The organism is Streptomyces sp. NPDC046831 (assembly GCF_040645305.1).
GTDB lineage: Bacteria > Actinomycetota > Actinomycetes > Streptomycetales > Streptomycetaceae > Streptomyces.
Genome location: NZ_JBEYXZ010000005.1, coordinates 146,652 through 261,994 on the forward strand (window position 1 = coordinate 146,652; position 115,343 = coordinate 261,994).

102 protein-coding genes, 7 tRNA genes and 1 riboswitch (1 of these 110 only partly in view) are annotated in these 115,343 nt (G+C 73.1%); of the genes, 86 read left to right on the top strand and 23 right to left on the bottom strand.

From position 1 onward, the window contains the following. Positions 1-328: 328 nt before the first annotated feature. A complete protein-coding gene (locus ABZ920_RS07095; protein ID WP_361499650.1) occupies positions 329-1,825 on the bottom strand; it encodes a serine/threonine-protein kinase in 1,497 nt (498 codons plus the stop codon). A gap of 592 nt (positions 1,826-2,417) precedes the next feature. On the opposite strand from ABZ920_RS07095, the gene ABZ920_RS07100 reads away from it, so the two are divergent. From ABZ920_RS07100 to ABZ920_RS07110, 3 genes are all read left to right on the top strand, one after another. Next, a complete protein-coding gene (locus tag ABZ920_RS07100; RefSeq protein ID WP_361499652.1) occupies positions 2,418-2,624 on the top strand; it encodes a hypothetical protein in 207 nt (68 codons plus the stop codon). Between the two features lie 612 nt (positions 2,625-3,236). Then, complete coding sequence (locus ABZ920_RS07105) at positions 3,237-4,193, top strand: phosphotransferase (protein WP_361499654.1); 957 nt, start codon at positions 3,237-3,239, stop codon at positions 4,191-4,193. A 79-nt stretch (positions 4,194-4,272) separates the two neighbouring features. Then, a complete protein-coding gene (locus tag ABZ920_RS07110) occupies positions 4,273-4,548 on the top strand; it encodes a zf-TFIIB domain-containing protein (RefSeq protein WP_361499656.1) in 276 nt (91 codons plus the stop codon). Between the two features lie 49 nt (positions 4,549-4,597). Here the strand turns inward: ABZ920_RS07110 and ABZ920_RS07115 are convergent. The 5 genes from ABZ920_RS07115 to ABZ920_RS07135 all read right to left on the bottom strand — a co-directional run bounded on the left by ABZ920_RS07115 (position 4,598) and on the right by ABZ920_RS07135 (position 5,079). Beyond that, a tRNA-Val gene (locus tag ABZ920_RS07115) sits at positions 4,598-4,669 on the bottom strand. Between the two features lie 43 nt (positions 4,670-4,712). Then, positions 4,713-4,784, bottom strand: a tRNA-Val gene (locus tag ABZ920_RS07120). 37 nt (positions 4,785-4,821) lie between these two features. After that, positions 4,822-4,893, bottom strand: a tRNA-Val gene (locus tag ABZ920_RS07125). A 1-nt stretch (position 4,894) separates the two neighbouring features. Next, positions 4,895-4,968 (bottom strand) — tRNA-Cys (locus ABZ920_RS07130). A 38-nt stretch (positions 4,969-5,006) separates the two neighbouring features. Then, positions 5,007-5,079 (bottom strand) — tRNA-Gly (locus ABZ920_RS07135). Positions 5,080-5,290: 211 nt separating this feature from the next. On the opposite strand from ABZ920_RS07135, the gene ABZ920_RS07140 reads away from it, so the two are divergent. From ABZ920_RS07140 to ABZ920_RS07150, 3 genes are all read left to right on the top strand, one after another. Beyond that, a complete protein-coding gene (locus ABZ920_RS07140; RefSeq protein WP_361499658.1) occupies positions 5,291-6,343 on the top strand; it encodes a chorismate-binding protein in 1,053 nt (350 codons plus the stop codon). Beyond that, positions 6,340-7,161, top strand: a complete 822-nt coding sequence (locus ABZ920_RS07145) for an aminodeoxychorismate lyase (RefSeq protein WP_361499660.1) — start codon at positions 6,340-6,342, stop codon at positions 7,159-7,161. Before ABZ920_RS07140 ends, ABZ920_RS07145 begins: the two co-directional genes overlap by 4 nt. 83 nt (positions 7,162-7,244) lie before the next feature. Next, positions 7,245-8,063: a GNAT family N-acetyltransferase gene (locus ABZ920_RS07150; protein WP_361499662.1), complete on the top strand. Its 819-nt coding sequence runs from the start codon at positions 7,245-7,247 to the stop codon at positions 8,061-8,063. A gap of 536 nt (positions 8,064-8,599) precedes the next feature. Here the strand turns inward: ABZ920_RS07150 and ABZ920_RS07155 are convergent. Next, entirely contained in the window at positions 8,600-9,130 is a 531-nt protein-coding gene (locus tag ABZ920_RS07155; RefSeq protein WP_361499664.1) for a DsbA family protein, read from the bottom strand. A gap of 200 nt (positions 9,131-9,330) precedes the next feature. On the opposite strand from ABZ920_RS07155, the gene ABZ920_RS07160 reads away from it, so the two are divergent. Next, entirely contained in the window at positions 9,331-9,771 is a 441-nt protein-coding gene (locus ABZ920_RS07160) for a hypothetical protein (protein ID WP_361499666.1), read from the top strand. Positions 9,772-9,948: 177 nt separating this feature from the next. Further along, on the top strand, positions 9,949-10,101 hold the full coding sequence (locus ABZ920_RS07165) for a hypothetical protein (RefSeq protein WP_356185338.1): 153 nt from the start codon (positions 9,949-9,951) through the stop codon (positions 10,099-10,101). A gap of 66 nt (positions 10,102-10,167) precedes the next feature. On the opposite strand, the gene ABZ920_RS07170 is transcribed toward ABZ920_RS07165, so the two are convergent. Beyond that, on the bottom strand, positions 10,168-10,728 hold the full coding sequence (locus ABZ920_RS07170; protein ID WP_361499668.1) for a CGNR zinc finger domain-containing protein: 561 nt from the start codon (positions 10,726-10,728) through the stop codon (positions 10,168-10,170). Positions 10,729-11,020: 292 nt separating this feature from the next. Continuing rightward, a complete protein-coding gene (locus tag ABZ920_RS07175) occupies positions 11,021-11,434 on the bottom strand; it encodes an SsgA family sporulation/cell division regulator (RefSeq protein ID WP_004002642.1) in 414 nt (137 codons plus the stop codon). A 191-nt stretch (positions 11,435-11,625) separates the two neighbouring features. Here ABZ920_RS07175 and ABZ920_RS07180 point away from each other — a divergent pair, with 191 nt between their 5' ends. The 4 genes from ABZ920_RS07180 (at position 11,626) to ABZ920_RS07195 (ending at position 13,725) form a co-directional block, all read left to right on the top strand. Further along, positions 11,626-12,078 carry a TIGR02611 family protein gene (locus tag ABZ920_RS07180; RefSeq protein ID WP_361499670.1) on the top strand — a complete coding sequence of 151 codons (453 nt, stop codon included), beginning with the start codon at positions 11,626-11,628 and terminating at the stop codon, positions 12,076-12,078. 106 nt (positions 12,079-12,184) lie between these two features. Continuing rightward, positions 12,185-12,256, top strand: a tRNA-Val gene (locus ABZ920_RS07185). Positions 12,257-13,167: 911 nt separating this feature from the next. After that, a complete protein-coding gene (locus ABZ920_RS07190) occupies positions 13,168-13,614 on the top strand; it encodes an SRPBCC family protein (RefSeq protein ID WP_361499672.1) in 447 nt (148 codons plus the stop codon). Between the two features lie 39 nt (positions 13,615-13,653). Then, positions 13,654-13,725 (top strand) — tRNA-Val (locus ABZ920_RS07195). 67 nt (positions 13,726-13,792) lie between these two features. On the opposite strand, the gene ABZ920_RS07200 is transcribed toward ABZ920_RS07195, so the two are convergent. Next, positions 13,793-14,518: a 3'-5' exonuclease gene (locus ABZ920_RS07200; protein ID WP_361499674.1), complete on the bottom strand. Its 726-nt coding sequence runs from the start codon at positions 14,516-14,518 to the stop codon at positions 13,793-13,795. 169 nt (positions 14,519-14,687) lie between these two features. On the opposite strand from ABZ920_RS07200, the gene ABZ920_RS07205 reads away from it, so the two are divergent. The 4 genes from ABZ920_RS07205 (at position 14,688) to ABZ920_RS07220 (ending at position 19,258) form a co-directional block, all read left to right on the top strand. Beyond that, positions 14,688-15,305, top strand: a complete 618-nt coding sequence (locus ABZ920_RS07205; RefSeq protein WP_361499918.1) for a DUF4365 domain-containing protein — start codon at positions 14,688-14,690, stop codon at positions 15,303-15,305. Then, positions 15,302-16,528: a hypothetical protein gene (locus tag ABZ920_RS07210; RefSeq protein WP_361499675.1), complete on the top strand. Its 1,227-nt coding sequence runs from the start codon at positions 15,302-15,304 to the stop codon at positions 16,526-16,528. Before ABZ920_RS07205 ends, ABZ920_RS07210 begins: the two co-directional genes overlap by 4 nt. 95 nt (positions 16,529-16,623) lie before the next feature. Beyond that, on the top strand, positions 16,624-18,600 hold the full coding sequence (thrS, locus tag ABZ920_RS07215; RefSeq protein WP_361499677.1) for a threonine--tRNA ligase: 1,977 nt from the start codon (positions 16,624-16,626) through the stop codon (positions 18,598-18,600). 97 nt (positions 18,601-18,697) lie between these two features. After that, positions 18,698-19,258: an HIT domain-containing protein gene (locus tag ABZ920_RS07220; RefSeq protein ID WP_361499679.1), complete on the top strand. Its 561-nt coding sequence runs from the start codon at positions 18,698-18,700 to the stop codon at positions 19,256-19,258. A gap of 156 nt (positions 19,259-19,414) precedes the next feature. Here the strand turns inward: ABZ920_RS07220 and ABZ920_RS07225 are convergent, their stop codons facing one another. Together ABZ920_RS07225 and ABZ920_RS07230 are read right to left on the bottom strand one after the other, a co-directional pair. After that, the gene (locus ABZ920_RS07225) at positions 19,415-21,070 is read right to left on the bottom strand and encodes a hypothetical protein (RefSeq protein ID WP_361499681.1); all 1,656 of its coding nucleotides are present in this window, start codon (positions 21,068-21,070) and stop codon (positions 19,415-19,417) included. 182 nt (positions 21,071-21,252) lie between these two features. Then, positions 21,253-23,460, bottom strand: a complete 2,208-nt coding sequence (locus ABZ920_RS07230) for an elongation factor G-like protein EF-G2 (RefSeq protein ID WP_361499683.1) — start codon at positions 23,458-23,460, stop codon at positions 21,253-21,255. Between the two features lie 219 nt (positions 23,461-23,679). Between ABZ920_RS07230 and pgsA the strand changes: the two genes are divergently transcribed. The 15 genes from pgsA (at position 23,680) to ABZ920_RS07305 (ending at position 39,653) form a co-directional block, all read left to right on the top strand. Continuing rightward, positions 23,680-24,465, top strand: coding sequence for a phosphatidylinositol phosphate synthase (gene pgsA / locus ABZ920_RS07235; RefSeq protein ID WP_361499684.1), 786 nt, complete (start codon positions 23,680-23,682; stop codon positions 24,463-24,465). Then, positions 24,462-25,400, top strand: coding sequence for a phosphatidylinositol mannoside acyltransferase (locus ABZ920_RS07240; protein WP_361499686.1), 939 nt, complete (start codon positions 24,462-24,464; stop codon positions 25,398-25,400). Before pgsA ends, ABZ920_RS07240 begins: the two co-directional genes overlap by 4 nt. Next, complete coding sequence (locus ABZ920_RS07245) at positions 25,397-26,560, top strand: glycosyltransferase family 4 protein (RefSeq protein ID WP_361499688.1); 1,164 nt, start codon at positions 25,397-25,399, stop codon at positions 26,558-26,560. The genes ABZ920_RS07240 and ABZ920_RS07245 overlap by 4 nt, the downstream gene beginning before the upstream one ends. 445 nt (positions 26,561-27,005) lie before the next feature. Then, on the top strand, positions 27,006-27,548 hold the full coding sequence (locus tag ABZ920_RS07250) for a hypothetical protein (RefSeq protein WP_361499690.1): 543 nt from the start codon (positions 27,006-27,008) through the stop codon (positions 27,546-27,548). Positions 27,549-27,696: 148 nt separating this feature from the next. Continuing rightward, a complete protein-coding gene (pdxS, locus tag ABZ920_RS07255) occupies positions 27,697-28,611 on the top strand; it encodes a pyridoxal 5'-phosphate synthase lyase subunit PdxS (RefSeq protein ID WP_361499692.1) in 915 nt (304 codons plus the stop codon). A gap of 52 nt (positions 28,612-28,663) precedes the next feature. Further along, positions 28,664-29,272 (top strand): pyridoxal 5'-phosphate synthase glutaminase subunit PdxT, encoded by a 609-nt coding sequence (pdxT, locus tag ABZ920_RS07260; RefSeq protein ID WP_361499694.1) that lies wholly within the window; start codon positions 28,664-28,666, stop codon positions 29,270-29,272. A gap of 80 nt (positions 29,273-29,352) precedes the next feature. Further along, positions 29,353-30,105, top strand: coding sequence for a YebC/PmpR family DNA-binding transcriptional regulator (locus tag ABZ920_RS07265; protein WP_361499696.1), 753 nt, complete (start codon positions 29,353-29,355; stop codon positions 30,103-30,105). Positions 30,106-30,240: 135 nt separating this feature from the next. Beyond that, positions 30,241-30,801, top strand: coding sequence for a crossover junction endodeoxyribonuclease RuvC (gene ruvC, locus ABZ920_RS07270; protein WP_361499698.1), 561 nt, complete (start codon positions 30,241-30,243; stop codon positions 30,799-30,801). Continuing rightward, entirely contained in the window at positions 30,798-31,403 is a 606-nt protein-coding gene (ruvA, locus tag ABZ920_RS07275) for a Holliday junction branch migration protein RuvA (RefSeq protein WP_361499700.1), read from the top strand. The genes ruvC and ruvA overlap by 4 nt, the downstream gene beginning before the upstream one ends. Before the next feature lie 126 nt (positions 31,404-31,529). Further along, positions 31,530-32,621, top strand: a complete 1,092-nt coding sequence (ruvB, locus tag ABZ920_RS07280) for a Holliday junction branch migration DNA helicase RuvB (RefSeq protein ID WP_361499704.1) — start codon at positions 31,530-31,532, stop codon at positions 32,619-32,621. Between the two features lie 166 nt (positions 32,622-32,787). Continuing rightward, entirely contained in the window at positions 32,788-33,285 is a 498-nt protein-coding gene (gene yajC / locus ABZ920_RS07285; protein ID WP_361499706.1) for a preprotein translocase subunit YajC, read from the top strand. A 129-nt stretch (positions 33,286-33,414) separates the two neighbouring features. After that, positions 33,415-35,196: a protein translocase subunit SecD gene (gene secD / locus ABZ920_RS07290; protein ID WP_361499708.1), complete on the top strand. Its 1,782-nt coding sequence runs from the start codon at positions 33,415-33,417 to the stop codon at positions 35,194-35,196. Position 35,197: 1 nt separating this feature from the next. Continuing rightward, the gene (gene secF / locus ABZ920_RS07295; protein ID WP_361499710.1) at positions 35,198-36,316 is read left to right on the top strand and encodes a protein translocase subunit SecF; all 1,119 of its coding nucleotides are present in this window, start codon (positions 35,198-35,200) and stop codon (positions 36,314-36,316) included. Further along, on the top strand, positions 36,313-36,852 hold the full coding sequence (locus ABZ920_RS07300) for an adenine phosphoribosyltransferase (protein ID WP_361499712.1): 540 nt from the start codon (positions 36,313-36,315) through the stop codon (positions 36,850-36,852). The genes secF and ABZ920_RS07300 overlap by 4 nt, the downstream gene beginning before the upstream one ends. Positions 36,853-37,091: 239 nt before the next feature. After that, positions 37,092-39,653: a bifunctional (p)ppGpp synthetase/guanosine-3',5'-bis(diphosphate) 3'-pyrophosphohydrolase gene (locus ABZ920_RS07305; RefSeq protein ID WP_361499714.1), complete on the top strand. Its 2,562-nt coding sequence runs from the start codon at positions 37,092-37,094 to the stop codon at positions 39,651-39,653. A 432-nt stretch (positions 39,654-40,085) separates the two neighbouring features. Here ABZ920_RS07305 and ABZ920_RS07310 read toward each other — a convergent pair whose 3' ends face one another. Then, a complete protein-coding gene (locus ABZ920_RS07310) occupies positions 40,086-41,315 on the bottom strand; it encodes a DUF349 domain-containing protein (protein WP_361499716.1) in 1,230 nt (409 codons plus the stop codon). 134 nt (positions 41,316-41,449) lie between these two features. Further along, positions 41,450-42,268, bottom strand: coding sequence for a peptidylprolyl isomerase (locus ABZ920_RS07315; protein ID WP_361499718.1), 819 nt, complete (start codon positions 42,266-42,268; stop codon positions 41,450-41,452). Between the two features lie 197 nt (positions 42,269-42,465). Here ABZ920_RS07315 and ABZ920_RS07320 point away from each other — a divergent pair, with 197 nt between their 5' ends. From ABZ920_RS07320 to nusB, 18 genes are all read left to right on the top strand, one after another. Further along, positions 42,466-43,182, top strand: a complete 717-nt coding sequence (locus tag ABZ920_RS07320; RefSeq protein WP_361499720.1) for an MBL fold metallo-hydrolase — start codon at positions 42,466-42,468, stop codon at positions 43,180-43,182. Positions 43,183-43,193: 11 nt separating this feature from the next. After that, entirely contained in the window at positions 43,194-44,456 is a 1,263-nt protein-coding gene (hisS, locus tag ABZ920_RS07325) for a histidine--tRNA ligase (protein WP_361499722.1), read from the top strand. Positions 44,457-45,061: 605 nt separating this feature from the next. Continuing rightward, complete coding sequence (locus ABZ920_RS07330) at positions 45,062-45,718, top strand: vitamin K epoxide reductase family protein (protein WP_361499724.1); 657 nt, start codon at positions 45,062-45,064, stop codon at positions 45,716-45,718. A gap of 96 nt (positions 45,719-45,814) precedes the next feature. Beyond that, positions 45,815-47,170, top strand: a complete 1,356-nt coding sequence (locus ABZ920_RS07335) for a replication-associated recombination protein A (RefSeq protein ID WP_361499726.1) — start codon at positions 45,815-45,817, stop codon at positions 47,168-47,170. A 343-nt stretch (positions 47,171-47,513) separates the two neighbouring features. Beyond that, on the top strand, positions 47,514-48,128 hold the full coding sequence (gene rpsD, locus ABZ920_RS07340) for a 30S ribosomal protein S4 (RefSeq protein WP_361499728.1): 615 nt from the start codon (positions 47,514-47,516) through the stop codon (positions 48,126-48,128). 530 nt (positions 48,129-48,658) lie between these two features. Then, a complete protein-coding gene (locus tag ABZ920_RS07345; RefSeq protein ID WP_361499730.1) occupies positions 48,659-49,102 on the top strand; it encodes a DUF948 domain-containing protein in 444 nt (147 codons plus the stop codon). Between the two features lie 9 nt (positions 49,103-49,111). Then, positions 49,112-49,477 carry a hypothetical protein gene (locus ABZ920_RS07350; RefSeq protein ID WP_361499732.1) on the top strand — a complete coding sequence of 122 codons (366 nt, stop codon included), beginning with the start codon at positions 49,112-49,114 and terminating at the stop codon, positions 49,475-49,477. Continuing rightward, a complete protein-coding gene (gene alaS, locus ABZ920_RS07355) occupies positions 49,477-52,149 on the top strand; it encodes an alanine--tRNA ligase (RefSeq protein ID WP_361499734.1) in 2,673 nt (890 codons plus the stop codon). The genes ABZ920_RS07350 and alaS overlap by 1 nt, the downstream gene beginning before the upstream one ends. Before the next feature lie 15 nt (positions 52,150-52,164). After that, positions 52,165-52,629, top strand: a complete 465-nt coding sequence (gene ruvX, locus ABZ920_RS07360) for a Holliday junction resolvase RuvX (protein WP_361499736.1) — start codon at positions 52,165-52,167, stop codon at positions 52,627-52,629. Between the two features lie 122 nt (positions 52,630-52,751). Further along, entirely contained in the window at positions 52,752-54,443 is a 1,692-nt protein-coding gene (gene mltG / locus ABZ920_RS07365) for an endolytic transglycosylase MltG (protein WP_361499738.1), read from the top strand. Further along, on the top strand, positions 54,424-55,263 hold the full coding sequence (locus ABZ920_RS07370; RefSeq protein ID WP_361499740.1) for a shikimate dehydrogenase: 840 nt from the start codon (positions 54,424-54,426) through the stop codon (positions 55,261-55,263). Before mltG ends, ABZ920_RS07370 begins: the two co-directional genes overlap by 20 nt. A gap of 227 nt (positions 55,264-55,490) precedes the next feature. Continuing rightward, the gene (gene aroC / locus ABZ920_RS07375; RefSeq protein ID WP_361499742.1) at positions 55,491-56,675 is read left to right on the top strand and encodes a chorismate synthase; all 1,185 of its coding nucleotides are present in this window, start codon (positions 55,491-55,493) and stop codon (positions 56,673-56,675) included. Then, a complete protein-coding gene (locus ABZ920_RS07380) occupies positions 56,672-57,190 on the top strand; it encodes a shikimate kinase (RefSeq protein ID WP_361499743.1) in 519 nt (172 codons plus the stop codon). Before aroC ends, ABZ920_RS07380 begins: the two co-directional genes overlap by 4 nt. Next, the gene (gene aroB, locus ABZ920_RS07385; RefSeq protein ID WP_361499745.1) at positions 57,187-58,278 is read left to right on the top strand and encodes a 3-dehydroquinate synthase; all 1,092 of its coding nucleotides are present in this window, start codon (positions 57,187-57,189) and stop codon (positions 58,276-58,278) included. Before ABZ920_RS07380 ends, aroB begins: the two co-directional genes overlap by 4 nt. Before the next feature lie 162 nt (positions 58,279-58,440). Further along, positions 58,441-59,328, top strand: coding sequence for a Pro-rich N-terminal domain-containing protein (locus tag ABZ920_RS07390; protein WP_361499747.1), 888 nt, complete (start codon positions 58,441-58,443; stop codon positions 59,326-59,328). A gap of 158 nt (positions 59,329-59,486) precedes the next feature. After that, positions 59,487-60,596, top strand: coding sequence for an aminopeptidase P family protein (locus ABZ920_RS07395; protein ID WP_361499749.1), 1,110 nt, complete (start codon positions 59,487-59,489; stop codon positions 60,594-60,596). A gap of 56 nt (positions 60,597-60,652) precedes the next feature. Continuing rightward, entirely contained in the window at positions 60,653-61,219 is a 567-nt protein-coding gene (gene efp / locus ABZ920_RS07400; protein ID WP_361499751.1) for an elongation factor P, read from the top strand. Between the two features lie 2 nt (positions 61,220-61,221). Beyond that, positions 61,222-61,656 (top strand): transcription antitermination factor NusB, encoded by a 435-nt coding sequence (nusB, locus tag ABZ920_RS07405; protein ID WP_361499753.1) that lies wholly within the window; start codon positions 61,222-61,224, stop codon positions 61,654-61,656. A 196-nt stretch (positions 61,657-61,852) separates the two neighbouring features. On the opposite strand, the gene bldD is transcribed toward nusB, so the two are convergent. Continuing rightward, positions 61,853-62,356, bottom strand: coding sequence for a transcriptional regulator BldD (bldD, locus tag ABZ920_RS07410; protein ID WP_043498969.1), 504 nt, complete (start codon positions 62,354-62,356; stop codon positions 61,853-61,855). 254 nt (positions 62,357-62,610) lie between these two features. Here bldD and pyrR point away from each other — a divergent pair, with 254 nt between their 5' ends. From pyrR to ABZ920_RS07480, 14 genes are all read left to right on the top strand, one after another. Continuing rightward, positions 62,611-63,180: a bifunctional pyr operon transcriptional regulator/uracil phosphoribosyltransferase PyrR gene (gene pyrR / locus ABZ920_RS07415; RefSeq protein WP_361499755.1), complete on the top strand. Its 570-nt coding sequence runs from the start codon at positions 62,611-62,613 to the stop codon at positions 63,178-63,180. 95 nt (positions 63,181-63,275) lie between these two features. Further along, the gene (locus tag ABZ920_RS07420) at positions 63,276-64,262 is read left to right on the top strand and encodes an aspartate carbamoyltransferase catalytic subunit (RefSeq protein ID WP_361499757.1); all 987 of its coding nucleotides are present in this window, start codon (positions 63,276-63,278) and stop codon (positions 64,260-64,262) included. Further along, positions 64,259-65,545, top strand: a complete 1,287-nt coding sequence (locus tag ABZ920_RS07425) for a dihydroorotase (protein ID WP_361499759.1) — start codon at positions 64,259-64,261, stop codon at positions 65,543-65,545. The genes ABZ920_RS07420 and ABZ920_RS07425 overlap by 4 nt, the downstream gene beginning before the upstream one ends. Beyond that, a complete protein-coding gene (locus ABZ920_RS07430) occupies positions 65,542-66,111 on the top strand; it encodes a hypothetical protein (protein WP_361499761.1) in 570 nt (189 codons plus the stop codon). The genes ABZ920_RS07425 and ABZ920_RS07430 overlap by 4 nt, the downstream gene beginning before the upstream one ends. Continuing rightward, positions 66,108-67,253: a glutamine-hydrolyzing carbamoyl-phosphate synthase small subunit gene (carA, locus tag ABZ920_RS07435; RefSeq protein WP_361499763.1), complete on the top strand. Its 1,146-nt coding sequence runs from the start codon at positions 66,108-66,110 to the stop codon at positions 67,251-67,253. The genes ABZ920_RS07430 and carA overlap by 4 nt, the downstream gene beginning before the upstream one ends. After that, positions 67,246-70,554 carry a carbamoyl-phosphate synthase large subunit gene (gene carB / locus ABZ920_RS07440; RefSeq protein ID WP_361499765.1) on the top strand — a complete coding sequence of 1,103 codons (3,309 nt, stop codon included), beginning with the start codon at positions 67,246-67,248 and terminating at the stop codon, positions 70,552-70,554. Before carA ends, carB begins: the two co-directional genes overlap by 8 nt. 71 nt (positions 70,555-70,625) lie before the next feature. Then, positions 70,626-71,741 (top strand): quinone-dependent dihydroorotate dehydrogenase, encoded by a 1,116-nt coding sequence (locus tag ABZ920_RS07445; RefSeq protein WP_361499767.1) that lies wholly within the window; start codon positions 70,626-70,628, stop codon positions 71,739-71,741. Then, the gene (pyrF, locus tag ABZ920_RS07450; protein ID WP_361499769.1) at positions 71,738-72,583 is read left to right on the top strand and encodes an orotidine-5'-phosphate decarboxylase; all 846 of its coding nucleotides are present in this window, start codon (positions 71,738-71,740) and stop codon (positions 72,581-72,583) included. The genes ABZ920_RS07445 and pyrF overlap by 4 nt, the downstream gene beginning before the upstream one ends. 261 nt (positions 72,584-72,844) lie before the next feature. Beyond that, positions 72,845-73,168, top strand: coding sequence for an integration host factor (locus tag ABZ920_RS07455; RefSeq protein ID WP_003977346.1), 324 nt, complete (start codon positions 72,845-72,847; stop codon positions 73,166-73,168). Positions 73,169-73,205: 37 nt separating this feature from the next. Next, a complete protein-coding gene (gene gmk, locus ABZ920_RS07460; RefSeq protein WP_361499771.1) occupies positions 73,206-73,763 on the top strand; it encodes a guanylate kinase in 558 nt (185 codons plus the stop codon). A 50-nt stretch (positions 73,764-73,813) separates the two neighbouring features. Beyond that, positions 73,814-74,086 carry a DNA-directed RNA polymerase subunit omega gene (rpoZ, locus tag ABZ920_RS07465; RefSeq protein WP_004933985.1) on the top strand — a complete coding sequence of 91 codons (273 nt, stop codon included), beginning with the start codon at positions 73,814-73,816 and terminating at the stop codon, positions 74,084-74,086. 123 nt (positions 74,087-74,209) lie between these two features. After that, positions 74,210-75,412 carry a bifunctional phosphopantothenoylcysteine decarboxylase/phosphopantothenate--cysteine ligase CoaBC gene (coaBC, locus tag ABZ920_RS07470; RefSeq protein WP_361499773.1) on the top strand — a complete coding sequence of 401 codons (1,203 nt, stop codon included), beginning with the start codon at positions 74,210-74,212 and terminating at the stop codon, positions 75,410-75,412. 238 nt (positions 75,413-75,650) lie between these two features. Then, positions 75,651-76,859, top strand: coding sequence for a methionine adenosyltransferase (gene metK, locus ABZ920_RS07475; protein WP_361499775.1), 1,209 nt, complete (start codon positions 75,651-75,653; stop codon positions 76,857-76,859). Positions 76,860-77,111: 252 nt separating this feature from the next. Then, positions 77,112-79,259: a primosomal protein N' gene (locus ABZ920_RS07480; RefSeq protein ID WP_361499777.1), complete on the top strand. Its 2,148-nt coding sequence runs from the start codon at positions 77,112-77,114 to the stop codon at positions 79,257-79,259. A gap of 598 nt (positions 79,260-79,857) precedes the next feature. On the opposite strand, the gene ABZ920_RS07485 is transcribed toward ABZ920_RS07480, so the two are convergent. Further along, a complete protein-coding gene (locus ABZ920_RS07485; RefSeq protein ID WP_361499779.1) occupies positions 79,858-80,409 on the bottom strand; it encodes a hypothetical protein in 552 nt (183 codons plus the stop codon). Positions 80,410-80,697: 288 nt separating this feature from the next. On the opposite strand from ABZ920_RS07485, the gene fmt reads away from it, so the two are divergent. From fmt to ABZ920_RS07530, 9 genes are all read left to right on the top strand, one after another. Beyond that, entirely contained in the window at positions 80,698-81,630 is a 933-nt protein-coding gene (fmt, locus tag ABZ920_RS07490) for a methionyl-tRNA formyltransferase (RefSeq protein ID WP_361499781.1), read from the top strand. A gap of 420 nt (positions 81,631-82,050) precedes the next feature. Beyond that, complete coding sequence (locus ABZ920_RS07495; protein ID WP_361499783.1) at positions 82,051-83,469, top strand: transcription antitermination factor NusB; 1,419 nt, start codon at positions 82,051-82,053, stop codon at positions 83,467-83,469. A 257-nt stretch (positions 83,470-83,726) separates the two neighbouring features. Beyond that, positions 83,727-84,413, top strand: coding sequence for a ribulose-phosphate 3-epimerase (gene rpe, locus ABZ920_RS07500; RefSeq protein WP_361499785.1), 687 nt, complete (start codon positions 83,727-83,729; stop codon positions 84,411-84,413). Between the two features lie 79 nt (positions 84,414-84,492). Then, positions 84,493-85,536, top strand: a complete 1,044-nt coding sequence (locus tag ABZ920_RS07505) for a sugar-binding domain-containing protein (protein WP_361499787.1) — start codon at positions 84,493-84,495, stop codon at positions 85,534-85,536. A gap of 387 nt (positions 85,537-85,923) precedes the next feature. Next, entirely contained in the window at positions 85,924-87,366 is a 1,443-nt protein-coding gene (locus ABZ920_RS07510; protein WP_361499789.1) for a GuaB1 family IMP dehydrogenase-related protein, read from the top strand. Between the two features lie 400 nt (positions 87,367-87,766). Next, the gene (locus ABZ920_RS07515) at positions 87,767-89,269 is read left to right on the top strand and encodes an amino acid permease (RefSeq protein WP_361499790.1); all 1,503 of its coding nucleotides are present in this window, start codon (positions 87,767-87,769) and stop codon (positions 89,267-89,269) included. Positions 89,270-89,297: 28 nt separating this feature from the next. Further along, positions 89,298-89,750, top strand: a complete 453-nt coding sequence (locus ABZ920_RS07520; protein ID WP_110626876.1) for an Lrp/AsnC family transcriptional regulator — start codon at positions 89,298-89,300, stop codon at positions 89,748-89,750. Positions 89,751-90,577: 827 nt separating this feature from the next. After that, positions 90,578-91,366 carry a carbon-nitrogen hydrolase family protein gene (locus ABZ920_RS07525; protein ID WP_361499792.1) on the top strand — a complete coding sequence of 263 codons (789 nt, stop codon included), beginning with the start codon at positions 90,578-90,580 and terminating at the stop codon, positions 91,364-91,366. A gap of 67 nt (positions 91,367-91,433) precedes the next feature. Further along, positions 91,434-93,146, top strand: coding sequence for an NAD(P)/FAD-dependent oxidoreductase (locus ABZ920_RS07530; RefSeq protein ID WP_361499794.1), 1,713 nt, complete (start codon positions 91,434-91,436; stop codon positions 93,144-93,146). 230 nt (positions 93,147-93,376) lie between these two features. Here the strand turns inward: ABZ920_RS07530 and ABZ920_RS07535 are convergent, their stop codons facing one another. The 3 genes from ABZ920_RS07535 to ABZ920_RS07545 all read right to left on the bottom strand — a co-directional run bounded on the left by ABZ920_RS07535 (position 93,377) and on the right by ABZ920_RS07545 (position 96,907). Continuing rightward, the gene (locus ABZ920_RS07535; protein ID WP_361499796.1) at positions 93,377-94,303 is read right to left on the bottom strand and encodes an LLM class F420-dependent oxidoreductase; all 927 of its coding nucleotides are present in this window, start codon (positions 94,301-94,303) and stop codon (positions 93,377-93,379) included. A 93-nt stretch (positions 94,304-94,396) separates the two neighbouring features. Beyond that, complete coding sequence (locus tag ABZ920_RS07540; RefSeq protein ID WP_361499798.1) at positions 94,397-95,092, bottom strand: DUF5995 family protein; 696 nt, start codon at positions 95,090-95,092, stop codon at positions 94,397-94,399. A gap of 345 nt (positions 95,093-95,437) precedes the next feature. Then, positions 95,438-96,907 (bottom strand): solute carrier family 23 protein, encoded by a 1,470-nt coding sequence (locus tag ABZ920_RS07545; RefSeq protein ID WP_361499920.1) that lies wholly within the window; start codon positions 96,905-96,907, stop codon positions 95,438-95,440. Positions 96,908-97,154: 247 nt separating this feature from the next. On the opposite strand from ABZ920_RS07545, the gene ABZ920_RS07550 reads away from it, so the two are divergent. Further along, complete coding sequence (locus tag ABZ920_RS07550; protein WP_361499800.1) at positions 97,155-97,613, top strand: thioesterase family protein; 459 nt, start codon at positions 97,155-97,157, stop codon at positions 97,611-97,613. Here ABZ920_RS07550 and ABZ920_RS07555 read toward each other — a convergent pair. Both ABZ920_RS07555 and ABZ920_RS07560 read right to left on the bottom strand, forming a co-directional pair. Then, positions 97,573-98,784: an MFS transporter gene (locus ABZ920_RS07555; RefSeq protein WP_361499802.1), complete on the bottom strand. Its 1,212-nt coding sequence runs from the start codon at positions 98,782-98,784 to the stop codon at positions 97,573-97,575. The two genes, ABZ920_RS07550 and ABZ920_RS07555, sit on opposite strands and share 41 nt — an antisense overlap. Before the next feature lie 115 nt (positions 98,785-98,899). Further along, positions 98,900-99,658 (bottom strand): NAD(P)H-binding protein, encoded by a 759-nt coding sequence (locus ABZ920_RS07560; RefSeq protein ID WP_361499804.1) that lies wholly within the window; start codon positions 99,656-99,658, stop codon positions 98,900-98,902. Between the two features lie 517 nt (positions 99,659-100,175). Then, positions 100,176-100,306: riboswitch (FMN riboswitch) on the top strand. 145 nt (positions 100,307-100,451) lie between these two features. Between ABZ920_RS07560 and ABZ920_RS07565 the strand changes: the two genes are divergently transcribed. The 9 genes from ABZ920_RS07565 to ABZ920_RS07605 all read left to right on the top strand — a co-directional run bounded on the left by ABZ920_RS07565 (position 100,452) and on the right by ABZ920_RS07605 (position 107,980). Further along, the gene (locus tag ABZ920_RS07565) at positions 100,452-101,057 is read left to right on the top strand and encodes a riboflavin synthase (protein ID WP_361499806.1); all 606 of its coding nucleotides are present in this window, start codon (positions 100,452-100,454) and stop codon (positions 101,055-101,057) included. Next, positions 101,054-101,698, top strand: coding sequence for a nicotinamide mononucleotide transporter family protein (locus ABZ920_RS07570; protein WP_361499808.1), 645 nt, complete (start codon positions 101,054-101,056; stop codon positions 101,696-101,698). Before ABZ920_RS07565 ends, ABZ920_RS07570 begins: the two co-directional genes overlap by 4 nt. Further along, positions 101,695-103,107 carry a bifunctional 3,4-dihydroxy-2-butanone-4-phosphate synthase/GTP cyclohydrolase II gene (locus ABZ920_RS07575; protein ID WP_361499810.1) on the top strand — a complete coding sequence of 471 codons (1,413 nt, stop codon included), beginning with the start codon at positions 101,695-101,697 and terminating at the stop codon, positions 103,105-103,107. Before ABZ920_RS07570 ends, ABZ920_RS07575 begins: the two co-directional genes overlap by 4 nt. 25 nt (positions 103,108-103,132) lie before the next feature. Further along, a complete protein-coding gene (gene ribH / locus ABZ920_RS07580) occupies positions 103,133-103,618 on the top strand; it encodes a 6,7-dimethyl-8-ribityllumazine synthase (RefSeq protein ID WP_361499812.1) in 486 nt (161 codons plus the stop codon). A gap of 34 nt (positions 103,619-103,652) precedes the next feature. Next, positions 103,653-103,925: a phosphoribosyl-ATP diphosphatase gene (locus tag ABZ920_RS07585; RefSeq protein ID WP_361499814.1), complete on the top strand. Its 273-nt coding sequence runs from the start codon at positions 103,653-103,655 to the stop codon at positions 103,923-103,925. Positions 103,926-103,988: 63 nt separating this feature from the next. Next, on the top strand, positions 103,989-104,846 hold the full coding sequence (hisG, locus tag ABZ920_RS07590) for an ATP phosphoribosyltransferase (protein ID WP_361499816.1): 858 nt from the start codon (positions 103,989-103,991) through the stop codon (positions 104,844-104,846). Between the two features lie 13 nt (positions 104,847-104,859). Next, positions 104,860-105,327, top strand: a complete 468-nt coding sequence (locus ABZ920_RS07595; protein ID WP_361499817.1) for a PH domain-containing protein — start codon at positions 104,860-104,862, stop codon at positions 105,325-105,327. A 224-nt stretch (positions 105,328-105,551) separates the two neighbouring features. Next, positions 105,552-106,898 carry a hemolysin family protein gene (locus ABZ920_RS07600; protein WP_361499819.1) on the top strand — a complete coding sequence of 449 codons (1,347 nt, stop codon included), beginning with the start codon at positions 105,552-105,554 and terminating at the stop codon, positions 106,896-106,898. Further along, positions 106,895-107,980, top strand: coding sequence for a hemolysin family protein (locus ABZ920_RS07605; RefSeq protein WP_361499821.1), 1,086 nt, complete (start codon positions 106,895-106,897; stop codon positions 107,978-107,980). Before ABZ920_RS07600 ends, ABZ920_RS07605 begins: the two co-directional genes overlap by 4 nt. Before the next feature lie 120 nt (positions 107,981-108,100). On the opposite strand, the gene ABZ920_RS07610 is transcribed toward ABZ920_RS07605, so the two are convergent. Beyond that, complete coding sequence (locus ABZ920_RS07610; RefSeq protein ID WP_361499823.1) at positions 108,101-109,966, bottom strand: AAA family ATPase; 1,866 nt, start codon at positions 109,964-109,966, stop codon at positions 108,101-108,103. Between the two features lie 431 nt (positions 109,967-110,397). Further along, positions 110,398-111,018, bottom strand: coding sequence for a hypothetical protein (locus ABZ920_RS07615; RefSeq protein ID WP_361499922.1), 621 nt, complete (start codon positions 111,016-111,018; stop codon positions 110,398-110,400). A gap of 428 nt (positions 111,019-111,446) precedes the next feature. Here ABZ920_RS07615 and ABZ920_RS07620 point away from each other — a divergent pair, with 428 nt between their 5' ends. From ABZ920_RS07620 to ABZ920_RS07635, 4 genes are all read left to right on the top strand, one after another. Further along, on the top strand, positions 111,447-112,823 hold the full coding sequence (locus tag ABZ920_RS07620) for a peptidase C39 family protein (RefSeq protein WP_361499825.1): 1,377 nt from the start codon (positions 111,447-111,449) through the stop codon (positions 112,821-112,823). Between the two features lie 145 nt (positions 112,824-112,968). Next, positions 112,969-113,109: an SCO1431 family membrane protein gene (locus ABZ920_RS07625; protein ID WP_361499827.1), complete on the top strand. Its 141-nt coding sequence runs from the start codon at positions 112,969-112,971 to the stop codon at positions 113,107-113,109. Positions 113,110-113,173: 64 nt separating this feature from the next. Next, positions 113,174-113,872, top strand: a complete 699-nt coding sequence (locus tag ABZ920_RS07630; protein ID WP_361499829.1) for a TetR/AcrR family transcriptional regulator — start codon at positions 113,174-113,176, stop codon at positions 113,870-113,872. Between the two features lie 551 nt (positions 113,873-114,423). Continuing rightward, positions 114,424-115,343 carry the 5' portion of an acyl-CoA dehydrogenase family protein gene (locus ABZ920_RS07635; RefSeq protein WP_361499831.1) on the top strand. The gene runs 253 nt beyond the window's last position, so 920 of the gene's 1,173 nt are visible here — the first part of the coding sequence; the start codon lies at positions 114,424-114,426; the stop codon falls past the right edge of the window.

Genomic DNA, 115,343 nt, shown 5'->3' on the forward strand with positions numbered 1-115,343 from the left:
GACCGGGGCGCGGGTGTGCGATGCGGCGCGAGGCGGTGGGGCGGTCGTCGCTGTGCGGGGATGGCGGCTGCCGTCGTCACGTAGGCGGTGGCGACGGGGCGTCCGGGGCTGACCGGGGCGCGGGTGTGCGATGCGGCGCGAGGCGGTGGGGCGGTCGTCGCTGTGCGGGGATGGCGGCTGCCGTCGTCACGTAGGCGGTGGCGACGGGCGTCCGGGGCTGACCGGGGCGCGGGTGTGCGATGCCGCGCGAGGCGGTGGGGCGGTCGTCGCTGACCAGGCGTCCTGCGCCGCCGAGGCGACGCACGTCCCGACGCGCCGGTCCGGCGCCTCAGTGCCCCGTCGGGGCGGTCTGCTCCGTCGGAGGCGTGGTGCCTTCAGCCGCCGGCCGGACGCCGCCCCGCTCCGGCCGCCCGTCGTCCCCCTGCGCCGGCCGCGCCGGTACGCGCGGTGCCGCCACGCGCTCCCGGACGCTGTCCGGTCCCGTCCGCACGTCACTGCCGTCACCGCCGAGCCCCCGTGCCGGGCCCTGGCACCCCTGCGCGGCCGCGATGCCGAGCGCGACCAGCAGCGTCACGACGACGAACACGAACAGCCGCTGCCTCAGCAGGCGCGGATTGGCCGGCCGCAGCCGCGTCCCCGTCGTGCGCGGGCCCGGCCGCCCGGCGCCGCCGCGCGGGGCGGGCCGGCCGCCGCCCGGACGCGTGCCCCTGCGTGACGCCGGAGTCGTCCGTCCCCCGCCCGTGCGGGAAGGGGCACGGCCCTCGCGCGGAGCGGCGGCGCCGCGGGACGCACCGCCCGCACGCGAGGGCACGCCGCCGCGCGCGGACGGCCCGGCCCCGCGTTCCGTGGGCGTACCGGCCGCTCCCTGCGGCCGGCGCCGGCCGCGCTGATCCGGGTGGCCGGCGCGGTACTGGTCGGGATAGGTGTCCACGAGCCGCCCCGTCGGCCGGTCCGCCTCGGCGGCGCGCGGAGACGGCGGACGCACCTCGCCCATGCCGTGCGCCTCCCGCGCCGCGATCTCCTTCAGCCGCAGCGACAACTGCAGTGTGCTCGGCCGGTCCTCGGGGTCCTTGGCCAGGCAGGCCCGCACGAGCGGAGCCAGCGCGTCTGGCACACCGTGCAGCTGCGGCTCCTCGTGGACCACGCGGTACAGCATCACCTCGGAGCTGCCCTGCCCGAACGGCGAGTCACCCGTCGACGCGTACGCCAGCGTCGCGCCCAGCGAGAACACGTCCGTCGCCGGGGTCACCGCCGCGCCGCGCACCTGCTCCGGAGCCAGGAAGCCGGGCGAGCCGACCGCGGTGCCGACGTGCGTGAGCGTCGAGGCGCCGGTGGCCCAGGCGATGCCGAAGTCGATGATGCGCGGCCCCTTGGGGGACAGCAGGATGTTGGACGGCTTCAGGTCCCGGTGCACGACCCCCGCCTCGTGCACCGCGACCAGCCCCTCCGACAGGGCGGCGCCGACCGCGGCGACCTCCGCCGCGCTCAGCGGGCCCTCGTCGGCCACCTTGTCGTGCAGGGAGGGCCCGGGAACGTACTGTGTGGCGAACCACGGCCGGTCCGCCTCCAGATCGGCGGCCACCAGCCGCGCCGTACAGCCGCCCCGGATCCGCCGGGCCGCCGAGACCTCGCGCGCGAACCGGGACCGGAACTCCTGGTCCTCCGCCAGATCCGGCCGGATGACCTTCAGCGCGACCCGCTGGCCCTTCCGGTCGGAGCCCAGGTAGACCACGCCCATCCCGCCCGCGCCGAGCCGTCGGTGAAGCCTGAACGAGCCGACGACGCGCGGGTCCTCGCGCCTCAGGCGCATCATCGCCATGTTCATCCCCGCTGCCCGGTCCCTGTGACGTGCCACAGCTTACGTACCCACGGCCGCCCGCGCGCAGAGGCCGCGCCCTCTCGACCCGATCGATTGTCCGTGCCCGGTGGGCGAATTGAGGCCCGGTCAGCCCGTCCGCGCAGTACGGGACACCAGGACGACCAAGATCCCAACCTCCGTCAACACAGGGGCGATTGGGCCCGGCACGGGTGACGTCCTGGTGGCGGCCGTGGACACGGCGGCGACGGCGCACGGGCGCGGACCTGCGGCGGGCGGGGCGGCGGGGCCGGGGAAGGAGGCCCGGCACGGGGCAGCGGGGGACGTGAGCGAAGTCTCACCCGCCCCGGCGTGGCGGACCGGCCGGTGCGGCCACCCCTCCGGGAACACCCCGAGACCCGGGAGCGCGTCTCCACCCAGGGGAGTAGTCCCCAGGTCACGGCTCATCCTCCGGGAGGCCCGCCAATCGGTACGAGGGCATGACGCGGGGATCTCCGCGCGCCTCTAGATTTGAGGTCAAGCGGCGGGTGCGGCACTCGTCCCCCGAGGTCAGGCACCCGCCGCTGCCAGGCACAAACCGACAACGGTCAGGAGAGGGACCATGGCCCACACGGCACCGCGGACGCTGGTCCGCACGGGCGGACGCGCGGCACACACCGCCCCGCGCCCCGGCCGGCAGGGCCGCCGTCACCCCGTGGTGGCGACGCTCATGGCCCTTCCCCTGGCGGCCCTGCTCCTGCTCGTCTTCGACGGCTGGGAGACGGTGGCCACACAGGCGTCGTCCGTGGGCGTGATGCTGGGGCGCTGAGCGGCGACCCCAGGCCCGGAAGAGCGGTCCGGGCGGGGACATCCCACCCATGAAACCCCGTGGGGACGGGGGTACGGCGGACGGCAGATTGCCGGCGCAGCTGGGGAGCTGCGCCGGCATCGCCGTTCTCACCGACCGCACACCCGCCCCCCTCCTGGGCAACTGGCTCCCCCCTGACAGCCCCGCCACCGGGGACCGCTCCCGCGGACCGTCGTGCCGCTGGGCAGCGTTACCGCGGGCCGTCGCATCGCTGGAGAGCGTCCCCGCGGGCAGCGTCCCCGCGGGCAGTCGTGCCGCTGGGGCGGCACGGGTGGGCGCGGACGGCACCCCGTCAGCGCCGGGCCGCGACCCCCACGCCCCCCAGGTCACCGGGGCCACTCCCCACACCCCGGCCTGCCTTCCCCCCGGCGGCTGCAGCCCCCCGCCGCTCCCTTCCGTCCCCGGACCGACCCCACCCACGCGTGCACCTCACCCCGCTAGGGGCACCTCACCCGGCGAGGGGCACCTCACCCGTCGAGGGTCACCCGGCAACCGCCCCTCGCCCACCCAAACCCCACCCCGCAAGGGCACCCCCGTACCCTCACCCTCACCGCCGTACCACCCGGGAGCCCCGTGACCGCCGACGCCCTCCTGCCCCACCTCACCGCCCACGCCGCCTCCGCGGCCCACCCCGCCCCCGCCTCCTGCGCCTGCGGCCCCACCGCCACGGTCACCCTCGCCGACCGCCCCGACACCACCGTCGTCCGCCACGCCGGCACCGTCGTGAAGGCGCACGCCCCCGGCACCGACCCCGCCGAGCTGGCCCTCCGCCTCGTCACGGCCGCCCGCCTCCCCGGCATCCTGCTGCCCCCGCTCACCCCGGCGCCGACCCCGGTCGGGGGCCGCCTCGTCACCTGCTGGCCGTACGGCACCCCCGTGGACCCCGGCACCCCGGAGGCGGCCCCGTGGGAGGCCGCCGCCACCCTCCTCGCCCGCCTCCACCGCACCCCCGTCGAGTCCCTCCGCCCCGCACCGCCCCCCATGCGCGGCCCCGCCAAGGCCGCCCACGCCCTCGCGCGCCTGCGCGCCGCCGCGCCCGACCACCCCGCCACGCCCCAGGTCCTGCGTGCCTGGACCACCCTCCCGGCCTGGGCCCGCGCCGACGCGCCCCTCCCGGGCCCCGGCAGCCTCTGCCACGGCGACCTCCACCTCGGACAGCTGGTCCGCCACCCGCTCCCCTGCGGACCCTGGCTGCTCATCGACGTCGACGACCTCGGCACCGGCGTGCCGGCCTGGGACCTCGCCCGCCCGGCGGCCTGGTACGCCTGCGGCCTGCTCCCGCCGGAGGAGTGGAGCCGCTTCCTGACCGCCTACCGCGCCGCCGGCGGCCCGGCCGTCCCCGCCGCCGGCGACCCCTGGCCCGCCCTGGACGTGCCCGCCCGCGCGCTCACCGTGCAGACCGCCGCCCGGGCGGTCGCCAAGGCGGCCGGGGAGGGCCGTGCCCTGGACGAGGTGGAACAGGCGGTCGTCGACGCCTGTGGCCGAATGGGGTCCCTCCCGCAGCAGTTCGCGCAGGGCCCGACGACGTAGGGTGCAACCGACCGCGGGCGGACGGAGTCTGTCCTGGCGGCAACCGAAGCAGGACCCACCGGCGAGGAGTTGAGCCGACATGCAGTGTCCGAAGTGTCACGCGCCCATGCACACCTACAACCGCAACGGCATCCAGATCGAGCAGTGCAGCGGCTGCCGAGGGATCTTCCTCGACTACGGCGAACTGGAGGCGCTGACCCGCGTGGAGGCCCAGTGGTCCCAGCCCGCGCCGCCTCCGGCCGCCCCGCAGGCCTACCCCGCCGCCCCCGCCTGGGGCGCCCCGCAGGGCGGGCACGGTCACTACGGCGGCCACCACCGCCACAAGAGCTTCGGCCACATGCTGTTCTCCAGCTGAGCCGGAGCACGCCAAAGCCCCCGGCCGCAGGGCCGGGGGCTTCTCGGTGTGGACGATACTGGGATTGAACCAGTGACCTCTTCCGTGTCAGGGAAGCGCTCTCCCGCTGAGCTAATCGTCCTCGGGACCACCACCGCGCCGAGGAGACGGCCGTGGGTGACGCGTGCGCGATACTGGGATTGAACCAGTGACCTCTTCCGTGTCAGGGAAGCGCTCTCCCGCTGAGCTAATCGCGCCGAGGATCCGGAGATCCGGTCGGACCCGGGGGTCCAGTGGACGATACTGGGATTGAACCAGTGACCTCTTCCGTGTCAGGGAAGCGCTCTCCCGCTGAGCTAATCGTCCTTGGAGGTGGAGACGGGATTTGAACCCGTGTAGACGGCTTTGCAGGCCGTTGCCTCGCCTCTCGGCCACTCCACCAGGAGTCCAGGGGACGGGATGCTCCCCTGCTTCCTGCGAGCGGACGACGAGGCTCGAACTCGCGACCTCAACCTTGGCAAGGTTGCGCTCTACCAACTGAGCTACGTCCGCCTGTCGTTTCGGTCCGCTTCCGCGTCCCGGCGACGTGTTGAACTCTAGCGGATTCCCGGGCCAGTACAAAAACGCGTTTGTGCAGCGTGCTGCGCTGTGTCCCCAGGGCACCCCGCCGGAGGCCCGGAGGGGCACGCCCCGGGCCCACCGCGGGAGGTCCGGAGGGGCACGCCCCGGCCCACCGCGGGAGCCCCGCCATAGACTCGGCCGCGTGCCCCACCTGCCTGCTCTCGCCCGCTTCGGCGACCGTCTCGCCACCGGACTGATCGACGTCACCGCCGACCCCGCGGCCCTCGACTCCAGCGGGTTCTGGGCCGTCGCCGCGGACTACGAGGGCCGGCTGACCTGCGCCCGCTTCCGGGACGTGCGCGAGGTGCCGGTGCCCGCGCCGGTGCCGGGCGGCTGGCGGGGCCCGGCGGCCGGCGACTGGACGTCGTCGCTCGACCGCGCCGCGTACACGGCGGGCGTGCGGCGCATACGCGAGCGCATCGCGGCCGGCGAGGTCTACCAGGTCAACCTCTGCCGCGTCCTGTCCGCCCCGGTCGCCCCCGGAGCCGACGTGGACGCGCTGACCGCCGTCCTGGCCCGCGGCAACCCGGCGCCGTACGCGGGAACGATCCGCCTGCCCGGGCACGGGGTGGAGATCGCCACCGCGTCCCCCGAGCTCTTCCTGCGCCGCGACGGCCGGGCCGTCTCCTCCGGCCCGATCAAGGGCACGGCCCGCACGGAGGCGGAGCTGCTGGACAAGGACCGCGCCGAGAACGTGATGATCGTCGACCTGGTCCGCAACGACATCGGGCGGGTCTGCGTCACCGGCAGCGTCACCGTCCCGGACCTGTGCGCCGTCGAGAAGCACCCCGGTCTGGTCCATCTCGTCTCCACCGTCCGCGGGGAACTGCGCCCGGACGCCGGCTGGCCCGAGCTCCTGGCCGCCGCCTTCCCGGCCGGCTCGATCACCGGCGCCCCCAAGTCCAGCGCCCTGCGGATCATCGACGCGCTGGAGACCGCGCCGCGCGGGCCCTACTGCGGCGGCATCGGCTGGGTGGACGCCGACCGGGGCGTGGGCGAGCTGGCCGTGGGCATCCGCACCTTCTGGATCGACCGGACCGCCGGCGGCGCGGCCGTCCTGCGCTTCGGCGCCGGCGCGGGCATCACCTGGGACTCCGATCCCGAGGGGGAGTGGCGGGAGACCGAGCTGAAGGCGTCGCGCCTGCTCGCGGTAGCGTCAGGGGTGTACGAGGAAAGTGGAGGGACCCTCACGTGAAGATCTGGCTCGACGGCGGGCTGCAGGACCTCGAGTCCGCCCGCGTCTCCGTCCTCGACCACGGGCTGACCGTGGGCGACGGCATCTTCGAGACGGTGAAGGCGGTGGACGGCCGTCCGTTCGCGCTCACCCGCCATCTGGACCGGCTCACCCGTTCCGCCCGCGGCCTCGGGCTGCCGGACCCCGACCACGACGAGGTCCGCCGCGCCTGCGCCGCCGTCCTGGAGGCCAACCCCATGCCGCTGGGCCGCCTGCGGATCACCTTCACCGGCGGCCACGGCCCGCTCGGCTCCGACCGCGGCGACCTCGGGCCCACCCTCGTGGTCGCCGTCGGCGAGACCACCCGCCGCCCCGACTCCACCGCCGTGATCACCGTGCCGTGGACCCGCAACGAACGCGGCGCGCTGACCGGCCTGAAGACCACCTCGTACGCCGAGAACGTCGTCGCGCTCGCCCGGGCCCACGACCGGGGCGCCTCCGAGGCACTCTTCGCCAACACGGTCGGGCAGCTGTGCGAGGGCACCGGCTCCAACGTCTTCGTGGTCCTCGACGGCGAGATCCACACCCCGCCGCTCGCCTCCGGCTGCCTCGCCGGCATCACGCGGGAGCTGACGGTGCAGTGGACGGGCGCCCAGGAGACCGACCTGCCGCTGGACGTGCTGCTGCGGGCGGACGAGGTCTTCCTCACCTCCACGCTGCGCGACGTCCAGGCCGTGCACCGCGTCGACGACCGCGACCTGCCGGGCGCGCCGGGACCGGTGACCGCCAAGGCCATGCGCATCTTCGCCGAGCGGTCCGGGGACGACCTGGACCCGTGACCGCCCCGGGGCGGCGCGCTCCGCGCCCGGTCCGGGGCAAAGGGGGCTGACGCGGGGTCGGGGGTGCGGGTAGAACACCCGTGATGACCACGACCCTGCGGCCGGCCGAGCCGCTTCAGCACCACACCGACGGAACGCGCTCACGCCGTTACCAGGTGTGTGTCAACAGCCGCCCCGTCGGCGCCGTCCAGCTCGCCACGCATCCCGTCTTCGGTCCCGCCGTCGCCCGGATCCTCGATCTGCGCATCGACGAGCCGGACCGCGGGCGGGGCCGCGGCACGGTCGCCGCGCTCGCCGCCGAGGAGGTGGCGCGGGACTGGGGCTGCAGGCGGGTCGAGGTCACCGTGCCGGCCGGGGCCGCGCTGCGGCTCGCGACGGCCCTCGGCTACGTCCCGCGCAACCGCGGCATGGAGAAGCGGCTCGGCACCACCGCGCCCGCCCTGCCGGAGGGCACCCGGGGCCGTCCCATGACGGAGGCCGAGTACGGGCCGTGGCGGGAGGAGGGCGAAGCCGCCTACGCCCGCAGCTGGATCGACCGCGGTGTGCCGGAGGACGAGGCCCGGGCGAAGGCCGAGCGGGACCACGCCCGGCTCCTGCCGCAGGGGATCGCGACGCCGGGCATGCTGCTGAGCGTCCTGGAGCACGAGGGCGCCGCGGTGGGCACCCTGTGGCTGTCGGTCGCCGAGGACAGGGCCTTCGTGTTCGACGTCGAGACCGGCGAGCACTTCCGCGGCCGGGGCCACGGCCGCTCCCTGATGCTGCTGGCCGAGGCACAGGCGGTGGCCGCGGGCAAGGACGTCATCGGGCTGAACGTCTTCGCGGGCAACACGCCCGCCGAGCGGCTCTACGAGTCGCTCGGCTACCGGACCGTGCAGCACGCCCTGTACAAGACCCTGCTGTAGGGACCCCCGGGCGGCCTGCGACGGGGCCGGGCCCTGCCCGGGCGGCCCGCGACGGGCTTCGGGCCGGGCCCTGCCCGGGCGGCATCTGCCCGGCCGGGCGCGGGCCGCCCGCCGGGCCGGCCCTCGACAGGTTCGCCTCCGTTCGGGCGGCAGCCGGTCTCCCGCGCGGCCGCCGGTCTGCCCGCCCGCCGGGCCGGCGCGGGTCAGTGCTCCCGCCCGGTCGCCGGCAGGCTCGCTCCCGTCCGGTTGACAGCGGGTCTCCCGCGCGGCCGGCCGCCGGTCTGCCGCCCGCCGCCGGGCGCCGGTGAGCGCTCCTGCCCGGCCGCCGGCAGGGCCCTCTGGAAGACCCTGCTGCAGCGGGACCCCGGGCTGCCTGCGACGGGCTTCGGGCCGGCCCCTGCCCCGCCGATCGCCGGTCGGTCCGCTTGCGGGCCGGGCGCGGTTCCGCACTCCTGTCCGGCGGCCGGCAGGCTCGCTCCCGTCCGGCCGGCAGTCGGCTTCCGCTCGGCCGGGCAGCCGGGCAGCCGGGCAGCCGGTCAGCCCTCCCGCCCGGCCAGCAGCCCGTCCACGATCTCCTCGATCCGTTCCCGCAGCCCCTCCTGGCTCTTACCGCCGTCGAGGCGCTCGCCGCCGACGACGTAGGTCGGGGTGCCGGTGACTCCGATCGCCTTGCCCTCGGCCTGGTCGGCGTCGACGATCAGGATGTGCCGGCCGTCGACCAGCGCGGTGTCGAACTCCTCGGCGTCCAGCCCGAGTTCCCGGGCGACCTCGACGAGGAAGGCCTCGCCCCCGCGGTCCAGTTCCGCCACCCGGCCGAGCACCGCCTCCACGTAGGGCCACAGCTTCCCCTGCTCCGCGGCCTCCTCGGCGGCCTGCGCCGCGGCGAAGGCGTGCCGGTGCTTCTCCAGCGGGAAGTGCCGCAGCCGCAGCTCCAGCCGGTCGCCGTAACGGGCGCGCAGGGCACGCAGGTCGTCCAGCGCGCTGTGGCAGTCAGGACACTGCAGTTCGCACCACACGTCGAGCACGGGGACGGGGACGGACGCGGACGCGGGGGAGGAGTCGCTCATGCGGCCAGTCTCCCAGCCCGCCCTCCGCCCGGCCCCATGGGGATCGGGCGCGAGCGGGAGGACGACCGCCGGCACCCGCGGAGGAGGCGACCCGGACATCTCCCTGATGTTCCCGCGGAGCATGGCAGCGGGCGGCGGCGGAGGTGCAGGATGGAAGGGACGAACCGCCCCGACCCGGCGAACCCCGCCTGGAGGACCGGATGATTGCCGAGACCGTCTGTTCCGCCCTCTCCGCGGCCGGCCTGGGCATCGCCGCGGTCACGGCCTACCGCAAGCGTTTCCTCACGGCGGCCCGCGTCGCGGCCTACTCCCTCATCCCGATCGGCCTGGTGATGACGGGCGTCGTCGGCTGGGCGGCGAACACCGCCTTCAGCCCCACGGCCTGGGCGGGCTTCGCCCTGCTCGGCGCCGCCTGGGCGGTGTTCCTGGCGACCCGCGCGGTGGAGCGCCGCCGGGGCGGCACGCGCAAGGAGCGCAGGGCGGCGGCCAGGGCGGCGCGCCAGGAGGCGGTGCCCCCGGCGCCGTCCGCGCCGTCCCTGGGCGAGGGGCGGGGGACCCGTCCGGCGGCCCGCCCGAAGGCCGCGTCCCGCGACGACGACTTCAGCGACATCGAGGCCATCCTGAAGAAGCACGGCATCTGACGGCCGGCGCCGACCCGGGATCCGGCCGGGAGGAGTCCGGCCGGGAGCGCCTGCGGTCCCGAAACGATCAACAACGGACGCGTTCCGAACCGGACGTCGAGGAAACCGGCGAAGGACCGTGCGTGGCGGGCGTGTTGATCGCATCGCCCTCTCACCTGCGCCATCATCGCCCGCGAGATGGTGGACACGACACAGAGCGAGGCCGCGCCTCCCAAGGACGAGCCGCGCGGGTGCCTCTTCGCCCTTTCCCAGCCACCGCTGATGATCTTCCTTGCGGTGATCGGGTGCCTGCTGCTCATGGCTTCGTTGCACGATCTGCTGTTGCTGTGAGCCGTACCGTGGGTCCTCGGCGCCACCCGCCGGGGACCACGAGCCACCGTCGAGGCCGCCGGGCGCTCAGCCCGCCGCCTCCTTGCGCCGCGCCCGGTACGCGGCCACGTGCAGCCGGTTCCCGCATGTGCGGCTGTCGCAGTACCGCCGCGAGCGGTTGCGGGAGAGATCCACGAAGGCGCGCCGGCAGTCCGGTGCCTCGCAGCGCCGCAGCCGCTCCTGCTCGCCCGCCACCACGAAGAACGCCAGCGCCATGCCGCAGTCGGCGGCCAGGTGGTCGGCGACGGAGGCGCCGGGGGCGAAGTAGTGCACGTGCCAGTCGTAGCCGTCGTGGTCGGTCAGCCGGGGGGTGGTGCCCGCGGCGGCGACCAGCTCGTTGATCAGCGTCGCGGCCGCCCGGGCGTCGGGGGCCGCGAAGACCGCGGCGAACCGCCCGCGGATCCGGCGCACCGCCGACAGGTCGAACTCCGACAGCACTCCGACGTCGCTCATCTTGTGCGAACGTACAAAGTTTTCGAGCCCTGCCACGTCGGACAGCGCGTCCGGCGCCGTGTCGTCCTCCGGAGCGGTGTTCACCAGGTCGACGACGGTGTCGAGCGCGCAGCGGGTGTCGTGAGTGATCAGCATGTTTCGCTCTCCCTGCCCTGGGGATCGGGCACACGCCCGCCGATGCCGGTCGATGGTAGTGGCTCAGCCGTCACCCGGGCAGCGCAGTCGTGTCCCCCGGACCCCGCCCGTGGGGGGAGACCGTCCGTCGCCGTCGCCGCCGCCGTCCGGTCACGGGCCCATACGAGCACACCGGCACCGCCCCATGCCAGGGGCGCGGTACCGGTGTGTCCCATATGCGGATGTCCTGGCCCGAGCCGTCTCCCCGAGTGGACGGCGCCGGGCAGCCTGAGGGGCCTCGAAGGGCCTTCCGTTAGCTTTCCGCGAGGATGTGCGAGAGCTCCTGATCCAGGTCGAAGTGCCGGTGTTCCGTGCCCGGGGGCACGGCGGCGTCCGTCCGCTTCAGGAAGGACTCCAGGGCCCGCGCCGGGGCCTCGAGCAGGGCCTCGCCCTCCGGTGAGCTCAGGGCGATGCATACGACCCCCTGCCCATGACTGCGCGACGGCCAGACACGGACGTCGCCGGTTCCGGTGGGACGGTGAAGCCCTTCGGCGAGGAGGTCGCGGGCGAACACCCACTCGACGGTCTCCTCGGCTCCGGTGTGGAAGGTGGCGTGCACGGCGTAGGGGTCGGCCGTGTCGTACCGCAGGCCTGCGGGGACAGGCAGGGAGGACTCGCTCGACACAACGAGGCGCAGGTGCAGCTCGCAGCTGACCGTGGTGTTCATAAGCGCCAGGGCCTTTCGCTCAGTGTGCGCTCGGGGATTCGCACGTCGGCGAAATCGACATGCCACCTACGGTGCCGTTGTAAACCCCTCTGAGGGTTTTGCATGGCTTTACGTAACTCTTCCGGCCGAGAACCGGTTCGCCCGGTGCGTCCAATCCGGTGATCGAAATCTCTCGGGTAGTGTTCAGTTGTATGAATACGGGCAGTGACGAACCGCTCGAGGTTGCCGTGTCACCTGACAGGACGAGGACCCAGGAGGCCCGTGACCGGCGCGGCCTCGGCTCGAGGGCGCCGGACTTCATCAGGTCACGACGTGTGCTCCACTTGAGCTGGCAGGTCGGCGTCTTCATCATCGGGCTGGCGGTCGTGGCCGCCGGCGTCCTGATGCTTCCCCTGCCCGGACCGGGCTGGGTGGTGATCTTCGGCGGCATGGCGATCTGGGCGACCGAGTTCGTCTGGGCCCAGCTCGTCCTGCGCTGGACCAAGCGCAAGGTCACCGAGGCGGCCCAGCGGGCCTTCGACCCGAAGGTGCGCCGCCGCAACATCGTCCTGACGGCGGTCGGCCTCGTGGTCGTCGGGGTGCTGGCCGGCTTCTACGTGTGGGAGTTCGGCTTCGAGATGCCCTGGAACATCAAGAACCAGTGACCAGGGCCGGTGCCGGTGGCCGGGGCGCCGGCGGGCGCGGTGCGAGCGGCCTGCCTCCCGTGGTCCTGGGCGTCGGCTGACATGGGGTAATGTTCTTCCTGCGCCCGGGCGATTAGCTCAGTGGGAGAGCGCTTCGTTCACACCGAAGAGGTCACTGGTTCGAACCCAGTATCGCCCACCCGGACACGGCGGCCCGTCTGCGATCACGCAGGCGGGCCGCCGTCATGCGTGCCCTAGGGACCCTCCGGCCCCGGGCCCCGCGCCGCGCGGCCCCGTGCCCCACGGCCCCTTGCGCTCCGGCCGTGTGCACCGACCGTCATGCCCATGCTCGTGCGCATGTTCATGCCCAGGCCCTCCAGGCCCGCCGCCTCCCGGATGGCGTCGCCCCGGATCGCGCGCTGTGTGCCGGCGATCAGGCTCTTCGCGGTGATCAAGCAGGACGCCGTGGTCAGGACCCGGCGTGCGGACCATCGGGAATCCCGGCGGACGGACCGCTTCCGAAGGCGGCCGGGGCCTTGACGGCCGCTCTCACCACCGGGTGCGACGGCCGGGTGCCGCGCTGCAAGTGGTCCCGCGGCCGGACGGTGACGGTCCGTTACCAGGGATGGAGAGTCCAGGGAGCGGGCCGGGAGCATCAATCGGATCATCGTTTTCTTGTGGAAGAAGTACCCGAAGACGAAGATCGAGCCGAAGGCGGACTTACGAGACCAAGTCCCTTTCCGGGAGAACTTCCCGGAGTCGGCGCCGGGCGGAAATCCCCGCCTGCTTTTCAAAACGCCGTCATATTTCCCCGGGAGTACGACAAAAGAGCTGCCCTGCTCGCCCCGAGGTCGCCGGTCGACTCGCGCGACCCGGGCCTCGGCGACTCCGCACGGGCGTCGTCGCGGTCGGCGCCCAGCCCGGGATCCGCGATGCGCGCACCGACGCCGGCGAGGCCGCCCTCCGCCGCGGGTCGCCCGTGGCCCGGCCTCCGGTCGCCGGACCCTCCGTCCGGCCGAGCGGGGAAGCGGGCGTGGTCCGCGTCACTGTGCCGGGGGTGCGCGCGTGTGCGTGGGAAACGCGTCCGTGTCCGGTGCGAGACTCGGGTCCGTGGACTGGAACCGCTACCGATTCCGCAGCCTGTGGGCCCTGCCGGTGCCGCCCGCCGCCGTGTACGGGGCACTGGAGCGGATCGAGGACTATCCGAGATGGTGGCCGCAGGTGCGCGCCGTCGAACGGGTCGAGGACACGACGGCACTGCTGCGGATCCGGTCCCTCCTCCCGTACGACCTGGTCGTCACCGCCCGCGAGGCGCGCCGTGAACCGGACGCCGGGGTTCTGGAGGTCGCGCTGTCCGGTGACCTCGACGGCTGGGCCCGCTGGACCGTCGCCCCGCACGGGCCCGGCACCCTCGCCCGCTACGACCAGGTCGTCGAGGTGAACAAGCCGCTGCTCAGGCGGTTCGCCGTGCCAGGACGGCCGGTGTTCCGGCTCAACCACCGGCTGATGATGCGCTCCGGACGGCGCGGGCTCGCCGCCGGTCTCGAAGCGGTTTGAAGGAACCCGCTCGGCCCCTGTATTGTTCAGTGCGTTCCCGGGCGATTAGCTCAGTGGGAGAGCGCTTCGTTCACACCGAAGAGGTCACTGGTTCGAACCCAGTATCGCCCACCGGGAAAGGGCCGGTCCGTCGCGGACCGGCCCTTCGCGTATGTCCGCGCCGTGGTGCCCGCCGGGGTCACGCCACCGCGGGGAGCTCCGGGCGCAGGGGCCAGGAGGTGTCCACCTGCTCCTCCGTGCCGCTGCGTGCGAACCAGGCCTGCAGGCCACGGGCCTGCGCCGCGTGCCAGTCGGTCTGCAGCGCGTGCAGCTCGGAGGGGGTCAGGCGCTCCAGCCGGGCCGCGTAGCGGCGGCCGAGCGCGCGGACGACCTCCAGCGCGGCCAGCGCGTCCGCCGCCGCGTCGTGCGCGCCGTCCAGCGCGACGCCGTAGTGCGCGCACAGGTCGGTGAGGGTGCGACGGCCCTTGCGGTAGCGGTCGAGGTGCTTGTCGAGGACCCGTGGGTCGAGCACGCGCAGCGGGGAGCCCGCCAGCCGGCGGTCCAGCGAGGAGGCCCGGTGGCGGCGCAACTCGCGGTCCAGGAGCGTGAGATCGAACGGCGCGTTCATCACCACGAGCGGACGGCCCCGGGCGGCGTGCTCCGCCAGCTCCTCGGCTATCTCGTACATCACCGGCGCCGGCCAGCGGCCGTTGTGCTGCAGGTGCTCCTCCGTCAGCCCGTGCACCGCCGTCGCCGCCTCCGGCACCGGCACCCCGGGGTTCACCAGCCAGCGGCGCACCCGCGGCCGGGTGCCCGGGGCGTCCTGCACGACGACGGCGGCCGACACGATGCGGTCGGTCTCGACGTCGACGCCGGTGGTCTCCGTGTCGAACGCGGCCAGAGGCCCCTCGTACCAGTGCGTCATACGTCTCCAACTCCTCCCGCTGCCGTGACAGCTGACTGACCGTCTTCTGCCTGTTCGGTGATACCCGGGCCGTTTGCGCCGTACGCCGGAAGGAGACAACAGGAGTACGGGTCTTCGCAGTTCACGGACCCGCATCGGGGATTCCCCTGGCGTGGAAGGCTGTTGGGTCATGGTCATGGCGCAGCCCGAGCGGGGCGGGCTGCTGCCCGAGCGTGCGGGCCCCCTTCGCGGCACACTCGCCACCACCGCCTGCATGGAGACACTGCAGGTGGGCTATCTGCACGCGGTCGCCGCGGCCGCCGGCTGCTCGCTGTCGCAGCCCTTCCCGGACAACGGCATCGACTGGCACGTCAGCCACAGCGCCCCGGGGCACACCGTCGACGACGAGGTGACCATCAAGGTGCAGCTGAAGTGCACCTACCAGCTCGCGCCCGGCTCGCCGGCCCGGCCGGCGGCGTCCGGCGAGGGGCCGGCGCCCCCGTCCCCCCGGCTGGGCCGCTTCTTCTCCTTCACCCTGGACAACGACCACCTGGCGAAGCTCGCCCGCACCCCGGTCTCGGTGCACCGGATCCTTGTCGTGATGATCGTCCCGCGCTCCCGGGACCAGTGGCTGCGGGCCGGCCACGACCGGCTCGACCTCAGGCACTGCTGCTACTGGATCAACCTCGCCGGCCACCCGGTCACCGGCCGGCGCCGCACCACCGTACGGATACCGACCTCGCGCATCTTCGACGACCGGGCGCTCTGCGAGATCATGGCGCGGGTCGGGACGGGAGGCAGACCGTGACGCAGCGCCCCCTCGACGAGCCGCCGCGGCCCCACCCCGCCGACGGCCCCTGGAACCGCCGGCCCGAGCCCGCCGAGGTCGACCCCGCCGTGCTCGGCGCCCTGCTGCTCCGCCACGGCTGGCGGCGGCGCGGCGGAGCCGCCGGGCGCTACGGCCGCTGGACCCCGCCCGGGCCGGGCGGCGCCGGGACCAGCCTGCTGCTGCCCGCCGGCCGCGCCTTCCCCGACTGCGACGACCTGCTCGGCGAGGCCCTCGACGCGCTCGCCCGCAGCGGCACGCCCGCCGCGCGCGAGGTGCTGGCCGCGCTCGCCGTGCCCAGCGACGAGATCCGCTGGTGGCGGGACGTGCCCGGCGGACCGGGGGAGACTTCGCCGTGGACGGCGCAGGAGGGCCTGCGCGCCGCCGCCCGCCGGATGCTGCTCGCCGCCGCGCTCGCCACCCGGCTGCGCGCGGGCCACCACGGCGCCCGGCACCGGCGGGCGGCCGCCGCGTCACTGGGCCGCATCCTCGTCGGGCCCCCGGCCGACGGCCGCGCGCTGACCGCCTTCGTCCCGGTCGCCGGCGGCCGGGCGCTCGCCGTGCGGCTCCACCTGGCCCTGCACGCGGCCCGGGAGGCCGTCGACCTCCAGCGGGCCACCGGCGGCATGGACGCCTTCGACAGCGCGGTGGAGGCGGGTGTCTGCCGGGAACTGACCGAGGCCCTCGTCCTGCTCGTCCGCGGCGCCGAGGGCGCCCGGGTGGCCGTGGCCTGGGCGCCCGCCGCCGGGGTCCCCGGGGGCTGCGCCGCCACCGCCGATCCCGTCGAGTTCTCGCCGGGCGACCTGCCCGTGCTGCGTGCGGCGGGCGCCCGCTATCTGCGGGCGGAGCCGTCGGTGCCCGTGCACCTCGTCGGAGCGGTGGTCCGGATGCGCAGGACGCAGCCGCGCGGCGAGGGCACCGTACGGCTGCGGGTGATCACGGGCGCCGACGTGCCGTACGTCCGCGTGACGCTGGGGGAGGAGGACTACCGCACGGCCGGGCACGCCCACCTCGCCGGCCTGCCGGTCGGGGTGCGCGGGCGGCTGGAGAGCAGGGACGGCTTCCGCAGGCTCACCCAGGCCTCCGGCGTCGTCCCGGTGCAGGTGGACGACGAGGAGCGGGACCGGCTGCTGAAGGCGGTCCACGAGGAGTCCAAGGACACGGAATGCTTCGGGCGGGCGTGTCCGGACGAGGACGGACGGTAACCGTTTCGCGGTCGGCGGCCCGGGGTCGGTACGATCGCCCTCATGCGCGCGTTCCTGGTATGACGCCGCACCCCGCCTTCAGTCAGGAGAGACCGGTGTCAGACGTCCGTGTGATCATCCAACGCGATTCCGAGCGGGAAGAGCGCGTGGTGACGACGGGCACTACGGCCGCCGACCTCTTCGCCGGCGAGCGCTCGATCGTCGCCGCGCGCGTGGGCGGCGAACTGCGGGACCTCGCCTACGAGGTGAAGGACGGCGAGACCGTCGAGGGTGTCGAGATCTCCTCCGAGGACGGCCTCAACATCCTGCGCCACTCCACCGCGCACGTGATGGCCCAGGCCGTGCAGGAGATCTTCCCCGAGGCCAAGCTGGGCATCGGCCCGCCCGTCAGGGACGGCTTCTACTACGACTTCGACGTGGCCAAGCCGTTCACGCCCGAGGATCTCAAGGCCATCGAGAAGAAGATGCAGGAGATCCAGAAGCGCGGCCAGCGCTTCTCCCGCCGCGTGGTCAGCGACGAGGCCGCCCGCGAGGAGCTCGCGGACGAGCCCTACAAGCTGGAGCTGATCGGCCTCAAGGGCTCCGCCTCCAGCGAGGACGGCGCGGACGTCGAGGTCGGCGCCGGCGAGCTGACGATCTACGACAACCTGGACGCCAAGACCGGCGAGCTGTGCTGGAAGGACCTCTGCCGCGGTCCCCACCTGCCCTCCACCCGGCTGATCCCGGCGTTCAAGCTGATGCGCAACGCGGCCGCCTACTGGCGCGGCAACGAGAAGAACCCGATGCTCCAGCGCATCTACGGCACCGCCTGGCCGTCCAAGGACGAGCTGAAGCAGTACCTGGACTTCCTCGCCGAGGCGGAGAAGCGCGACCACCGCAAGCTCGGCCACGAGCTCGACCTGTTCTCCATCCCGGAGCAGATCGGCTCCGGCCTCGCCGTCTTCCATCCCAAGGGCGGCGTCGTCCGCCGCGTGATGGAGGACTACTCGCGGCGCCGCCACGAGGAGGAGGGCTACGAGTTCGTCTACACCCCGCACGCGACGAAGGGGAAGCTCTTCGAGACCTCGGGCCACCTGGACTGGTACGCCGACGGCATGTACCCGCCCATGCAGCTCGACGAGGGCGTGGACTACTACCTCAAGCCCATGAACTGCCCGATGCACAACCTGATCTTCGACGCGCGCGGCCGCTCGTACCGTGAACTGCCGCTGCGCCTGTTCGAGTTCGGGACCGTGTACCGGTACGAGAAGTCGGGCGTCGTGCACGGCCTGACCCGCGCCCGCGGCTTCACGCAGGACGACGCGCACATCTACTGCACCCGCGAGCAGATGGCCGACGAGCTCGACAAGACGCTCACCTTCGTGCTCAACCTGCTCCGCGACTACGGCCTGACCGACTTCTACCTGGAGCTGTCCACCAAGGACCCGGAGAAGTTCGTCGGTTCGGACGAGGCGTGGGAGGAGGCCACGGAGACCCTGCGCCAGGTCGCCGAGAAGCAGGGCCTGCCGCTGGTCCCGGACCCGGGCGGCGCGGCCTTCTACGGCCCGAAGATCTCCGTGCAGACCAAGGACGCCATCGGCCGCACCTGGCAGATGTCGACGGTCCAGCTGGACTTCAACCTGCCCGAGCGCTTCGACCTCGAGTACACGGCCGCCGACGGCACCAAGCAGCGCCCGGTCATGATCCACCGCGCGCTCTTCGGGTCCATCGAGCGCTTCTTCGCCGTGCTCCTGGAGCACTACGCGGGCGCCTTCCCGGCCTGGCTCGCCCCGGTCCAGGCGATCGGCATCCCGATCGGCGACGCGCACGTCGACTACCTGCAGAAGTTCGCCGCGGCGGCGAAGAGGAAGGGCCTGCGGGTCGAGGTGGACTCCTCCTCGGACCGCATGCAGAAGAAGATCCGCAACGCCCAGAAGCAGAAGGTGCCGTTCATGGTGATCGCGGGCGACGAGGACATGGCGAACAACGCCGTCTCCTTCCGCTACCGCGACGGCTCCCAGGAGAACGGCATCCCGTTCGACGAGGCCCTCGCCAAGATCCTCCAGGTGGTCGAGGAGCGGGCGCAGGTCTGACCCTCGCGTCGAGCCACGGGCCCCCGGGGGAGCGCTTCCCCCCGGGGGCCCCGCCGTTTCCGCGGCCCTCCCACCCGGCGGGACACGCCGACGCCATATGCTGCCTGGTATGACGAGTGAGCCGGAGCAGCAGAACGGAGTGGGGACGCAGGACGCGTTCCAGCGCCTGTGGACGCCCCACCGGATGGCCTACATCCAGGGCGAGAACAAGCCGACGGGCCCCGGGTCCGGCGACGGCTGCCCCTTCTGCTCCATCCCGGCCGCCGCCGACGAGGAGAGCCTGATCGTCCGGCGGGGCGAGCAGGTGTACGCCGTGCTCAACCTGTACCCGTACAACGGCGGCCACCTGATGACCGTGCCCTACCGGCACGTCGCCGACTACACCGACCTGACCGGGGCGGAGACCGCCGAGCTCGCCGAGCTGACCAAGCAGGCGATGCGGGCGCTGCGGACCGCCTCCGGCGCCCACGGCTTCAACATCGGCATGAACCAGGGATCGGTGGCCGGCGCCGGCATCGCCGCCCACCTCCACCAGCACATCGTGCCCCGCTGGGGCGGCGACACGAACTTCATGCCGGTGGTCGGCCACACGAAGGTGCTGCCACAGCTGCTGGCCGACACCCGGAAGATGCTGGCCGAGGCCTGGCCGACGGCGTAGGGCGCTGCGGGCGACGGCGTACGGCGCCCGCTGGCCGCGGCGCTGGAGGACGCGGCCGCCCGGGCCGGAGCGGGACCCGCCGCGCGCACCTGCCGGCCACAGCCGCGGCGACCGCGCCGCGGGGGGGGCGTCAGCGGTCCGAACGTCAGCGCCTGCCTAGGCGTCGTAGACGTCCGCCTTCTTCGGCGACACCTCCTGCACGCCCACGCTGAGGGCCGCGGACCGCGCACCGAACTTCTCCGTGTCCACGCCGTTCTCCCGCAGCACTTTCAGCGCCGCCGCGTGCACCACCCGCAGCACCGGGGTGGCGGCGCGCAACGCGTCGTCCGCCATGAAGCGGTGGCGCCAGGGCTGGTCGGCCCACGCGTGCCGCAGACCGAACGGCTCGGGCAGGGTCAGTTTGCCGCCGAGCCAGTTCAGCAGCGCGGGGTGCCAGGTCAGCGGGGCGCGCGCGGCCAGCCGTACGACCTCGTCGGCGTCCACCAGGGGCAGCTTCACCTTGCGGGTCTCCCAGAACCGGAACGCCTTCTGCACCTCCCTCTCCTTGGCCGCCGGCTTCTCGTAGAACAGGCCGTTGACCGGGCCGAGGGCGTGCCCGGTGACCTCGATGCGCAGAGTCTCGTGCAGCACCGTCACCGTGATCAGCATCGTGATCACCAGCTGGCCGTCCCACAGCGTCCACTGGACGCCGAGGTAGTGCCGGTCCCCGCTGCCGAACTGCTGCTTGTTGCAGATGTCCTGCACGGCGTGCGTCCTGATCGTGTAGGCGTCGACGTCCGTGCCGCTCGGCCGGGCCACCTCCTGCGCGTTCTCCCCGATCGGGGTGACGATCCAGTGGGTGACGGACGGCTTGGGGAAGCCGCCGGTGTTGATGGGGGTGCGTTCCAGCATCCCGAGCCCGCCCTGGATCGCGGTGATCACGTCCCAGCTGCGGAAGGGGTGGAACTCCTTGCCCGGGTCGGCGGAGACCAGTTCCTCGGCCAGCTGCCAGCTGCCCCAGCGGGTGCCCATGCCGAGTATGCCTTTGGGCCCGGCGTAGAAGACGGAGTTGGAGCGCTGCTCGGCGCTGAGCCGGGCGAGCTCCTTGCGCACCTGCTCGGCCGCGTCGCCGGGGCTGCCCGGCACCGCCTCGGGGATCTTCGCGCCGAGGCCGCCGCCGGACAGCAGGCTCGTCCAGCGCTCCCGCAGGTCTTGCGCCGTGCGCTCGCAGATCTGCTTGGCCAGGAACCAGCCGACGACCGGCATGACGACCGACGCGCGCGCGTACCAGGCCCAGAAGCCGGAGAAGGGCATCTTGAGCAGGAAGAGCACCGCCAGGGCGCCCACGGCGAGGAGCAGGGTCGTCGCGAGCGCGCCGGAGCGCCTGCCCTCCCGCCTGCCGACGGTCGTGCGCAGGGTGAACACCATCAGCCAGACGAGGAAGCCCGGCAGGAACAGCACCCCGCACAGCACCGTGACCGCGGTGAGCCGGTTGTCGCGCTCCCGGCGGATGCGGTGGGCCGCCAGGCAGTGCTCGACGACGGCCTGCGGCTCGATGCCGAAGGACTGGATGAGCGGCTTGCGGCCGGCGCCCAGCGTGCGGTCGATCACCGCGCGGGAGAACGCCTCACCCAGTCGCGGCCGGAAGATCCTCGCCCATGGCCGGGGCAGGGTGACCGCCGACTTGTGCCACTCGTTGTTCGCCTCGAGGATCTTGGTGACCTCGTCGTCCCGGTACGCCGCCGAGGCCAGCGCGTAGGTCGCCGCCGTCTGACCCGCGGAGCCCGACAGGGGCACCTGCGCCCCGGGACTGAAATCGAAGCCGTCCGTCACTGCCGCCCCCTCGCCGCCCGTCCCTGCATCTGCGGCCTTCCCGACTTCCGTCCTGCGCACACCTGTTGATCAGGTCATCAGCGTATCCGCCCGCGCGGGGCTCCGGAGGCGGACGGCCGAAGCCGCCCGGTCTCCGGAGGAAAACCTTCCGCGGGCGCGCCGTTGTGCGCCCGGCGCGTCAACTACGAGGCCTCCCGCTCCTGTTCACGCACCCGCTGGGCGACCTGTGGCGGCATCGGCTCGTGCCGGGCGTACCGGCGGTCGAACCGGGCGGTGCCGTGCGACAGGGACCGCAGGTCGATCGCGTACCGGCCGATCTCGATCTCCGGCACCTCGGCCCGCACGAGGGTGCGGCCCCCGGCCGTCTGCTCGGTGCCCAGCACCCGGCCGCGGCGCCCGGACAGGTCGCTCATGACGGCGCCCACGAAGTCGTCGCCGACCAGGACGGTCACCTCGGCGACCGGCTCCAGCAGATGGATGCGCGCGTCGGCCGCGGCCTCCCGCAGCGCCAGCGCACCCGCCGTCTGGAAGGCGGCGTCGGACGAGTCCACCGAGTGCGCCTTGCCGTCCACCAGCGTGACCCGCATGTCGACCAGCGGGTTGCCCGTGGCGACCCCCTTGGCGGCCTGGGCCCGCACTCCCTTCTCCACCGACGGGATGAACTGCCGGGGCACGGCCCCGCCGACCACCTTGTCGACGAACTCGATGCCCGAGCCGGCCGGCAGCGGCTCGACCTCGATCTCGCAGATGGCGTACTGGCCGTGACCGCCGGACTGCTTCACGTGCCGCCCCCGCCCCGCCGACCTGCCCGCGAAGGTCTCCCGCAGGGCGACCCGGTGCGGGACGACGTCGACCTGGACGCCGTACCGGCTGCGCAGCCGCTCCAGGGCGACGTCCGCGTGGGCCTCGCCCAGGCACCACAGCACCACCTGGTGGGTGTCCTGGTTCTGCTCCAGCCGCATCGTCGGATCCTCGGCGACCAGCCTGTTCAGGCCCTGGGAGAGCCTGTCCTCGTCCGCCTTGCTGTGCGCCCGGACGGCGAGCGGCAGCAGCGGATCCGGCATGTCCCACGGCTCCATGAGCAGCGGCTCGTCCCTGGCCGACAGGGTGTCGCCGGTCTCGGCCCGGCTCAGTTTCGCCACGCACACCAGATCACCGGCGACGGCGTGCGTCACGGGCCGCTGCTGCTTGCCGAACGGGGTGGACAGGGCGCCGACGCGCTCGTCGGCCTCGTGGAAGGCGCGGGCCTCGTGCCCGTGGTCGGCCAGGCCGTGCCCGCAGACGTGGACCGTCTCGTCCGGGCGCAGGGTGCCGGAGAAGACGCGGGCCAGGGAGATCCGGCCGACGTACGGGTCGGACGAGGTCTTCACGACCTCCGCGACCAGCGGCCCGTCCGGGTCGCAGGGCTCCAGCGCCCGCGGGGTGCCGTCCATCCCGCTGATCCGCGGCGCCTCGCTCTCCGCCGGGGTCGGGAAGCCGCGGGTGATCAACTCCAGCACCTCTACGGTGCCGATGCCCTGCCGGGCGCCCTCGACGGCCGGGGCGGCGGCCAGCACCGGGAAGAAGCTGCCGCGCGCCACGGCCCGCTCCAGGTCCTGGACGAGCGTTTTGACGTCGACCTGCTCACCGCCGAGGTAGCGGTCCATGAGGGTCTCGTCCTCGCTCTCGGCGATGATCCCCTCGATGAGCCGGTTGCGGGCCTCGTCCATCCGCGGCAACTGGTCCTCGCCCGGCTCGGACTCCTTGCGTTCCCCGGAGGAGTAGTCGAACAGCTTGCGCGTCAGCAGCCCGACCAGACCGCACACGGGCGCGTGCCCGTCCGGGCCCGGCGCGCCGTGCAGCGGCAGGTACAGCGGCAGCACGGCGTCGGGGTCGTCCCCGCCGAAGGCCTCCGCGCACACCCGCGTCATCTCGTGGAAGTCCGCGCGGGCTGCCTCCAAATGGGTGACGACGAGGGCACGCGGCATGCCGACGGCCGCGCACTCCTCCCACACCATGCGGGTCGAGCCGTCCACGCCGTCCGCGGCCGAGACGACGAACAGGGCCGCGTCCGCCGCGCGCAGACCGGCCCGCAGCTCCCCGACGAAGTCGGCGTACCCGGGGGTGTCGAGGAGATTGATCTTGATGCCGTCCCACTCGACGGGGACGAGGGACAGCTGTACGGAGCGCTGCTGCCGGTGCTCGATCTCGTCGTAGTCGGACACGGTGCCGCCGTCCTGGACGCGGCCCGCCCGCTTCACCGCTCCCGCCGTGAGGGCGAGAGCCTCCACCAGGGTCGTCTTGCCCGAGCCGGAGTGGCCGACCAGCACCACGTTCCGCACGGACGCGGGATGGTCGGCCGCCACCGCCCTGCCGGCGGCTCCGGGGTGTGCGTTCGCCTTGTCGCCCATGGCCTTGCCTCCCGTGCAGGTGAGGTCAGTTGTGGGCGCGGACGTGCGGGGCCGCGGGGACTGGCGGCCTCGACGACGCCCGCGGTTATTCGAGCTTTCCACTCCCGTCACGCCGCGTCCATACGAGCGACCCGATCCCGCCCGCGCCCGCGGGGCCGCCGGCCCGCCCGTCATGGGGTCCGGGTGCCCGCAGGTCGCGCACCCGCGCGCGTGGCTACGATGGGCCAGCCGGTGGCCAGCAGGGGCCAGGCGGCGACACCGACCCTCGGGAAGGCCATGCTGAACAAGTACGCGCGTGCATTCTTCACGCGTGTCCTCACACCGTTCGCCGCGTTTCTCATCCGCCGGGGCGTCAGCCCCGACACGGTCACGCTCATCGGCACCGCCGGTGTCGTCGCGGGCGCGCTGGTCTTCTACCCGCGGGGCGAGTTCTTCTGGGGCACGGTCGTCATCACGCTGTTCGTGTTCTCCGACCTGGTCGACGGCAACATGGCCCGCCAGCTGGGCCGCTCCAGCCGCTGGGGCGCCTTCCTCGACTCCACCCTCGACCGGGTGGCCGACGGCGCGATCTTCGGCGGCTTCGCCCTCTGGTACGCGGGCCACGGCGACGACAACGTCCTGTGCGCCGTGTCGATCTTCTGCCTGGCCAGCGGCCAGGTGGTGTCGTACACCAAGGCCCGCGGCGAGTCGATCGGCCTGCCGGTCGCCGTCAACGGCCTGGTCGAGCGCGCCGAACGGCTGGTGGTCTCGCTGGTCGCGGCCGGCTTCGCGGGTCTGCACAAGTTCGGTGTGCCCGGCGTCCAGTACCTGCTGCCCGTCGCTCTGTGGATCGTCGCCGTCGGCAGCCTCGTCACGCTGATCCAGCGCGTCGTCACGGTCCGCCGGGAGTCCGCCGAGGCGGAGGCCGCGGCCGGGCACGAGCACGGGGGAGAGCACGGGAACGACGGCACCGGCGGGCCGGGCGGCCGACGCAACGCCTCCCGGGGGAGCGGAGCGACCACGTGAGCGCCCAGGAACGCCTCACCGACGCCCTGTACGGGCTCGGCTGGGGCACCGTGAAGCAACTGCCCGAGCCCGTCGCCGTCCGCCTCGGCCGCACGATCGCCGACATCGCCTGGAAGCAGCGCGGCACGGGCGTGCGGCGGCTGGAGAGCAACTACGCCCGCGTGGTGCCGGAGGCCTCACCGGAACGCCTGGCCGAGCTGAGCCGCGCCGGCATGCGCTCCTACCTGCGCTACTGGATGGAGTCCTTCCGGCTGCCCGCCTGGAGTGCCGAGCGGATCCGCGCCGGCTTCGACCCCAAGGACGTGGACATCCTGACCGACGGCCTCGCCGCCGGGAAGGGCGTCGTGCTCGCGCTGCCGCACCTGGCCAACTGGGACCTGGCGGGCGCCTGGGTCACCACGCAGCTGCGCATCCCCTTCACGACCGTCGCCGAGCGCCTGAAGCCCGAGACGCTGTACGACCGCTTCGTCGCCTACCGTGAGAGCCTCGGCATGGAGGTCCTCCCGCACAGCGGCGGCTCCGCCTTCGGCACGCTGGCCCGGCGGCTGCGCGACGGCGGCCTCGTCTGCCTGGTCGCCGACCGCGACCTGTCCGCCTCGGGCACCGAGGTGACGTTCTTCGGCGAGCGGGCCCGGATGCCCGCGGGACCTGCCCTGCTCGCCCAGCACACCGGCGCCCTGCTGATGCCCGCCACGCTCTGGTACGACGACTCGCCCGTCATGCGGGGCCGCGTCCACCCCCCGATCGAGGTGCCCCGCACGGGCACGCGCGCCGAGAAGACGTCCGCCATGACGCAGGCGCTGGCCGACGTCTTCGCCTCGGGCATCGCCGACCACCCGGAGGACTGGCACATGCTGCAGCGGCTGTGGCTCGCCGACCTGGACCCCGCGAAGGACCCGGGCGGACCCGGCCGTGCCGGGGAGGGAGCCCGGTGAGGATCGGCATCGTCTGCCCGTACTCCTGGGACGTGCCCGGCGGAGTCCAGTTCCACATCCGGGACCTCGCCGAGTACTTCATCGGCCTCGGCCACGAGGTGTCCGTCCTCGCGCCCGCCGACGACGACACCCCCCTGCCGCCGTACGTCGTCTCGGCCGGCCGCGCGGTGCCGGTGCCGTACAACGGCTCGGTGGCCCGGCTGAACTTCGGCTTCCTGTCCGCGGCCCGGGTCCGGCGGTGGCTGCACGACGGCGCGTTCGACGTCATCCACATCCACGAGCCGACCTCGCCCTCGCTCGGCCTGCTGACCTGCTGGGCCGCCCAGGGGCCGATCGTCGCCACCTTCCACACCTCCAACCCGCGCTCGCGCGCGATGATCGCCGCTTACTCGATCCTGCAGGCCGCCCTGGAGAAGATCAGCGCGCGGATCGCCGTCAGCGAGTACGCGCGCCGCACCCTCGTCGAGCACCTCGGCGGGGACGCGGTCGTCATCCCCAACGGCGTCGACGTCGGCTTCTTCGCCAAGGCCGAACCCGACCCCGCCTGGCAGGGGGACACCATCGGCTTCATCGGGCGGATCGACGAACCCCGCAAGGGCCTGCCGGTGCTGATGAGGGCCCTGCCGAAGATCCTCGCCGCCCGGCCGCGGACCCGGCTGCTGGTCGCCGGACGCGGGGACGAGGAGGAGGCCGTCGCGACGCTGCCCGCCCCGCTGCGGTCGCGCGTGGAGTTCCTCGGCATGGTCAGCGACGAGGACAAGGCGCGGCTGCTGCGCAGCGTCGATCTGTACGTCGCCCCGAACACCGGCGGCGAGAGCTTCGGCATCATCCTCGTGGAGGCCATGTCGGCGGGCGCCCCGGTCCTCGCCTCGAACCTGGACGCCTTCGCGCAGGTCCTGGACCGGGGCGCGGCCGGCGAACTGTTCGCCAACGAGGACGCCGACGCCCTGGCCGACGCGGCCGTGCGGCTGCTGGGCGACCCGGAGCGGCGGCGGGAGCTGCGCGAGCGGGGCAGCGCCCACGTCCGGCGGTTCGACTGGTCGACCGTGGGCGCGGACATCCTGTCCGTGTACGAGACGGTGACGGCCGGGGCGGCGGCCGTGGCGGCCGACGACCGGGCCACGGGCCTGTGGGCCCGGTTCGGCCTGGCCCGCGACTGACCGGCTCCGCAGCCGGCGTCCGCCTCGGGGCTGGCGGTCACGCCGCCGGGCCACGGCGCCTGGCGGCGGATCCGGGGAGGAGGGCGCGATCCGTGCACCGGGCGCCGGGCCGCGGTGCGCGCACAGGACGGCGGGCCCGGGGCGCGGACGACGGCGATGGGCCGGGTCCGCGGCGCACACGCCGCTGCCGCATGGCGCACGCGCCCCTGGCGAACGGGACAGGCGTCGCTGCCGCACTGCGTCCCGCCGCTGCGACGTACCGGCCGGGACGCAGGGGCGGCTTCCTTCCCGCCCACGCACACCCGGACCGGACTCAGCAGCCGGTCCCGGCTCCGGCGCCGGGCGGGCCGGCCGGAGCACCTGGCGCCGGGGTGCGGCGGCCGCCCCGGACGCCCGGCGGACCGGCCGCGGCCGGTCACCGCCCGCCCCGGTAGCCTTGCCGCCCGTGACCGCAACCCTCGTCTGGATCCTCGTCGCGCTCGTCGCCGTCGGCCTGTACCTCAGCTGGACGGCGGGCCGGCTGGACCGGCTGCACGCCCGCATCGACGCCGCCCGTGCCGCGCTCGACGCCCAGCTGCTGCGCCGGGCCTCCGTCGCCCAGGAACTGGCCACCTCCGGCGTGCTCGACCCGGCCGCCTCGATCGTGCTGTACGAGGCCGCGCACGCCGCCCGGCAGGCCGAGGAGGAGCAGCGGGAGGTCGCCGAGAGCGAGCTGAGCCAGGCGCTGCGGGCCGTCTTCGCGGAGACCCCGCAGGTCGAGGCGGTCCGCGAGGCGCCCGGGGGAGAGGACGCGGCCCGGGAGCTGACCGAGGCCGTGCGCCGGGTCCCGATGGCCCGGCGCTTCCACAACGACGCGGTCGGAGCGGCCCGCAGGCTGCGCGAGCACCGCAAGGTGCGCTGGTTCCGGCTGGCCGGCCACGCGCCCTTCCCGATGGCCTTCGAGATGGACGACGAGCCGCCCGCGGCCCTGGTGGACCGGACGGCCTGACCCCTCCCGGCGGGCCGCCCACAAGGGCGTTCCGGTCGCCAGGACCCAAAAAGGATCCACCGGCTTGCCATTGGCCCTTGCTGTGGCCTGGTCCACTCGCGTTTCCTCGGGGAAGCAACAACCGCCTTTCCCCGAGTGAGGTCACCTCGTGTCCACCACGATCCCCAACTCCGACCAGACCCCCGAGACCGGCACCGCCCGCGTGAAGCGCGGCATGGCCGAGCAGCTCAAGGGCGGCGTGATCATGGACGTCGTCACGCCGGAGCAGGCGAAGATCGCCGAGGACGCGGGCGCCGTCGCGGTCATGGCCCTGGAGCGGGTCCCGGCCGACATCCGCAAGGACGGCGGCGTGGCCCGCATGTCCGACCCGGACATGATCGAGGGCATCATCGACGCCGTCTCCATCCCGGTGATGGCCAAGTCCCGCATCGGCCACTTCGTCGAGGCCCAGGTCCTGCAGTCCCTCGGCGTGGACTACATCGACGAGTCCGAGGTCCTCACCCCGGCCGACGAGGTCAACCACTCCGACAAGTGGGCGTTCACCACCCCCTTCGTCTGCGGTGCCACCAACCTCGGCGAGGCCCTGCGCCGTATCGCCGAGGGCGCCGCGATGATCCGCTCCAAGGGCGAGGCCGGCACCGGCAACGTCGTCGAGGCCGTCCGCCACCTGCGCCAGATCAAGAACGAGATCGCCCGGCTGCGCGGCTTCGACAACCACGAGCTGTACGCCGCCGCCAAGGAGCTGCGCGCCCCGTACGAGCTGGTGAGGGAGGTCGCCGAGCTGGGCAAGCTCCCGGTGGTCCTCTTCTCCGCCGGCGGCGTGGCGACCCCGGCCGACGCCGCGCTGATGCGCCAGCTCGGTGCCGAGGGCGTCTTCGTCGGCTCCGGCATCTTCAAGTCGGGCGACCCGGCCAAGCGCGCCGCCGCCATCGTGAAGGCCACCACCTTCTACGACGACCCGAAGATCATCGCGGACGCCTCCCGCAACCTCGGCGAGGCCATGGTCGGCATCAACTGCGACACCCTCCCCGAGACCGAGCGCTACGCCAACCGCGGCTGGTGAGCCGCGCCGCCGAGGCCCTGAAGCCGCACGCACAGAGGACTGCACGAAACACATGACCGACGCACCCGTCATTGGCGTCCTGGCCCTCCAGGGCGACGTACGGGAGCACCTCATCGCCCTGGCCGCGGCCGACGCCGCGGCCAGGCCGGTGCGGCGCCCCGAAGAGCTCGCCGAGGTCGACGGCCTCGTCCTCCCCGGCGGCGAGTCCACCACCATCTCCAAGCTGGCCGTCCTCTTCGGAGTGATGGAGCCCCTGCGCGCGCGGGTCCGCGCCGGCATGCCCGTCTACGGCACCTGCGCGGGCATGATCATGCTCGCCGACAAGATCCTCGACCCGCGCTCGGGCCAGGAGACCATCGGCGGCATCGACATGATCGTCCGCCGCAACGCCTTCGGCCGGCAGAACGAGTCCTTCGAGGCCGCGGTCGACGTCAAGGGCGTCGAGGGCGACCCCGTGGAGGGCGTCTTCATCCGCGCGCCCTGGGTCGAGTCCGTCGGCGCCGGGGCCGAGGTGCTCGCCGAGCACGACGGCCACATCGTCGCCGTCCGCCAGGGCGACGTCCTGGCCACGTCCTTCCACCCGGAACTCACCGGCGACCACCGCGTGCACACCCTGTTCGTCGACATGGTGCGCGCGAAGCGGGCAGCGGAGTCCTTGTAGGATCTCTGGGGGTACCTCCGGGCTCGACGAGCGCCGGGGGAGTTCGTTGCAGGGCTGGGTTACGCGAAGGAGACAGGCAGATGTCCGGCCACTCTAAATGGGCCACGACGAAGCACAAGAAGGCCGTCATCGACGCCAAGCGCGGCAAGCTCTTCGCGAAGCTCATCAAGAACATCGAGGTCGCGGCCCGCATGGGCGGCGCGGACCCCGAGGGCAACCCGACGCTGTACGACGCCATCCAGAAGGCCAAGAAGTCGTCGGTCCCGAACAAGAACATCGACTCCGCGGTCAAGCGCGGTGCGGGCCTCGAGGCCGGCGGCGCCGACTACGAGACGATCATGTACGAGGGCTACGGTCCGAACGGTGTCGCGGTGCTCATCGAGTGCCTCACCGACAACCGCAACCGCGCCGCCTCCGAGGTCCGTGTCGCCATGACCCGCAACGGCGGCTCCATGGCGGACCCGGGCTCGGTGTCGTACCTGTTCAACCGCAAGGGCGTCGTGATCGTGCCCAAGGGCGGGCTGAACGAGGACGACGTCCTCGGGGCCGTGCTGGACGCCGGCGCCGAGGAGGTCAACGACCTCGGCGAGAACTTCGAGGTCATCAGCGAGGCCACCGACCTGGTCGCGGTCCGCAGCGCCCTGCAGGACGCCGGCATCGACTACGACTCCGCCGAGGCCAACTTCGTCCCGACCATGCAGGTCGAGCTGGACGAGGAGGGCGCCAAGAAGATCTTCAAGCTGATCGACGCGCTGGAGGACAGCGACGACGTGCAGAACGTCTTCGCCAACTTCGACGTCAGCGACGAGGTCATGGAGAAGGTCGAGGCGTAGGCCGGCCGGCTCCACGGGCGCGACGGGCCGACGGTGCGCCACCGTCGGCCCGTCCCCTTGTCCGGCGCCGCCGTACGTCGTTGTCGGTGGCACCCGATAGCCTGCACAAACAGGCGATCGAGGAAAGGGGCGCGCGTGCGCGTGCTGGGGGTGGACCCGGGGCTGACGCGGTGCGGGGTCGGTGTCGTCGAGGGCGTCGCGGGCCGGCCGCTGACCATGCTCGGCGTCGGCGTCGTCCGCACCCCCGCGGACGCCGAGCTGGGACACCGCCTGGTCGCCGTCGAGCAGGGCATCGAGCAGTGGCTGGACGAGTTCCGGCCCGAGTACGTCGCCGTCGAGCGGGTCTTCAGCCAGCACAACGTCCGCACGGTCATGGGCACCGCCCAGGCCAGTGCCGTCGCGCTGCTGTGCGCCACCCGCCGCGGACTCCCCGTCGCCCTGCACACGCCCAGCGAGGTGAAAGCCGCCGTCACCGGCAGCGGCCGAGCCGACAAGGCGCAGGTCGGCGCCATGGTGACCCGACTGCTGCGGCTCAGCGCGCCACCGAAGCCCGCCGACGCCGCCGACGCCCTCGCACTCGCCATCTGCCACATCTGGCGCGCGCCCGCGCAGCAGCGGCTGCGGCAGGCCGTGGCCCAGCGGGCGGCGACAGCCGGCCCGAACACATCCGACACGTCGAAGGGGCGTAGCGCATGATCGCCTTCCTCAGCGGCACGGTGGCCGCGCTCGCTCCCGACGCCGCGGTGCTCGAGGTGGGCGGCGTCGGCATGGCCGTCCAGTGCACGCCGAACACGCTGTCGGCGCTGCGCGTGGGCCGGCCGGCCAGGCTCGCCACCTCCCTCGTCGTACGCGAGGACTCGCTCACCCTCTACGGCTTCGCCGACGACGACGAGCGCCAGGTCTTCGAGCTGCTGCAGACCGCGAGCGGCGTCGGGCCGCGCCTGGCCCAGGCCATGCTGGCCGTGCACAGCCCCGACGCCCTGCGCCGCGCCGTCTCCACCGGTGACGAGAAGGCGCTCACCGCCGTCCCCGGCATCGGCAAGAAGGGCGCCCAGAAGCTGCTGCTGGAGCTGAAGGACCGCCTCGGCGAGCCGGTCGGCGCCCCCGCTGTCGGCGCGCCCGTGACGAGCGGCTGGCGCGACCAGCTGCACGCCGCCCTGATCGGGCTCGGCTACGCCACCCGCGAGGCCGACGAGGCCGTGGCGGCCGTCGCCCCGCAGGCCGAGGCCGCGGAGGGCACCCCGCAGGTGGGCGCGCTGCTGAAGGCGGCCCTGCGGAGCCTGAACCGGGCCCGCTGAGCGCCGCAGCCCGCGCACGGCCCGGCCGTGCGGCCCGGAACGGCCCGGGCGCCGCACCCCCGGAAGGACACCCTCCGGGCCACCGCCCGACCGACGCACCCGGCACCACCGGCTAGGAGAACTCGAGTGAACTGGGACGACACGACCGACAGCGCCGCCGAGGGGCTCGGCGGCGGCGCCGTGGAGCGGCTGGTGGGTCCGGTCGCCGACCGTGAGGACCAGGCCGTCGAGGCCGCCCTGCGCCCCAAGGACCTGGGTGAGTTCATCGGCCAGGAGAAGGTCCGCGAACAGCTCGACCTGGTCCTGCGCGCCGCCCGCGCCCGTGGCGCCACCGCCGACCACGTGCTGCTGTCCGGCGCCCCCGGCCTCGGCAAGACCACCCTGTCGATGATCATCGCGGCCGAGATGGGCGCCCCCATCCGCATCACCAGCGGCCCCGCCATCCAGCACGCCGGCGACCTCGCCGCGATCCTGTCCTCCCTCCAGGAGGGCGAGGTGCTCTTCCTCGACGAGATCCACCGGATGTCCCGGCCCGCCGAGGAGATGCTGTACATGGCGATGGAGGACTTCCGGGTCGACGTCGTCGTCGGCAAGGGCCCCGGCGCCACCGCCATTCCGCTCGAACTGCCGCCGTTCACGCTGGTCGGCGCCACCACGCGTGCCGGCCTGCTGCCGCCCCCGCTGCGCGACCGCTTCGGCTTCACCGCGCACATGGAGTTCTACGAGCCCGCCGAACTGCAGCGCGTCATCCACCGGTCGGCGCACCTGCTCGACGTCGAGATCGACGCCGACGGCGCCGCCGAGATCGCCGGCCGCTCCCGCGGCACGCCCCGCATCGCCAACCGCCTGCTGCGCCGGGTGCGCGACTACGCCCAGGTCAAGGCGGACGGCCTGATCACCAGGGAGATCGCCGCGGCCGCGCTCGCGGTGTACGAGGTGGACGCCCGCGGCCTCGACCGGCTCGACCGGGCGGTCCTGCAGGCGCTGCTGAAGCTGTTCGGCGGCGGCCCGGTCGGCCTGTCGACGCTGGCGGTCGCGGTGGGGGAGGAGCGGGAGACCGTCGAGGAGGTCGCCGAGCCGTTCCTCGTCCGGGAGGGCCTGCTCGCCCGCACCCCGCGCGGCCGGGTCGCCACCCCCGCCGCCTGGGCCCATCTCGGCCTGACCCCGCCGCGCGCGTCAGCCACGGGAAACGGACAACAGGACCTGTTCGGGGCGTGACGGCGTGCGCAGTGGCCCGGGCAGGAACCCAGGTGCCATGCTGAGCGTTGTTCCTTGTGCGCGGACTCGCTTAGACTCCGCCGATGCCGCCCCAGTCGGCAGCACACCTACACCCCCATCCAGAAGGCCGCCCACCAACGCGGTCGTGTGAAGGAAGTACCGACCCGTGAGTCTCGTGACCCTCCTCCCGTTCATCGTGCTCATCGGGGCCATGTTCCTGATGACCCGGTCGGCCAAGAAGAAGCAGCAGCAGGCCGCCGACATGCGGAACCAGATGCAGCCCGGCAGTGGTGTCCGCACCATCGGGGGCATGTACGCGACGGTCAAGGAGGTCAGCGACGAGACGGTCCTCCTCGACGCGGGTCCGGGTGTGGAGCTGCTGTTCGCGAAGAACGCGATCGGCGCCGTCCTGTCCGACGACGAGTACAACCGCATCGTCCACGGCATCGAGCACGACCTGAAGTCCGACGCCGGCCTCGTCCCCGACGACGCCTCCTCCCTCACCGAGACCGACGAGCCGGCCGCCGACGCTTCCGCCGCCTCCGACGACAAGCCCATCGACCTCGGCAAGAAGGACGCGGCCGAGGAGCCGGCCGACACCGCCGCCGAGACGAAGGCGCACGAAGAGCCGAAGAAGACCGACGGCGACCCCGAGACGAAGTAGCAGGCCTCCAGGGCGCGCGGCAGGGGCCGCGCGCCCTGGAGTGCGCGTTTCGTACGGGGTTCCGACACCATGTCATGGCCGCCACCTGACCCACCCGGCGCGGGGCGGCCCGAGAGGGAGTCAGAAAAGGTGGCAGCACCTAAGAAGGGCCGGAGCGGGAGCGCCCAGAGCAAGCCGTGGCGCTCGCTGGCCCTCATCCTGATCGCCATCGTGGCGCTCACCGGAGGCATGTTCGCCTCCGGGCACACCACTCCGCGTCTCGGCATCGACCTGGCCGGCGGTACGAGCATCACCCTGAGGGCGGTCCCCGAGCGCGGGCAGGAATCCGCGATCAACAAGACCAACATGGACACCGCGGTCGACATCATGAACCGCCGTGTCAACGGTCTGGGCGTCTCGGAGGCCGAGGTCCAGACGCAGGGCAGCCGCAACATCATCGTCAACATTCCCAAGGGCACCAACTCCAAGCAGGCCCGGGAACAGGTCGGCACCACCGCGAAGCTGTACTTCCGCCCGGTCCTCGCCACCGAGGTCTCCGGCGGCGCCGCGCCGACCCCGACGCCGAGCGCCTCCGGGAACACCGGGGACAAGGCGACCGACAAGGCCACGGACAAGGCGACCGACAAGGCGTCCTCCTCCGCGAGCCCGTCGGCGAGCCCCACCCAGCAGGGCCGCGCGGTCACCGGCGGCCTGACGGCGGACGCCACCCCGTCGGCGGGCGCCACGACGTCCTCCAGCCCGCCGGCCACCAGCAGTGCCTCCCCGTCCGCCGGCGCCACCACCGGCGACGCCGACAGCAAGCTCCAGGCCGAGTACGCCGCGCTGGACTGCAGCAAGGAAGCGGTCCGCGCCACCGCCGGCAAGGGCGCCCGACCCACCGACTCGACCGTCGCGTGCGGCAAGAACTCCCAGGGCGTGTGGCAGAAGTACATCCTCGGCCCGGCCGCCGTGGACGGCACGGACGTCAAGAAGGCCCAGGCCGTCTACAACACGCAGACCGCCGCCGGCTGGACCGTCACCATGGACTTCACGTCCAAGGGCGCGAAGAAGTTCGCGGACATCACCGGCAAGCTCGCCCAGAACCAGTCCCCGCAGAACCAGTTCGCGATCGTCCTCGACGGTGAGGTCGTCTCCGACCCGTACGTCCGTGAGGCGCTGACCGGCGGCAACGCGGAGATCTCCGGCAGCTTCGACCAGCAGGCGGCCCAGAGCCTCGCCAACATGCTGTCCTACGGCGCCCTGCCGCTGACCTTCAAGGAGGACAGCGTCACCACCGTCACCGCCGCGCTCGGCGGCGACCAGCTGCACGCCGGCCTGATCGCGGGCGCCATCGGCCTCGCCCTGGTCGTCATCTACCTGGTGGTCTACTACCGCGGCCTGGCCCTGATCGCCGTCGCCTCCCTGCTGGTCTCGGCGCTCCTCACCTACGTGATCATGGCGCTGCTCGGCCCGGCCATCGGCTTCGCGCTCAACCTGCCGGCCGTCTGCGGCGCGATCGTCGCGATCGGCATCACGGCGGACTCGTTCATCGTGTTCTTCGAACGGGTCCGGGACGAGATCCGCGAGGGCCGCTCGCTGCGCCCGGCGATCGAGCGCGGCTGGCCGCGGGCGCGGCGCACCATCCTGGTCTCCGACTTCGTGTCGTTCCTGGCCGCCGCGGTCCTCTTCATCGTCACCGTCGGCAAGGTCCAGGGTTTCGCGTTCACGCTCGGCCTGACCACCCTCCTCGACGTGGTCGTGGTCTTCCTGTTCACCCGGCCGCTGCTGACGATCCTGGCCCGCAGGAAGTTCTTCGGACAGGGCCACAGCTGGTCCGGTCTGGACCCCAAGCGCCTGGGTGCCAAGCCTCCGCTGCGCCGCACCCGTCCATCCCGTCCGGCCGCCGGCCCCGTCGAGACGAAGGAGGCGTGAGATGTCGAAGCTCGGCAACCTCGGCGCCCGACTGCACCGCGGCGAGGTCGGCTACGACTTCGTCGGCAAGCGCAAGATCTGGTACGGCGTCTCCATCCTGATCACCATCACGGCCATCCTCGGCCTGGCGGTGCGCGGCCTGAACATGGGCATCGAGTTCCAGGGCGGAGCGGTCTTCACCACCCCGAAGGGCATGACCGTCTCGGTGCCCCAGGCAGAGACGTACGCGGAGGAGGCCTCCGGCCACGACGCGATCGTCCAGAAGCTGGGCGACGGCAGCCTGCGCATCCAGATCGCCGGTATCGACACCGAGAAGTCGGACCAGATCAAGGACGCGCTCGCCAAGGACCTCAGCGTCGACGCGGAGAAGATCAACGCCGACCTGGTGGGCCCCAGCTGGGGTGAGCAGATCGCCAACAAGGCCTGGCAGGGCCTCGGCATCTTCATGGTGCTCGTGGTGATCTACCTGGCCATCGCCTTCGAGTGGCGCATGGCTCTGGCGGCCCTCGTCGCCCTGGTCCACGACATCACCATCACCACCGGCATCTACGCCCTCGTCGGCTTCGAGGTCACGCCGGGCACCGTGATCGGTCTGCTGACGATCCTCGGTTACTCGCTCTACGACACGGTCGTCGTCTTCGACAGCCTCAAGGAGCAGACGAGGGACATCACCCGGCAGACCCGCTGGACGTACAGCGACATCGCCAACCGCTCCATCAACAGCACCCTGGTCCGGTCGATCAACACCACGGTGGTCGCGCTGCTGCCGGTGGCGGGCCTGCTGTTCATCGGCGGCGGCGTCCTCGGCGCGGGCATGCTCAACGACATCTCGCTGTCGCTGTTCGTCGGCCTCGCGGCCGGTGCGTACTCCTCCATCTTCATCGCCACGCCGCTCGTCGCCGACCTCAAGGAGCGCGAGCCGCAGATGAGGGCGCTCAGGAAGCGCGTGCTCGCCAGGCGGGCCCAGGCCGCCGCCAAGGGCGAGCCCCTGGACGCCGAGCCCGTGGGCGTGCCCGGGGACGACGACACCGAGGACGCGGCCCCCGCCTTCGTGGGCCCGCGCCACCAGCCCGCGTCCCGGAACAGGGGCCGCGGCCGACCTTCCGGAAAGCGCCGATGACCGACATCCAGGAGCTCCTGCTCAGCCGTATCCGCGACGTCGCCGACTACCCGGAGACCGGGGTGATGTTCAAGGACATCACCCCGCTCCTGGCGGACCCGTCGGCGTTCGCCGCCCTCACCGGCGCCCTGGCGGACGTCGCCACCGGGCAGAACGCGACCAAGGTCGTGGGTCTGGAGGCCCGCGGCTTCATCCTCGGGGCCCCGGTCGCCGTCCGCGCGGGCCTCGGCTTCATCCCCGTGCGCAAGGCGGGCAAGCTGCCCGGAGCCACCCTCCGCCAGGCCTACGACCTGGAGTACGGCTCCGCGGAGATCGAGGTGCACGCCGAGGACCTGACCGCCGCCGACCGCGTCCTGGTCGTCGACGACGTCCTCGCCACCGGCGGCACCGCCGAGGCCTCGATCGAGCTGATCCGCAGGGCGGGCGCCCAGGTCGCGGGCGTCGCGGTCCTGATGGAGCTCGGATTCCTCGGCGGCCGCGCACGTCTGGAGCAGGCGCTGCGGGGCGCGCCGCTGGAGGCGCTGCTCACGCTCTGAACCGCCCGGCCGCGCCCCGCGGGGCACGGCCGGCACCCGGTGCGCACGTCCCTCGCGAGCCGCGGGACGCCCGCTTCACACCGCACGGGACGGGCCCGGAGGAATCCGGCGCCCGTCCCGTGCGTTTGGTGTGCATACGGCCCGCTCGACGGGCCGGAGGCGATGCCGGAGCCCGGGATCGCTACCATGGGACCTCCGGAGCCTGACCGGGGGACCCGGATCGCGCACGAGGAGTCCTCTTGCCAGACGAGGCCCAGCCACTGACCGCCGCCAAGCCCGAGTCCGCCTCGGCGCCCGCGGCGAAGCCCGCGCCGCACGCGACGAACGACACCCGCGGGACGGCCGAGCACGCCCAGTCGGCGCCCGTCGACCAGTCCGCCGAGCAGGCGCGCCCCAAGCCGGCCCCCGCCGCCGACCCCGCTCGACCGGGCGGATCCCCGTCGTCCGAGCGTCCCGCGACGCCTCCCGTCGTCCGTCCGGCCGCCGGCCAGCCGGCCCGCTCCGGCTCCTCCAACCGCGTCCGCGCCCGCCTCGCCCGCCTCGGCGTCCAGCGCGCCAACCCCTACAACCCGGTCCTCGAGCCGCTGCTGCGGATAGTGCGCAGCAACGACCCGAAGATCGACGCCGCCACGCTGCGCCAGATCGAGCGCGCCTACCAGGTCGCCGAGCGCTGGCACCGCGGTCAGAAGCGCAAGAGCGGCGACCCGTACATCACGCACCCGCTCGCGGTGACCACCATCCTCGCCGAGCTCGGCATGGACCCGGCCACGCTGATGGCGGGCCTGCTGCACGACACCGTCGAGGACACCGAGTACGGCCTCGACCAGCTGCGCCGCGACTTCGGCGACACCGTCGCCCTGCTCGTCGACGGCGTCACCAAGCTGGACAAGGTCAAGTTCGGCGAGGCCGCGCAGGCGGAGACCGTGCGCAAGATGGTCGTCGCCATGGCCAAGGACCCGCGCGTCCTGGTCATCAAGCTCGCCGACCGCCTGCACAACATGCGCACCATGCGCTACCTCAAGCGCGAGAAGCAGGAGAAGAAGGCGCGCGAGACCCTGGAGATCTACGCGCCGCTCGCCCACCGCCTGGGCATGAACACCATCAAGTGGGAGCTGGAGGACCTCGCCTTCGCGATCCTCTACCCGAAGATGTACGACGAGATTGTCCGCCTGGTCGCCGAGCGCGCCCCCAAGCGCGACGAGTACCTGGCCAAGGTGATCGACGAGGTCCAGGCCGACCTGCGCGCCGCCCGTATCCGGGCCACCGTCACCGGGCGCCCGAAGCACTACTACAGCGTCTACCAGAAGATGATCGTGCGCGGCCGCGACTTCGCGGAGATCTACGACCTGGTCGGCATCCGGGTCCTCGTCGACACCGTCCGCGACTGCTACGCGGCACTGGGCTCCGTCCACGCCCGCTGGAACCCGGTTCCGGGGCGGTTCAAGGACTACATCGCGATGCCCAAGTTCAACATGTACCAGTCGCTCCACACGACGGTCATCGGCCCCAGCGGCAAGCCGGTCGAACTCCAGATCCGCACGTTCGACATGCACCGCCGCGCCGAGTACGGCATCGCCGCGCACTGGAAGTACAAGCAGGAGGCCGTCGCCGGCGCCTCCAAGGTGCGTACCGACGTGCCCAAGGCGTCCGGCAAGGACAAGGACGCCATCAACGACATGGCGTGGCTGCGGCAGCTGCTGGACTGGCAGAAGGAGACCGAGGACCCCGGCGAGTTCCTGGAGTCCCTGCGCTTCGACCTCTCCCGCAACGAGGTCTTCGTCTTCACCCCCAAGGGCGACGTCATCGCGCTGCCGGCCGGGGCCACCCCGGTCGACTTCGCCTACGCGGTCCACACCGAGGTCGGTCACCGCACCATAGGAGCGCGGGTCAACGGCCGCCTCGTGCCGCTGGAGTCGACACTCGACAACGGCGACCTGGTGGAGGTCTTCACCTCCAAGGCGACCGGCGCGGGCCCGTCCCGCGACTGGCTCGGCTTCGTGAAGTCGCCGCGCGCCCGGAACAAGATAAGGGCCTGGTTCTCCAAGGAGCGCCGCGACGAGGCGATCGAGCACGGCAAGGACGCGATCGTGCGGGCCATGCGCAAGCAGAACCTGCCCATCCAGCGCATCCTCACCGGCGACTCGCTGGTCACCCTCGCGCACGAGATGCGCTACTCGGACATCTCCGCGCTGTACGCGGCGATCGGCGAGGGTCATGTCTCCGCGCAGAACATCGTGCAGAAGCTCGTCCAGGCGCTCGGCGGCGAGGAGGCGGCCACCGAGGAGATCGACGAGAGCGTGCCGCCGTCGCGCGGCCGCAGCCGCAAGCGCCGCTCCAGCGCCGACCCGGGCGTCGTCGTCAAGGGCGTCGAGGACGTGTGGGTCAAGCTGGCCCGCTGCTGCACCCCCGTTCCCGGCGACCCCGTCATCGGGTTCGTCACGCGGGGCAGCGGGGTGTCGGTCCACCGCAACGACTGCGTGAACGTGGAGTCCCTCTCCCGTGAGCCGGAGCGCATGCTGGACGTCGAGTGGGCGCCCACGCAGTCCTCGGTCTTCCTGGTCGCCATCCAGGTCGAGGCCCTGGACCGGTCCCGGCTGCTGTCGGACGTCACCCGCGTGCTGTCCGACCAGCACGTCAACATCCTCTCGGCGGCCGTCCAGACCTCCCGCGACCGGGTCGCGACCTCCCGCTTCACCTTCGAGATGGGCGACCCCAAGCACCTGGGGCACGTCCTGAAGGCGGTGCGGGGCGTGGAGGGCGTCTACGACGTGTACCGGGTGACGTCGGCGCGCAGGCAGTGACCTGCCTCCTGACCTGACCTGACCTGAGCTGCGCCGGCGCGACGGGGAACCGGGCGGCCGCGTCCCGCGCGAACGCACCGCGGCCCGGGGCACCGTCGTTCGCGCCCGCCCCGGCGCCGGGGAAGGCCCTGAGCGCCGCGGTGGCAGTACGCCCGCGCAACGGACCGGGCGGTCCGACGACGGCGAACCGGCTGCCGTCCGGCAACGGACCGGGCGGTCCGACGACGGCGAACCGGGCCGCGCTCAGCGGAACGGCCGGGCCCGACGGCTGTCGGCCGTGTTCGGCGGAACGCACCGGGTCCGACGGCAGCCAGCCGCGCTCAGCGGAACGGCCGGGCCCGACCACAGCCGGCCCCGCTCACCCGAGAACGCACCAGGGCCCGGTGGTGGTCGCCCACCCCGGACCCCGGTGACCGGCCGTGCCGGCGTGACTCAGCCGCCGAACTCGTGCAGCCCCTTGAGCGCCTGGTCGAGGAGCGCCTGGCGGCCTTCCAGCTCCCTCTCGAGCTTCTCGGCCCGCGAGGTGTTGCCCTGCGCCCGGGCCTGCTCGATCTGGCCCTTCAGCTTGTCCACCGCGGCCTGGAGCTGACCCGTCAGACCCTCGGCACGCGCCCGCGCCTCCGGGTTCGTCCGGCGCCACTCGGCCTCCTCGGCCTCCTGGATCGCCCGGTCGACGGTGTGCATGCGGCCCTCGATCCGCGGACGGGCGTCGCGCGGCACGTGGCCGATGGTCTCCCAGCGCTCGTTGATCGAGCGGAAGGCGGCCCGGGCGGCCTTGAGGTCCGTGATCGGCAGGAGCTTCTCGGCCTCCTGGGCCAGCTCCTCCTTCAGCTTCAGGTTCTCCGCCTGCTCCGCGTCCCGCTCGGCGAAGACCGAGCTGCGGGCGGCGAAGAAGACGTCCTGGGCGCCGCGGAAGCGGTTCCACAGGTCGTCCTCGTGCTCGCGCTGGGCGCGGCCCGCGGCCTTCCACTCCGCCATCAGCTCGCGGTAGCGGGCCGCCGTGGCGCCCCAGTCCGTCGAGTCCGACAGCGCCTCGGCCTCGGCGACCAGCCGTTCCTTGGTCTTCCGGGCCTCCTCGCGCTGCGCGTCCAGCTGCGCGAAGTGGGCCTTGCGCCGCTTGGAGAACGCCGACCGCGCGTGCGAGAAGCGGTGCCACAGCTCGTCGTCGGACTTGCGGTCCAGGCGCGGCAGCCCCTTCCAGGTGTCCACGAGCGCGCGCAGCCGCTCACCGGCGGCCCGCCACTGGTCGGACCGGGCCAGCTCCTCCGCCTCGACGACCAGTGCCTCCTTGGCGTGCCGGGCCTCGTCGGCCTGCCGGGCGCGCTGCGCCTTGCGCTCCTCGCGGCGCGCCTCGACCGTCCGGACCAGCTTGTCCAGGCGGGCCCGCAGAGCGTCCAGGTCGCCGACCGCGTGGTGCGCGTCGATCTGCTCCCGGAGATGGTCGATGGCGGCCTGGGCGTCCTTGGCCGACAGGTCGGTGGTCCGGACACGCTTCTCGAGGAGGCCGATCTCGACGACCAGGCCCTCGTACTTGCGTTCGAAGTAGGCCAGCGCCTCCTCGGGGGAGCCGGCCTGCCAGGAACCGACGACCTGCTCGCCGTCGGCCGTCCGCACGTACACGGTCCCCGTCTCGTCGACGCGGCCCCACGGGTCGCTGCTCACAGCGCCTCCTCCACATGATGCCTGCGGGGGGCCTTGGCTCCCCCGGGCATCGTCCACAGTTTCGTCACCGCCAACATAGGCGACCGGCGGGTTTCCTGTCCGCATCCTGCCCGACCGAAATCTCGCGGTTGACGTCAGGATTTCGCGACAGTGGCCTTGTCGATGACGACCGTGGCGTTGGGAGCCCCGTCGCCCGCGCCGGTGTTCTCACCCGCGTCGGCGATCTTCTTCAGCACCTTCAGCCCGGATGCGGAAACGGTACCGAACGGCGCATAGTTGGGCGGCAACTGGCTGTCCTGGTAGACCAGGAAGAACTGGCTGCCGCCGGTGTGCGGCTGCCCGGTGTTCGCCATCGCCACCGTGCCGGCCGGGTAGACGTTGCCCTTCAGGCTCTTGTCCTTGAGGTTCTCGTCGGGAAGCGTGTATCCGGGGCCGCCGCTGCCGGCGCCCGTCGGGTCGCCGCACTGCAGCACGTAGATGCCGTTCGTGGTGAGCCGGTGGCACTTGGTGTGGTCGAAGTAGCCCTCGCCGGCCAGGAAGTTGAACGAGTTCACGGTGTGCGGCGCGGCAGCCGCCTTCATGGCCACGTCTATCTCGCCGCACGTCGTGGCGAGCTGAAGCGTGTACGACGCCGACTTGTCGATCGTCATCGCCGGCTCCTTCTTCCAGCTCAGCTTCTTCACCGAGCCCGCGGCGGCCTTCTCGCACGGGTCCGGCGCCTTGCTGGCCGAGGCGCTGGGGGAGACGTCCGCACTGGCGCCGGCCTTGCCGTCGTCGTTCTTCAGGACACCGGTCGTGTACAGCGCGACGCTGCCGATGACGACCACGCCGAGCACCGACGCGATCACGGAGTTGCGCATGCGCGCTTTGCGCCGCGCGGCGGTGCGCCGCTGCTGCTGCCGCAAGAACTTCTCCCGGGCGAGCTGACGCCGCCGCTGTTCCTGGCTGACCACCGGGTTCTCTCCTCATGCGTCTGGGGTGCCGGCCGGTACACGTGCGTCCTGCGGCCGACCGCCTGCGTTGTGCCCCGTACCGTATATGGGTTCGCTGAGGAATCGGCAGCGCCGGTAGGCTCTGACGACGGGTGCGACCACGCGCAGCCGCGCGTATCCGCCCCGGACCGCCCGTACCGACACAACGAAGGACGATCGTGCTCATTGCCGGGTTCCCCGCCGGGGCCTGGGGGACGAACTGCTACCTCGTCGCCCCCGCCGCCGGTGAGGAGTGCGTGATCATCGACCCCGGCCACCAGGCCGCCCAGGGCGTCGAGGACGCGGTCAGGAAGCATCGCCTCAAGCCCGTCGCCGTCGTCCTCACCCACGGCCACATCGACCACGTGGCCTCCGTCGTCCCCGTGTGCGGCGCCCACGGCGTGCCCGCCTGGATCCACCCGGCCGACCGCTACATGATGAGCGACCCGGAGAAGGCGCTCGGCCGTTCCATCGGGATGCCGCTGATGGGCGAGCTGACCGTGGGGGAGCCGGACGACGTCCAGGAGCTGGCCGACGGCGCCGGGCTGGAGCTGGCCGGCCTGGAGTTCTCCGTCGCGCACGCGCCCGGCCATACGAAGGGGTCGGTGACCTTCCGGATGCCCGAGAGCGCCGACGTCCCGTCGGTCCTCTTCTCCGGGGATCTGCTCTTCGCCGGCTCCGTCGGACGCACCGACCTGCCCGGCGGTGACATGGCCGAGATGCTCGACTCGCTGGCCCGCGTGTGCCTGCCGCTCGACGACTCGACCGTGGTGCTGTCCGGCCACGGCCCCCAGACGACCATCGGCCAGGAGCGCGCCACCAACCCCTACCTGCGGCAGGTGGCGGCGGGCGGCGAGGAGCACAGCGCCCGGCCCGCTCCCCGACGAGGAATGTGACGAGAGACTTCGTGAGCACCTTCAAGGCCCCCAAGGGCACGTACGACCTGATCCCGCCCAACTCCGCGAAGTACCTCGCGGTCCGGGAGGCGATCGCGGCACCCCTGCGCAACTCCGGCTACGGCTACATCGAGACGCCCGGCTTCGAGAACGTGGAGCTGTTCGCCCGCGGTGTCGGCGAGTCGACCGACATCGTGACCAAGGAGATGTACGCCTTCGAGACCAAGGGCGGCGACCGGCTGGCGCTGCGCCCGGAGGGCACCGCCTCCGTCCTGCGCGCCGCGCTGGAGGCCAACCTGCACAAGGCGGGCAACCTGCCGGTCAAGCTCTGGTACTCGGGCTCGTACTACCGCTACGAGCGCCCCCAGAAGGGCCGCTACCGCCACTTCTCGCAGGTCGGCGCCGAGGCGATCGGCGCGGAGGACCCGGCGCTGGACGCCGAGCTGATCATCCTCGCCGACCAGGCGTACCGCTCGCTGGGCCTGCGCACCTTCCGCATCCTGCTCAACAGCCTCGGCGACCAGGAGTGCCGTCCGGTCTACCGGGCCGCCCTGCAGGACTTCCTGCGCGGCCTCGACCTCGACGAGGACACCCGCCGCCGCATCGACATCAACCCGCTGCGCGTGCTGGACGACAAGCGCGAGTCGGTGCAGAAGCAGCTGACGGGCGCCCCGCTGCTGCGCGACTACCTGTGCGACGCCTGCAAGGCGTACCACGAGGAGGTCCGCGAGCTGATCACGGCGGCGGGCGTGGCCTTCGAGGACGACCCGAAGCTGGTGCGCGGCCTGGACTACTACACCCGCACGACCTTCGAGTTCGTCCACGACGGGCTCGGCTCGCAGTCCGCGGTGGGCGGCGGCGGCCGCTACGACGGCCTGTCGGAGATGATCGGCGGTCCCGCGCTGCCGTCGGTGGGCTGGGCGCTGGGCGTCGACCGCACGGTGCTGGCGCTGGAGGCGGAGGGCATCGAGCTCGAACTGCCCGCCGTCACGAGCGTGTTCGCCGTGCCGCTCGGCGAGGAGGCCCGCCGCGTGCTGTTCGGGAAGGTCACCGAGCTGCGCAAGAACGGCATCGCCGCCGACTTCTCCTACGGTCACAAGGGCCTCAAGGGCGCCATGAAGAACGCCAACCGCAGCGGCGCCCGCTACGCCGTGGTGGCCGGCGAGCGCGACCTCGCCGAGGGCGTCGTCCAGCTCAAGGACATGGAGTCCGGCGAGCAGACACCGATCGGCGTGAACGAGATCGTGGCGGAGCTGGAGTCACGGCTCGGCTGAGACACCGCGGGGGCGCCGGGTGCCGTGAGGCGCCCGGCGCCCCGTCATGGGCAGGGGTGTCCGTTCCCGGGCGGCCCGGGCCCCGGCGCCCCGGTTCACCCGCGCCGTCCCCGCCCGGCGGCCGCGGGAGACGGCCCGGGGCCGGAGAGCGCGTAGTGCCGCACGCCCACCGGGACGGTCAACTCCGCGGGCGCGGATTCGTCCGGCCCGATGATTCCCCGCACGGGCGAACGGGCGGGTAACGGCCGCCCGCCCCACCCCCGGGACGGACGCCGGAGCCCGCGACCGGAACCCGGGCACCCGCGGACGCGCCGCGGTGCTGCTGCCCGCGTGACCGACCCCGCGGGCCGAAGTGCCCGCTGGTCGGAGGCCGGCGGCGGCTGCGGCGGCCACGGTCCGCGACGGCGTTCCCGGACCGTGTGCGAGGTCCCCGTCCGCGCCCCGGGGATCCGGCCGCCGCCCGTTCCGGGCGTCGTGCGCCACCCGGCCCCAGGGGGCCGCCGCGCACGCTCCTTATGCGGATCGAACGGTGGACACCCGCGCCCGTGCGGCAGAATGGCCCGTGCCCGAAGCAGGTCCAGCTCTCGAGTGACGGAATCGGCGTGATGAGCAAGACGACAGTCAGGGACGTCTCCACCGAGCGCGAGCCGGAACCCGCGGTCCCCGGGCCGCGGACGGTGGGGGGCAGCCGCGCCTTCGGCCTGCTGCTGGTGATCACCGGCGCGGCCGGCGTGCTCGCCGCGTGGGTCATCACGATCGACAAGTTCAAGATCCTCGAAGGCAAGGTGAGCGGCAAGACGTTCACCCCCAGCTGCAGCATCAACCCGATCGTCTCGTGCGGCAGCGTCATGGAGTCCAAGCAGGCCGCCGTCTTCGGCTTCCCGAACCCGATGCTCGGCCTGGTCGCCTACGGCATCGTCGTCTGCGTCGGCATGAGCCTGCTGGCCCGCGCCCGCTTCCCCCGCTGGTACTGGCTGACCTTCAACTTCGGCACGCTCTTCGGCGTCTGCTTCGTCACCTGGCTGCAGTTCCAGTCGCTGTACCGCATCAACGCGCTGTGCCTGTGGTGCTCGCTGGCCTGGGTCGCCACGATCGTCATGTTCTGGTACGTGACCTCGTTCAACGCCCGCAACGACTTCCTGCCCGTGCCGCGCCCGGTGAAGAACTTCCTCGCGGAGTTCACCTGGGTGCTGCCGGTCACGCACTGCGGTGTCATCGTCATGCTCATCCTGACCCGCTGGGGCGGCAGCCTCTGGGCCTGACCCGGAGCGGTGAACGCGGGCCGCCGGGCCCGGAGCCGGACCCCACCGGCTCCGGGCCCGGCGGCGTTGTCAGCGCGGTGACATAAGGTTGCCGACGTGGAGCCCGACCTGTTCACCGCCGCAGCAGAAGAACGCCAGGAGAGGGAACCGGCTGCGAGCCCCCTGGCGGTACGGATGCGCCCGCGCACCCTCGACGAGGTGGTGGGCCAGCAGCACCTGCTCAAGCCGGGGTCGCCCCTGCGCAGACTGGTCGGCGAGGGCTCGGGCGGCCCGGCCGGACCCTCCTCGGTGATCCTCTGGGGCCCGCCCGGCACCGGCAAGACGACGCTGGCCTACGTCGTCTCCAAGGCCACCAACAAGCGCTTCGTGGAGCTGTCGGCGATCACCGCGGGCGTCAAGGAGGTCCGCGCGGTCATCGACGGCGCCCGCCGCGCCTCCGGCGGCTACGGCCAGGAGACCGTCCTCTTCCTCGACGAGATCCACCGCTTCAGCAAGGCCCAGCAGGACTCCCTGCTCCCCGCCGTGGAGAACCGCTGGGTGACGCTGATCGCGGCGACCACGGAGAACCCGTACTTCTCCGTGATCTCGCCGCTGCTGTCGCGCTCCCTCCTCCTCACCCTCGAACCCCTCACCGACGACGACATCCGCGGCCTGCTGCGGCGCGCGCTCACCGACGAGCGGGGTCTGAAGGACGCCGTCGGCCTCCCCGAGGACACCGAGGAGCACCTGCTGCGCATCGCCGGGGGCGACGCCCGCCGCGCCCTGACCGCGCTGGAGGCCGCCGCCGGGGCGGCCCTGGACAAGGGCGAGAGCGAGATCGCCCTCACGACGCTGGAGGAGACGGTCGACCGGGCGGCCGTGACGTACGACCGCGACGGCGACCAGCACTACGACGTCGCCAGCGCCCTGATCAAGTCCATCCGCGGCTCCGACGTCGACGCGGCGCTGCACTACCTCGCGCGGATGATCGAGGCCGGCGAGGACCCCCGCTTCATCGCCCGCCGCCTGATGATCTCCGCCAGCGAGGACATCGGCCTGGCCGACCCGAACGCCCTGCCGATCGCGGTCGCCGCCGCCCAGGCCGTCGCCATGATCGGCTTCCCGGAGGCCGCGCTCACCCTGAGCCACGCCACCATCGCCCTCGCCCTGGCCCCGAAGTCGAACTCGGCGACCACCGCGATCGGCGCCGCCCTGGACGACGTGCGCAAGGGCCTGGCCGGGCCGGTGCCGCGCCACCTGCGGGACGGGCACTACCAGGGCGCGGCCAAGCTCGGGCACGCGCAGGGCTACGTGTACCCGCACGACCTGCCCGAGGGCATCGCCGCCCAGCAGTACGCCCCGGACGCCCTGAAGGACCGCGAGTACTACGCCCCGGGCCGGCACGGCGCGGAGGCCCGGTACGCGGACGCGGTCGAGTGGACCCGCAAGCACCTCGGTCGGAAGCGTTCCTGAACGGCCTGTAGGATGTCTCGAAGCGCTGAGTCCCGCGTCCGGCACCTCCCCAGGAGGCACCGGCACCACCAGAGCGGGACATCCAGCCGGAGACCCGGCCCCCGGGCACGGGATCTCCAGGAGCGTCGCGCACCGGCGAACGGTGTCGCGGGCAGCCCACCACCACCCGGAGCTCCGGGAGAGGTCGGTGGGCCACTCGCGTGCTGCACGTATGTGCCCAGACCAGGGGAGCGGCTGCCCACCCGGTCCGCGCAGCGGACCAGGCGGGTTTCCCCGGCTGCGGATGCGACCTCCCCTAACCCTGGTGAAGCCGTATTCGCACAGAAATTGAGGTGTTTGGTTCATGGCGAACCAGTCCCGCCCCAAGGTCAAGAAGTCGCGTGCCCTCGGCATCGCGCTGACCCCGAAGGCCGTCAAGTACTTCGAGGCCCGCCCCTACCCGCCGGGTGAGCACGGCCGCGGCCGCAAGCAGAACTCGGACTACAAGGTCCGTCTGCTGGAGAAGCAGCGCCTGCGCGCTCAGTACGACGTCTCCGAGCGCCAGCTGGTGCGCGCCTACGAGCGTGCCGCCAAGGTTCAGGGCAAGACCGGTGAGGCCCTGATCGTCGAGCTCGAGAAGCGTCTGGACGCCCTGGTCCTGCGTTCGGGCATCGCCCGCACGATCTACCAGGCCCGCCAGATGGTCGTCCACGGCCACATCCAGGTCAACGGCAAGAAGGTCGACAAGCCGTCCTTCGTCGTCCGTCCCGACGACGTGGTCGAGGTCCGCGACCGCAGCCGTGACAAGACGCTGTTCCAGATCGCCCGTGAGGGCGGCTTCGCCCCCGAGGGCGAGACCCCCCGCTACCTGCAGGTGAACCTCAAGGCACTGGCGTTCCGCCTGGACCGCGAGCCGAACCGCAAGGAGATCCCGGTGATCTGCGACGAGCAGCTCGTCGTCGAGTACTACGCCCGCTGATCACCGGCAGGCGCCGTACCACCCCGGCCCGCCGTCTCCCCGCCCTCCCGGGCGGGCGGGGCGGCGGGCTCGCGCATGTCCGCCGCGCAACTGCCGCGCCCGGGCCGCGCACAGCTCATGGGCGCGTTGAAGTAGGCCGACCCGAACAGCCTGAGCCCCCACACCGACGCACATGCGGCTCCCGGCACCCTGCAGCACCGCCGGCTCCGCCCGCGAGGCGCGACGTGCCCAACCCGCCGGCCCCCGTCACGGTCACCAGCCGCGCGGCCGCCGGAGCCCGCGCCGGCCCGGACCGTTCGGACGTGCGGCCGACGAACGCCTCGGGCTCCCGCGGCAGATCGCCGGACGCGGAGGCCTGCGTGACGCGCACGGGGCACGGAGCGTGCTGAGACATGTGCAGTGCGTACAATCGCTTCGCGCAACTCCGCAGCACGCGGGCGGAAATCCGGTACGGAGCCCCGTCACCGGCGCGATAGGCTCGGTGCAGAGTTTTCGATGTTCAGGCACGTTTCAGGGAGCGGGTGCGCACAGTGTCCGGTGGAGAGGTGGCCGGGATCCTGGTGGCCGTCTTCTGGGCGATCCTGGTCTCCTTCCTCGCCGTCGCACTGGTGAGGCTGGCCCAGACGCTCAAGGCGACCACCAAGCTCGTGGCGGACGTGACCGAGCAGGCCGTCCCGCTGCTGTCCGACGCCTCCCGGGCGGTGCGTTCCGCGCAGACCCAGATCGAGCGGGTCGACTCGATCGCCTCGGACGTCCAGGAGGTCACGTCCAACGCCTCCGCGCTGTCGACCACCGTCGCCTCCACCTTCGGCGGCCCCCTGGTCAAGGTCGCCGCCTTCGGCTACGGCGTGCGCCGGGCCATGGGAGGCGGCCGCCGGGAGGACGTGCCCGCCAAGGAGGCGAGGCGTACCGTGATCGTGGGCCGCACCGTCCCGGGCGCGCGGCGGGGGAAGCGGAACAACCGGGAGAAGTAAGGACTAGCGATGTTCCGCCGTACGTTCTGGTTCAGCACAGGCGTCGCCGCCGGTGTGTGGGCCACCACCAAGGTCAACCGCAAGCTGAGGCAGCTCACCCCCGAGAGCCTGGCCGCCACCGCGGCGAACAAGGCGATCGAGGCCGGCCACCGGATCAAGGACCGAGCGGTGGGCTTCGCCCTCGACGTCCGCGACAACATGGCCCAGCGGGAGGCCGAACTCGGCGAGGCGCTCGGACTGAACGCGCCCGTCGACACCGGACTCCCCGCACCCAGGCGGTACGCCGCCATCGAGAACCGCGACGACCCGGAGCACGTCGAGACGCCGACGTACCCGCAGACGAAGCACCCGTACAACCGGAATGAGGACCACTGATGGAGTCGGCTGAGATCCGCCGCCGCTGGCTGAGCTTCTTCGAGGAGCGCGGGCACACCGTCGTCCCTTCGGCGTCGCTCATCGCGGACGACCCGACTCTGCTCCTCGTCCCGGCCGGCATGGTGCCCTTCAAGCCCTACTTCCTGGGCGAGGTCAAGCCGCCGTTCCCGCGCGCCACCAGCGTGCAGAAGTGCGTGCGCACGCCCGACATCGAAGAGGTCGGCAAGACCACGCGCCACGGCACGTTCTTCCAGATGTGCGGCAACTTCTCCTTCGGCGACTACTTCAAGGAAGGCGCCATCAAGCTCGCCTGGGAGCTGCTCACCTCGCCCCAGGACAAGGGCGGTTACGGCCTCGACCCCGAGCGCCTGTGGATCACCGTCTACCAGGACGACGACGAGGCCGAGCAGATCTGGCACGAGGTCGTCGGCGTGCCCAGGGAGCGCATCCAGCGCCTGGGCATGAAGGACAACTTCTGGTCCATGGGCGTCCCCGGCCCCTGCGGCCCCTGCTCCGAGATCAACTACGACCGCGGCCCCGAGTTCGGCGTCGAGGGCGGCCCCGCCGTCAACGACGAGCGGTACGTGGAGATCTGGAACCTCGTCTTCATGCAGTACGAGCGCGGCGAGGGCACCGGCAAGGACAACTTCGAGATCCTCGGGGACCTGCCGAGCAAGAACATCGACACCGGCCTCGGCCTCGAACGGCTCGCCATGATTCTGCAGGGCGTGCAGAACATGTACGAGATCGACACGTCCATGGCCGTGATCGACAAGGCCACGGAGCTCACCGGCGTCCGCTACGGCGACGCCCACGACTCGGACGTGTCCCTGCGCGTGGTCACCGACCACATGCGCACCGCCACCATGCTCATCGGTGACGGCGTGACCCCGGGCAACGAGGGCCGCGGCTACGTGCTGCGCCGCATCATGCGCCGCGCCATCCGCAACATGCGCTTGCTCGGCGCCACCGGTCCGGTCGTCAAGGACCTGATCGACACCGTGATCGGCATGATGGGCCGGCAGTACCCCGAGCTCGTCACCGACCGCGAGCGCATCGAGAAGGTCGCCCTGGCCGAGGAGAACGCCTTCCTCAAGACGCTGAAGGCCGGTACCAACATCCTCGACACCGCCGTGACCGAGACGAAGGCCGCTGGCGGCACGGTCCTGTCCGGCGACAAGGCCTTCCTGCTGCACGACACCTGGGGCTTCCCGATCGACCTCACCCTGGAGATGGCCGCCGAGCAGGGGCTGTCCGTGGACGAGGACGGCTTCCGCCGCCTGATGAAGGAGCAGCGGGAGCGCGCCAAGGCCGACGCCCAGGCCAAGAAGACCGGCCACGCCGACCTCGGCGCCTACCGCGAGATCGCCGACCGGGCCGGCGTGACCGACTTCATCGGCTACACCGACACCCAGGGCGAGTCGACGATCGTCGGCATCCTCGTGGACGGTGTGTCCTCCCCGGCCGCCGTCGAGGGCGACGAGGTGGAGATCGTCCTCGACCGCACGCCGTTCTACGCCGAGGGCGGCGGCCAGATCGGCGACACCGGCCGCATCAGGGTGGACTCCGGCGCCGTCGTCGAGGTGCGCGACACCCAGAAGCCGGTCCCGGGCGTGTACGTCCACAAGGGCGTCGTCCAGGTCGGCGAGGTCACCGTCGGGGCCAAGGCCCACGCCTCGATCGACTCCCTGCGCCGCAAGGCCATCGCCCGCGCCCACTCGGCCACGCACCTGACCCACCAGGCCCTGCGCGACGCCCTCGGCCCGACGGCCGCCCAGGCCGGCTCCGAGAACCAGCCCGGCCGCTTCCGCTTCGACTTCGGCTCCCCGTCGGCCGTTCCGCAGACGGTGATGACCGACGTCGAGCAGAAGATCAACGAGGTGCTCGCCCGCGACCTCGACGTGCGCGCCGACGTCATGGGCATCGACGAGGCCAGGAAGCAGGGCGCCATCGCCGAGTTCGGCGAGAAGTACGGCGAGCGCGTGCGCGTGGTGACCATCGGCGACTTCTCCAAGGAGCTGTGCGGCGGCACGCACGTGCACAACACCGCCCAGCTGGGCCTGGTGAAGCTGCTCGGCGAGTCGTCCATCGGCTCGGGCGTGCGCCGTATCGAGGCCCTGGTCGGCGTCGACGCCTACACCTTCCTCGCCCGCGAGCACACGGTCGTCAACCAGCTCACCGAACTGCTCAAGGGCCGTCCGGAGGAGCTGCCGGAGAAGGTCGCCGGCATGCTCGGCAAGCTGAAGGACGCCGAGAAGGAGATCGAGAAGTTCCGCGCCGAGAAGGTGCTCCAGGCCGCCGCCGGGCTCGCCGAGTCCGCCCGGGACGTCCGCGGGGTCGCCGTGGTCACCGGGCAGGTCCCGGCCGGCACCACGCCCGACGACCTGCGCAAGCTGGTCCTGGACGTGCGCGGCCGCATCCAGGGCGGCCGGGCGGCCGTCGTCGCCCTGTTCACGGTGAACAACGGCAAGCCGCTGACGGTGATCGCCACCAACGAGGCCGCCCGCGAGCGCGGTCTGAAGGCCGGCGAGCTGGTCCGCACGGCCGCCAAGACCCTCGGCGGCGGCGGTGGCGGCAAGCCGGACGTCGCCCAGGGCGGCGGCCAGAACCCGGCCGCCGTGGGGGAGGCCGCCGAGGCCGTCGAGCGCCTGGTCGCCGAGACCGCCAAGTAGAGGGCGGTCAGGACGATGAGGAGAGGACGCCGGCTCGCGATCGACGTCGGGGACGCCCGGATCGGGGTCGCCTCCTGCGACCCCGACGGGATCCTCGCCACCCCGGTGGAGACGGTCCCGGGCCGTGACGTCCCCGCGGCGTACCGGCGGCTGGGCCGGCTCGTGGAGGAGTACGAGCCGATCGAGGTCGTCGTCGGGCTCCCTCGCTCCCTCAAGGGGGGCGAGGGCCCGGCCGCCGTCAAGGTCCGCGGCTTCGCACGGGAACTGGCCCGCATGATCGCCCCGGTCGCGGTCAGACTGGTGGACGAGCGGATGACGACCGTGACAGCCGGTCAGGGGCTGCGCGCCTCGGGCGTGAAGTCCAGGAAAGGCCGGTCGGTCATCGACCAGGCGGCCGCCGTGGTGATCCTGCAGCAGGCCCTCGAATCCGAACGAGTGTCAGGCAGAGCACCCGGCGAGGGCGTCGAAGTCGGTACCTGATCGCGATACGGTAACGTTCCGCGCGATGCGCCGGTGTTCGAACAGCCGGCGCACAGCAAGAGGCGGAACGGGAGCCGGGGACGAGGGCCGCGTGACCGTCGCCTCGCGGCTCTAGGGGATCGATGACTGAGTATGGCCGGGGCCCGGGCTCCGCACCGTGGCATCCCGAGGACCCGTTGTACGGGGACGGCGGATGGGGAGAGCAGCGGGCCGACGCGGGCCCGCAGTCTCCGTACGGCGGCCGGCCGCAGCACCACCCCCAGCAGCCGCAGCAGCAGTACGGCGACTGGGGGCGCGAGCCGCAGGGCGGCTACGGGCCGGAGCAGTACCCGCACGCTCCGCAGTACGACGAGCAGGGCCGGCAGCAGCACGCCGAGCAGGACCACCGGCACCAGTACCAGCAGGGCGGCGGCTGGGACACCACCGGTACGCACGCGCAGGTGGCGTACCCCGCCGGCGCCGACCCGGCCGACCCCTACGGGCAGCAGGCCGCCTACGACGCGGAGCAGCCCGACCTCTACGGCACGCCCGAGGCCTACCCGCCGCCGGAGCCGCCGAGCCGCCGCGGCGCCGAACCGGAGCCGCGGCCCGACTGGGACCCCGACCCCGAGCAGGAGGACCACGCGTTCTTCGCGGGGGGCGACGACGACGCGGACGACGCCGGCGAACCGGGGGAGGGCCGCGGGCGCGGCGACCGCCGGGGCCGCGGCGGCAAGGGCCGGACCAAGGGCAAGAAGCGGCGCAACGGCTGCGCCTGCCTGGTCGTCGTGCTGGTGTTCGGCGGCGGCCTGGCCGGAGTCGGCTACTACGGCTACCAGTTCTACCAAAATCGTTTCGGCGCGCCGCCGGACTACGCGGGTGACGGCACCGGCGAGGCGGTGACCGTGGAGATCCCGAAGGGTGCCGGCGGCTACGACATCGGCCGGAAGCTGAAGCAGGCCGGCGTCGTCAAGAGCGTCGACGCCTTCGTGTCCGCGCAGACGCGCAACCCCGACGGCAACAAGATCCAGGCAGGTGCCTATCTGCTGAAGAAGCAGATGTCCGCCGACAGCGCGGTCGCTCTGATGCTGGACCCCAAGAGCCAGAACAACGTGATGGTCACCCCGGGCGAGCGCAACGTCCTGGTCTACGCGGCGATCGACAAGAAACTCGAACTGGCCGCGGGGACCACGAGGAAGGTCGCCGAGAGGCAGTCCGGGACCCTCGGCCTGCCGGGCTGGGCGAACACGAACAAGGAGATCAAGGACCCGCTGGAGGGCTTCCTCTACCCGGGCACCTATCCCGCCGCCAAGGGCATGAAGCCCGAGTCGGTGCTCAAGCAGATGGTCACGCAGGCCAACCAGGCCTACGGTCGCTACGACCTCGCCGCTAAGGCCAGGGAACTGAACCTGTCCGACCCGCTGCAGGTCGTCACGGTCGCCAGCCTCGTCCAGGCCGAGGGCAAGACGCACGACGACTTCCGCAAGATGGCCGAGGTGGTCTACAACCGCCTCAAGCCCACGAACACCGAGACCAACCAGCTGCTGCAGTTCGACTCGACCTTCAACTACCTCAAGGGCGAGAGCAACATCAACATCAGCGAGTCCGAGATCAACAGCAACAAGGACCCGTACAACACGTACACCCGCAAGGGCCTGCCGCCCGGTCCGATCGGCAACCCCGGCGACGAGGCCCTGAGGGCGGCCCTGGATCCGACCGACGAGGGCTGGGTCTACTTCGTGGCGACCGACGGCATGAACAAGACCGAGTTCGCCCGCACCTACGCCGAGTTCCAGAAGCTCAAGGACAAGTTCAATGCCAGCTCGGGCAACTGAGGCCCGCCGGGCGGCCGTGCTCGGCTCGCCCGTCGCCCACTCCCTCTCACCGGTGCTGCACCGCGCCGCCTACGCGGAACTGGGCCTGGCGAACTGGTCGTACGACCGGTTCGAGGTCGACGAGGCGGCCCTGCCCGGGTTCCTCCGCGGCCTCGGGCCGGAGTGGGCGGGCCTGTCGCTGACCATGCCGCTGAAGCGGGCCGTCATCCCGCTGCTCGACGCGGTCAGCGAGACGGCGGCCGCCGTCGAGGCGGTCAACACGGTGGTCCTCACCGAGGACGGGCGGCGGGCCGGGGACAACACCGACGTCCCCGGCATGGTCGCCGCCCTCGGCGAGCACGGCATCGACCAGGTCGACTCGGCGGCGATCCTCGGCGCCGGCGCCACCGCCTCCTCGGCGCTGGCCGCGCTCGCGCGCATCTGCACCGGCGAGGTCGTCGCCTACGTCCGCAGCGACGCCCGGGCCGCCGAGATGCGGCAGTGGGGTGAGCGGCTGGGCGTCGAGGTGCGCACCGCACCCTGGGCGGACGCGGCACAGGCCCTGCGCGCCCCCCTGGTCGTCGCGACCACCCCGGCCGGCACGACGGACGCACTCGCGGGCGCCGTGCCGGAGCGGCCCGCCACCCTCTTCGACGTCCTCTACGACCCCTGGCCCACCGACCTGGCGGCCCGCTGGTCCATGGCCGGCGGCGCCGTCGTCAGCGGCCTGGACCTGCTCGTGCACCAGGCGGTCCTCCAGGTGGAGCAGATGACGGGCCGCTCGCCGGCCCCCCTGGAGGCCATGCGCCGAGCGGGGGAGAAGGCGATGTCGGAGCGCTGAGACGGGCCGACCCGCTCCCGCCGGCCCCCCACCCGGCGGCCCACGCGGCGAGGGTGCGGGCAGGGCCGCGCGGCACACGCCGTCCCCGTGCGCGTCTCGCCGGGCGTCCGCCTGCTGGACCGGCGGCCGGGCCCGCCCGGCGGACGTGGGAGGATCGGAGGTGGCGGGCCAGGGCCGCGCACCCGGCCGCGCCGTCGCAGTTGCAGGCGCGAGCATGAGGAGCACCGTTGAGCAGGTTGCGTTGGCTGACCGCGGGCGAGTCGCACGGACCCGCACTCGTCGCCACGCTGGAGGGTCTTCCCGCCGGCGTGCCGATCACCACGGAGATGGTGGCGGACCACCTCGCGCGGCGGCGGCTGGGCTACGGGCGCGGTGCCCGGATGAAGTTCGAGCGCGACGAGGTCACCTTCCTGGGCGGTGTCCGGCACGGCCGCACCCTCGGCTCCCCGGTGGCGATCATGGTGGGCAACACGGAGTGGCCCAAGTGGGAGACGGTCATGGCGGCCGACCCGGTCGATCCGGCCGAGCTGGCCGAACTGGCCCGCAACGCGCCCCTGACCCGCCCGCGCCCCGGCCACGCCGACCTGGCCGGCATGCAGAAGTACGGCTTCGACGAGGCCCGGCCGATCCTGGAGCGCGCCAGCGCACGTGAGACGGCGGCCCGGGTGGCGCTGGGCGCGGTGGCGCGGTCCTACCTGAAGGAGACCGCGGGCATCGAGATCGTCTCGCACGTGGTGGAGCTGGCCTCGGCCAAGGCGCCCTACGGGGTGTACCCGGCCCCGGCGGACGTCGAGAGGCTGGACGCCGACCCGGTGCGGTGCCTGGACCCGGACGCGTCCAAGGCGATGGTCGCGGAGATCGACCAGGCCCACAAGGACGGCGACACGCTCGGCGGCGTCGTCGAGGTGCTGGCCTACGGGGTGCCGGTCGGCCTGGGCTCGCACGTCCACTGGGACCGGCGGCTGGACGCCCGCCTGGCGGCGGCGCTCATGGGCATCCAGGCGATCAAGGGCGTCGAGGTCGGCGACGGCTTCGAGCTCGCGCGGGTGCCCGGCTCCCAGGCGCACGACGAGATCCTCGCCACGCCCGAGGGCATCCGGCGCGCGACGGGTCGTTCCGGCGGCACCGAGGGCGGCCTGTCCACCGGTGAACTGCTGCGGGTGAGGGCGGCGATGAAGCCGATCGCGACCGTGCCCCGGGCGCTGCGGACGGTGGACCTGGCCACCGGCGAGCCGGCTCAGGCCCACCACCAGCGCTCCGACGTGTGCGCCGTGCCCGCGGCCGGCATCGTGGCCGAGGCCATGGTCGCCCTGGTCCTGGCGGACGCGGTCGCCGAGAAGTTCGGCGGCGACAGCGTGGCCGAGACCGCCCGCAACGTGCGGTCGTACCTCGAGAACCTGGCGGTCCGGTGAGCGCGGCGCCCGCCGTGGTCCTGGTCGGGCCGATGGGCGTGGGCAAGTCCACCGTCGGCCGGCTGCTGGCAGACCGTCTCGGGGTGGCGTACCGGGACACCGACGACGACATCGTCGCCGCCGAGGGCCGGACCGTCGCGGAGATCTTCGTCGACGAGGGCGAGCCGGCGTTCCGCGCGATCGAGAAGCGGGCCGTCGCCCGCGCGCTGGCCGGGCACGACGGCGTCCTCGCCCTGGGCGGCGGCGCGATCCTGGACCCGGACACGCGCGCGCTGCTGGACGGGCTGCGCGTGGTCTACCTGTCGATGGACGTCGAGTCCGCCGTCCGGCGGACCGGCCTCAACGCGGCCCGTCCGCTCCTCGCGGTCAACCCGCGCAAGCAGTGGCGCGAGCTGATGGAGGCCCGCCGCCACCTGTACGAGGAAGTCGCCACGGCCGTGGTGGCCACCGACGGGCGCGACCCCGAAGAGGTCGCCCGAGCCGTCCTGGACGCACTGGAGTTGAAGGAAGCATGAGCGAGGAAGTGACCCGCATCCACATCGCGGGCACGGCGGGCACCGAACCCTACGACGTGCTCGTCGGGCGCCGGCTGCTGGGCGAGCTGGCCGGTCTCATCGGTGACCGGGCCAGGCGGGTCGCGGTCGTGCACCCCGAGGCGCTGGCCGAGACCGGCGAGACGCTGCGGGCCGACCTGGCCGAGCAGGGCTACGAGGCCGTGGCCATCCAGGTCCCCAACGCGGAGGAGGCCAAGACCGCGGAGGTCGCCGCCTACTGCTGGAAGGCGCTCGGGCAGTCCGGGTTCACCCGGAGCGACGTCATCGTCGGTGTCGGCGGCGGCGCGACCACCGACCTCGCCGGCTTCGTCGCCGCGACCTGGCTGCGCGGGGTGCGCTGGATCGCCATCCCGACGACCGTGCTGGCCATGGTGGACGCGGCCGTCGGCGGCAAGACCGGCATCAACACCGCCGAGGGCAAGAACCTGGTGGGCGCCTTCCACCCGCCCGTCGGCGTGCTGTGCGACCTGGCGGCGCTGGATTCGCTGCCCGTCCACGACTACGTCTCCGGGCTCGCCGAGGTGATCAAGGCCGGCTTCATCGCCGACCCGGTGATCCTGGACCTCATCGAGTCCGACCCCGAGGCGGCCCGCACCCCGGCCGGTCCGCACACCGCCGAGCTCATCGAGCGCTCCATCCGGGTCAAGGCCGACGTCGTCTCCGCGGACCTCAAGGAATCGGGCCTCAGGGAGATCCTCAACTACGGACACACCCTCGGCCACGCCATCGAGAAGAACGAGCGCTACAAGTGGCGGCACGGCGCGGCGGTGGCCGTGGGCATGCACTTCGCCGCCGAACTGGGCCGTCTCGCGGGGCGCCTGGACGACGCCACCGCCGACCGGCACCGCACCGTCCTGGAGTCGGTCGGGCTGCCGCTGCACTACCGGTACGACCAGTGGCCCAGGCTGCTGGAGACGATGAAGGTCGACAAGAAATCCCGCGGCGACCTGCTGCGCTTCATCGTCCTCGACGGCCTCGCCAAGCCCACCGTCCTGGAGGGGCCGGACCCGGCCGTCCTCCTCGCCGCCTACGGCGAAGTGGGGCAGTAGCTCCCGCGCGGCACTCCCCGCCCGACGCGCCCGCGGCGCCGGGCACTCGAGGCCCTCCCCGGCCGTTCACCACAGGACGGCCGGGGACGGTACCGTTCGGTGCAGCGGGGCTCTCGCCCGCTACCAGCGCCCATTGCCTTGTACGAGACGGAGTGGCACCGGATGCAGCACGCAGTGGGGAGTCCGCTGCCGCCGCCCCACCAGCCGGGGCACGGACCGGCCGCCGGCTGGTCGTCGGCCGCACACCACCCGGGTCCCCAGCACCAGGGTCCGGCACCTGTGCCGCCGCCCCCGCCGGGCTACCCCGGTGCCGTGTCGGGCCCGCGCCCGCCCGTCGCGCCGCCCCCGGCCGCACCGCACCCCGTTCCCCCCGTCGCGCCGCCCCACCAGGCCCCGCCCGCGGCACCGCTCCCGGAGACGACCGGGCACGTCACGCTGCCGCCGGGTGGCCCGGTGGCCGTGCCGAGCGCACCGGCCGCGCCCGAGGCGGGCGTCACGACCCTCGCCGTGCTGCTGATCGGGCCGGCGGGCGCCGGCAAGACCAGCGTCGCCAAGTACTGGGCCGACCACCGCCGGGTCCCCACGGCGCACATCAGCCTTGACGACGTCCGCGAATGGGTCCGCTCCGGCTTCGCCGACCCCCGCTCCGGCTGGAACGACCACTCCGAGGCCCAGTACCGCCTGGCCCGCCGCACCTGCGGCTTCGCCGCGCGCAACTTCCTCGCCAACGGGATCTCCTGCATCCTCGACGACGCCGTCTTCCCCGACCGGCCGGTCGTCGGACTCGGCGGCTGGAAGCGTCACGTCGGCCCCGGGCTGCTGCCGGTCGTCCTGCTCCCCGGCCTCGACGTCGTCCTGGAGCGCAACGCCGAGCGCACCGGCAACCGCCGTCTCGGCGACGAGGAGGTGGCGCGCATCCACGGCCGGATGGCCGGCTGGTACGGCTCGGGACTGCCGATCATCGACAACTCCCAGCTCGACGTCCCGGCCACGGCGCGCCTCCTTGACGAGGTCCTGGCCCGTTCGATCGCGAGCCCGCCGAGCTGGTGACGGCGGCGAGCCGGAGAAACCTTCCGTCTTCGCCGCCGCCCCTCCCACCTGCGGCAAGCCGCCGCCCGGCACCCGTGACGCCTCGATTACAGCGCTCTGCGACGCCCACTCGGCTCTCCCGACCGGCGACATCGGGCCGCCGCTCTTAGGCTCGGTTCATGTCATCAGAGGTGTACGCGGCCCGCCGGGCCCGGCTACGGGAGCGCTGCAACGCGGGCGGCAGCGCGGCGGCGCTGGTGACTCGTCCCGCCAATGTGCGGTACCTCGCGGGAGCGTCCCCGCAGAGTGCCGTCCTGCTGCTCGGCGAACGCGACGACCTGCTGGTGTGCGCGGGCCCGCCGGAGGACCGCCCCTACGACGGCCGCCCCGACGACGCGCTGCCCGTCCAGGTGCTGCACAGACCCGCCGGCGACCCGGCCCTGGCCGCGGCCGACATCGCCCGCACCCGGGGCGCCGAGTCCCTCGCCGTGGAGGAGCACCACCTCACCGTCGCGCGCCACCGCGCCCTCGCCTCGGTCGCCTCCCGCCTCCGCCTCACCGACCTCGGCAGCGCCGTCGAGCAGTTGAGGGTGGTCAAGGACGAGGAGGAGATCTCCTGCCTGCGGATCGGCGCCGAGATCGCCGACCAGGCGCTCGGCGAACTGCTGGAGTCCATCCTCGTCGGCCGCACCGAGCGCCACCTCGCCCTGGAGCTGGAACGGCGGCTGGTGGACCACGGCGCCGACGGCCCCGCCTTCCCGACGTCCGTCGCCACCGGCCCCAACGCCGGGCGGCGCGGCCACCGGCCCACCGACCGGCGGGTGGAGGAGGGCGACTTCCTGTCCGTGTGCCTGGGGGCGGCCTACCGCGGCTACCGCTGCGAGATCGGCCGCACCTTCGTCATCGGCACCTCCCCGGCGGACTGGCAGATCCAGCTGTACGACCTGGTGTTCACCGCGCAGCGCGCCGGACGGGAGGCGCTGGCGCCGGGGACCGTCTACCGTGAAGTGGACCGCGCGGCACGCCAGGTACTCGACGCCGCCGGGTACACGGAGGGCCTGCCTCCGCTCATGGGCCACGGCGTGGGACTCGAATTCGACGAGGACCCGCAGTTGGCCCCCACGGCCATGGGTAAACTGGACGCTTGCGTGCCGGTCACCGTCGAACCGGGGGTCCACCTCCCGGGCCGGGGCGGTGTCCGGATCGATGACACGCTCGTCGTGCGCCCCGAGGCGGACGGCGGACCCGAGCTACTCACCATCACGACCAAGGAGCTGCTCGCGCTCTAGCCTCGCGCTGTGCGCCTGCCCCCGGGTCGTACGTCAGTCCAGGAGATTCCGCAACCGTGGCTTCCACGAACGACCTCAAGAACGGCATGGTGCTCAAGCTCGAAGGCGGCCAGCTCTGGTCCGTCGTCGAGTTCCAGCACGTCAAGCCCGGCAAGGGCCCGGCCTTCGTGCGCACCAAGCTCAAGAACGTGCTGTCCGGCAAGGTCGTCGACAAGACCTTCAACGCCGGCGTCAAGGTCGAAACGGCCACCGTCGACAAGCGCGACATGCAGTTCTCCTACATGGACGGCGAGTACTTCGTCTTCATGGACATGGAGACCTACGACCAGCTGCACATCGACCGGAAGTCCGTCGGCGACGCCGCCAACTTCCTCGTCGAGGGCTTCACCGCCACCGTGGCCCAGCACGAGGGCGAGGTGCTCTTCGTGGAGCTCCCGGCCGCCGTCGAGCTGACCATCGCCGAGACCGAGCCGGGCGTCCAGGGCGACCGCTCCACCGGTGGCACCAAGCCCGCCACGCTGGAGACCGGCCACCAGATCCAGGTCCCGCTCTTCATCACCACCGGTGAGAAGATCAAGGTCGACACCCGCACCAGCGACTACCTCGGCCGGGTGAACAGCTAACCGTGGCTGCCCGCAACACGGCCCGCAAGCGCGCCTTCCAGATCCTCTTCGAGAGCGACCAGCGCGGCGTCGACGTCCTGACCGTCCTCGCGGACTGGATCCGGCACGCCCGGACCGACACCCGGCAGCCGCCGGTGAGGGAGTACACGATGCAGCTCGTCGAGGGGTACGCCCAGCACGCGACCCGTATCGACGAGCTGATCGCGCAGTACGCGGTCGGCTGGACGCTGGACCGCATGCCCGTCGTCGACCGCAACCTCCTGCGCCTGGGCGCCTACGAGCTGATCTGGGTCGACGAGACCCCGGACGCCGTCGTCCTGGACGAGATGGTGCAGCTGGCGAAGGAGTTCTCGACGGACGAGTCGCCTTCGTTCGTCAACGGCCTGCTCGGCCGGCTGAAGGACCTCAAGCCCTCCCTGCGCCGCGAAGAGGCCTAGGGCCGGCGCCAGGAGCACGGCGACAGGCCCGCACACGCCCGAGGGCCCGCAGCGTCATCGCTGCGGGCCCTCGGGCGTCCCGTCCGCCTCCACGCCCCCGGACGGGGCGCAGAAAGCCGCCGGGGCGACCGGACCCATCAGGTTCCGGCCACTCCGGCGGCACGTTTCTGCTGAGACCTTCCGAGTCCTGTGGGGCTCAGCTCTCCTCGTGGGCCGCCACGGCGCGGCGGGCGTCCGCGTCCAGCACACCCCAGCTGATCAGCTGCTCGGTCAGCACCGAGGGGGACTGGTCGTAGATGACGGCGAGCGTGCGCAGGTCGTCCTGGCGGATCGAGAGGACCTTGCCGTTGTAGTCACCACGCTGGGACTGGATCGTCGCCGCGTACCGCTGCAGCGGGCCCGCCTTCTCGGCCGGCACCGTGGCCAGCCGCTCCAGGTCCAGGACCAGCTTCGGCGGGGGCTCGGCGGCGCCGCCCGGGGTGGTGCCCGGCAGCAGCTCCTGCACGGGAACACCGTAGAAATCCGCCAGCTCGGCGAGGCGCTGCACGGTCACGGCCCGGTCCCCGCGCTCGTAGGAACCGACCACGACCGCCTTCCAGCGTCCCTGGCTCTTCTCCTCGACACCGTGGAGGGAAAGGCCCTGCTGGGTGCGGATGGCCCGGAGCTTTGCCCCGAGCTGTTTGGCGTATTCGCTGGACATATGGCTCCCCGGACACTGTGTCGACGCGGTCGGTCGTGTTTCCGTGCCGCGCGGCTGGTAACTCACTGTGAGGTTACGCAGAGTTACTCTGCTGCGTCAAGCCGAACGGTCCGCACCACCGGTTCCGCACGGCCGGCAGCCGAGGGGGCCGAGGGGGTGAACGAGGTCCCCCGCGGGGCCTGCTACCGTGGGTGGCGCAATCCCGACGTCCTTTAAGGTCCGTCCCGTGAGGCGGAGAAGGAGGTCCGTTTCCCATGGACACGCAAGCGTCCGATGCCAGGCCCGTCCTCGAGGGGCCCGACATCGCGCGGGTACTGACCCGCATCGCCCACGAGATCGTCGAACGCGCCAAGGGCGCCGACGACGTGGTGCTCCTCGGCATTCCGACCAGGGGCGTCTTCCTCGCCCAGCGGCTCGCCGCCAAGCTCGAGCAGATCACCGAGCGCAAGGTCCCCTGCGGCTCGCTCGACATCACCATGTACCGCGACGACCTGCGCATGCACCCGCCGCGTGCGCTGGCCCGCACCGAGATCCCCGGCGACGGCATCGACGGCTGTCTGGTCGTTCTCGTCGACGACGTGCTCTTCTCCGGGCGCACCATCCGCGCCGCCCTCGACGCCCTGAACGACATCGGGCGCCCCCGCGCCGTGCAGCTGGCGGTCCTCGTCGACCGCGGCCACCGCGAACTGCCCATCCGCGCCGACTACGTCGGCAAGAACCTCCCCACGTCGCTGCGGGAGACGGTCAAGGTCCAGCTGGCCGAGGAGGACGGGCGCGACACCGTTCTGCTCGGTGCCGCGCCGGCCGCCCCGGGCGAGCAGTAGCAGCAGCGCCAGGCGTACGCGCCGCCGTACGCCGCACCGCCGCGCCCTCGCCTGCCCGAAATCTCCTGAATGAACTGCCTTACGGAGCCTGACAGATGCAGCGTCATCTCATCTCGGCCGCCGACCTCACCCGCGACGACGCCGTCCTGATCCTCGACACCGCCGAGGAGATGGCCCGGGTCGCCGACCGGCCGATCAAGAAACTGCCGACCCTGCGCGGCCGCACCGTGGTCAACCTCTTCTTCGAGGACTCCACCCGCACCCGGATCTCCTTCGAGGCCGCCGAGAAGCGGCTGTCCGCGGACGTCATCAACTTCTCCGCCAAGGGCTCCAGCGTGTCCAAGGGCGAGTCCCTGAAGGACACCGCGCAGACCCTGGAGGCCATGGGCGTCGACGCCGTCGTCATCCGGCACGGCGCCTCCGGTGCCCCCTACCGCCTCGCCAACTCCGGCTGGATCGACGCCGTCGTCATCAACGCCGGCGACGGCACCCACCAGCACCCCACGCAGGCCCTGCTCGACGCCTTCACCATGCGCCGCCGCCTGGTCGGGCGGGACGCGGGCCTCGGCCAGGACCTGTCCGGCAGGCGCGTCACCGTCGTCGGCGACGTCCTGCACAGCCGGGTCGCCCGCTCCAACGTCGACCTGCTGCACACCCTCGGCGCCGAGGTCACCCTGGTCGCCCCGCCCACCCTGCTGCCGGTCGGCGTCGCGTCCTGGCCCTGTGAGGTCTCCTACGACCTCGACGCCGCGCTGCCCAAGTCGGACGCGGTGATGATGCTGCGCGTCCAGCGCGAGCGCATGAACGCCGCGTTCTTCCCCACCGAGCGCGAGTACTCCCGCCGCTACGGCCTCGACGCCGACCGCATGGCGCGGATGCCCGAGCACGCCATCGTGATGCACCCCGGCCCGATGGTCCGCGGCATGGAGATCACCGCCGAGGTCGCCGACTCCGGCCGCTGCACCGCCGTCGAGCAGGTCGCCAACGGCGTCTCCATCCGCATGGCCGTGCTGTACCTCCTGCTCGGCGGCAAGGAGCCCGCCCTCACCCACTCTCGTACCGAGGAGAAGCAAGAGCGATGAGCAAGACCCTGATCCGTGGTGCGAAGGTGCTCGGCGGCGCGCCGCAGGACGTCCTGATCGAGGGCGAGACGATCGCCGAGGTCGGCACCGGGCTGTCCGCCGGGGGCGCCGAGGTCGTCGAGGCCGACGGCAGGGTCCTCCTGCCGGGTCTGGTCGACCTGCACACCCACCTGCGCGAGCCCGGCCGCGAGGATTCCGAGACGGTGCTGACCGGCACCCGCGCGGCCGCCTCCGGCGGCTACACCGCCGTGTTCGCCATGGCCAACACCTTCCCGGTCGCCGACACCGCCGGCGTGGTCGAGCAGGTCTGGCGGCTGGGCCGGGAGCACGGCTACTGCGACGTGCAGCCCGTCGGCGCCGTCACCGTCGGCCTGGAGGGCCGCAAGCTCGCCGAGCTCGGCGCCATGCACGAGTCGGCGGCCGGCGTGACCGTCTTCTCCGACGACGGCAAGTGCGTCGACGACGCGGTGATCATGCGCCGGGCGCTGGAGTACGTGAAGGCCTTCGGGGGCGTCGTCGCCCAGCACGCGCAGGAACCGCGCCTGACCGAGGGCGCCCAGATGAACGAGGGCGTCGTCTCCGCCGAGCTGGGCCTCGGGGGCTGGCCCGCCGTCGCCGAGGAGTCGATCATCGCCCGGGACGTGCTGCTCGCCGAGCACGTCGGCTCCCGCGTCCACATCTGCCACCTGTCGACCGCCGGGTCCGTCGAGATCGTCCGCTGGGCCAAGTCGCGCGGCATCCGGGTCACCGCCGAGGTCACCCCGCACCACTTGCTCCTGACCGACGAGCTGGTGCGCAGCTACAACCCGGTCTACAAGGTCAACCCGCCGCTGCGCACCGAACGCGACGTGCACGCCCTGCGCGAGGCGCTCGCCGACGGCACGATCGACATCGTCGCCACCGACCACGCCCCGCACCCGCACGAGGACAAGGACTGCGAGTGGGCCGCGGCCGCCATGGGCATGGTCGGCCTGGAGACCGCGCTGTCGGTCGTCCAGGAGACCATGGTCGACACCGGTCTGCTCGACTGGGCCGGCGTCGCCGACCGCATGTCCTTCACACCCGCGCGCATCGGCGGGGCACGGGGACACGGCCGGCCCGTCTCGGCAGGTGAGCCCGCCAACCTCACACTGCTCGACACGGCATACCGTGGGCAGGTGGACCCCGCGGGCTTCGCCTCGCGCAGCCGCAACACCCCCTACGAGGGACGTGAGCTGCCGGGCCGTGTCACCCACACGTGGCTCCGGGGCAAGGCCACGCTCGTCGACGGGAAGCTCACGTGACCTCTGTAACCCTGCTCGCGGCCGCGCAGAAATCGGCCGACGTGACCGACTGGGCCGCCCGGATCGGCTGGCTCGTCGGCCTCGCCCTCTTCGTCGTCCTCGTCTACTGGCTGATGCGCGAGGGCTGGAAGTGGCGCGGAACGCTCCAGGGCGACCTGCCGGACCTGCCGCACGCTCCCGAGCACCCGGGCGAGCCGAGACTGACGATGAGCGGGCGCTACCACGGCTCCACCACCGCCGGGCAGTGGCTGGACCGCATCGTCGCCCACGGCCTGGGCACCCGCAGCCGGGCCGAGCTCACCCTGACGGACGCGGGCCTGGACGTCGTACGCCCCGGGGCCACGGACTTCTTCGTCCCCGCCGCGCGGCTGCGCGGGGCCCGCCTGGACAAGGGCATCGCCGGCAAGGTCCTCACCGAGGGCGGGCTGCTCGTGGTCACCTGGGAGCACGGCGGCAGGCTGATCGACTCCGGCTTCCGCTCCGACCGGGCGGCCGAGCACCCCCGGTGGGTCGAGGCCCTCACCACCATGACCGAAACGAACACCACGGAAGGCGCCGAACGATGACCACCTCCACCAGGGGAACCGCACAGAGGGTTCCCGCCGTACTCGTCCTGGAGGACGGCCGGGTCTTCCGCGGCCGCGCCTACGGGGCCGTGGGGGAGACGTTCGGCGAGGCCGTGTTCTCCACCGGCATGACCGGCTACCAGGAGACCCTCACCGACCCGTCGTACCACCGCCAGGTGGTCGTGATGACGGCCCCGCACATCGGCAACACCGGCATCAACGACGAGGACCCCGAGTCCCGGCGGATCTGGGTCTCCGGCTACGTCGTGCGCGACCCCGCGCGCGTGCCCTCCTCCTGGCGCTCCCGGCGCACGCTGGACGAGGAGCTCGCCGCGCAGGGCGTCGTCGGCATCAGCGGCATCGACACCCGCGCCCTCACCCGCCACCTGCGCGAGCGCGGCGCCATGCGCGTCGGCATCTTCAGCGGGGACGCGGTCCGGGACGACGCGGCGCTGCTCGCCCGCGTGCGGCAGGCCCCCGAGATGGTGGGCGCCGACCTGTCCGCGGAGGTCGCCACCAAGGAGGCGTACGTCGTCCCCGCGCTCGGCGAGAAGAAGTACACCGTCGCCGCGGTGGACCTTGGCATCAAGGGCATGACCCCGCACCGCATGGCCGAGCGGGGCATCGAGGTGCACGTGCTGCCCGCCACGGCCACGATCGAGGACGTCTACGCGGTCGAGCCCGACGGTGTGTTCTTCTCCAACGGGCCGGGCGACCCGGCCACCGCCGACCACCCCGTCTCCGTGATGCAGGGCGTCCTGGAGCGCGGCACGCCGCTGTTCGGCATCTGCTTCGGCAACCAGATCCTCGGCCGGGCGCTCGGCTTCGGCACCTACAAGCTGAAGTACGGCCACCGCGGCATCAACCAGCCGGTGCAGGACCGCACGACCGGCAAGGTCGAGGTCACCGCGCACAACCACGGCTTCGCCGTCGACGCGCCGACCGACAAGGTCTCCGACACCCCCTTCGGCCGTGCCGAGGTCTCCCACGTCTGCCTGAACGACAACGTGGTGGAGGGCCTCAACCTGCTCGACAGGCCCGCCTTCAGCGTCCAGTACCACCCCGAAGCGGCCGCGGGCCCGCACGACGCCGCCTACCTGTTCGACCGCTTCGTCTCCCTGATGGAGGGCCAGCGTGCCTAAGCGCACCGATATCCAGTCCGTCCTGGTCATCGGCTCCGGCCCGATCGTCATCGGCCAGGCCGCCGAGTTCGACTACTCCGGCACCCAGGCGTGCCGCGTGCTGAAGTCCGAGGGCCTGCGCGTCGTCCTCGTCAACTCCAATCCGGCGACGATCATGACCGACCCGGAGATCGCCGACGCGACCTACGTCGAGCCGATCACCCCCGAGTTCGTCGAGAAGATCATCGCCAAGGAGCGCCCCGACGCCCTGCTGCCCACCCTGGGCGGCCAGACCGCGCTCAACACGGCCATCTCGCTCCACGACAACGGCGTGCTGGACAAGTACGGCGTCGAGCTGATCGGCGCCAACGTCCAGGCGATCCACAAGGGCGAGGACCGCGACCAGTTCAAGCTGGTCGTCGAGGAGGTCCGCAAGAAGATCGGGCACGGTGAGTCCGCCCGCTCGGTCATCTGCCACACCATGGACGAGGTGCTCGCCGGCGTCGGCGAACTGGGCGGCTACCCGGTCGTCGTCCGCCCCTCCTTCACGATGGGCGGCGCCGGTTCCGGCTTCGCCCACGACGAGGAGGAGCTGCGCCGCATCGCCGGCACCGGCCTCGCGCTCTCCCCGACCACCGAGGTCCTCCTGGAGGAGTCCATCCTCGGCTGGAAGGAGTACGAGCTGGAGCTGATGCGCGACAAGCAGGACAACGTCGTGGTCGTCTGCTCCATCGAGAACTTCGACCCGATGGGCGTCCACACCGGCGACTCGATCACCGTCGCCCCGGCGATGACGCTCACCGACCGCGAGTACCAGGTCCTGCGCGACATGGGCATCGCCATCATTCGCGAGGTCGGCGTCGACACCGGCGGCTGCAACATCCAGTTCGCGGTGAACCCCGAGGACGGCCGCGTGATCGTCATCGAGATGAACCCGCGCGTCTCGCGCTCCTCCGCCCTCGCCTCCAAGGCGACCGGCTTCCCGATCGCCAAGATCGCGGCCAAGCTCGCCGTCGGCTACACCCTCGACGAGATCCCGAACGACATCACCCAGGAGACCCCGGCCTCCTTCGAGCCGACCCTGGACTACGTGGTCGTCAAGGCCCCGCGGTTCGCCTTCGAGAAGTTCCCCAGCGCCGACTCCACGCTGACCACCACGATGAAGTCGGTCGGCGAGGCCATGGCCATCGGCCGCAACTTCACCGAGGCGTTCCAGAAGGCGCTGCGCTCGCTGGAGAGGAAGGGCAGCCAGTTCACCTTCACCGGCGACCCCGGCGACAAGGACGAACTGCTGCGCGCGGCCGTACGCCCGACCGACGGCCGGATCAACACCGTCATGGCGGCCATCCGCGCCGGCGCCACCCCGGAGGAGGTCTTCGAGTACACGAAGATCGACCCGTGGTTCGTCGACCAGCTCTTCCTGATCAAGGAGATCGCGGACGAGCTCTCCGAGGCGGCCGAGCTCACCCCCGAGCTGCTCGCCGAGGCCAAGCGGCACGGATTCTCCGACCAGCAGATCGGCGAGATCCGCGGGCTGCGCGAGGACGTCGTCCGCGAGGTCCGGCACGCCCTCGGCATCCGCCCGGTCTACAAGACGGTCGACACCTGCGCCGCCGAGTTCGCCGCCAGGACGCCGTACTTCTACTCCTCCTACGACGAGGAGACGGAGATCGAGCCGCGCGAGCGGCCCGCGGTCATCATCCTCGGCTCCGGGCCCAACCGCATCGGCCAGGGCATCGAGTTCGACTACTCCTGCGTCCACGCCTCCTTCGCGCTGCACGACGCCGGATACGAGACCGTGATGGTCAACTGCAACCCGGAGACCGTCTCCACCGACTACGACACCTCCGACCGGCTGTACTTCGAGCCGCTGACGCTGGAGGACGTCCTCGAGATCGTCCACGCCGAGCGCCGGGCCGGCCCGGTCGCCGGTGTCGTGGTCCAGCTCGGCGGCCAGACCCCGCTGGGCCTCGCCCAGGCGCTGAAGGACAACGGCGTGCCGATCGTGGGCACCTCGCCCGAGGCCATCCACGCGGCCGAGGACCGGGGCGCCTTCGGCCGGGTCCTCGCCGAGGCCGGCCTGCCGGCGCCGAAGCACGGCACCGCCACCACCTTCGCCGAGGCCAAGGCCATCGCCGACGAGATCGGCTACCCGGTCCTCGTACGGCCGTCGTACGTCCTCGGCGGACGCGGCATGGAGATCGTCTACGACGAGACGCGCCTGGAGACGTACATCGCCGAGTCGACCGAGATCAGCCCCTCGCGGCCGGTCCTGGTGGACCGGTTCCTCGACGACGCCATAGAGATCGACGTGGACGCGCTCTACGACGGCGAGGAGCTCTACCTCGGCGGCGTGATGGAGCACATCGAGGAGGCCGGCATCCACTCCGGCGACTCGGCGTGCGCGCTGCCGCCGATCACCCTGGGCGGCTTCGACGTCAAGCGGCTGCGGACCTCCACCGAGGCCATCGCCCGGGGCGTCGGCGTGCGCGGCCTGATCAACATCCAGTTCGCGCTGGCCGGCGACATCCTCTACGTCCTGGAGGCCAACCCGCGCGCCTCGCGCACCGTGCCCTTCACCTCCAAGGCGACCGCGGTGCCGCTGGCCAAGGCGGCCGCCCGGATCTCGCTGGGCGCCACCATCGCCGAACTGCGCGCCGAGGGCCTGCTGCCGAAGAACGGCGACGGCGGCACCATGCCGCTGGACGCGCCGATCTCCGTCAAGGAGGCCGTGATGCCGTGGTCGCGCTTCCGCGACATCCACGGCCGCGGCGTCGACACGGTCCTCGGCCCGGAGATGCGCTCCACCGGCGAGGTCATGGGCATCGACTCCGTCTTCGGCACGGCCTACGCCAAGTCGCAGGCCGGCGCGTACGGCCCGCTGCCGACGAAGGGCCGGGCGTTCATCTCCGTCGCCAACCGCGACAAGCGGTCGATGATCTTCCCGGCGCGCGAGCTGGTCGCCCACGGCTTCGAGCTGCTCGCCACCTCCGGCACCGCCGAGGTCCTCAAGCGCAACGGCATCAACGCCACGATCGTGCGCAAGCAGTCCGAGGGCACCGGCCCGAACGGCGAGAAGACCATCGTCCAGCTCATCCACGACGGCGAGGTCGACCTCATCGTCAACACCCCGTACGGCACCGGCGGCCGCCTCGACGGCTACGAGATCCGCACGGCGGCCGTGGCACGCTCCGTGCCCTGTCTGACGACGGTCCAGGCGCTCGCCGCGGCGGTCCAGGGCATCGACGCCCTCACCCACGGCGACGTGGGCGTCCGTTCCCTCCAGGAACACGCCGAATTCCTGACCGCGGCCCGCGACTAGCAGCCACCGAAGAGGGGGACACCGGAAACGGTGTCCCCCTCTTCATGAGGCACACGAGGACTCACCGACACATGTACAAGCTGTTCTTCCGCCTGGTGTTCCGACGGATGGACCCGGAGGCCGCGCACCACCTGGCCTTCCGCTGGATCCGCCTCGCCGTCCGCATCCCCGTGCTGCGCACCTTCCTCGCGGCCGCCCTGGCCCCCCGCCACAAGGAACTGCGCACGGAGGCGTTCGGGCTGCGCATGCACGGCCCGTTCGGGCTCGCCGCCGGCTTCGACAAGAACGCCGTCGCCATCGACGGCATGACCATGCTCGGCTTCGACCACGTCGAGATCGGCACGGTCACCGGGGAGCCGCAGCCCGGCAACCCCAAGAAGCGGCTGTTCCGCCTCGTCGCCGACCGGGCGCTGATCAACCGCATGGGCTTCAACAACGACGGCTCGCTGGCCGTCGCCGCGCGCCTGGCCTCCCGCACCCCGGTCTTCAGGACCGTCGTCGGCGTCAACATCGGCAAGACCAAGGCCGTCCCGGAGACCGAGGCGGTCGGCGACTACGTGAAGTCGGCCGAGCGCCTGGCGCCGTACGCCGACTACCTGGTCGTCAACGTCTCCTCCCCGAACACCCCCGGCCTGCGCGACCTGCAGGCCACCGAGGCGCTGCGGCCGCTGCTGGGCGCCGTGCGCCAGGCCGCCGACCGCGCGGTCCCCGGCCGCCGCGTGCCGCTGCTGGTGAAGATCGCGCCGGACCTCGCCGACGAGGACGTCGACGCGGTCGCCGACCTCGCCGTCGAGCTCGGCCTCGACGGGATCATCGCCACGAACACCACCGTCGCCCGCGAGGGACTCGGCCTGCGGTCCGGTCCCGCCCTGGTGAAGGAGACGGGCGGCCTGTCGGGCGCCCCGCTGAAGGCGCGGTCCCTCCAGGTGCTGCGCCGCCTGTACGCGCGCGTGGGCGACCGCATCACCCTCGTCGGCGTGGGCGGCATCGAGAACGCCGAGGACGCCTGGCAGCGCATCCTGGCCGGCGCGACGCTGGTCCAGGGCTACAGCGCCTTCGTCTACGAGGGACCCTTCTGGGCCCGCGCCCTGCACAAGGGGCTCGCCGCGCGCCTGCGCACCAGCCCGTACGCCACGCTCGCCGACGCGGTCGGCGCCGACGTCAGGAAGGCGGACCGCACCGCATGAGCACCCTGGAGCCCTTCGGCGCACGCCTGCGCCGCGCCATGGACGAGCGCGGCCCGCTGTGCGTCGGCATCGACCCGCACGCGTCCCTGCTCACCGAGTGGGGCCTGAACGACGACGTCGCCGGTCTGGAGCGGTTCAGCCGCAGGGTGGTCGAGGCCACCGCCGACCGGGTCGCCGTGCTCAAGCCGCAGATCGCGTTCTTCGAGCGCTTCGGCTCCCGGGGCCTGGCCGTGCTGGAGAAGTCGGTCGAGGAGGCGCGGGCGGCCGGTGCCCTGGTCGTCATGGACGCCAAGCGCGGCGACATCGGCTCGACCATGGCCGCCTACGCGGAGGCCTTCCTGGACCCCGGCGCGCCGCTGTTCTCGGACGCCCTGACCGTCTCGCCCTACCTCGGCTACGGGTCCCTGAAGCCCGCGGTGGAGCTGGCCCGATCGAGCGGGGCCGGGCTGTTCGTGCTGGCACTGACCTCCAACCCGGAGGGCGGTGAGGTGCAGCACGCCGTCCGGTCCGACGGCCGCACCGTCGGCGCGACCGTCCTCGCGCACCTGGCCGAGGAGAACGCGGGCCAGGCGCCCCTGGGCTCCTTCGGCGCGGTCGTGGGCGCCACACTGGGCGACCTGTCCACCTACGACCTCGAGATGAACGGGCCGCTCCTCGCGCCCGGGATCGGGGCCCAGGGGGCGACGCCCGCCGACCTCCCGCGCGTCTTCGGGGCCGCGGTGCGCAACGTGGTGCCGAACGTCAGCCGGGGTGTCCTGCGTCACGGTCCCGACGTCGTCGCGCTGCGTGACGCCGCGGAACGCTTCGCGCAGGAGGTCCGGGCGGCGGTCGCCGGCGGCTGAGTCCGCGGGCGGCCGCGGCGCCGGTCGGGGGACCGGCCGGGTCTGGATACATCCTCAAATCCGGGGCAGTATGTCCTAAATGTCCGTCCCTATGGAGGCTGACCAGGACTTTTCCGCTGTTCTCGCTGACTCTGGCGGAGTTGACCGCTAGTCTCCGTCGAGAGAACGGGCAAGCGTGTTGCTCGTACCTCCCCAGGTGTGGGGCGACTAGGTTCCTCACCGGTCCGTATCCGACAGTTCGACATCCGAGGTGACGTAGGCGTGGCTCTTCCGCCCCTTACCCCTGAACAGCGCGCAGCCGCGCTCGAAAAGGCCGCCGCGGCTCGCCGGGAGCGGGCCGAGGTCAAGAATCGACTCAAGCACTCCGGCGCCTCCCTGCACGAGGTCATCAAGCAGGGACAGGAGAACGACGTCATCGGCAAGATGAAGGTCTCCGCCCTGCTCGAGTCCCTGCCGGGCGTGGGCAAGGTCCGCGCCAAGCAGATCATGGAGCGACTCGGCATCTCCGAGAGCCGTCGCGTGCGAGGCCTCGGCTCCAACCAGATCGCCTCCCTGGAGCGCGAGTTCGGCAGCACCGGCTCCTGAGTCCCGGGCACCCCGGGATTGCTGGAATAATCGCTGCATGAGTGAACGTCCGCGGCTGACCGTGCTCTCCGGCCCCTCGGGGGTCGGCAAGAGCACGGTCGTCGCCCATATGCGCAAGGAACACCCCGAGGTCTGGCTCTCGGTGTCGGCGACGACCCGCAAGCCCCGCCCCGGTGAACAGCACGGGGTCCACTACTTCTTCGTCACCGACGACGAGATGGACAAGCTGATCGCCAACGGCGAGCTGCTGGAGTGGGCCGAGTTCGCCGGCAACCGCTACGGCACGCCGCGCGTCGCCGTCCTGGAGCACCTGGAGGCCGGGGTGCCGGTCCTCCTGGAGATCGACCTCCAGGGCGCCCGTCAGGTCCGGGAGTCGATGCCCGAGGCCCACCTGGTGTTCCTGGCTCCTCCGTCGTGGGAGGAGCTGGTGCGCAGGCTCACCGGACGGGGCACCGAGTCGCCCGAGGTGATCGAGCGCCGGCTGGACGCGGCGAGGGTCGAGCTGGCGGCCGAGCCCGAGTTCGACGAGACCCTGGTCAACACCTCCGTCGAGGACGTGGCGCGTGAGCTGCTAGCCTTGATGAACGTGGTGTGACCGTCACGGTCACCCTCACTGATTCTTTCCCATCCATCGGAAGGTAGAGCGTGTCCTCTTCCATCTCCGCGCCCGAGGGCATCATCAACCCGCCGATCGACGAGCTCCTCGAGGCCACCGACTCGAAGTACAGCCTCGTGATCTACGCGGCCAAGCGGGCCCGCCAGATCAACGCGTACTACTCGCAGCTCGGCGAGGGTCTGCTGGAATACGTCGGTCCGCTCGTGGACACCCACGTCCACGAGAAGCCGCTCTCCATCGCCCTGCGCGAGATCAACGCGGGTCTGCTGACCTCCGAGGCCGTCGAAGGCCCGGGTCAGTAAGTCATATCTGCGGATCGCAGCAGGTTTTTCCACAGGCCCGACGACGCGATCGTCGGGCCTGTGGTGTGTCATGGATCCGTGCGCCCGTCCCGGGCGCGGGACAGCCGAGTGGCGGGAGAGACGGTGGACAAGCCGAGGGTCGTGCTGGGCGTGAGTGGCGGCATCGCCGCATACAAGGCCTGTGAGCTGCTGCGCAGGTTCACGGAGTCGGGACACGACGTCCGCGTCGTCCCCACGGCCTCCGCGCTGCACTTCGTCGGTGCCGCGACCTGGTCGGCCCTGTCCGGCAACCCCGTCACCACCGAGGTCTGGGACGACGTCCACCAGGTCCCGCACGTGCGCATCGGCCAGCACGCCGACCTGGTCGTGGTGGCCCCGGCCACGACGGACCTGCTCGCCAAGGCCGCCCACGGCCTCGCGGACGACCTCCTGACCAACACCCTCCTCACCGCCCGCTGTCCGGTCGTCTTCGCCCCCGCCATGCACACGGAGATGTGGGAGCACCCGGCCACCCGGGAGAACGTGGCGACGCTGCGCCGCCGCGGCGCCGTCGTGATCGAACCGGCGGTCGGCCGGCTCACCGGCGTCGACACCGGCAAGGGCCGGCTGCCCGACCCCGTGGAGATCTTCGAGGTCTGCCGCCGGGTGCTGGCCCGCGGCGTCACCGCGCCGGACCTCGCCGGCCGGCACGTCGTCGTCAGCGCCGGCGGCACCCGTGAGCCGCTCGACCCCGTCCGCTTCCTCGGCAACCGCTCGTCGGGCAAGCAGGGCTACGCCCTGGCGCGCACGGCGGCCGCGCGCGGCGCCCGGGTGACGCTGATCGCGGCGAACACCGGCCTGCCGGACCCCGCGGGCGTCGACGTCGTGCCCGTCGGTACCGCCCTGCAACTGCGCGAGGCGGTGCTGAAGGCCGCCGCGGACGCCGACGCGGTGGTCATGGCGGCGGCCGTCGCGGACTTCCGCCCCGCGGTCTACGCGGCCGGGAAGATCAAGAAGAAGGACGGCCAGGAGCCGGAGCCCGTCGCCCTGGTGCGCAATCCGGACGTCCTCGCGGAGGTGTCGGCCGACCGGGCGCGGCCCGGACAGGTGATCGTCGGCTTCGCCGCCGAGACCGACGACGTCCTCGCCAACGGCCGCACGAAGCTCGCACGCAAGGGCTGCGACCTCCTCGTCGTCAACGAGGTGGGGGAGCGCAAGACCTTCGGCGCGGAGGAGAACGAGGCCGTCGTGCTCGGCGCCGACGGCAGCGAGACCCTTGTGCCCCACGGCCCGAAGGAGTCCCTGGCCGACATCGTCTGGGACCTCGTGGCCGCGCGCCTGCCCTGAGCGGCGCGGGGGCCGAGCGGTTCGCGCCGGACCCCCGGTCCGGCGCGCGGCCGTTCTGTTCAGGGCCGCTCGGCATTGGGCAGAATGCGCGTGCCGCAGGTCACAGAGCTCCCGAGAGGCGAGACAGGTGGGCCGGTGGCCGAGTCGGCCCGATAAACTGTCCGCGGACGCCGCCGGGCGCAGCCCCGTGCCCGTCCACAATGATCAGCCAGCAGCCGCTGCAACCCCAGGGAGCGTTGTGTCCCGTCGCCTGTTCACCTCGGAGTCCGTCACCGAGGGCCACCCCGACAAGATCGCTGACCAGATCAGCGACACCATTCTCGACGCGCTTCTGCGCGAGGACCCGACCTCCCGGGTCGCCGTGGAGACCCTCATCACCACCGGCCTGGTGCACGTGGCCGGCGAGGTCACGACCAAGGCGTACGCGGACATCGCGACCCTGGTCCGCAACACGATCCTCGGGATCGGCTACGACTCCTCGAAGAAGGGCTTCGACGGCGCCTCCTGCGGCGTGTCGGTGTCGATCGGCGCGCAGTCCCCGGACATCGCGCAGGGCGTCGACACGGCCTACGAGACCCGGGTCGAGGGCGACGACGACGAGCTGGACCGCCAGGGCGCCGGTGACCAGGGCCTGATGTTCGGCTACGCCTCGGACGAGACGCCGACGCTGATGCCGCTGCCGGTCTTCCTGGCGCACCGCCTGTCCAAGCGCCTGTCGGACGTGCGCAAGAACGGCACGATCCCCTACCTGCGCCCGGACGGCAAGACGCAGGTCACCATCGAGTACGACGGCGACAAGGCGGTCCGCCTGGACACCGTCGTCGTCTCCTCCCAGCACGCCTCCGACATCGACCTCGAGTCGCTGCTGACGCCGGACATCCGCGAGTTCGTCGTGGAGCCGGAGCTCAAGGCGCTGCTGGAGGACGGCATCAAGCTCGACACCGAGGGCTACCGGCTGCTGGTCAACCCCACCGGCCGCTTCGAGATCGGCGGCCCGATGGGCGACGCCGGCCTGACCGGCCGAAAGATCATCATCGACACCTACGGCGGCATGGCCCGCCACGGCGGCGGCGCCTTCTCCGGCAAGGACCCGTCCAAGGTGGACCGCTCGGCGGCGTACGCGATGCGCTGGGTCGCGAAGAACGTCGTGGCGGCGGGCCTGGCGTCCCGCTGCGAGGTCCAGGTCGCCTACGCGATCGGCAAGGCGGAGCCTGTCGGCCTGTTCGTGGAGACCTTCGGCACCCACAAGATCGACCCCGAGAAGATCGAGAAGGCGATCGACGAGGTCTTCGACCTCCGCCCGGCCGCGATCATCCGCGACCTCGACCTCCTGCGCCCGATCTACGCCCAGACCGCCGCCTACGGCCACTTCGGCCGTGAGCTGCCCGACTTCACCTGGGAGCGCACGGACCGCGTGGACGCGCTGCGCGAGGCGGCGGGCCTGTAGGGCCCGTCCCCGGTCAGGTCCTGGTCCGAGGCCCGGTCCCCCCGCGGGGGACCGGGCCTCGGGCGTACCGCCAGGGGCACCGGGGCACCCGCCGGCGCGGTGGGCCGGGCGCGGCGGCCTGCCGCGTCGGCGGACGTAGCCCGCGCTGCCACCGCAGCCCGGGAGGGCCCGCTCCGGCCCGCGGCCCGCCTGCCGGCCCGCCGGCATCGCGGGCGCCGCCGGTTGTCCGTGCCGTTTGGTAAGAATGCAAGCGTGAGCAGCGAGAACGGGCCGGGGGACGGCGGGGCCGAGGGTGCGCCGCCGGAGCAGCTCGCGCTCATCCGGGACAGCGTCCGCAAGGCGAAGGCCCCGCGGGCCAAGCCGCGGACCTGGCGCGGAGCCGCGCTCGCCGAGGAGCTGCCCGTCGCGCGGGTGCTCGTCGACAAGGGCGTGCTGCACCTGGACCGGTACTTCGACTACGCCGTACCGGCGGAGCTGGACGCCGAGGCCCAGCCCGGAGTCCGGGTACGGGTGCGGTTCGGCGCCGGGCGCCACCGCGTGCGCGAGGGCCGACGCGAGGGCGGCGGACTCATCGACGGATTCCTCGTGGAGCGGCGTGCCGACAGCGACTACTCCGGGCCGCTCGCCGCGCTCGCCCAGGTCGTGTCCCCGGAGCCGGTGCTGAGCCCGGAGCTGCTGGGGCTCGCACGGGCGGTGGCCGACCGGTACGCGGGCAGCGTCGCCGACGTGCTGCAGCTCGCCGTTCCGCCCCGCAGCGCGCGCGCCGAGCAGCGGCCCTCCCCGGCGCCGCTGCCGCCCCCGCCGGCGCCCGGCGCGGGCTCCTGGACGCGGTACGAGCGGGGAGCCGGGTTCCTGGAGGCGCTGGCCGCCGGCGGCTCGCCGCGGGCCGTCTGGAACGCCCTGCCGGGCCCCGAGTGGAGCGACGAGCTGGCCCGCGCCGTCGCGGCGACGCTCGCCTCGGGACGCGGCGCCCTCGTCGTCGTGCCGGACGGACGGGCCGCCGGCCGGGTGGACGCCGCGCTGACCGCCCTGCTGGGCGAGGGACGGCACGTGCTCCTCACCGCCGACGCCGGACCGGAGAAGCGGTACCGGCAGTGGCTCGCGGTGCGCCGCGGCTCCGTGCGGGCCGTCGTCGGGACGCGGGCCGCGATGTTCGCACCGGTCCGGGACCTCGGGCTCGTCGCCGTCTGGGACGACGGGGACGACAGCCACAGCGAGCCGCACGCGCCGCAGCCCCACGCCCGTGAGGTGCTGATGCTGCGCGCCGCGCAGGACGGGTGCGCCTTCCTGCTGGGCAGCCGGTCCTGCACCGTGGAGGCCGCACAGCTCGTGGAGAGCGGCTGGGCGCGGCCCCTCGTCGCGGCGCGGGAGCAGGTCCGGCGCGTGGCGCCGCTGGTGCGCACCGTCGGGGACGCGGACCTCGCGCGCGACGAGGCCGCCCGCGCCGCGCGACTGCCGTCGGCGGCCTGGTCGGTGGCCAGGGAGGGGCTGCGGCACGGACCCGTGCTCGTGCAGGTGCCCCGCCGGGGGTACGTACCGCGGATGGCGTGCGCGCAGTGCCGGGCGCCCGCGCGCTGCCGGCACTGCGCGGGACCCCTGCAGGCGCAGGACGCCGGGGCGCCGCGGTGCGAGTGGTGCGGGCGCGAGGAGACCGCCTGGCACTGCCCGGAGTGCGGCGCGTTCCGGCTGCGGGCCCAGGTCGTCGGCGCCCGGCGGACCGCCGAGGAACTGGGCCGCGCCTTCCCCGCCGTGCCGGTGCGCACGTCGGGGCGCGAGCAGGTCCTGGACACGGTGCCCGCGACGCCCGCGCTGGTGGTCAGCACACCGGGCGCCGAACCGGTCGCCGAGGGCGGGTACGCGGCGGCCCTGCTGCTGGACGGCTGGGCCATGCTGGGCCGGCCCGACCTGCGGGCGGGGGAGGACGCGCTGCGCCGGTGGATCGGTGCCGCCGCGCTCGTCCGGCCGCAGGAGGCGGGCGGCACCGTGGTCGTCGTGGCCGAGCCGACGCTGCGGCCCGTGCAGGCACTGGTGCGGTGGGACCCCGTCGGCCACGCGGTCCGGGAACTCGCCGAGCGGGCGGAACTGGGCTTTCCGCCGGTGTCGCGGATGGCCGCCGTGTCCGGTCCGCCGGAGGCGGTCGCCGCGTTCCTGCGCGCCGTCGAGCTGCCGGGCGAGGCGCAGGTGCTGGGGCCCGTCCCCCTCCCCGTCACGCCGGCGGGGCGGCCGCGCCGGACGGGGGCGCCGCCGCCCGGCGAGCACTGGGAACGCGCCCTGGTCCGGGTGCCGCCGGGCAGCGGGGCGGCGCTGGCCTCCGCGCTGAAGGCCGCGCAGGCGGCCCGGACGGCGCGGGGGGACGGCGAGGCGGTCTGGGTGCGGATCGACCCGCCGGACATCGGCTGAGCGGGGCGGACCGGGCACGGCCGCGGCACCGGGGGCGCACAGGGCACGGCGAACCGGCCGGGGCCCGCCCACCCCGCACGCCGGCCTGCCCACGTGCACGCCGGCCCGCCCCCGCGCTGCCATCCGCCGCGCAGGCCCTCGTACCACCGCACGGACGTCCGCCGGCCTGCGGGTCACCGTGCTGCGGTTCCTGCGGGTCACCGGGCTGCCGTGCCCCGCCTCCGTGCTGCGGTTCCTGCGGGTCACTGGGCCGTCGGCCTGCGGGTCACCGTGCTGCGGTTCCTGCGGGTCACTGGGCCGTCGGCCTGCGGGTCACCGTGCTGCGGTTCCTGCGGGTCACCGTGCTGCGGTTCCTGCGGGTCACCGTGCCGCGGTTCCTGCGGGTCACCGGGCCGTCGGCCTGCGGGTCACCGTGCCGCGGTTCCTGCGGGTCACCGGGCCGTCGGCCTGCGGGTCACCGGGCCGCCGTTCTCGCGGGTCACCGGGCCGCCGGCCCGCCGGTCACCGTCCCGCCGTCCCCCTGGCGACCGTGCCGCCGTCCCCGCGCGCCACCGCCCTCCCGGGCGCGTTCCGGGAGGGCGGTGGTGGCGGGGACGGGTCAGCCGTTGCGGGGGGCGGGGAAGGCCGGCCTGGCCTCCTCGCGCAGCGACGGGCTGCCCGCCGTCGGCTGCGTCGGCATCGAGCGGGCCGCCGGCACGGCCGGCACCGCCGGCACCGCCGCGGGGATCCCGGCAGCGACGTCGACCGTCCGCGTGCCCGACGGCTCCGTGCCGCGCTCGGCCTCGGCAGCCGCCTGGACGGCGGCACGGCGGGCGCCGTACCGACGGTGGACCGCCTGCTTGGTGACACCGAGGGCCGACCCCACCGCGTCCCACGAGAAGCCGAGCGAGCGGTCGAAGTCCACGGCCGCCGTGACCAGGGTCTCGACGCTGTCCCGCAGCTCCTGGGCGAGACGGACCGTCGGGGCGGGGGCGCGTCCGTAGACGACGAAGCCCGTGGAGGGGCCGGAGCGGCGCGGGCGGTAGACGTTCCCCAGCTGGGCGGTGAGCGTGCGCAGTGCGTCCACCTGCCGGCGGACCCGCTCGATGTCCCGCACCAGCAAGTGCAGGCTGGCCCGGGCCTGGGCGTCGTGGGTTGCGTGGTCGGCCATGAACAAGCCTCTCGAACCGGCGTTGAAAGGGATGGGCCGCGATCACGGCCCTTTGCGGTCAACTCTTCCTTGACCAACGCGCCGTCGTGCCCCTGGTCACGGTGTGGGGGCGTAAGGGCATATGCGTACGCCCCCAGGTGTGACGCGCGCTGCGCCGTACGTCGTCGGCGTCGTGCCGCCCGGGGCGGGCGGCGCCGCCCGGCCGGGGCCGTCGGTGTGCGGCGACCCGGGGCCATAGACTGGTGCGCTGCCCGTCGTCCACCCCGCCCGAGAGGCCCCGACCCGCCCATGAAGCTCGTGTTCGCCGGCACCCCCGAGGTCGCCGTTCCCGCTCTGGACGCCCTGATCGCCTCCCGGCGGCACGAGGTGGCCGCCGTCGTCACCCGGCCCGACGCGCCGGCCGGGCGTGGCCGCCGGCTCGTCGCGAGCCCGGTCGCCGAGCGGGCCGAGGAGGCCGGCATCGAGGTCCTCAAGCCGGTCAAGCCCAGGGACCCGGAGTTCCTGGAGCGGCTGCGCGAGATCGCCCCGGACTGCTGCCCCGTCGTCGCCTACGGGGCCCTGCTGCCGCGGGTCGCCCTGGACGTGCCCGTCCACGGCTGGGTCAACCTGCACTTCTCGCTGCTGCCCGCCTGGCGCGGCGCCGCACCGGTGCAGCACGCCATCATGGCGGGGGACGAGATCACCGGCGCCTCGACCTTCCTGATCGAGGAGGGCCTGGACTCCGGACCCGTCTACGGCACGATCACGGAGCAGATCCGGCCCACCGACACCAGCGGCGACCTGCTCACCCGGCTCGCCTTCGCCGGTGCCGGGCTGCTCGCCGCGACCATGGACGGCATCGGGGACGGCACCCTCAAGGCCGTGCCGCAGCCCGCCGACGGCGTCACCCTCGCCCCGAAGATCACCGTTGAGGACGCCCGCATCGACTGGGCCGCGCCCGCCCTGCGCGTCGACCGCGTGGTGCGCGGCTGCACCCCCGCTCCCGGCGCCTGGACGACCTTCCGCGGCGAGCGCCTGAAGCTCGTCCAGGTCGCCGCCGTGCCCCAGCGGACCGACCTGGCGCCGGGCGCGATCTCGGCCGCCAAGAACAACGTGTACGTGGGCACCGGGTCCTACGCCGTCGAGCTGCTGTGGGTCCAGGCGCAGGGCAAGAAGCCGATGCGTGCCGCGGACTGGGCGCGCGGCGTGCGCATCACGGAGGGCGAGACGCTCGGGGGCTGATCCGGGCCGGTCCCTCGGCGGGGGAGGGAACGGCAGCGCCGGGGGACCGCCGGGCGGATCCGGCCCACCGCGGTCCGGCCTTCCCCCGGGTACAGCACGGACCGAGGCACCGTGACCCGGGCGCTGGTGAGCAGCGCGGGCGGGCCACGGGCGCATACCCGCACCCCTGACGACGCGGACCGCCCGTTTCCCCGACGACGCGGACCCCGATGCCCCAACGGCGTGAACCGCCCGTCCTCCCCACCTCCCGACGCCGTGGGCCGCCGTCCCCTCACGGGGGCGACCGTGGGCCGTCGTCCCCTCACGGCGGCGACCATGGGCCGCGGCCCCGCCCGGCCGGGCCGACGCCCGGCGCACGGCCCGGAGGGCGGGACGTAGGCTGGACGCACAGCGCACCCAGACATCCGGAGCACCTTTTTCGTGAGCGACACCGCCCGTCGGCCCCGCAAGCCCGCCAAGCCCTACCGCCGGCCCAAGAAGGACCCCGTCCGCATCCTCGCCTTCGAGGCGCTGCGTGCTGTGGACGAGCGGGACGCCTACGCCAACCTCGTCCTGCCGCCGCTGCTGCGCAAGGCGCGCGAGAAGGGCGACTTCGACGGGCGGGACGCGGCGCTGGCCACCGAGTTGGTCTACGGCACGCTGCGGCGGCAGGGCACCTACGACGCGATCATCGCCGACTGCGTCGACCGGCCGCTGCGGGAGGTCGACCCGCCGGTCCTCGACGTGCTGGCCCTGGGCGTGCACCAGCTCCTCGGCACGCGCATCCCGACGCACGCCGCCGTGTCCGCCACCGTCGAGCTGGCGCGCGTCGTCCTCGGCGACGGGCGCGCCAAGTTCGTCAACGCGGTCCTGCGCAAGGTCGCGCAGGACGACCTCGACGGATGGCTGGAGCGGATCGCGCCGCCCTACGACGAGGACCCGGAGGACCACCTCGCCGTCGTGCACTCCCACCCCCGCTGGATCGTCTCGGCCCTGTGGGACTCCCTGGGCGGCGGGCGCGCCGGGATGGAGGATCTGCTGGAGGCCGACAACGAGCGGCCCGAGGTGACGCTCGTCGCCCGGCCGGGGCGTGCCACCACGCAGGAGCTGCTGCACGAGGAGGCCGCGGTGCCGGGGCGCTGGTCGCCGTACGCGGTCCGGCTCACCGAGGGCGGTGAGCCGGGAGCCGTGGAGGCCGTGCGGGAAGGCCGGGCGGGCGTGCAGGACGAGGGCAGCCAGCTAGTGGCGCTGGCCCTCGCGAACGCGCCCCTGGAGGGGCCGGACGAGAAGTGGCTCGACGGCTGCGCCGGACCCGGCGGCAAGGCGGCGCTGCTCGCGGCGCTGGCCGCCGAGCGCGGAGCCGTCCTGGTCGCCTCCGAGAAGCAGCCCCACCGGGCCGGCCTGGTCGCGAGGGCGCTGGCCGGCAACCCCGGGCCGTATCAGGTCGTCACCGCCGACGGGACCCGGCCGGCGTGGCGGCCCGGCACCTTCGACCGCGTGCTCGTGGACGTGCCGTGCACCGGGCTGGGGGCGCTGCGCCGCCGGCCCGAGGCGCGGTGGCGGCGCCGCCCGGAGGACCTGGACGCCTTCGCCCCGCTCCAGCGCGGGCTGCTGCGCACGGCCCTGGAGTCGGTGCGCGTCGGCGGGGTCGTCGGCTACGCCACCTGCTCGCCCCACCTCGCCGAGACCCGGGCCGTCGTCACCGACCTGCTCAAGCAGTTCCCCGGCGCCGAGCTGCTCGACGCCCGCCCCCTGCTGCCGGGCGTACCGGCCCTCGGCGACGGCCCCGACGTCCAGCTGTGGCCGCACCTGCACGGCACCGACGCGATGTATCTGGCGCTCATCCGCCGGACCGGCTGATCACGGCCGCAGCGCGGGCGTCCCGGCCGTGACCGGCCCTCCTGCCGTTCGGCCGGCCCTCCGGGTCGTCCGGGCGCGCGTCGCGGCCCACGGTCTGCGCCGGGCAGGGTCCGGCGTGCCGGAGCAGCGTGCCGCGCCGGCCCGGCGGGAGCCCAGGAGGGGCAACGCGGGCGGCCGAGACGTGAAGGACGGCTCCGGCAGGAATTCAGCCGGGGACCGGGGCGAACAACCGTGCCCGGGCATGGCAGTCTTGGGGCATGGCCGTGCAGATCAACCCCAGCATGCTGTCCGCCGACTTCGCGCGCCTCGCCGACGAGGCGCGGGCGGTGGAAGGGGCCGACTGGCTCCATGTCGACGTCATGGACAACCATTTCGTCCCCAACCTCACGCTCGGTGTGCCGGTCGTGGAGTCCCTGGCCCGTGCGACGGACACCCCGCTGGACTGCCACCTGATGATCGAGGACCCCGATCGCTGGGCACCGCAGTACGTCGAAGCGGGTGCCTCCTCCGTCACCTTCCACGTCGAGGCGGCCGCCGCGCCCGTGCGGCTCGCCCGGGAGATCCGGGCCAAGGGCGCCCGGGCGTCGATGGCCCTGAAGCCCGCCACCCCCATCGAGCCGTACGAGGACCTGCTCCCCGAGCTCGACATGCTGCTGATCATGACGGTGGAGCCCGGCTTCGGCGGCCAGGCGTTCCTCGACATCATGCTGCCGAAGATCCGCCGCACCCGTGAGCTCATCGCCAAGCACGGCCTCGAGCTGTGGCTCCAGGTCGACGGCGGGGTCTCGGCCACGACGATCGAACGGTGCGCGGACGCCGGCGCCGACGTCTTCGTGGCCGGCTCGGCGGTGTACGGCGCCGAGGACCCGGCCGAGGCGGTCCGCGCCCTGCGCCGCCAGGCGGAGGCGGTCACCGCGAAGGCGTCCTGGGCATGCGACCACTGAGCCACAGCTACGTGAACGGCCGCCCATCGGGGCGGATCAAGTCCGCCGGATCTGCAAGGATGAACGGCGAATCCAGAGTGTGAACAGCAGTGAGGAGATCGCCGTGTCGGGTATGTCGGCGGGCCGGTCAGCCATGCGGATGGGACCCGCTGAGCTGGTGCAGGCGGCGGCCATGGCCCGCCGCTTCTACCTCGAGGGCAAATCCAAGATCCAGATCGCGGAGGAGTTCGGCGTCAGCCGCTTCAAGGTGGCCCGGGTCCTGGAGACGGCCCTCGAACGGGATCTGGTGCGCATCGAGATCCGCGTGCCGGCCGAGCTGGACGCCGAGCGCTCGGACGCGCTCCGCGCCCGCTACGGCCTCAGGCACGCCGTCGTGGTCGAGTCCCCGGCCGACGCGGAGGAGACGCCCGATCCTGAGAACCTGGGAGAGGTCGCCGCGGACCTGCTCGGCGAGCTCGTCAACGAGGGCGACGTCCTCGGTCTGGCCTGGGGCCGTTCCACCATCCACATGGCGGCCGCCCTCGACCGGCTGCCGCCGTGCACGGTGGTGCAGCTGACCGGCGTGTACGACGCCGGGACCTCCGAGCGCGGCTCGGTCGAGGCCGTCCGCCGCGCCGCCCAGGTGTCGGGCGGCGACGCCCACCCCATCTACGCGCCCATGCTGCTGCCGGACGCGGCCACGGCGACGGCGCTGCGCCACCAGACGGGGATCGCCCGGGCCTTCGAGTACTTCGACAAGGTCACGGTCGCCTGCGTGTCGATCGGCTCCTGGGAGCCGGGCATCTCGACGGTGCACGACATGCTCAGCGAGGAGGAGCGCGCCCACTACGCCTCCCTCGGCGTGGCCGCCGAGATGGCCGCGCACCTCTTCGACGCCGAGGGCCGGCGGGTCGGACGGGACCTGGGGGAGCGCTGCATCACGGTCAAGGCCGACCAGCTGCGCCGCATCCCGGAGGTCGTCGCGATCGCGGGCGGTCAGCGCAAGGCGGCGGCGATCGACGCGGTGCTGCGGTCGGGGCTCGTCACCAGCCTCGTCACGGACACCTCGGCGGCGGACTACCTGATCACCGCCGGGTCCACGCCCAGGCCGGCGCTCAACCGGGCGGACCCCGACGGGCCCTGAGAGTCCGCACGAGCGCGCTCGCCGCGCCCGCCCCGTGCCCGGCACACCCCGTGCGGCGCACCGTGCACGGGAGGCCCGGCGCCCCGGGGACGGCCGTGGCGGCATGCCGCCGATGCCGCCACGGCCGTCCCCGGTGTGCTCGCGGGGCACCCCGGCCGTCCCGCCGCCGGGCCGGCGGCCTGGCCGCCGGCGGTGCGGACGCCGGGCCGCCACACTCCGGGCATCCTGGCATCCCCACTCGGACAATCCTCCGAACAACGCCCTGACCAGCTTGGACGAAGCGACCGGGCATCGGACCGCGGTCGCCGTGGGAGAATGAAGTACGTGCTCTTCCCCCTGGCTGACCGGTCCGGGGGCCGCCTTGAGATCGACTGGGATGTGCAGCACGTGCGTTTCCTCAATGACATCCGGCCCGCCTACGACCTGACGTACGACGACGTCTTCATGGTGCCGAGCCGCTCCGCCGTCGGCTCGCGTCAGGGCGTGGACCTCAGCTCCCCGGACGGCACGGGCACCACCATCCCGCTCGTCGTCGCCAACATGACCGCGATCGCCGGCCGCCGGATGGCCGAGACCGTGGCCCGCCGCGGCGGTCTGGTGATCATTCCCCAGGACATCCCGATCGAGGTCGTCACCGACGTGATCTCCTGGGTCAAGAGCCGTCACCTGGTCCTCGACACCCCGATCGTGCTGGCCCCGCACCAGACCGTCGCCGACGCGCTGTCCCTGCTGCCCAAGCGCGCCCACAACGCCGGCGTGGTCGTCGACGAGGACCACCGGCCCGTCGGTGTCGTCACCGACCGGGACCTCAGCGGCGTCGACCGCTTCACCCAGCTCGAAGTGGTGATGTCCAGGGACCTGCTGCTGCTGGACGCCGACATCGACCCGCGCGAGGCCTTCAACACCCTCGACGCGGCCAACCGGCGCTACGCCCCGGCCGTCGACCGGGACGGCAGGCTGGCCGGCATCCTCACCCGCAAGGGCGCCCTGCGTGCCACGCTGTACACGCCGGCCACCGACGCGCGGGGCAGGCTGCGCATCGGCGCCGCCGTCGGCATCAACGGCGACGTCGCGGGCAAGGCGCAGCAGCTGCTCGACGCGGGGGTGGACACGCTCGTCATCGACACCGCGCACGGCCACCAGGACTCGATGATCAGCGCCATCAAGCTGGTGCGCGACCTCGACCCGAAGGTGCCGCTCGCCGCGGGCAACATCGTCTCGGCCGAGGGCGTCAAGGACCTCGTCGAGGCCGGTGCGGACATCATCAAGGTCGGTGTCGGCCCCGGCGCCATGTGCACCACCCGCATGATGACCGGCGTGGGCCGGCCGCAGTTCTCCGCCGTCCTGGAGTGCGCCGCCGAGGCGAGGAAGTACGGCCGGCACGTCTGGGCCGACGGCGGTGTCCGCCACCCGCGCGACGTGGCCATGGCCCTCGCGGCCGGCGCGTCCAACGTGATGGTCGGCTCCTGGTTCGCGGGCACCTACGAGTCCCCGGGCGATCTCCAGCAGGACGCGAACGGCCGCCTGTACAAGGAGTCCTTCGGCATGGCCTCCGCGCGCGCCGTGGCCAACCGCACGTCGGACGAGTCGGCGTACGACCGCGCCCGCAAGGCCCTGTTCGAGGAGGGCATCTCCACCTCCCGCATGTTCCTCGACCCGGCCCGCCCGGGCGTCGAGGACCTGATCGACTCGATCATCGCGGGCGTCCGCTCCTCGTGCACCTACGCCGGCGCCGCCTCCCTGGAGGAGTTCGCCGAGAAGGCCATCGTCGGCATCCAGAGCGCGGCCGGCTACGCCGAGGGCAAGCCGCTGCACGCCAGCTGGAACTGAGCCCGGGCCGCAGCCCCGACGGCCCCTGTCGTCCCCGCCGGGGAGGGCGGGGGCCGTCGGCCTTCTCCGGGCCGGTGCGCAGGCCGCGGACCGGGAGGCGCGTGCACCGGAGGCACCGGGACCGGAGGCACCGGGTACCGAACGGACACGGCGGCCCAATCCCGCCCGTCCCGTCCGCAACGGTCGAAAGCCCGCGCGCAACGAACACGCACACCGGCCCGAGGAACGCAACGATCTTGCGGGTATGCGCAAGGTTGCTGCATTACGCCCGTGAAGCGCCGCCTCATAGGGTGCTGCGCTGTACGTGGCGTGGCGGGGACCCCGCTCGGTGGGTTCCTGCCCTCGCAGGAGGTGCCGCCGGTCCCCGCCGCCCTCACCGGCAGCGATAAGGAGCCAGCGCGTGCTCGACCAAGGCGCACCCGCGCAGAACCTCGCAAGACCCGTCCCCGCGTCCCCGGGCGCCGGTGCGCGCCTGATGCGCCGCAAGCCCGTGGAACGCCTGGTCGCCGAGGGTGGCCAGGGGGAGGGAGGGAGCCTGCGGCGCTCCCTCGGCCTGTGGCAGCTGACGATGATCAGCATCGGCGCCACCCTGGGGACCGGCATCTTCGTCGTCCTCGGCGAGGCCGTGCCCAAGGCCGGTCCGGCCGTCACCCTGTCCTTCGTGATCGCCGGTCTGACGGCGCTGTTCTCGGCGCTGTCCTACGCCGAGCTGGCCGGCACCATCCCGGTCTCCGGGTCGTCCTACTCGTATGCGTACGCAACGATGGGGGAGCTGATCGCCTGGGTCTGCGGCTGGTGCCTGATCCTGGAGTACGGCGTGTCGGTCGCCGCCGTGGCCGTCGGCTGGGGGGAGTACCTCAACGAACTCCTCGACGGGACGATCGGCGTGACCATCCCGGCGGCGCTCTCGGCACCGCCCGGCGACGGCGGCGTCTTCAACCTGCCGGCGCTGATCGTCGTGCTGCTGGCGATGGCGTTCCTGATGGGCGGCGCGCGGGAGTCCGCGCGTGCCAACACGATCATGGTCTGTGTGAAGATCGCCGCGCTGGTGCTGTTCTGCGCCGTCGGCATCCAGGGCTTCCGGTCGGGCAACTACGACCACTTCATGCCGCTCGGCATGGCCGGGGTCAGTGCGGCGGGCGCGACCCTGTTCTTCTCCTACATCGGCTTCGACGCCGCCTCGACGGCCGGTGAGGAGGCCAAGAACGCGCAGCGCGACCTGCCGCGCGCCATCATGCTCTCCCTGGTCGTCGTGACCGTGCTGTACGTCCTCGTCGCGGCCGTGGCCGTCGGCGCCAAGCCCTGGCGGCGGTTCGGCGACTCCGAGGCCGCGCTGGCCCAGATCATGCGCGAGGTGACCGGCCAGACCTTCTGGGGGACGCTGCTGGCCGCCTGCGCGGTCGTCGCGATCGCCAGCGTCGTGCTGACCGTGCTGTACGGGCAGACCCGCATCCTGTTCGCGATGTCCCGGGACGGCCTCGTGCCCCGGGTGTTCGCCAAGGTCCACCCGAGGACCGGCACGCCCCGCGCCAACACGCTGATCGTCTCCCTGTTCTGCGGGGTCCTCGCCGCCGCCGTCCCGCTGGGCCAGCTCGCCGACGCCACCAGCATCGGCACCCTGTTCGCCTTCGCGCTGGTCAACGTGGCCGTCGTGGTGCTGCGCCGGACCCGCCCCACGATGCACCGCACCTTCCGCGTGCCGCTGTCCCCGGTCCTGCCCGCGCTGGGCCTCGTGCTCTGCCTGTGGATGATGGGCAGCCTGTCCGCCGTCACCTGGGTGGTCTTCGGGGTCTGGATGGCGGCCGGGCTCGTGTTCTACTTCGTGTACGGCTACCGCCGTTCCCGTCTCGCGACCCCGGAGCGCTCGACGACTCCGGGCGGTCCCGCGGCGGCAGACCAGTGACCGAACCCGCAGAAGTGATCCACCTTCAGTGCTGAACGATCTCGACGAACGCATCGTGCACGCCCTCGCCGAGGACGCCCGCCGCTCCTACGCGGACATCGGGCAACTGGTCGGCCTGTCCGCGCCCGCCGTCAAGCGGCGCGTGGACCGACTGCGCGCCACCGGGGCGATCACCGGCTTCACCGTACGGGTGGATCCGGCCGCGCTCGGCTGGGAGACGGAGGGGTTCGTCGAGATCTACTGCCGGCGCAACACCTCGCCCGAGACCATTCAGCGGGGCCTGGAGCGCTACCAGGAGGTCGTGGCCGCCTCCACCGTCACCGGTGACGCCGACGCGATCGCGCAGGTGTTCGCCGCCGACATGCGGCACTTCGAGCGGGTCCTGGAGCGGATCGCGGGTGAGCCGTTCGTGGAGCGCACGAAGTCCGTCCTCGTCCTGTCCCCGCTGCTGCGCCGCTTCTCGTCCGGCTCGCCCACGTAGGCCCGGCCGGACACCGTGCCGTGGTCCCGGCCGAGCCACACGGCCCGGCCAGGACCGCACGCACCGCCCCGGCCGGGCCGCTCCTCTGCCCGGCCGGGGCCGACACGGACACCGATCCTGCCCGCGGCCACCTGACGCACGGCATTCCACCGCCCCGGACGCACCGCCCGTCGCCCGCCACGCCCTGGGCCGACCGCGCGCGCCTGAGAACGTGCCCGGGCCGGGCACGCCACGCCGTCGCGTGCGGGACCAGTCCCCACGGTGGCCGCCCACCCCGGCCGGTCCGCGATGCCGGACGGACCGCCCTCGTCCCGCCGCGCCCTGGGCCGGCTGCGAGCGTCCGAGAACGGGTCCGGGCCCGCACATCGCCGTGCGCCGACGGTTGCCCTGGTGGCCCGCATCCCAGGCCGGTCCGTGATGCCGGAGGGACTGTCCTCGTCCCGCCGTGCCCTGGGCCGGCTGCGAGCGTCCGAGAACGGGTCCGGGCCCGCATACCGCCGTGCGCCGACGGTTGCCCCGGTGGCCCCCATCCCCGGCCGGTCCGCGATGCGGACGGACCGCCGTCGCCCGAGCGGGCAGCACCCTCCGCCCAGCCGGGACGCCACCTCCCGCCCTGCCGGCCGGAACCCTCCCAGGCGGACGCCACCCCGTGCCCGAGGCCCCGACGCGGTGCCCGCCCGCGAGCACGCAACGAATCGCCGCCCGGCGCCCGGCGGACGCAATGATCAGCCCACCGGCGCGCAACGGCTTCCGCTTGTCCGGCCGAGCCCGCCGACCGTACGGTCTATTGCGACCCCCCAACGCCCTCCGCACGGTGAGGACCACGCATGCGCACCGCCCTGCTCCAGAGCTCCGGCCACCCCGGCGCGACCGTCGGGAACCTCAAGGTCCTCGACGAGGCCGCCGGCCGGGCCGCCGTCTCCGGCGCGGGGCTTCTGGTCGCCCCCGAGCTTTTCCTCACCGGGTACGCGATCGGCGACGACATCGGCCGCCTCGCCGAGCCGGCCGACGGCCGGTCGGCGGACGCGGTCGCCGAGACGGCCGCCCGGCACGGCCTGGCCATCGCCTACGGCTACCCGGAGCGGGACGGCGACACGGTCTACAACTCCGCACAGCTCGTCTCCGCCGACGGCACCCGCCTCGCGAACTACCGCAAGACCCACCTCTACGGGGGCTTCGAGCGCGACCACTTCACGCCGGGAGAGCGCACGGTCGTCCAGGCCGAGCTGGACGGTCTGACCGTCGGCCTGATGATCTGCTACGACGTGGAGTTCCCGGAGAACGTCCGGGCCCACGCCGTCGCCGGCACCGACCTCCTGCTGGTGCCGACGGCGCAGCTCCACCCCTTCGAGTTCGTCGCCGAGTCGCTCGTCCCGGTGCGGGCCTTCGAGAACCAGATGTACGTCGCCTACGTCAACCGGGTCGGCCAGGAGGGCGAGTTCGAGTTCGTCGGCCTCTCCGCCCTCGCCGGACCCGACGGGGTCGCCCGCACCCGGGCCGGCCGGACGGAGCAGTTGCTCGTGGCCGACGTCGACCCCGCCTTCCTCGCGGCCTCCCGTGCGGCGAACCCGTATCTGACGGACCGCCGCCCCGGCCTCTACGGGTCCCTGACCTGATCCCCCGGCCGCTTCCCCCCGTTCCACCCTTGAGCTTCCGGCTTTTCGTGCAAGGAGTCCGTACCCCATGACGTCCACGGTGCCCAACGCCGTCGAGCACGCAGACGAGCAGCAGCCGCCGATCACCATGTTCGGCCCGGACTTCCCGTACGCGTACGACGACTTCCTCGCCCACCCGGCCGGCCTCGGGCAGATACCCGCGACCGAGCACGGCACCGAGGTCGCGGTCGTCGGCGGTGGTCTGTCCGGCATCGTCGCCGCCTACGAGCTGATGAAGATGGGCCTGAAGCCCGTCGTCTACGAGGCCGACCAGATCGGCGGCCGGCTGCGCACGGTCGGCTTCGAGGGCTGCGACCCGTCGCTGACCGCCGAGATGGGCGCCATGCGCTTCCCGCCGTCCTCCACGGCCCTGCAGCACTACATCGACCTGGTGGGCCTGGAGACCAGGCCCTTCCCGAACCCGCTCGCCGAGGCGACCCCGTCGACCGTCGTCGACCTCAAGGGCGAGTCGCACTACGCCGAGACCATCGGCGACCTGCCGCAGGTCTACCGGGACGTCGCGGACGCCTGGAACCGCTGCCTGGAGGAGGGCGCCGACTTCTCCGACATGAACCGCGCGATGCGCGAGCGGGACGTGCCGCGCATCCGGGAGATCTGGTCGAAGCTCGTCGAGAAGCTCGACAACCAGACGTTCTACGGCTTCCTGTGCGACTCGGAGGCCTTCAGGTCCTTCCGCCACCGCGAGATCTTCGGCCAGGTCGGCTTCGGCACCGGTGGCTGGGACACCGACTTCCCCAACTCCATCCTGGAGATCCTGCGCGTCGTCTACACCGAGGCCGACGACCACCACCGCGGCATCGTCGGCGGCTCCCAGCAGCTGCCGCTCAGGCTGTGGGAGCGCGAGCCGGAGAAGCTCGTGCACTGGCCCTACGGCACCTCGCTGAAGACCCTGCACGTGAACGGCGAGCCACGCCCCGCGGTCACCCGGCTGCACCGCACCGCCGGCAACCGGATCACGGTGACGGACGCCGACGGCGACATCCGCACCTACCGGGCGGCCGTGTTCACGGCCCAGTCCTGGATGCTGCTGTCCAAGATCCAGTGCGACGACGCCCTCTTCCCGATCGACCACTGGACCGCCATCGAGCGCACCCACTACATGGAGTCCAGCAAGCTCTTCGTCCCCGTCGACCGGCCGTTCTGGCGGGACAAGGCCGTCGACGACGAGGGCAACCCGACCGGCCGCGACGTCATGTCGATGACCCTCACCGACCGCATGACCCGCGGCACCTACCTGCTCGACGACGGCCCGGACCGGCCCGCCGTGATCTGCCTGTCCTACACCTGGTGCGACGACAGCCTGAAGTGGCTGCCGCTGTCCGCGAACGAGCGGATGGAGGTCATGCTCAAGTCGCTGTCGGAGATCTATCCGAACGTCGACATCCGCAAGCACATCATCGGCAACCCGGTGACGGTCTCCTGGGAGAACGAGCCCTACTTCATGGGCGCGTTCAAGGCCAACCTGCCCGGCCACTACCGCTACCAGCGGCGCCTGTTCACGCACTTCATGCAGGACCGGCTGCCCGAGGACAAGCGCGGCATCTTCCTGGCCGGCGACGACGTCTCCTGGACGGCCGGCTGGGCGGAGGGCGCCGTGCAGACCGCGCTGAACGCGGTCTGGGGCGTCATGCGCCACTTCGGCGGACAGACCGACCCGTCCAACCCCGGCCCCGGCGACCTCTACGACGAGATCGCCCCCGTCGAACTGCCGGAGGACTAGGCCCTGTCCGACCATGCGCGTCTGCCGCGCGACGCCCTGCACGCTTCCCCAGGCTCTCGGCTTCGCTCGAGCAGGGGGTGCCCCAGCTCGCCGCACCGGCCCCGGACCCGAGTACGTCCCGTACGAGGGCCTGGGGCCGGCACGCCGAGAGCACGCACCCGACGCCGCGCGGCCGCCCCTCGGGCGACGACGCGCATGGTCAGACCTAGGGGTCTGCCCCCGAGGCCGGCTCACACCCCGGCCGCCCGTGCCTTCTCGTACACCTCCGCGGCGACGTCCTGGAGCTCCCGGGCGTCGCGCACGGTGGCCTGGAAGTCGACCAGGATCTCCTCCAGGCCGATCGCGGCGTGGGCGGCCAGGTCCTCGACGATCTGGTCGGCGTCGCCCTGGAAGGGGGACCGGCCGCCGTCGCGGGCCTTCGCCGAGTACCTGGCGTTGGCCCTGAGTACCGTCCGGATCGGCTCATGGCGGCCGCGCTCGGCGGCGAGCTCCTGCAGCTCGGCCCACTGGCTCGCGACCCGCGCGACACCCGCGCCCAGCGGCAGCCAGCCGTCGGCGTGGTCGACCAGCCGGCGCATGGCCCGCGGCGTGCTCGCGGCCAGCAGGATCGGGACGGGCCGGGCCGGCTTCGGGCCGACGACGGCCGACTCGATCGTCGTCACCTCCCCGGCGTAGCGCACCGGGTCGGGCCCCCACACCGCCCGGCACACGTCGATGACCTCCTCCAGCATCCGGCCGCGCTCCTCGATCGGCCGGATTCCCGAGGCCGCGTACTCGTCCAGGGACCAGCCCGTGCCGAAGCCCGCCAGCACCCGGCCGCCGCTCGCCGCGTCCAGCGTGGCGAGGGTCTTGGCGAGCTGGAAGGGCATGTGCAGCGGCGCCACCAGCACGCTGCTGCCCAGCCGGACCCGTTCGGTGGCCGCCGCGGCCAGGGTGAGCGTGACCAGCGGATCGGCGACGCCGCGGTAGGAGTCCGGCCAGGGCAGGCCCTCGACGCCGTACAGGCCCTGGGTGGCGGGCTCCGGGACCAGGGCCCGCTCGTAGACCCAGAGGCTGTCGTAACCGATCCGCTCCGCGGCGCGCGCCACGTCGGGCACGTCCCTGCCGAGGCGGTACTGACGGTTCTGCGGAAGGCCCAGTCCCAGACGGATCGCCATGGCGGTGCACCCCTTCGTGGTCTGCCGTGTCCGCCGCACAACGTACAGTGACCGCCGGCCGGTCCACCGGCAGGTCCGCGGGGGCTGTCCGGATCAGTCCGGCAGGGGAGTGAGCAGCATGCGTCCGGCGAAGCCGACCGCCGTGTCCAGCCGCAGGGCGAACTCCTCGGCCAGGTCGGGCAGGCGCCGCAGCGCCCACAGCGCCCGCGCCGCCGACCAGGTGGCGTCCCGGGCCCGCTCCAGGCTCCACGAGCCGAGGAGATGGGTGAGCGGATCGGCGATCTGCAGCAGGTCCGGCCCGGGCATGAGGTCTTCGCGGATGCGCTCCTCCAGGGAGACGAGCAGGTCGCCCACCCGGTCGAACTCGTCCTCCAGGTCGGCCGGTTCGCAGCCGAGCGCACGGCAGGCGTCCACGACGGCGAGCGCCAGGTCGTGGCCGATGTGCGCGTTGATGCCCGCCAGCGCGAACTGCAGCGGGCGTACGCCGGGATGGCGGCGGAACTGGAACAGCGGCCGCCAGCAGGCCGGTGGACGCCGGTCGCCGGCCACCGCCTCCACGGCGGCGAGATACCGCTCCGCGAAGCGGACGTCCAGCGTGGTCACGGCCCGCGGGTCCGTGAACCGCCCCGTCTCCAGGCGCCGGCCGACCTCCTCGGTGACGGCGAGGTAGACGCGGTTGAACACCGCGACCCCGTCCCGCTCCGGCAGCGAGGCGTCCAGGGCGCGCATCCGGGCCACGACCGCGTCCACGGTGCCCGCGCGAGGGGTGAGGTGTGCCGAGGGGGCCATGGGGGCAGGTTCCCAGGCCCGCACCGGCGCGGGCGCCGACCGGCCCGGCGCTTCCCCAGAACGGGGGAACCCTGCCACGGCGCGGCGCGGGCGCGCGGGGGAAGCCGGTCCCGGTACCCCGGGCTGCTCCCGCTGCCCGGTGGGCCGCGCCAAGGGCCGGTCCGCGCGTTGCCCGGGACGGGGCCGGCCCGGATCGTCCGCCGTCACGGGCGGGACCGACCCCGCGAACTGATCCACGTCGGCACCGGTGAAGCCGGCCGGGGACCCGACGGCGTGGCCGCCAGGTCCCCGGCCGACGGGCCGGTGCTACGCCGCCCGGGGGCGGCCACTCGATCCGGTCGCTGCCTACGACCGGGCGCGGTGAGCGCCGTCCTGGGCCGGGCCCCGCTGAACCGCGGTGCCGTCCTGGGCCGGGTCCCGCTGAGCCGCCGTGTCATCCTCGGTCCTCTCGTCGTACGACGAGGTGCCCTCGTCCAGCAGCGGTTCCTGCGTCTTGAGGTGGGCCGGCGCGAACAGCCGCAGCGCGTGGTAGCCGGTGATCACGACCAGCGTGCCCAGCGCGATGCCGCTGAGGGAGAAGCTGTCGGTGAACTTCATGGTGACGTTGCCGACGCCGATGATGATGCCGGCGGCGGCCGGCACCAGGTTGAGCGGGTTGCGCAGGTCGACCCGGGCGTTCGTCCAGATCTGGGCGCCGAGCAGACCGATCATGCCGTACAGGATGACCGTGATCCCGCCCAGCACCCCGCCGGGCACCGCGGCCACGACCGCGCCGAACTTCGGGCAGACGCCGAACAGCAGCGCGAAGCCGGCGGCGGCCCAGTAGGCGGCGGTCGAGTAGACACGCGTCGCGGCCATCACGCCGATGTTCTCGGAGTACGTGGTGTTGGGCGGGCCGCCGACCGCGGTGGACAGCATGGAGGCCACGCCGTCGGCCGAGATCGCGGTGCCCAGCTTGTCGTCCAGCGGGTCGCCGGTCATCTCGCCGACCGCCTTGACGTGCCCGGCGTTCTCCGCGACCAGCGCGATGACGACGGGGAGTGCGACGAGGATCGCCGACCACTGGAAGGACGGCCCGTGGAAGGAGGGCAGCCCGATCCAGTCGGCCCGGCCGACGGCGGAGAGGTCCAGCCGCCAGTGGTCGGTGAGCTTGCCGCTCGCGTCGACCGAGTGGATCTTGCCGAAGAACTGGTCGCACGCCCAGGAGAAGACGTACCCGAAGACGAGGCCGAGGAAGATCGCGATGCGGGACCAGAAGCCGCGCAGGCAGACCACGGCCAGCCCGGTGAAGAGCATGACCAGCAGCGCCGTCCACTGGTCCTGGGGCCAGTACGTCGTCGCCGTCACCGGGGCCAGGTTGAAGCCGATCAGCATGACGACCGCGCCGGTCACGACCGGCGGCATGGCCGCGTGGATGATCCGCGCCCCGAAGCGCTGCACGGCGAGGCCCACCAGGAACAGCGCCGCGCCGACGACGAGGACCGCGCCGGTCACGGTCGCGCTCGTGCCGCCCTGCGCGCGGATGACCGCGGCGACACCGACGAAGGACAGCGAGCAGCCCAGGTAGCTGGGCACCCGGCCGCGCGTGGCGAGCAGGAAGATGACCGTCGCGACACCCGACATCATGATCGCGAGGTTGGGGTCGAGGCCCATGAGTACGGGGGCGACGAAGGACGCGCCGAACATCGCCACGACGTGCTGGGCACCGAGCCCGACCGTGCGGGGCCAGGAGAGCCGTTCGTCGGGCCGGACGACCGCTCCGGGTGCGGGCGTCCGCCCGTCACCGTGCAGTTTCCAGCGCACGCCGAGGTCCATGGTGGGGTTTCGCTTTCTGTTTTCGGCCACTGTCCGAACCATTGTCCAGGGTGACCGGCCGTGCTCGTTCACCTGATCGCACCAGCCGGCCGTGTGCGCGCGCGCCGGCCGGCGGCCGGCGGCCCGGTGCGGCGACGCCGCGGCCGGGGACACGGGGCCGGCCGGTACCGCCCCGCCAGCCCTCCTGAGCGTCCGCTTAGGATGGGTGCGCAGACCGCCTCACCAGTGACGTTCAGGAGCACCGCCCGTGACCGCCGAAGCCCCGACCGCCCCTGCTCTGTCGTACGGCCGGCTGATCCCCGTCGCCGTCCACTTCGACGACCTCGACGCGCTCGGGCTGCTGCACAACGCCCGCTACCCGCTGATGGTCGAACGGGCCTGGGCCGAACTGTGGCGCGAGCACGGGTTCCACTTCGAGGGCGACTGGGGGGCGGCCGGTGACGCCTGCAACGCCGTCAAGGAACTCCGGATCACCTACGAGGCCCCGGTGACCCGGCCGGGTGCCCACGCGGTCCACCTGTGGCTGGAACGGCTCGGCAACACCGGCCTGACGTACGGCTTCCGTTTCTGCTCGGCGGACGGCGCGGTGACGTTCGCTCGCGGCACCCGGGTGCTGGTCCGGCTGGACGCGGAAACCCTGCGCCCCGCGCCGTGGAGCGAGCGCTTCAGGGCCGCGGCTCGGGAACTGCTGCGCCCTGAGAGCTGACCTTCGGCCGGCCCCGGTCGCCCGCGCGCAGCACCCTCGCGAGGGCGGCCAGCCCGCAGGCCAGCACGGTGACGAGGGCGAACGACACCACCAGGCTGGTCGCCTGGGCCAGCCCCCCGATCGCGCCCGGCGCGACCAGCCCCGAGGCGTACGTGATGGTCGCCACGCCCGCGATGGCCTGGCCGGGGTTCGGCCCGCTGCGGCCCGCCGCCGCGAAGCACAGCGGCACGACGACCGCGATCCCGAGCCCCAGCAGGGCGAACCCGGTCATCGCGACCGCCGGGTGCCCCGCCAGGACGACGAGCAGCCCGCCGAGCGCGGCGAGGACACCGCTCACCCGCACGGTGCGCACCGAGCCGAACCGGTCCACCACCCTGTCGCCCGCGATCCGGGCCACGGCCATGGTGAGGGCGAAGCCCGTCGTGCACGCGGCCGCGAGGCCTGCGGAGGACTCCAGCCGGGTCCGCAGGTACACCGCGGACCAGTCCAGGCTCGCGCCCTCGGCGAACACCGCGCAGAACCCGATCGTCCCGATCAGCAGCGCCGACCTCGGCGGCAGGGCGAACCGGGGCGGCGGCTCCTCGTCCGCCGCGGGCCGCAGGTCGAGCACCCAGGTGCACACCACCAGCCCCGCGGCGGTCAGGAACCCGGCCGCCAGTGCGTGGTGCAGCCGGGCGTCCGAGCCGAGGTGGGCGGCGAGCGTGCCGGCCGCGGATCCGGCCAGCGCGCCGGCGCTCCACATGCCGTGCAGTCCGGACATGATCGACCGGCCGAGCCGGCTCTCGACCTCCACGCCCAGCGCGTTCATCGCGACGTCGGCCATGCCCGCGGTGGCGCCGTAGACGAACAGGGCCAGGCAGAGCGTGAGGAGGCTGGGCGCGAGGGCCGGCAGGGCCAGCGACAGCGTCCACAGCGCGATCAGCGCCCGCAGGGCATTGCGCGTGCCGAGGCGGTGGCTGACGCCGCCCGCGAGCGGCATGGCGAGCGAGGCGCCGAGCGCGGGGAAGGCCAGCGCGAGTCCCAGCTGCCCGGCGCCGATCGAGGCGTGGTCCTGGATCCACGGCACGCGGGTCGCGAACGAGCCGGTGACGGCTCCGTGGACGGCGAACACGGCCGCCACGGCGTACCGGGCGCGCCTCACCTCGCGTCGGCCGAAGACCACGGTGCCCATGGTGACCTCCCCTCCCGTCCCGCCGCCCGTCCGATGTCCGCGTCGGTCGACGCCCCTCGGTCGTGCCGCCCGGGCCGCGGGACGGGGCGCCCCCGGCCGAAGTCCCCCGACTGCCTCAGCTCGGCCGGGCCGCACCCCCGAACCGGCCGGCCAGGTACTCCTCGAACGTGCGCTTCCCCACCGCGTGCGCCGGTGCCAGGTGGCCGCCGTCGCGGAACCCCCGGTACGCCTTCCCGGCGAGCGGTACGGTGACCACCGCCCGCCGCCGTCCAGCCGCCCGCAGATACGCCCGGGCCAGCGACTCGCAGGTGCGCACCTCGGGCCCGCCCATGTCCGGCACCCGTCCCGCCGGCGCCCCCGTCGCCAGTTCGGCGAGCCGGCCGGCGACCTCCGCCGTCTCGATCGGCTGGTCCCGTACGCCGGCCGGCACCAGCATGACCGGCGGCTTGGCCAGCGCCTGGAACATCTGCACGAGCAGGTCGTGGAACTGGGTCGTGCGCAGCACGGTCCAGCCGAGCCCCGACTGCTCGACGAGCCGCTCCACGGCGAGCTTGGTCCGGTAGTAGCCGAACGGCACCCGGTCGACGCCCACGATGGAGATGTAGACCAGATGGCCCACGCCGGCTCGCCGGGCCGCGTCGATCAGGTGCGCGGCCGCCTCCTCGTCGCCGCCCCGCGGTGAGCTCGCGCAGTGCACGATCGTGTCCGCGCCCGCCACGGCCCGGTCCAGCCCGGGCCCGCCCTCGCGCAGGTCGACGGGGTGGCTCGGGCTGTGCCGGCTCAGGGGCCGTACCTCCCGCCCGTCCGCCCGCAGCCGCTCCACGACGAGCCGGCCGAGCGTTCCGGTGCCGCCGGTCACCAGGATCGTGGTCATGGGCGTTCCGTCCCTTCGGACACGGCACCCCCCGCTGGGGTGCCCTGTGCCGACTCGGACGAATGGGCTGCGTGAAACGTGACAGGGCCGCACGCGAGCCGGCCGGCGCGGTGCGCAGCCGGCAAATCCGGGTCGTCGCGGTCCGCAGTCGGCAAGTCCGGGTCGTCGCGGTCGCGTCCGTGCCCTGGCCCGGCGAGACGGTCGGGGCAGCGGGTCCCGGCCGCCACCCACCCCACGGGAACGGGCCGCCGGCCGATCCGGTGAGGGGGCCCGGCGGCGGGCAAGGGCCGTCGTCACCGCCACCGGACCCGTGGTCCAGACCCTAAGAGGACTAGACCATTCTGGTCAATGGGTACGGGCCGCGCGCCAACCCCGTTGCCCGGCAGGGGGAGTCGGCTCGGGTCTCTCCCGCTCTCTTCCGCGCGGCACGCGGCGTCCGCACCGTCTGTGAGCGAGCCCACACCGATCGTCGGTCCGCGGGTGGGCGGATCATGGCACACTTGCCCTGTACCAGTAGCAGCGCACTCCGGGGTCGGTGAAAGTCCGAACCGGCGGTTACAGTCCGCGACCCGGTCGCCTCCAGCGGCCGGTTGACCAGGTGAAATTCCTGGACCGACGGTTAAAGTCCGGATGGGAGGCAGTGCGCGGCGGGCGAGCATGTGTGCGCGCCGCCGTCTGGGTCCGTCCTGCGGACGGGGCCCGTCCGGCGTCGCCCCGGCGTTTTCGCCCGTGTGCTCTGTCGTCATCGACAGCCCCGGAGTCCGTGCCCGAACGAGGCAGGAGGACCCGGGAAGTGTTCACCGGAATCGTCGAAGAGCTGGGCGAGGTCACGGCCGTCGAGGACCTCGGCGACGCCGCTCGCTTCCGGCTCCGCGGCCCCGTCGTGACCGAGGGCGCGCAGCACGGCGACTCCATCGCCGTGAACGGGGTCTGTCTCACCGTCGTCGAACACGAGGGCGACGAGTTCACCGCGGACGTCATGGCGGAGACCCTCAAGCGCTCCAGCCTCGGTGCCCTCGCCGTCGGTTCCCGCGTCAACCTGGAACGCCCCACCGCCGTCGGCGCGCGCCTCGGCGGGCACATCGTGCAGGGCCACGTCGACGGCACCGGCACGATCCTCGCCCGTACCCCCTCGGAGCACTGGGAGATCGTCAGGATCTCGCTCCCCGCGGACCTCGCGCGCTACGTCGTGGAGAAGGGCTCCATCACCGTCGACGGCATCAGCCTGACCGTCGTCGAGGCGGGCCCCGACTACTTCACCGTCAGCCTCATCCCGACCACCCTCGCCCTGACCACTCTCGGCCTCAAGCAGCCCGGCGAGCCGGTCAACCTCGAGGTGGACGTCGTCGCCAAGTACGTCGAGCGGCTGCTGGCGGCAGGTCAGGGGGCCGGCCGGTGAACTGGCTCAACTCCGAGGCCTTCGTCCTCTTCCACCAGCACATCAAGTGGTCCGACATGATCGGCAACGTGATCGGCCTGATCGGTCTCGCGTTCGGCTGGCGGCGCTCGATATGGAGCTGGCCGGTCCAGTTCATCTCCGGGCTCATCCTCTTCGCCGCCTTCGCCACCGCCCACCTCTCCGGCAGCGCCGGCAAGCAGGTGGTCGTCATGGTCGTCGCCGTCTACGGCTGGTGGCAGTGGAACCGCGGCCGGGGCCAGGCGGAGGACGGCCACATCGCCGTGCGGTTCGCCGCCTGGCGCGAACGCCTGGTGCTGGCCGGCGCGGCGGCCCTCGGCACCGTCGCGGTCGCCGGGCTGTTCACCGCGTACCCGTCCCTGTCCTGGGACCCCTGGCCGGACGCCTACATCTTCGTCGGCACGATCGTCGCCATGTACGCCCAGGCGCGCGGCATGGTCGAGTTCTGGTTCGCCTGGCTGCTCGTGGACGCCGTCGGTGTCCCGCTCAACTTCGCCAACGGCTTCGCCTTCTCCGGCTTCGTCTACGTCATCTACGGCGCGCTCGTCCTGTGGGGCATGCGCGACTGGTGGCTGCGCTCCCGCAAGGCCGCGCGGCCCGTCATGGAAGGAGCGCCGGCATGACCTCCCGCCCGTCGTCCGCCACCGGCCCCAACGAGGCTCCCCCGCAGCAGAGGGCACCTCAGGACTCCCACCCCGCCGCGCCCGCGATCCCACCGGTCCTCTACGGCGCCGACGACCTCGAGGACTTCGCCCTCGACCCGGTCGAGCAGGCCGTCGCCGACATCGCCGCCGGCCGCCCGATCGTGGTCGTCGACGACGAGGACCGCGAGAACGAGGGCGACCTCGTCGTCGCCGCCGAGAAGGTGACCGAGGAGATCGTCGCCTTCATGATGAGCGAGTGCCGCGGCCTGATCTGCGCGCCCATGGAGGGCGAGGAACTGGACCGGCTGCGGCTGCCGCAGATGGTCGAGGACAACACCGAGTCGATGAAGACCGCCTTCACGGTCTCGGTCGACGCCTCGGGCGCGCACGGTGTCACCACCGGCATCTCCGCCTCCGACCGCGCCACCACGCTCCGGCTGCTGGCGAGCGGCACGGCCGAGCCGGCCGACTTCGTCCGCCCCGGCCACGTCTTCCCGCTGCGCGCCCGGCCCGGCGGGGTCCTGGTCCGCAACGGGCACACCGAAGCCGCCGTCGACCTCGCCCGGCTGGCCGGCCTGCGCCCGGCCGGCGCGATCGTCGAGATCGCCGGCGAGGACGGCCGGATGCTGCGCCTGCCCGAGCTGATCCCGTTCGCCCGCAAGCACGGGCTGACGATCATCTCCATCGAGGACCTGATCGCCCACCTGCGCTCACCCGGGCGCACGGCTCCGGCGGCGCACACGCCGGTCGTGTGCGAGCCCACCGTCCGCCGTGAGGCGGAGGTCCACCTGCCGACGGCCCACGGCACCTTCACGGCCCACGGCTACCGCTCCACCGTCGACGGCGTCGAGCACGTCGCCCTGGTGCACGGCGAGATCGGCGACGGCGAGGACGTCCTCGTCCGCGTCCACTCCGAGTGCCTCACCGGCGACATCTTCGGCTCCCTGCGCTGCGACTGCGGCCCCCAGCTGGACGCCTCCCTGGAGCGCATCCAGGCCGAGGGCAGGGGAGTGGTGGTGTACCTGCGCGGACACGAGGGGCGCGGCATCGGACTGATGTCCAAACTGCGCGCCTACGAGCTCCAGGAGCGCGGCCGCGACACCCTCGACGCCAACCTCGAACTCGGCCTGCCCGCCGACGCCCGCGACTACGCCGCCGGGGCGCAGATCCTCGCCGACCTCGGCGTGCGCAGCGTCCGGCTGATGACCAACAACCCCGACAAGGCCGGCGCGCTGACCCGGTACGGCATCGAGGTCGCCGCCCGCGAGCCGATGCCGGTACAGGCGGGCGAACACAACATCCGCTATCTGCGCACCAAGCGGGACCGGATGGGACACGACCTGCCCTGGCTGGACGCGACCGCCGCGGCCACCTGCGGCAACCAGTAACACGAACAGAGCACTGAGGAGACACGTGAGCGGCAAGGGTGCACCGGAGCTGTCCGTCCGGAACGTCGGGGACCTCAGGGTCGCCGTCATCGCGGCGCAGTGGCACGAGAAGGTGATGGACGGCCTGGTGGACGGCGCCCTGCGCGCCCTGCACGAGCTGGGGATCGACGAGCCGACCCTGCTGCGGGTCCCCGGCAGCTTCGAGCTCCCCGTCGTCGCCAAGGTGCTCGCGGGCCGCGGCTACGACGCCGTCGTCGCCCTCGGCGTCGTCATCCGCGGCGGCACCCCGCACTTCGACTATGTGTGCCAGGGCGTCGCCCAGGGGCTGACCCAGGTGTCGGTGGAGACCGGCGTCCCCGTCGGCTTCGGCGTGCTCACCTGCGACACCGAGGAGCAGGCCCTGGACCGGGCCGGCCTGGAGGGCTCCCGCGAGGACAAGGGCCACGAGGCGGTGACCGCCGCGGTGGCGACCGCGGCCACGCTCCGCTCGGTGTCCGAACCCTGGCGCTGAGGAGTCGGCGGGACCGCGTAGGGTGGGGACCACCATGTCCAAGAAGACGTTCGAGGAGCTCTTCACCGAGCTCCAGCACAAGGCCGCGCACGGCGATCCCACCACCTCCCGCACCGCCGAACTGGTCGGCAAGGGCGTCCATGCCATCGGCAAGAAGGTCGTCGAGGAGGCAGCAGAGGTCTGGATGGCCGCCGAGTACGAGGGCAAGGAGGCGGCCGCCGAGGAGATCTCGCAGCTGCTGTACCACGTCCAGGTGATGATGGTCGCCCGCGGGATCTCCCTGGACGACGTCTACGCCCACCTCTGAGCGGCGCCGGCCGCACCCCGTTCACCCACACAGCCGCAGAACCACGCAAAGGAAGCCGACCTCATGCTGCGCATCGCCGTCCCCAACAAGGGTTCACTCTCCGGCCCTGCGGCGGACATGCTGCATGAGGCCGGCTACCAGCAGCGGCGCGAGTCGAAGGAACTGCGGATCGTCGACCCGGAGAACGAGGTCGAGTTCTTCTACCTCCGCCCCCGCGACATCGCGATCTACGTCTCCTCCGGCCGCCTCGACATCGGCATCACCGGCCGCGACCTGCTCATCGACTCCGGCGCCAACGCCGAGGAGATCCTGCCGCTCGGCTTCGCCCGCTCCACCTTCCGCTACGCCACCCGGCCCGGCACGGCGACCGGCGTCGCGGACCTGAACGGCATGACCGTCGCCACGTCGTACGAGGGCATCGTCGCCAAGCACCTCGCCGACCACGGCATCGACGCCTCCGTCGTCCACCTCGACGGCGCCGTCGAGACCGCCGTCGAACTCGGCGTCGCCGAGATCATCGCGGACGTGGTGGAGACCGGCACCTCGCTGCGCAACGCCGGCCTGGAGGTCATCGGCGAGCCGATCATGGAGTCCGAGGCGATCGTGATCCGCCGCACCGGCGCCACCGCCGACGACGGCGCCGAGTCCAAGGTGCAGCAGTTCCTGCGCCGCCTGCAGGGCGTCCTCGTCGCCCGGACGTACGTGATGATGGACTACGACTGCCGGGTCGAGCAGCTGGAGAAGGCCGTCGCGCTGACCCCGGGCCTGGAGTCCCCGACCGTCTCCCCGCTGCACAACGAGGGCTGGGTCGCCGTCCGCGCCATGGTCCCCGCCAGGGAGGCCCAGCGGATCATGGACGACCTGTACGCCATCGGCGCCCGGGCCATCCTGACCACGGCCATCCACGCCTGCCGTCTCTGAGGTGCCCCGAGCGATGTCCGACCTGCCCGCGCTCCCCGTCACCTTCCGCCCCGGCCGCACCCGTGCCGTCCTGCTGTCCGCCGCGGTCGTGCTGTTCGTGGTGATCACCACCGTCACCCTGCTGCTGGAGCGGCTCGGCCCGGGCGAGCGCCTCAGCTTCATCCTTACGGCGGCGCTGCTGTCGGCGGTCCTGCTGCTCCTCGCCCGGCCCAAGGTCGTCGCCGACGACGCCGGTGTCACCGTCGTGAACATCGTCACCGGGCGCCGTCTGGAGTGGGCCGAGATCCTCCGGGTCAACCTGCGTCCCGGCGATCCCTGGGTCTTCCTCGACCTCAGCGACGGCACCAGCCTGCCGGCCCTCGGCATCCAGCCGGGCATCGCCAAGCAGCGCGCCATCGCCGACGCACGCGCCCTGCGCGCCCTGGTCGCGGCCCGCTCCCAGCCGGATTCCCAAGCCGCCCGCGGTGAACATCACGGCTGACTCGGGGCGTCCACCCTGCCGCACGGGGCGGTGTCTTGATTAATCTGGTGGCGGAGGCGTTTTCGCTGCGCCTCCGCTCCTGTGCTCCGGCCCGGTGCCCAGGGGCTCCTGCTACCCGAGGAGTGACTCCCCCCGGCGATGGACGGATCGTCCTGCAGTACCTGCGCCGCCCCCTGCCGACATAGCGCGGACCGCGTCCGCGCCCACGCGGAGGCGGCGGCATCATGACCACCCCCCTGCTGCTCCTCGGAGCGGCTCTCCTGCTGATCCTGGCCAACGGATTCTTCGTGGCCGCCGAATTCGGCCTGGTGACCGTGGACCGGCCGGAGGCCGAGAAGGCCGCCGCCGAGGGCGACCAGCGGGCCCGTACGGTCGTCGAGTCGCTCAGGGAGCTGTCGTTCCAGCTCTCCGGCACCCAGCTCGGGATCACCATCACCTCCCTCGTCGTCGGCATGCTCGCCGAGCCGGCGCTGGCCGAACTGCTGCACGGCCCGTTCACCGCGGTCGGCGTCCCCGAGGGCGCCGTCTCCGGCGTCGCCGTGGTCGTCGGCATGCTGCTCGCGTCCGCCGTGCAGATGGTGATCGGCGAGCTCGTCCCCAAGAACTGGGCGGTCTCCCGGCCGCTGCAGGTCGCGCGGTTCGTCGCCGGCCCGCAGCACGCGTTCTCCCGCCTGTTCCGCCCGGTGATCGCCGCGCTCAACGCCGTCGCCAACCGGCTCGTCCGCGCCCTGGGCGTCGAGCCCGCCGACGAGCTGGCCTCCGCGCGCACCCCCGGCGAGCTGGTGTCCCTGGCACGCCACTCCGCGCAGGCGGGCACCCTGGAACAGGACACGGCCGACCTGTTCGTACGGACCCTGTCCCTGGGCGAGCTGACCGCGCAGCACGTCATGACCCCGCGCGTGAAGGTCAGCGCCCTGCAGTCGTCGGCGACCGCCGAGGACGTGGTCAACCTCACACGCGCCACCGGCCTGTCCCGCTTCCCCGTCTACCGGGAGAAGATCGACGAGATGGTCGGCATGGTCCACCTGAAGGACGCCCTCGCCGTCCCGGTGCAGGAGCGGCTGCGCACCCCCGTCGGCCGCATCGCCCGGCCGGCCCTGCTCGTCCCGGAGACCCTGCCGGTACGGCCGCTGCTGGCGCGGCTGCGCAGCGAGCAGCCCATCGCGGTCGTCGTCGACGAGTACGGCGGAACCGCGGGCGTCGTGACCCTGGAGGACATCGTCGAGGAACTCGTCGGCGAGGTCCGCGACGAGCACGACGCCAAGGACGTGCCCGAGCTGGCCCCCGCCCCGCCGGAGGACGGCCACCCCGCCTGGGACGTCGACGGCGGCTGCCGCGTCGACCTGCTCAGGCGCATCGGCCTCCAGGCGCCCGAGGGCCCGTACGAGACCGTCGCCGGACTGGTCGCCGACCTGCTCGGACGCATCCCGGCCCCGGGCGACCGGGCCGAGCTGCCGGGCTGGCGGCTGTCCGTGCGCCAGGTCGGGCACTACCGCGCGGAGCGGGTCCGGCTGGTGCGGACGGCCCCCGCGGCCGACGCCGTCGCCGTCGTCGTGGAGGCCGCCCGATGAGCGTGCTGCAACTGTTCTTCGCCGCCCTGCTGGTGCTCGCCAACGGATTCTTCGTCGGCGCCGAGTTCGCGCTCGTGTCCGTGCGCCGCAGCCAGATCGAGCCGCTCGGCACCGCCCGGGCCCGGCAGGTGCTCCACGGCCTGGAGCGGCTGCCGCAGATGATGGCGGCCGCCCAGTTCGGCATCACCGTCTGCTCGCTGACTCTCGGTGCCGTCGCCGAGCCGACGGTGGCCCACCTGCTGGAGCCGGTGTTCGAGTCGCTCCGCCTGCCGCAGGGCGTGATCCACCCGCTCGGCTACGTCCTGGCGCTGGCGGCCGTGGTCTTCTTCCACCTGGTCATCGGCGAGATGGTGCCGAAGAACCTCGCGATGGCCGCGCCGGAGAAGGCCGCGCTGTGGCTGGGCCCCGGCCTGGTCGCCTTCGCCCGGCTGTGCCGGCCGATCACCGTGGCCCTCGGCGCCTGCGCCCAGGGCGTCCTGCGGCTGTTCCGGGTCGAGCCCAAGGACGAGGTCGAGGCCGTCTTCACCAGCGAGCAGCTCAACCGGCTGGTGGAGGACTCCGGCCAGGCCGGCCTCCTCGACCCCGAGGAGCAGGAGCGCCTGGAGGACGCGCTGGAGCTGGGCTCCCGCCCGGTGACCGACGTGCTCCTCAGGCGCGAGGCGCTGGTCACCGTCAGCCCCTCGGTGACGCCGGGGGAGATCGTCGAGCTGACCGCCCGCACCGGGTACTCCCGCTTCCCCGTGGCCGCGGGGAACGGGGCCTTCATGGGCTACCTCCACGTCAAGGACGTCCTCGACCTGGAGCACTCCGAGCGGGCCGTGCCGCAGCGGATATGGCGGCCCATGACGACGCTCGGCGCGGAGGTCCCGCTGGACGACGCGCTGACCGTGATGCGCCGCGCCGCGACGCACCTGGCCCAGGTGGCCGACGCGAGCGGCAGGGTGCTGGGGCTGGTGGCGCTGGAGGACGTCCTGGAACTCCTGGTCGGCGAGGTCCGCGACCCCGCCCACCGCGTCATGCCGGAGGTCCGCATGAGGCGGCCCCGGGCGACCGGGGAACCGGAGCAGGTGCTGGCCACGTAGCCGCCGGCGCCCGGGTGCGGGAGCCCCGGCTCCCGCACCCGGGCGCCGCACCTGCCCGGCCGACCCGGACCGCAGCCCCGGGTGGGTGGGCGCCCCGGCCGGCGGAGCCTCAGGGATCCGTCACATGCCCGGCGGGTCCTGGGGCCCCCGCCCCGACAGCACCTCGCCGTACGCCTGCATCAGGTCCGGCAGCCGCAGCGTCGCCAGGTCCTCCCGCGACAGCGCCCCCGCGTAGGCGGACAGCCGCAGATCCCGGTACGCGCAGCTCTTCTCGTACAGCGTCCGCAGGAACCGCCCGTTGCCCAGCTCGTCGATCCACCCCTGGTCGACCACGTGGCCGGCGATCGAGCGCAGCTCGTCGAGGGCCTCCTCGTCCCACAGGTCACCGTTCTCCGCGGCCAGCACCCTGCCGATCTCGGTCAGTTCCGCCGGGCGGTAGGAAGGGAAGTCGACCCGGGTCGTGAACCGGGACGACAGGCCGGGGTTGGCGGCGAGCAGGCGGTCCATGCCCTCGGGGTAACCGGCGAGGATCACCACGAGGTGGTCCCGGTTGTCCTCCGCCCGCTTCAGCAGCACCTGCAGCGCCTCGTCCCCGTACGCGTCGCCCTTGCCGTATCCGGAGTTCGACAGGGAGTAGGCCTCGTCGACGAAGAGGACGCCGCCGATCGCGGAGTCGATCAGCTCGTTGGCCTTCACGGCGGTCTGGCCGAGGTACTCGCCGACCAGGTCGGCCCGCTGTGCCTCGACCAGGTGGTCCCCGCCGAGCAGACCGAGCGCGTAGAAGACGCGGCCGAGGATGCGGGCGACCGTGGTCTTGCCGGTGCCGGAGGGGCCGGAGAAGACGAAATGGCGCTTCGGCGGCTGTACGGGCAAACCCTGCCCGGCCCGCAGCCGGGCCATGTTCAGCTGCGCCGAGAGCGCCTTGACCTGCCGTTTCACCGGTTCCAGGCCGACCATGCGCTCGAGTTCGGCGAGCGCCTCCTCCAGTAACGCGCAGTCGGTGGGCCCGGTGGGCAGCGGGTCCGGTGCCCCGGCGGTCCGCCGGCGCACCGCCGGGTCGGTCGCCGACGGCAGGGGGCCGGACGGCGGCAGGTCGGGGTCGGGCAGTCTGAGGTCCCGGCCTTCGCCGCCGAAGAACGGGTCCAGGCCGTCCGTGCCGTCCACGGCGTCCTGCCCGGCGCCGGTGAGCGTGATCGCCGCCAGATCGGTCCCGTCGTCGTACCCGTCGCCCTCGGCGATCGCCGCGAGCCGGGCGGAGGTGTCCATGAACGCCGGGTCGACCCGGTGCACCGCCCGGTACAGCGGCAGCGCGGCGGCGCTGCGGCCGGTGCCCTCCAACGCCCGCGCCAGCCAGTACCGCAGCTCCTTGCGCTGCGGCTGCTCGCTGCGGCAGCGCATCAGGGCTGCCGACAGCAGCGGCTCGGCCTGCCCGTACATCTCCAGCCGGACCCGCGCCATGCCGCCGAACAGGCCGGCCTCGATGCCGAGCAGGGGGTCGTCGACAAGGGGGTCGGTGTGCCGGACGAGCTGTTCCCAGTCCTTGACGAGGTAGGAGCGGCAGGCGTGCAGGAACCGGACCTGCTGGTCGGCGTCCACGGGCGGCAGCCCGGCCAGCGCCCGGTCCAGCTCCGGCACGTGGCGGCCGTCCAGCCAGTGCGAGGCGTGCGCGAGCAGCAGGTCGCGGGGGCTCTCCAGCACGGGCTGCACCCACCAGCCGAGCCAGTACCAGGAGTTGAGCGTGCGGCGGTGCCGGGCGCGCTGTTCGCCGAAGCGGTCCCGGTGCCGGAACATCCGCAGCAGCGCGGTCGTCGTGTCGACGCGCAGCGCGTGCAGCCCGAGCCAGCCGTCGGCCATGCCGGGATCCATCCGGACCGCGGCCCGGAACTCCTCCTCGGCCTGCGGATAGGCGCCCATCGTGTAGGCGTCCACGCCTCGCAGCCAGGCGAGGTCGGCCGGGGCCTCGGGGCCCCGCGTGCCGAAATCCATCACGTCCCCCACAAACCGTGCCCCCGTAGGTCCACCCGCCCGGCTGTCGCCCGGCGGATGCCTGCGTCGAACCGCTGCGCCTCGGACGGGAGTTGCGTGTGCGAAGCAGCCGTCCGACGGTCGCACCAGGGCATCGTACCCGCGGGGCGGCCGCCCGCCGAAGAGTGCCGCACAGGCCATTCGGCGAGGTGGAAGAGGAATACGGCAGATGACGGCCGGTGACCGAGGGTGATCACGCGGATGCTTCGCGGCGCCGGGGGAGGGGGGACGAGGGCAGAACGAAGCCCCCGGTCACGGGGGAACAACCGGGGGCTTCGCGTCTGCCGACGGTCCCGGAGGACCGCACATTGAGAACGTAAGACCTGTACGGGCCCCCGGTCAAGCGGAGTTGAGGCCTTCGGGGAAGTTGCCCCACGGGGGACCCGGGGGGTTCACCGCAGGGGCGGTGGACCGTCACCGTCGGTGACCGTGCGGTCCGTACCAGCCGAGGCGACAGGCCCACGAACCGTCTCATATCCCCGCGTCGCCTGCCGCACCAGAAGATCGGCGAACGGCCGGGAGGGGTCCTGTGCGAAGTGCCGGCGCTCCGCCTCGACCCAGCCGGCCCAGAAGTCCGCCTGTTCCCGGCCGTCCCGCGAGCGGCCCCGCGCCCAGGACTCCTCGCGCGGCAGCTCCATCCAGAGCAGGTGGGCCAGGTACGGGCGCAGCGCCCGGCGGCCGGCCCCCACGCCCTCGACGAGGACCACGGGAGCCGGCGGCAGCGCGCGCGGGGGGCCGAAACGCCGGGCGTGCCAGTCGTAGGGGCGGTAGTGCGCCACCGAGCCCCGGACGAGCGGCGCGACGACGTCGGCCAGCAGCCGCCGGTCCCACGCGAACAGTTCCTCGTGGGTCGCGATGTCGTCCAGGTGCAGCACGGGGGCGCCGCCGAGTGCGGCGGCCAGCCGTCCGGCGAAGGTGGACTTCCCCGAGCCCGCGTGCCCGTCGACGGCGACCAGACGGACGGGGCCGCACGACGGAGGGAGGCGGCGAAGACGGCGGGCGAGGGCGTGAATGGCGGTTCCGGGGTGTGGGGGGGCGTGGCAGGTGACGGCGGCACAGTCTAGTGGCGTCCCCGGCGGGGGCGTGAGGACGGCGGGAACCGCGGCGCATCGTCTGCGGCGGGCCGGCGGGCAGGGGGCAGGCGGGCGGGCGGGCCGCCGGACGTGCCGGGCGTGCGCGGCCCGCGCGCGCCTCCGGCCGCGGCGGCAGGGGCACGGGTGCGGCGGCGCGGTGCCCCGGGCGGCGCGCGGCCGCCGCCCGCGGCCGGCGGCGGCCGCGGTTCAGCGGCGCCGGGGGAGCGCAGGTCGTGCCAGTGGTCGGGACCAATATTGGTGGGCGTGGCGTCGGCCCAAGTGCTGGCAGGAGCGGGTCACCGCGGCCATAGTGGGCCCACATCGTGCACGGACCCGCCCCGACTCGGACACCTGGGGGTCTTCCACCCATGAGCCAAGCCGAACAGCCGTCCCGCAGAACCGTCCTGGCCGCCGCGGTCGCCGCCGCGGTCGTGGGGAGCACGGCCCCGGCGGCCGCCGTGACCTTCCCGGCCGCCGGCACCTCCCACGGCCGCCCGGGCGGCGGCGACCCGGCCCGCCCGGTCGACAACCGCTTCTGGACGACGTACACCGACTGGCGCGGTGGCCAGGCGCACGGCACGCTCGCCGTCGCCGGCGCCCGGCCCGGCATCCGGGTCGCCGCCGCGGCCGGCACCACCGACTACACCGACCCGCACACCGGCACGACCGCGTCCTGGGAGTACGCCACGTGGACCTCACCGGTCCACCGGCTCACCGTCCCGGCCACCGAGGCGGTCGCCTCGTGGAACGCGCACACCCCGGCGGGCACCTGGCTCCAGGTGGAACTGAAGGGCACGTACTCCGACGGCACGGACACCCCCTGGTACGTGATGGGCCGCTGGGCGGCCGGCGACCAGGACATCAGGCGCACCTCGGTCGACGACCAGAGCGACGGCAGGAGCACCGTCTGGACGGACACCTTCGCCGTCGACGAGCCGTCGTCCGGGCTGCGCCTGACGTCGTACCGGCTGCGGCTGACCCTGTACCGCAGGCCCGGCACCCGGCTCACCCCCACCGTGTGGCGGGCCGGCGCCATGGGCTCCGACGTCCCCGACCGCTTCACGGTCCCGGCCTCCACGCCCGGCACCGCCGCGGAACTGGCCGTCCCCCGCTACTCGCAGGAGGTGCACGCCGGCCAGTACCCCGAGTACGACAACGGAGGCGAGGCCTGGTGCAGCCCCACCTCCTCGCAGATGATCATCGAGTACTGGGGCGGGCGCCTCACACCGGAGCAACTGGCCTGGGTGAACCCGGACTACGCCGACCCGCAGATCTGCCACGCGGCCCGGTACACCTACGACCACCAGTACGCCGGCTGCGGCAACTGGCCGTTCAACGCGGCGTACGCGGCCACCTTCCCGGGCCTGCAGGGCGTCGTCACCCGGCTCGGCTCGCTCACCGACCTGGAGACGCTGATCGCGGCGGGCATCCCGGCCATAACGTCCCAGTCCTTCCTCAAGACCGAACTGACCGGCGCCGGTTACGGCACCTCCGGGCACCTCATGACGGTCATCGGCTTCACCGCCGACGGCCACGTGATCGCCAACGACCCGGCCTCCGTCAGCGACGAGGCGGTGCGCCGCGTCTACCGGCGCCGTGAATTCGAGAACATCTGGCTGCGCACCAAGCGGTACAACGCCTCCGGCGCGGTCGTCTCCGGCACCGGCGGCGTCTGCTACCTGTACTTCCCGGCGCAGCCCACGCCCCGCCAGCGCCAGGCGCTCGCGGCGGTGGGCGTGCGCTGACACCGGCGGACGCGGGCGAGGGGCCCCGGGCGGCCGGGGCTCCTCCCTGTGAGCAACCTCTCCGCCGCGCGGGCCGCCCGCGGTGGCAAGGTGGAGACCAAGGCGCGGCGAGTCCGCCGCACACGTACGAACCCTGCGAGACACGATGAGCGCCCACGCAGCCGAAGCCTCCCGCATCCGCACCGGCGGCCCCCGGGACGACGGACCGAAGATCGTCGAGCACGTCCTCGGCTGGACCCTCGTCGTGGTGATCGCGATGCTCGTCACCCAGCTCGGACTGCTGTGACCTGAGGCACGGCCGACCTGCCATACTGCGGCTGTCCCGCCGCCAGTTGAAGATCAGGTCCCCCGTGCACACGAGCCGTCCGCGCGACGCCGCCCCCTCCGCACCCCGCCACCCCGCCCCGGCGGAGGGCACCGCCGCCCGGCCGCGCGGCACGGAGCGTTCCGCGGCACGTCGCGCCGAACTCATCGCCGTCGGGCGGAAGCTGTTCGCCGACACCCCCTACGACGCCCTCTCCATGGACGACATCGCCCGGCAGGCCCACGTCGCCAAAGGGCTCATCTACTACTACTTCCGCTCCAAGCGCGGCTACTACCTGGCGATCGTCGAGGACTCCGTGGCCGACCTGATCGCCTTCGCGGCGGGCGGCACGGACCTGCCGGCCGTGGGCCGGGTGCACCGCACGATCGACGGCTACCTGCGCTACGCCGAGCACAACCAGGCCGCCTACCGCACCATCGTCAGCGGCGGCGTCGGCTTCGACACCCAGGTGCACGCCATCCGCGACGGCGTGCGCGAGGCGATGGTCGCGACGATCGCCGAGGGCGCCTACGGCCGCACCACGATCGCACCCCTGGCCCGCATGGGCCTGCTCGCCTGGGTCTGCGGTGTCGAGGGCGCGACCCTCGACTGGATCGCCCGCCCCGAGCTGTCCCGCGACACGATGCGGGCGCTGCTCGTGAAGACCCTCGGCGGCGTCCTGCACGCCATCGGGGAACTGGAGCCCACCCACCCGGCCCCCGAGCCGGCCCGCCGCCGCGCCTAGCGGGTTCCGTCCGGGGCGGCCCGGGTCCGCGACGTCCCGCAGCGGGTGACTGGAGGTCGCGCCCCTTCCGCAGGCACGGCGGCCGCGGGCCGGCACCTCAGGGCATGGCACCTTCGGGCATGCCCCAGAACTGCCGGAGAGCCCACGGAGGGGCGACGCGACGGCCCCGGAAAACGCTGGTCCGCTTCCCCCGGCCCGCGCCGCCGGCGACGCCCCGGACAGCCGTACGCCGTGCTGCCGACGGCTCCTTCGGCAGACCCGGCCGCGCCTCGACGGGGGGCGCCTGCCGGCTCCGGATCACAGGAGTGTCACCGCGCTCCGCTCCCTGGTGCGGCGCGGGCCCGCACCGCCTATCCTTTTTCTCGAAGTAAGCGGTCGTTAACCGGTGACGCCGTCGCTCCGATCGGGCATACTCACAGCCCAGCCGCTGGTCAGCAGCTTCCGTGACCCGGAAGTGCGAGCGACGGCCGAGCCCAGGAAGACCCGGCGGAGCCGCCCCCACCCAAGGCGCACGTCCGCCGATGTGCCCGACAAGGGAGGAGAGCGTCGCCATGACCGACCGCGCCCCGCAGCCGGTGGACCGGCAACTGCCCACGGACGAGGCCCGGGACCTGATCTCGCTCGTCCGTGACATCGCGCAGCGTGAGATCGCTCCGAAGGCGGCCGAGGAGGAGGACGCCGGGCGCTTCCCGCGCGAGCTCTTCACCCTGCTGTCGCAATCGGGCCTGCTCGGCCTGCCGTACGACTCCGAGTACGGCGGCGGTGACCAGCCGTACGAGGTCTACCTGCAGGTGCTCGAAGAGCTGGCCGCCGCGCGCCTCACCGTGGGCCTGGGCCTGAGCGTCCACACGCTCGCCTCCTACGCCCTCGCCGCCCACGGCACCAAGCAGCAGCAGGTCGAGCACCTGCCCGCGATGCTCGGCGGCGGCCTCGTCGGCGCGTACGCCCTGTCCGAGCCGTCCTCCGGCTCGGACGCCGCCTCCCTGCGCACCAGGGCCGTCCGGGACGGGGACCACTGGGTGCTGACCGGCACCAAGGCCTGGATCACGCACGGCGGCATCGCCGACTTCTACACGGTCATGGCGCGCACCGGCGACGAGGGCCCGCGCGGCATCACGGCCTTCCTGGTGCCCGGTGACGCCGAGGGCCTGAGCGCCGCGGCGCCGGAGAAGAAGATGGGCCTCAAGGGCTCGCCCACCGCGCAGATCCACCTCGACGGGGTCCGGATCCCCGACGAGCGGCGCATCGGCGAGGAGGGGCAGGGCTTCGCCATAGCGCTGTCCGCCCTCGACTCCGGACGGCTGGGCATCGCGGCCTGCGCGATCGGCGTCGCCCAGGCGGCGCTCGACGAGGCGGTCACCTACGCCGCCCAGCGGCGGCAGTTCGGGCGGCCGATCGCCGACTTCCAGGGACTGCGCTTCATGCTCGCCGACATGGCGACGCAGATCGAGGCCGGCCGCGCCCTGTACCT

What these genes read in the sequence shown, in the direction of transcription:
- ABZ920_RS07175 (WP_004002642.1), bottom strand. Translation starts at nt 11,434, where the DNA reads ATGAACACCACGGTCAGCTGCGAGCTGCACCTGCGCCTCGTTGTGTCG.
- ABZ920_RS07535 (WP_361499796.1), bottom strand. Translation starts at nt 94,303, where the DNA reads ATGGCGATCCGTCTGGGACTGGGCCTTCCGCAGAACCGTCAGTACCGC.
- ABZ920_RS07525 (WP_361499792.1), top strand. Translation starts at nt 90,578, where the DNA reads ATGCGCACCGCCCTGCTCCAGAGCTCCGGCCACCCCGGCGCGACCGTC.
- ABZ920_RS07165 (WP_356185338.1), top strand. Translation starts at nt 9,949, where the DNA reads ATGGTGGACACGACACAGAGCGAGGCCGCGCCTCCCAAGGACGAGCCG.
- ABZ920_RS07620 (WP_361499825.1), top strand. Translation starts at nt 111,447, where the DNA reads ATGAGCCAAGCCGAACAGCCGTCCCGCAGAACCGTCCTGGCCGCCGCG.
- ABZ920_RS07605 (WP_361499821.1), top strand. Translation starts at nt 106,895, where the DNA reads ATGAGCGTGCTGCAACTGTTCTTCGCCGCCCTGCTGGTGCTCGCCAAC.
- ABZ920_RS07100 (WP_361499652.1), top strand. Translation starts at nt 2,418, where the DNA reads ATGGCCCACACGGCACCGCGGACGCTGGTCCGCACGGGCGGACGCGCG.
- ABZ920_RS07625 (WP_361499827.1), top strand. Translation starts at nt 112,969, where the DNA reads ATGAGCGCCCACGCAGCCGAAGCCTCCCGCATCCGCACCGGCGGCCCC.
- ABZ920_RS07530 (WP_361499794.1), top strand. Translation starts at nt 91,434, where the DNA reads ATGACGTCCACGGTGCCCAACGCCGTCGAGCACGCAGACGAGCAGCAG.
- bldD (WP_043498969.1), bottom strand. Translation starts at nt 62,356, where the DNA reads ATGTCCAGCGAATACGCCAAACAGCTCGGGGCAAAGCTCCGGGCCATC.
- ABZ920_RS07205 (WP_361499918.1), top strand. Translation starts at nt 14,688, where the DNA reads ATGGTCATGGCGCAGCCCGAGCGGGGCGGGCTGCTGCCCGAGCGTGCG.
- ABZ920_RS07445 (WP_361499767.1), top strand. Translation starts at nt 70,626, where the DNA reads ATGTACAAGCTGTTCTTCCGCCTGGTGTTCCGACGGATGGACCCGGAG.
- ABZ920_RS07200 (WP_361499674.1), bottom strand. Translation starts at nt 14,518, where the DNA reads ATGACGCACTGGTACGAGGGGCCTCTGGCCGCGTTCGACACGGAGACC.
- ABZ920_RS07390 (WP_361499747.1), top strand. Translation starts at nt 58,441, where the DNA reads ATGCAGCACGCAGTGGGGAGTCCGCTGCCGCCGCCCCACCAGCCGGGG.
- gmk (WP_361499771.1), top strand. Translation starts at nt 73,206, where the DNA reads ATGAGTGAACGTCCGCGGCTGACCGTGCTCTCCGGCCCCTCGGGGGTC.
- mltG (WP_361499738.1), top strand. Translation starts at nt 52,752, where the DNA reads ATGACTGAGTATGGCCGGGGCCCGGGCTCCGCACCGTGGCATCCCGAG.
- ABZ920_RS07150 (WP_361499662.1), top strand. Translation starts at nt 7,245, where the DNA reads ATGACCACGACCCTGCGGCCGGCCGAGCCGCTTCAGCACCACACCGAC.
- ABZ920_RS07155 (WP_361499664.1), bottom strand. Translation starts at nt 9,130, where the DNA reads ATGAGCGACTCCTCCCCCGCGTCCGCGTCCGTCCCCGTCCCCGTGCTC.
- hisG (WP_361499816.1), top strand. Translation starts at nt 103,989, where the DNA reads ATGCTGCGCATCGCCGTCCCCAACAAGGGTTCACTCTCCGGCCCTGCG.
- ABZ920_RS07575 (WP_361499810.1), top strand. Translation starts at nt 101,695, where the DNA reads ATGACCTCCCGCCCGTCGTCCGCCACCGGCCCCAACGAGGCTCCCCCG.
- secF (WP_361499710.1), top strand. Translation starts at nt 35,198, where the DNA reads ATGTCGAAGCTCGGCAACCTCGGCGCCCGACTGCACCGCGGCGAGGTC.
- rpe (WP_361499785.1), top strand. Translation starts at nt 83,727, where the DNA reads ATGGCCGTGCAGATCAACCCCAGCATGCTGTCCGCCGACTTCGCGCGC.
- ABZ920_RS07545 (WP_361499920.1), bottom strand. Translation starts at nt 96,907, where the DNA reads ATGGACCTCGGCGTGCGCTGGAAACTGCACGGTGACGGGCGGACGCCC.
- ABZ920_RS07330 (WP_361499724.1), top strand. Translation starts at nt 45,062, where the DNA reads ATGAGCAAGACGACAGTCAGGGACGTCTCCACCGAGCGCGAGCCGGAA.
- ABZ920_RS07595 (WP_361499817.1), top strand. Translation starts at nt 104,860, where the DNA reads ATGTCCGACCTGCCCGCGCTCCCCGTCACCTTCCGCCCCGGCCGCACC.
- ABZ920_RS07220 (WP_361499679.1), top strand. Translation starts at nt 18,698, where the DNA reads ATGCTGCCTGGTATGACGAGTGAGCCGGAGCAGCAGAACGGAGTGGGG.
- pyrF (WP_361499769.1), top strand. Translation starts at nt 71,738, where the DNA reads ATGAGCACCCTGGAGCCCTTCGGCGCACGCCTGCGCCGCGCCATGGAC.
- carA (WP_361499763.1), top strand. Translation starts at nt 66,108, where the DNA reads ATGACCACCTCCACCAGGGGAACCGCACAGAGGGTTCCCGCCGTACTC.
- ABZ920_RS07350 (WP_361499732.1), top strand. Translation starts at nt 49,112, where the DNA reads ATGTTCCGCCGTACGTTCTGGTTCAGCACAGGCGTCGCCGCCGGTGTG.
- rpsD (WP_361499728.1), top strand. Translation starts at nt 47,514, where the DNA reads ATGGCGAACCAGTCCCGCCCCAAGGTCAAGAAGTCGCGTGCCCTCGGC.
- pgsA (WP_361499684.1), top strand. Translation starts at nt 23,680, where the DNA reads ATGGGCCAGCCGGTGGCCAGCAGGGGCCAGGCGGCGACACCGACCCTC.
- ABZ920_RS07425 (WP_361499759.1), top strand. Translation starts at nt 64,259, where the DNA reads ATGAGCAAGACCCTGATCCGTGGTGCGAAGGTGCTCGGCGGCGCGCCG.
- ABZ920_RS07585 (WP_361499814.1), top strand. Translation starts at nt 103,653, where the DNA reads ATGTCCAAGAAGACGTTCGAGGAGCTCTTCACCGAGCTCCAGCACAAG.
- ABZ920_RS07485 (WP_361499779.1), bottom strand. Translation starts at nt 80,409, where the DNA reads ATGGCCGACCACGCAACCCACGACGCCCAGGCCCGGGCCAGCCTGCAC.
- ABZ920_RS07540 (WP_361499798.1), bottom strand. Translation starts at nt 95,092, where the DNA reads ATGGCCCCCTCGGCACACCTCACCCCTCGCGCGGGCACCGTGGACGCG.
- fmt (WP_361499781.1), top strand. Translation starts at nt 80,698, where the DNA reads ATGAAGCTCGTGTTCGCCGGCACCCCCGAGGTCGCCGTTCCCGCTCTG.
- ABZ920_RS07610 (WP_361499823.1), bottom strand. Translation starts at nt 109,966, where the DNA reads ATGGATTTCGGCACGCGGGGCCCCGAGGCCCCGGCCGACCTCGCCTGG.
- ABZ920_RS07420 (WP_361499757.1), top strand. Translation starts at nt 63,276, where the DNA reads ATGCAGCGTCATCTCATCTCGGCCGCCGACCTCACCCGCGACGACGCC.
- pdxT (WP_361499694.1), top strand. Translation starts at nt 28,664, where the DNA reads ATGACCGACGCACCCGTCATTGGCGTCCTGGCCCTCCAGGGCGACGTA.
- ABZ920_RS07560 (WP_361499804.1), bottom strand. Translation starts at nt 99,658, where the DNA reads ATGACCACGATCCTGGTGACCGGCGGCACCGGAACGCTCGGCCGGCTC.
- ABZ920_RS07095 (WP_361499650.1), bottom strand. Translation starts at nt 1,825, where the DNA reads ATGAACATGGCGATGATGCGCCTGAGGCGCGAGGACCCGCGCGTCGTC.
- ABZ920_RS07370 (WP_361499740.1), top strand. Translation starts at nt 54,424, where the DNA reads ATGCCAGCTCGGGCAACTGAGGCCCGCCGGGCGGCCGTGCTCGGCTCG.
- ABZ920_RS07265 (WP_361499696.1), top strand. Translation starts at nt 29,353, where the DNA reads ATGTCCGGCCACTCTAAATGGGCCACGACGAAGCACAAGAAGGCCGTC.
- ABZ920_RS07555 (WP_361499802.1), bottom strand. Translation starts at nt 98,784, where the DNA reads ATGGGCACCGTGGTCTTCGGCCGACGCGAGGTGAGGCGCGCCCGGTAC.
- pyrR (WP_361499755.1), top strand. Translation starts at nt 62,611, where the DNA reads ATGGACACGCAAGCGTCCGATGCCAGGCCCGTCCTCGAGGGGCCCGAC.
- alaS (WP_361499734.1), top strand. Translation starts at nt 49,477, where the DNA reads ATGGAGTCGGCTGAGATCCGCCGCCGCTGGCTGAGCTTCTTCGAGGAG.
- ABZ920_RS07170 (WP_361499668.1), bottom strand. Translation starts at nt 10,728, where the DNA reads ATGCTGATCACTCACGACACCCGCTGCGCGCTCGACACCGTCGTCGAC.
- ABZ920_RS07180 (WP_361499670.1), top strand. Translation starts at nt 11,626, where the DNA reads ATGAATACGGGCAGTGACGAACCGCTCGAGGTTGCCGTGTCACCTGAC.
- ABZ920_RS07300 (WP_361499712.1), top strand. Translation starts at nt 36,313, where the DNA reads ATGACCGACATCCAGGAGCTCCTGCTCAGCCGTATCCGCGACGTCGCC.
- ABZ920_RS07395 (WP_361499749.1), top strand. Translation starts at nt 59,487, where the DNA reads ATGTCATCAGAGGTGTACGCGGCCCGCCGGGCCCGGCTACGGGAGCGC.
- ruvX (WP_361499736.1), top strand. Translation starts at nt 52,165, where the DNA reads ATGAGGAGAGGACGCCGGCTCGCGATCGACGTCGGGGACGCCCGGATC.
- ABZ920_RS07230 (WP_361499683.1), bottom strand. Translation starts at nt 23,460, where the DNA reads ATGGGCGACAAGGCGAACGCACACCCCGGAGCCGCCGGCAGGGCGGTG.
- ruvA (WP_361499700.1), top strand. Translation starts at nt 30,798, where the DNA reads ATGATCGCCTTCCTCAGCGGCACGGTGGCCGCGCTCGCTCCCGACGCC.
- ABZ920_RS07110 (WP_361499656.1), top strand. Translation starts at nt 4,273, where the DNA reads ATGCAGTGTCCGAAGTGTCACGCGCCCATGCACACCTACAACCGCAAC.
- ABZ920_RS07160 (WP_361499666.1), top strand. Translation starts at nt 9,331, where the DNA reads ATGATTGCCGAGACCGTCTGTTCCGCCCTCTCCGCGGCCGGCCTGGGC.
- aroB (WP_361499745.1), top strand. Translation starts at nt 57,187, where the DNA reads ATGAGCGAGGAAGTGACCCGCATCCACATCGCGGGCACGGCGGGCACC.
- ABZ920_RS07600 (WP_361499819.1), top strand. Translation starts at nt 105,552, where the DNA reads ATGACCACCCCCCTGCTGCTCCTCGGAGCGGCTCTCCTGCTGATCCTG.